The sequence below is a fragment of the Arthrobacter sp. D2-10 genome, assembly GCF_054161285.1.
Genome location: NZ_CP096431.1, coordinates 1,893,159 through 2,008,501, shown reverse-complemented (window position 1 = coordinate 2,008,501; position 115,343 = coordinate 1,893,159). Strand labels below are relative to the sequence as shown.

98 protein-coding genes, 9 tRNA genes, 1 other RNA gene and 1 riboswitch (2 of these 109 cut by a window edge) are annotated in these 115,343 nt (G+C 63.7%); of the genes, 67 read left to right on the top strand and 41 right to left on the bottom strand.

Annotated features, from left to right (window positions below; all coding sequences use genetic code 11):
- Both M1D74_RS09335 and M1D74_RS09330 read left to right on the top strand, forming a co-directional pair.
- A protein-coding gene (locus M1D74_RS09335; RefSeq protein ID WP_309070835.1) for an NAD-dependent protein deacetylase crosses the window boundary here: on the top strand, positions 1–765 show its 3' portion. The gene continues 186 nt to the left of window position 1, outside the view; 765 of the gene's 951 nt are visible here — the last part of the coding sequence; its start codon lies beyond the left edge, outside the window; it ends in the stop codon at positions 763–765.
- A gap of 83 nt (positions 766–848) precedes the next feature.
- A tRNA-Val gene (locus M1D74_RS09330) sits at positions 849–924 on the top strand.
- Positions 925–1,032: 108 nt separating this feature from the next.
- Here the strand turns inward: M1D74_RS09330 and M1D74_RS09325 are convergent.
- Positions 1,033–3,063 (bottom strand): acyltransferase family protein, encoded by a 2,031-nt coding sequence (locus tag M1D74_RS09325; RefSeq protein WP_458115142.1) that lies wholly within the window; start codon positions 3,061–3,063, stop codon positions 1,033–1,035.
- A gap of 209 nt (positions 3,064–3,272) precedes the next feature.
- Here M1D74_RS09325 and gndA point away from each other — a divergent pair, with 209 nt between their 5' ends.
- Positions 3,273–4,709: an NADP-dependent phosphogluconate dehydrogenase gene (gene gndA, locus M1D74_RS09320; protein ID WP_458115141.1), complete on the top strand. Its 1,437-nt coding sequence runs from the start codon at positions 3,273–3,275 to the stop codon at positions 4,707–4,709.
- Between the two features lie 125 nt (positions 4,710–4,834).
- Here the strand turns inward: gndA and epsC are convergent, their stop codons facing one another.
- From epsC to msrA, 3 genes are all read right to left on the bottom strand, one after another.
- Positions 4,835–5,422 (bottom strand): serine O-acetyltransferase EpsC, encoded by a 588-nt coding sequence (epsC, locus tag M1D74_RS09315; protein ID WP_309070832.1) that lies wholly within the window; start codon positions 5,420–5,422, stop codon positions 4,835–4,837.
- A 25-nt stretch (positions 5,423–5,447) separates the two neighbouring features.
- Complete coding sequence (gene cysK, locus M1D74_RS09310) at positions 5,448–6,383, bottom strand: cysteine synthase A (protein WP_309070831.1); 936 nt, start codon at positions 6,381–6,383, stop codon at positions 5,448–5,450.
- 73 nt (positions 6,384–6,456) lie between these two features.
- Complete coding sequence (msrA, locus tag M1D74_RS09305) at positions 6,457–6,981, bottom strand: peptide-methionine (S)-S-oxide reductase MsrA (protein ID WP_309070830.1); 525 nt, start codon at positions 6,979–6,981, stop codon at positions 6,457–6,459.
- Between the two features lie 112 nt (positions 6,982–7,093).
- On the opposite strand from msrA, the gene M1D74_RS09300 reads away from it, so the two are divergent.
- From M1D74_RS09300 to M1D74_RS09290, 3 genes are all read left to right on the top strand, one after another.
- Entirely contained in the window at positions 7,094–7,984 is an 891-nt protein-coding gene (locus M1D74_RS09300) for a Nif3-like dinuclear metal center hexameric protein (RefSeq protein WP_309070829.1), read from the top strand.
- 86 nt (positions 7,985–8,070) lie between these two features.
- The gene (locus M1D74_RS09295; protein ID WP_458115140.1) at positions 8,071–8,811 is read left to right on the top strand and encodes a zinc ribbon domain-containing protein; all 741 of its coding nucleotides are present in this window, start codon (positions 8,071–8,073) and stop codon (positions 8,809–8,811) included.
- 19 nt (positions 8,812–8,830) lie between these two features.
- The gene (locus M1D74_RS09290; RefSeq protein WP_309070827.1) at positions 8,831–9,790 is read left to right on the top strand and encodes a reverse transcriptase-like protein; all 960 of its coding nucleotides are present in this window, start codon (positions 8,831–8,833) and stop codon (positions 9,788–9,790) included.
- Between the two features lie 15 nt (positions 9,791–9,805).
- Here the strand turns inward: M1D74_RS09290 and M1D74_RS09285 are convergent, their stop codons facing one another.
- Positions 9,806–10,588 (bottom strand): YaaA family protein, encoded by a 783-nt coding sequence (locus tag M1D74_RS09285; RefSeq protein WP_458115139.1) that lies wholly within the window; start codon positions 10,586–10,588, stop codon positions 9,806–9,808.
- A gap of 88 nt (positions 10,589–10,676) precedes the next feature.
- Between M1D74_RS09285 and rnpB the strand changes: the two genes are divergently transcribed.
- Both rnpB and M1D74_RS09275 read left to right on the top strand, forming a co-directional pair.
- Positions 10,677–11,057, top strand: an RNA gene (gene rnpB / locus M1D74_RS09280) — RNase P RNA component class A.
- 132 nt (positions 11,058–11,189) lie between these two features.
- Positions 11,190–12,458: an MFS transporter gene (locus M1D74_RS09275; protein WP_458115138.1), complete on the top strand. Its 1,269-nt coding sequence runs from the start codon at positions 11,190–11,192 to the stop codon at positions 12,456–12,458.
- Here M1D74_RS09275 and def (M1D74_RS09270) read toward each other — a convergent pair.
- From def (M1D74_RS09270) to M1D74_RS09250, 5 genes are all read right to left on the bottom strand, one after another.
- A complete protein-coding gene (def, locus tag M1D74_RS09270) occupies positions 12,455–13,024 on the bottom strand; it encodes a peptide deformylase (RefSeq protein WP_309070824.1) in 570 nt (189 codons plus the stop codon). The genes M1D74_RS09275 and def (M1D74_RS09270) overlap by 4 nt on opposite strands.
- Positions 13,025–13,050: 26 nt before the next feature.
- The gene (locus M1D74_RS09265) at positions 13,051–14,205 is read right to left on the bottom strand and encodes an acyl-CoA dehydrogenase family protein (RefSeq protein ID WP_458115137.1); all 1,155 of its coding nucleotides are present in this window, start codon (positions 14,203–14,205) and stop codon (positions 13,051–13,053) included.
- 122 nt (positions 14,206–14,327) lie between these two features.
- Positions 14,328–14,403, bottom strand: a tRNA-His gene (locus M1D74_RS09260).
- 147 nt (positions 14,404–14,550) lie between these two features.
- On the bottom strand, positions 14,551–15,159 hold the full coding sequence (orn, locus tag M1D74_RS09255) for an oligoribonuclease (RefSeq protein WP_309070822.1): 609 nt from the start codon (positions 15,157–15,159) through the stop codon (positions 14,551–14,553).
- A gap of 39 nt (positions 15,160–15,198) precedes the next feature.
- On the bottom strand, positions 15,199–15,678 hold the full coding sequence (locus tag M1D74_RS09250) for a hypothetical protein (RefSeq protein WP_458115136.1): 480 nt from the start codon (positions 15,676–15,678) through the stop codon (positions 15,199–15,201).
- 165 nt (positions 15,679–15,843) lie between these two features.
- On the opposite strand from M1D74_RS09250, the gene mptB reads away from it, so the two are divergent.
- Positions 15,844–17,355 carry a polyprenol phosphomannose-dependent alpha 1,6 mannosyltransferase MptB gene (mptB, locus tag M1D74_RS09245; RefSeq protein ID WP_458115135.1) on the top strand — a complete coding sequence of 504 codons (1,512 nt, stop codon included), beginning with the start codon at positions 15,844–15,846 and terminating at the stop codon, positions 17,353–17,355.
- Positions 17,356–17,410: 55 nt separating this feature from the next.
- On the top strand, positions 17,411–17,821 hold the full coding sequence (locus M1D74_RS09240; protein ID WP_458115134.1) for a DUF3224 domain-containing protein: 411 nt from the start codon (positions 17,411–17,413) through the stop codon (positions 17,819–17,821).
- A gap of 3 nt (positions 17,822–17,824) precedes the next feature.
- Here the strand turns inward: M1D74_RS09240 and M1D74_RS09235 are convergent.
- Positions 17,825–17,900: transfer RNA gene (locus M1D74_RS09235), tRNA-Arg, on the bottom strand.
- Between the two features lie 186 nt (positions 17,901–18,086).
- On the opposite strand from M1D74_RS09235, the gene M1D74_RS09230 reads away from it, so the two are divergent.
- The 3 genes from M1D74_RS09230 (at position 18,087) to ettA (ending at position 20,929) form a co-directional block, all read left to right on the top strand.
- Complete coding sequence (locus M1D74_RS09230; RefSeq protein WP_309070818.1) at positions 18,087–18,638, top strand: single-stranded DNA-binding protein; 552 nt, start codon at positions 18,087–18,089, stop codon at positions 18,636–18,638.
- Positions 18,639–18,673: 35 nt separating this feature from the next.
- Positions 18,674–19,180: a DUF6993 domain-containing protein gene (locus M1D74_RS09225; RefSeq protein ID WP_309124060.1), complete on the top strand. Its 507-nt coding sequence runs from the start codon at positions 18,674–18,676 to the stop codon at positions 19,178–19,180.
- A 66-nt stretch (positions 19,181–19,246) separates the two neighbouring features.
- Positions 19,247–20,929: an energy-dependent translational throttle protein EttA gene (gene ettA, locus M1D74_RS09220; RefSeq protein WP_309070816.1), complete on the top strand. Its 1,683-nt coding sequence runs from the start codon at positions 19,247–19,249 to the stop codon at positions 20,927–20,929.
- Between the two features lie 92 nt (positions 20,930–21,021).
- Here the strand turns inward: ettA and M1D74_RS09215 are convergent, their stop codons facing one another.
- Positions 21,022–21,978 (bottom strand): acyl-CoA thioesterase, encoded by a 957-nt coding sequence (locus M1D74_RS09215; protein WP_458115133.1) that lies wholly within the window; start codon positions 21,976–21,978, stop codon positions 21,022–21,024.
- A gap of 205 nt (positions 21,979–22,183) precedes the next feature.
- Between M1D74_RS09215 and M1D74_RS09210 the strand changes: the two genes are divergently transcribed.
- Positions 22,184–22,855, top strand: a complete 672-nt coding sequence (locus M1D74_RS09210; RefSeq protein ID WP_309070814.1) for a hypothetical protein — start codon at positions 22,184–22,186, stop codon at positions 22,853–22,855.
- 42 nt (positions 22,856–22,897) lie between these two features.
- Here M1D74_RS09210 and M1D74_RS09205 read toward each other — a convergent pair whose 3' ends face one another.
- The 4 genes from M1D74_RS09205 to pepN all read right to left on the bottom strand — a co-directional run bounded on the left by M1D74_RS09205 (position 22,898) and on the right by pepN (position 27,476).
- A complete protein-coding gene (locus M1D74_RS09205; RefSeq protein WP_309070813.1) occupies positions 22,898–23,371 on the bottom strand; it encodes a globin in 474 nt (157 codons plus the stop codon).
- Entirely contained in the window at positions 23,361–23,984 is a 624-nt protein-coding gene (locus tag M1D74_RS09200) for a mechanosensitive ion channel family protein (RefSeq protein WP_309070812.1), read from the bottom strand. The genes M1D74_RS09205 and M1D74_RS09200 overlap by 11 nt, the downstream gene beginning before the upstream one ends.
- 346 nt (positions 23,985–24,330) lie before the next feature.
- On the bottom strand, positions 24,331–24,852 hold the full coding sequence (locus M1D74_RS09195) for an OsmC family protein (RefSeq protein ID WP_309070810.1): 522 nt from the start codon (positions 24,850–24,852) through the stop codon (positions 24,331–24,333).
- 71 nt (positions 24,853–24,923) lie between these two features.
- Positions 24,924–27,476: an aminopeptidase N gene (pepN, locus tag M1D74_RS09190; RefSeq protein WP_309124061.1), complete on the bottom strand. Its 2,553-nt coding sequence runs from the start codon at positions 27,474–27,476 to the stop codon at positions 24,924–24,926.
- Between the two features lie 262 nt (positions 27,477–27,738).
- Between pepN and M1D74_RS09185 the strand changes: the two genes are divergently transcribed.
- A complete protein-coding gene (locus tag M1D74_RS09185) occupies positions 27,739–30,294 on the top strand; it encodes an IPT/TIG domain-containing protein (protein WP_458115132.1) in 2,556 nt (851 codons plus the stop codon).
- 436 nt (positions 30,295–30,730) lie between these two features.
- Positions 30,731–33,868 (top strand): chitobiase/beta-hexosaminidase C-terminal domain-containing protein, encoded by a 3,138-nt coding sequence (locus M1D74_RS09180; protein ID WP_458115131.1) that lies wholly within the window; start codon positions 30,731–30,733, stop codon positions 33,866–33,868.
- A gap of 623 nt (positions 33,869–34,491) precedes the next feature.
- On the opposite strand, the gene M1D74_RS09175 is transcribed toward M1D74_RS09180, so the two are convergent.
- Positions 34,492–36,087 (bottom strand): multicopper oxidase family protein, encoded by a 1,596-nt coding sequence (locus M1D74_RS09175; protein ID WP_309072364.1) that lies wholly within the window; start codon positions 36,085–36,087, stop codon positions 34,492–34,494.
- A gap of 159 nt (positions 36,088–36,246) precedes the next feature.
- On the opposite strand from M1D74_RS09175, the gene M1D74_RS09170 reads away from it, so the two are divergent.
- Positions 36,247–36,720, top strand: coding sequence for a ribose-5-phosphate isomerase (locus tag M1D74_RS09170; protein ID WP_309072363.1), 474 nt, complete (start codon positions 36,247–36,249; stop codon positions 36,718–36,720).
- Positions 36,720–37,616 (top strand): Fpg/Nei family DNA glycosylase, encoded by an 897-nt coding sequence (locus M1D74_RS09165; protein ID WP_458115130.1) that lies wholly within the window; start codon positions 36,720–36,722, stop codon positions 37,614–37,616. Before M1D74_RS09170 ends, M1D74_RS09165 begins: the two co-directional genes overlap by 1 nt.
- Before the next feature lie 66 nt (positions 37,617–37,682).
- Here M1D74_RS09165 and M1D74_RS09160 read toward each other — a convergent pair.
- Positions 37,683–37,756, bottom strand: a tRNA-Gly gene (locus tag M1D74_RS09160).
- 139 nt (positions 37,757–37,895) lie between these two features.
- On the opposite strand from M1D74_RS09160, the gene M1D74_RS09155 reads away from it, so the two are divergent.
- From M1D74_RS09155 to M1D74_RS09130, 6 genes are all read left to right on the top strand, one after another.
- Positions 37,896–37,969 (top strand) — tRNA-Pro (locus tag M1D74_RS09155).
- A gap of 110 nt (positions 37,970–38,079) precedes the next feature.
- Positions 38,080–39,510 carry a trigger factor gene (gene tig, locus M1D74_RS09150; protein WP_309124074.1) on the top strand — a complete coding sequence of 477 codons (1,431 nt, stop codon included), beginning with the start codon at positions 38,080–38,082 and terminating at the stop codon, positions 39,508–39,510.
- A 195-nt stretch (positions 39,511–39,705) separates the two neighbouring features.
- On the top strand, positions 39,706–40,302 hold the full coding sequence (locus M1D74_RS09145; RefSeq protein WP_309070035.1) for an ATP-dependent Clp protease proteolytic subunit: 597 nt from the start codon (positions 39,706–39,708) through the stop codon (positions 40,300–40,302).
- Between the two features lie 43 nt (positions 40,303–40,345).
- A complete protein-coding gene (locus M1D74_RS09140; RefSeq protein WP_309069959.1) occupies positions 40,346–41,020 on the top strand; it encodes an ATP-dependent Clp protease proteolytic subunit in 675 nt (224 codons plus the stop codon).
- Between the two features lie 187 nt (positions 41,021–41,207).
- A complete protein-coding gene (gene clpX, locus M1D74_RS09135; protein ID WP_309069960.1) occupies positions 41,208–42,500 on the top strand; it encodes an ATP-dependent Clp protease ATP-binding subunit ClpX in 1,293 nt (430 codons plus the stop codon).
- A 127-nt stretch (positions 42,501–42,627) separates the two neighbouring features.
- Positions 42,628–43,248 carry a mycothiol-dependent nitroreductase Rv2466c family protein gene (locus tag M1D74_RS09130; protein WP_309124075.1) on the top strand — a complete coding sequence of 207 codons (621 nt, stop codon included), beginning with the start codon at positions 42,628–42,630 and terminating at the stop codon, positions 43,246–43,248.
- 88 nt (positions 43,249–43,336) lie between these two features.
- Here M1D74_RS09130 and valS read toward each other — a convergent pair whose 3' ends face one another.
- Complete coding sequence (valS, locus tag M1D74_RS09125) at positions 43,337–45,973, bottom strand: valine--tRNA ligase (RefSeq protein ID WP_458115129.1); 2,637 nt, start codon at positions 45,971–45,973, stop codon at positions 43,337–43,339.
- Positions 45,974–46,040: 67 nt separating this feature from the next.
- Here valS and M1D74_RS09120 point away from each other — a divergent pair, with 67 nt between their 5' ends.
- The 6 genes from M1D74_RS09120 to M1D74_RS09095 all read left to right on the top strand — a co-directional run bounded on the left by M1D74_RS09120 (position 46,041) and on the right by M1D74_RS09095 (position 53,797).
- Positions 46,041–46,796 carry an SDR family oxidoreductase gene (locus M1D74_RS09120; protein ID WP_458115128.1) on the top strand — a complete coding sequence of 252 codons (756 nt, stop codon included), beginning with the start codon at positions 46,041–46,043 and terminating at the stop codon, positions 46,794–46,796.
- A gap of 336 nt (positions 46,797–47,132) precedes the next feature.
- Complete coding sequence (ileS, locus tag M1D74_RS09115) at positions 47,133–50,429, top strand: isoleucine--tRNA ligase (RefSeq protein WP_458115127.1); 3,297 nt, start codon at positions 47,133–47,135, stop codon at positions 50,427–50,429.
- Between the two features lie 8 nt (positions 50,430–50,437).
- Positions 50,438–51,829, top strand: a complete 1,392-nt coding sequence (locus M1D74_RS09110; RefSeq protein ID WP_458115126.1) for a bifunctional folylpolyglutamate synthase/dihydrofolate synthase — start codon at positions 50,438–50,440, stop codon at positions 51,827–51,829.
- Between the two features lie 9 nt (positions 51,830–51,838).
- The gene (locus M1D74_RS09105; protein WP_458115125.1) at positions 51,839–52,294 is read left to right on the top strand and encodes a DUF4233 domain-containing protein; all 456 of its coding nucleotides are present in this window, start codon (positions 51,839–51,841) and stop codon (positions 52,292–52,294) included.
- Between the two features lie 63 nt (positions 52,295–52,357).
- Positions 52,358–52,774 (top strand): nucleoside-diphosphate kinase, encoded by a 417-nt coding sequence (gene ndk / locus M1D74_RS09100; protein WP_309069967.1) that lies wholly within the window; start codon positions 52,358–52,360, stop codon positions 52,772–52,774.
- Positions 52,775–52,834: 60 nt separating this feature from the next.
- The gene (locus tag M1D74_RS09095; protein ID WP_309070036.1) at positions 52,835–53,797 is read left to right on the top strand and encodes an aldo/keto reductase; all 963 of its coding nucleotides are present in this window, start codon (positions 52,835–52,837) and stop codon (positions 53,795–53,797) included.
- Positions 53,798–53,827: 30 nt separating this feature from the next.
- On the opposite strand, the gene M1D74_RS09090 is transcribed toward M1D74_RS09095, so the two are convergent.
- From M1D74_RS09090 to M1D74_RS09050, 9 genes are all read right to left on the bottom strand, one after another.
- Entirely contained in the window at positions 53,828–55,936 is a 2,109-nt protein-coding gene (locus M1D74_RS09090; RefSeq protein WP_458115124.1) for a 3-hydroxyacyl-CoA dehydrogenase NAD-binding domain-containing protein, read from the bottom strand.
- Positions 55,933–57,180 carry a thiolase family protein gene (locus M1D74_RS09085; protein ID WP_309069969.1) on the bottom strand — a complete coding sequence of 416 codons (1,248 nt, stop codon included), beginning with the start codon at positions 57,178–57,180 and terminating at the stop codon, positions 55,933–55,935. The genes M1D74_RS09090 and M1D74_RS09085 overlap by 4 nt, the downstream gene beginning before the upstream one ends.
- 78 nt (positions 57,181–57,258) lie before the next feature.
- Positions 57,259–58,551 (bottom strand): HRDC domain-containing protein, encoded by a 1,293-nt coding sequence (locus M1D74_RS09080; protein WP_458115123.1) that lies wholly within the window; start codon positions 58,549–58,551, stop codon positions 57,259–57,261.
- A gap of 91 nt (positions 58,552–58,642) precedes the next feature.
- Complete coding sequence (locus M1D74_RS09075; RefSeq protein ID WP_309070037.1) at positions 58,643–59,275, bottom strand: DUF3000 domain-containing protein; 633 nt, start codon at positions 59,273–59,275, stop codon at positions 58,643–58,645.
- 110 nt (positions 59,276–59,385) lie between these two features.
- The gene (locus M1D74_RS09070; RefSeq protein WP_458115122.1) at positions 59,386–60,501 is read right to left on the bottom strand and encodes a threonine aldolase family protein; all 1,116 of its coding nucleotides are present in this window, start codon (positions 60,499–60,501) and stop codon (positions 59,386–59,388) included.
- Entirely contained in the window at positions 60,501–61,226 is a 726-nt protein-coding gene (locus M1D74_RS09065; protein WP_458115121.1) for an SDR family NAD(P)-dependent oxidoreductase, read from the bottom strand. The genes M1D74_RS09070 and M1D74_RS09065 overlap by 1 nt, the downstream gene beginning before the upstream one ends.
- The gene (locus M1D74_RS09060; protein ID WP_458115120.1) at positions 61,223–62,596 is read right to left on the bottom strand and encodes a DUF6421 family protein; all 1,374 of its coding nucleotides are present in this window, start codon (positions 62,594–62,596) and stop codon (positions 61,223–61,225) included. The genes M1D74_RS09065 and M1D74_RS09060 overlap by 4 nt, the downstream gene beginning before the upstream one ends.
- Positions 62,597–62,779: 183 nt before the next feature.
- Positions 62,780–63,214: a peptide-methionine (R)-S-oxide reductase MsrB gene (msrB, locus tag M1D74_RS09055; RefSeq protein WP_309069973.1), complete on the bottom strand. Its 435-nt coding sequence runs from the start codon at positions 63,212–63,214 to the stop codon at positions 62,780–62,782.
- A 14-nt stretch (positions 63,215–63,228) separates the two neighbouring features.
- Positions 63,229–63,717 (bottom strand): hypothetical protein, encoded by a 489-nt coding sequence (locus M1D74_RS09050; RefSeq protein WP_309069974.1) that lies wholly within the window; start codon positions 63,715–63,717, stop codon positions 63,229–63,231.
- Positions 63,718–63,823: 106 nt separating this feature from the next.
- On the opposite strand from M1D74_RS09050, the gene M1D74_RS09045 reads away from it, so the two are divergent.
- Positions 63,824–65,065: an alpha/beta hydrolase family protein gene (locus M1D74_RS09045; protein ID WP_309069975.1), complete on the top strand. Its 1,242-nt coding sequence runs from the start codon at positions 63,824–63,826 to the stop codon at positions 65,063–65,065.
- Here the strand turns inward: M1D74_RS09045 and M1D74_RS09040 are convergent.
- Positions 65,051–65,497 carry a SufE family protein gene (locus tag M1D74_RS09040; protein ID WP_309069976.1) on the bottom strand — a complete coding sequence of 149 codons (447 nt, stop codon included), beginning with the start codon at positions 65,495–65,497 and terminating at the stop codon, positions 65,051–65,053. The two genes, M1D74_RS09045 and M1D74_RS09040, sit on opposite strands and share 15 nt — an antisense overlap.
- A gap of 54 nt (positions 65,498–65,551) precedes the next feature.
- Positions 65,552–66,463, bottom strand: coding sequence for a sulfurtransferase (locus M1D74_RS09035; protein ID WP_309069977.1), 912 nt, complete (start codon positions 66,461–66,463; stop codon positions 65,552–65,554).
- A gap of 213 nt (positions 66,464–66,676) precedes the next feature.
- Here M1D74_RS09035 and zapE point away from each other — a divergent pair, with 213 nt between their 5' ends.
- Both zapE and M1D74_RS09025 read left to right on the top strand, forming a co-directional pair.
- Entirely contained in the window at positions 66,677–67,711 is a 1,035-nt protein-coding gene (gene zapE / locus M1D74_RS09030) for a cell division protein ZapE (protein ID WP_458115119.1), read from the top strand.
- A 439-nt stretch (positions 67,712–68,150) separates the two neighbouring features.
- A riboswitch (guanidine-III (ykkC-III) riboswitch) is annotated at positions 68,151–68,213 on the top strand.
- 14 nt (positions 68,214–68,227) lie between these two features.
- Positions 68,228–68,542, top strand: coding sequence for a DMT family transporter (locus M1D74_RS09025; protein WP_309070039.1), 315 nt, complete (start codon positions 68,228–68,230; stop codon positions 68,540–68,542).
- A gap of 70 nt (positions 68,543–68,612) precedes the next feature.
- On the opposite strand, the gene M1D74_RS09020 is transcribed toward M1D74_RS09025, so the two are convergent.
- The 4 genes from M1D74_RS09020 to M1D74_RS09005 form a co-directional block, all read right to left on the bottom strand.
- Positions 68,613–68,686, bottom strand: a tRNA-Gly gene (locus M1D74_RS09020).
- A gap of 31 nt (positions 68,687–68,717) precedes the next feature.
- A tRNA-Val gene (locus M1D74_RS09015) sits at positions 68,718–68,789 on the bottom strand.
- A 20-nt stretch (positions 68,790–68,809) separates the two neighbouring features.
- A tRNA-Cys gene (locus M1D74_RS09010) sits at positions 68,810–68,883 on the bottom strand.
- A 54-nt stretch (positions 68,884–68,937) separates the two neighbouring features.
- Positions 68,938–69,011: transfer RNA gene (locus M1D74_RS09005), tRNA-Gly, on the bottom strand.
- A 211-nt stretch (positions 69,012–69,222) separates the two neighbouring features.
- On the opposite strand from M1D74_RS09005, the gene M1D74_RS09000 reads away from it, so the two are divergent.
- The 5 genes from M1D74_RS09000 (at position 69,223) to rpe (ending at position 74,042) form a co-directional block, all read left to right on the top strand.
- Entirely contained in the window at positions 69,223–70,200 is a 978-nt protein-coding gene (locus M1D74_RS09000) for a cytochrome (RefSeq protein ID WP_458115118.1), read from the top strand.
- A gap of 118 nt (positions 70,201–70,318) precedes the next feature.
- On the top strand, positions 70,319–70,906 hold the full coding sequence (gene def / locus M1D74_RS08995) for a peptide deformylase (protein ID WP_309069980.1): 588 nt from the start codon (positions 70,319–70,321) through the stop codon (positions 70,904–70,906).
- Positions 70,903–71,820 carry a methionyl-tRNA formyltransferase gene (gene fmt / locus M1D74_RS08990; RefSeq protein ID WP_458115117.1) on the top strand — a complete coding sequence of 306 codons (918 nt, stop codon included), beginning with the start codon at positions 70,903–70,905 and terminating at the stop codon, positions 71,818–71,820. The genes def (M1D74_RS08995) and fmt overlap by 4 nt, the downstream gene beginning before the upstream one ends.
- Entirely contained in the window at positions 71,817–73,352 is a 1,536-nt protein-coding gene (locus M1D74_RS08985; RefSeq protein ID WP_458115116.1) for an RsmB/NOP family class I SAM-dependent RNA methyltransferase, read from the top strand. The genes fmt and M1D74_RS08985 overlap by 4 nt, the downstream gene beginning before the upstream one ends.
- A 36-nt stretch (positions 73,353–73,388) precedes the next feature.
- Positions 73,389–74,042: a ribulose-phosphate 3-epimerase gene (gene rpe / locus M1D74_RS08980; RefSeq protein WP_309069983.1), complete on the top strand. Its 654-nt coding sequence runs from the start codon at positions 73,389–73,391 to the stop codon at positions 74,040–74,042.
- 33 nt (positions 74,043–74,075) lie between these two features.
- Here the strand turns inward: rpe and M1D74_RS08975 are convergent, their stop codons facing one another.
- Positions 74,076–74,750, bottom strand: a complete 675-nt coding sequence (locus M1D74_RS08975; protein ID WP_309069984.1) for an acVLRF1 family peptidyl-tRNA hydrolase — start codon at positions 74,748–74,750, stop codon at positions 74,076–74,078.
- 56 nt (positions 74,751–74,806) lie between these two features.
- On the opposite strand from M1D74_RS08975, the gene M1D74_RS08970 reads away from it, so the two are divergent.
- The 13 genes from M1D74_RS08970 (at position 74,807) to nusB (ending at position 87,342) form a co-directional block, all read left to right on the top strand.
- Complete coding sequence (locus M1D74_RS08970) at positions 74,807–76,231, top strand: replication-associated recombination protein A (RefSeq protein WP_458115115.1); 1,425 nt, start codon at positions 74,807–74,809, stop codon at positions 76,229–76,231.
- 243 nt (positions 76,232–76,474) lie between these two features.
- The gene (rpsD, locus tag M1D74_RS08965; protein WP_458115114.1) at positions 76,475–77,101 is read left to right on the top strand and encodes a 30S ribosomal protein S4; all 627 of its coding nucleotides are present in this window, start codon (positions 76,475–76,477) and stop codon (positions 77,099–77,101) included.
- A gap of 153 nt (positions 77,102–77,254) precedes the next feature.
- Positions 77,255–77,629, top strand: a complete 375-nt coding sequence (locus tag M1D74_RS08960; RefSeq protein WP_309069987.1) for a DUF948 domain-containing protein — start codon at positions 77,255–77,257, stop codon at positions 77,627–77,629.
- Positions 77,630–77,678: 49 nt separating this feature from the next.
- On the top strand, positions 77,679–77,906 hold the full coding sequence (locus tag M1D74_RS08955; RefSeq protein WP_309069988.1) for a DUF6167 family protein: 228 nt from the start codon (positions 77,679–77,681) through the stop codon (positions 77,904–77,906).
- A gap of 70 nt (positions 77,907–77,976) precedes the next feature.
- Positions 77,977–80,655, top strand: coding sequence for an alanine--tRNA ligase (gene alaS, locus M1D74_RS08950; RefSeq protein ID WP_458115113.1), 2,679 nt, complete (start codon positions 77,977–77,979; stop codon positions 80,653–80,655).
- A 16-nt stretch (positions 80,656–80,671) separates the two neighbouring features.
- Positions 80,672–81,250 carry a Holliday junction resolvase RuvX gene (gene ruvX, locus M1D74_RS08945; RefSeq protein WP_309069990.1) on the top strand — a complete coding sequence of 193 codons (579 nt, stop codon included), beginning with the start codon at positions 80,672–80,674 and terminating at the stop codon, positions 81,248–81,250.
- Complete coding sequence (gene mltG / locus M1D74_RS08940) at positions 81,247–82,470, top strand: endolytic transglycosylase MltG (protein WP_309069991.1); 1,224 nt, start codon at positions 81,247–81,249, stop codon at positions 82,468–82,470. Before ruvX ends, mltG begins: the two co-directional genes overlap by 4 nt.
- Positions 82,471–83,367: a shikimate dehydrogenase gene (locus tag M1D74_RS08935; protein WP_458115112.1), complete on the top strand. Its 897-nt coding sequence runs from the start codon at positions 82,471–82,473 to the stop codon at positions 83,365–83,367. It abuts the gene before it with no gap.
- 32 nt (positions 83,368–83,399) lie between these two features.
- Entirely contained in the window at positions 83,400–84,599 is a 1,200-nt protein-coding gene (aroC, locus tag M1D74_RS08930) for a chorismate synthase (RefSeq protein WP_458117169.1), read from the top strand.
- 41 nt (positions 84,600–84,640) lie between these two features.
- Positions 84,641–85,168, top strand: coding sequence for a shikimate kinase (locus tag M1D74_RS08925; protein WP_458115111.1), 528 nt, complete (start codon positions 84,641–84,643; stop codon positions 85,166–85,168).
- The gene (gene aroB / locus M1D74_RS08920; protein ID WP_309069994.1) at positions 85,158–86,249 is read left to right on the top strand and encodes a 3-dehydroquinate synthase; all 1,092 of its coding nucleotides are present in this window, start codon (positions 85,158–85,160) and stop codon (positions 86,247–86,249) included. The genes M1D74_RS08925 and aroB overlap by 11 nt, the downstream gene beginning before the upstream one ends.
- Before the next feature lie 122 nt (positions 86,250–86,371).
- A complete protein-coding gene (gene efp, locus M1D74_RS08915) occupies positions 86,372–86,935 on the top strand; it encodes an elongation factor P (RefSeq protein WP_309069995.1) in 564 nt (187 codons plus the stop codon).
- Positions 86,932–87,342: a transcription antitermination factor NusB gene (gene nusB / locus M1D74_RS08910; protein WP_309069996.1), complete on the top strand. Its 411-nt coding sequence runs from the start codon at positions 86,932–86,934 to the stop codon at positions 87,340–87,342. The genes efp and nusB overlap by 4 nt, the downstream gene beginning before the upstream one ends.
- A 31-nt stretch (positions 87,343–87,373) precedes the next feature.
- On the opposite strand, the gene M1D74_RS08905 is transcribed toward nusB, so the two are convergent.
- Positions 87,374–88,642: a PrsW family intramembrane metalloprotease gene (locus tag M1D74_RS08905; RefSeq protein WP_458115110.1), complete on the bottom strand. Its 1,269-nt coding sequence runs from the start codon at positions 88,640–88,642 to the stop codon at positions 87,374–87,376.
- Between the two features lie 98 nt (positions 88,643–88,740).
- Here M1D74_RS08905 and pyrR point away from each other — a divergent pair, with 98 nt between their 5' ends.
- The 13 genes from pyrR (at position 88,741) to M1D74_RS08840 (ending at position 103,568) form a co-directional block, all read left to right on the top strand.
- A complete protein-coding gene (gene pyrR, locus M1D74_RS08900; protein WP_309069998.1) occupies positions 88,741–89,316 on the top strand; it encodes a bifunctional pyr operon transcriptional regulator/uracil phosphoribosyltransferase PyrR in 576 nt (191 codons plus the stop codon).
- Positions 89,313–90,311 carry an aspartate carbamoyltransferase catalytic subunit gene (locus M1D74_RS08895; protein ID WP_309069999.1) on the top strand — a complete coding sequence of 333 codons (999 nt, stop codon included), beginning with the start codon at positions 89,313–89,315 and terminating at the stop codon, positions 90,309–90,311. The genes pyrR and M1D74_RS08895 overlap by 4 nt, the downstream gene beginning before the upstream one ends.
- On the top strand, positions 90,308–91,627 hold the full coding sequence (locus tag M1D74_RS08890) for a dihydroorotase (RefSeq protein ID WP_458115109.1): 1,320 nt from the start codon (positions 90,308–90,310) through the stop codon (positions 91,625–91,627). Before M1D74_RS08895 ends, M1D74_RS08890 begins: the two co-directional genes overlap by 4 nt.
- A 3-nt stretch (positions 91,628–91,630) precedes the next feature.
- Positions 91,631–92,161 (top strand): PH-like domain-containing protein, encoded by a 531-nt coding sequence (locus tag M1D74_RS08885; protein WP_458115108.1) that lies wholly within the window; start codon positions 91,631–91,633, stop codon positions 92,159–92,161.
- A complete protein-coding gene (gene carA / locus M1D74_RS08880; protein ID WP_458115107.1) occupies positions 92,158–93,396 on the top strand; it encodes a glutamine-hydrolyzing carbamoyl-phosphate synthase small subunit in 1,239 nt (412 codons plus the stop codon). The genes M1D74_RS08885 and carA overlap by 4 nt, the downstream gene beginning before the upstream one ends.
- Positions 93,397–96,708, top strand: coding sequence for a carbamoyl-phosphate synthase large subunit (gene carB, locus M1D74_RS08875; RefSeq protein WP_458115106.1), 3,312 nt, complete (start codon positions 93,397–93,399; stop codon positions 96,706–96,708).
- Positions 96,705–97,565: an orotidine-5'-phosphate decarboxylase gene (gene pyrF / locus M1D74_RS08870; RefSeq protein ID WP_309070041.1), complete on the top strand. Its 861-nt coding sequence runs from the start codon at positions 96,705–96,707 to the stop codon at positions 97,563–97,565. Before carB ends, pyrF begins: the two co-directional genes overlap by 4 nt.
- A gap of 98 nt (positions 97,566–97,663) precedes the next feature.
- A complete protein-coding gene (gene mihF, locus M1D74_RS08865; protein WP_309070004.1) occupies positions 97,664–97,999 on the top strand; it encodes an integration host factor, actinobacterial type in 336 nt (111 codons plus the stop codon).
- Between the two features lie 14 nt (positions 98,000–98,013).
- Entirely contained in the window at positions 98,014–98,583 is a 570-nt protein-coding gene (gmk, locus tag M1D74_RS08860; RefSeq protein ID WP_309070005.1) for a guanylate kinase, read from the top strand.
- Between the two features lie 46 nt (positions 98,584–98,629).
- Positions 98,630–98,890: a DNA-directed RNA polymerase subunit omega gene (gene rpoZ / locus M1D74_RS08855; RefSeq protein WP_309070006.1), complete on the top strand. Its 261-nt coding sequence runs from the start codon at positions 98,630–98,632 to the stop codon at positions 98,888–98,890.
- A 30-nt stretch (positions 98,891–98,920) separates the two neighbouring features.
- On the top strand, positions 98,921–100,156 hold the full coding sequence (gene coaBC, locus M1D74_RS08850) for a bifunctional phosphopantothenoylcysteine decarboxylase/phosphopantothenate--cysteine ligase CoaBC (protein ID WP_458115105.1): 1,236 nt from the start codon (positions 98,921–98,923) through the stop codon (positions 100,154–100,156).
- A 96-nt stretch (positions 100,157–100,252) separates the two neighbouring features.
- A complete protein-coding gene (gene metK / locus M1D74_RS08845; RefSeq protein ID WP_309070008.1) occupies positions 100,253–101,467 on the top strand; it encodes a methionine adenosyltransferase in 1,215 nt (404 codons plus the stop codon).
- A 16-nt stretch (positions 101,468–101,483) separates the two neighbouring features.
- On the top strand, positions 101,484–103,568 hold the full coding sequence (locus M1D74_RS08840) for a primosomal protein N' (RefSeq protein ID WP_458115104.1): 2,085 nt from the start codon (positions 101,484–101,486) through the stop codon (positions 103,566–103,568).
- Here the strand turns inward: M1D74_RS08840 and M1D74_RS08835 are convergent.
- The 4 genes from M1D74_RS08835 to M1D74_RS08820 are packed head-to-tail and all read right to left on the bottom strand — an operon-like array spanning position 103,540 to position 107,358.
- The gene (locus tag M1D74_RS08835) at positions 103,540–104,673 is read right to left on the bottom strand and encodes a glycosyltransferase family 4 protein (protein WP_458115103.1); all 1,134 of its coding nucleotides are present in this window, start codon (positions 104,671–104,673) and stop codon (positions 103,540–103,542) included. The genes M1D74_RS08840 and M1D74_RS08835 overlap by 29 nt on opposite strands.
- A complete protein-coding gene (locus tag M1D74_RS08830; protein WP_458115102.1) occupies positions 104,673–105,539 on the bottom strand; it encodes an alpha/beta fold hydrolase in 867 nt (288 codons plus the stop codon). The genes M1D74_RS08835 and M1D74_RS08830 overlap by 1 nt, the downstream gene beginning before the upstream one ends.
- 13 nt (positions 105,540–105,552) lie before the next feature.
- A complete protein-coding gene (locus M1D74_RS08825; protein ID WP_309070012.1) occupies positions 105,553–106,389 on the bottom strand; it encodes an aldo/keto reductase in 837 nt (278 codons plus the stop codon).
- 57 nt (positions 106,390–106,446) lie between these two features.
- Positions 106,447–107,358, bottom strand: coding sequence for a sugar-binding transcriptional regulator (locus M1D74_RS08820; RefSeq protein WP_309070042.1), 912 nt, complete (start codon positions 107,356–107,358; stop codon positions 106,447–106,449).
- A gap of 234 nt (positions 107,359–107,592) precedes the next feature.
- Between M1D74_RS08820 and M1D74_RS08815 the strand changes: the two genes are divergently transcribed.
- From M1D74_RS08815 to glpK, 3 genes are all read left to right on the top strand, one after another.
- Positions 107,593–109,308 (top strand): glycerol-3-phosphate dehydrogenase/oxidase, encoded by a 1,716-nt coding sequence (locus M1D74_RS08815; protein ID WP_458117168.1) that lies wholly within the window; start codon positions 107,593–107,595, stop codon positions 109,306–109,308.
- Positions 109,309–109,442: 134 nt separating this feature from the next.
- Complete coding sequence (locus tag M1D74_RS08810) at positions 109,443–110,186, top strand: MIP/aquaporin family protein (protein WP_309070013.1); 744 nt, start codon at positions 109,443–109,445, stop codon at positions 110,184–110,186.
- Positions 110,187–110,262: 76 nt separating this feature from the next.
- Positions 110,263–111,777, top strand: a complete 1,515-nt coding sequence (gene glpK / locus M1D74_RS08805) for a glycerol kinase GlpK (protein ID WP_309070014.1) — start codon at positions 110,263–110,265, stop codon at positions 111,775–111,777.
- A gap of 376 nt (positions 111,778–112,153) precedes the next feature.
- Here glpK and M1D74_RS08800 read toward each other — a convergent pair whose 3' ends face one another.
- Positions 112,154–115,343 carry the 3' portion of a bifunctional proline dehydrogenase/L-glutamate gamma-semialdehyde dehydrogenase gene (locus tag M1D74_RS08800; protein WP_458115101.1) on the bottom strand. The gene runs 281 nt beyond the window's last position, so the window shows 3,190 of its 3,471 coding nt (coding positions 282–3,471); its start codon lies off the right edge, out of view — the gene reads right to left on this strand; the stop codon is at positions 112,154–112,156.

Genomic DNA, 115,343 nt, shown 5'->3' with positions numbered 1-115,343 from the left:
TCGGGGATCCCGGATTATCGTGGGCCGAACTCGGTGCCCCGAAACCCGATGACCTACCAGCAGTTTGTCGGCGATGAAGCCCTGCGGCGACGCTACTGGGCCCGCAACCATGTGGGCTGGCATCACCTGAGGCGGGCTGATCCCAATGATGGGCACCGGGCCCTGGCGCAGATGGAGCGCCGGGGACTCCTCACCGGGCTTATCACCCAGAACGTCGACCGGTTGCACTCCGTGGCCGGCAGCGCCAATGTCATCGATCTGCATGGGACCTACGATCGCGTGGTGTGCCTGAGTTGTCGCACCTCCTTTGCTCGCGGAGATATTGCGGAACTGCTCGAACGGCTCAATCCCGGATACCTGGAGCGCGCGGGGGACGCCGGCGACGTGGCGCCCGACGCAGACGCGGATGTGGACGACACCTTTGATTTCAGGATTGCGCCATGTCCGGTATGCGGTGGCATGCTCAAGCCGGACTTCGTCTACTTCGGTGAGAATGTGCCGAAGGATCGTGTGGAACGGTCGTACGCAATGGTTGACGATGCCGGTGCCCTCCTTGCCGCCGGATCGTCACTGACCGTGATGAGCGGCCTGCGCTTCGTCCGGCACGCAGCGAAAAACGGCAAGCCCGTGGTCATCATCAACAGGGGTGCTACGCGCGGTGACGAGTTCGCAGCGATCAAACTCGAGGTGGGCGTCTCTGAAGCCCTGGCTTATCTGTCAGAGGCCCTACCCGACATCGAGGACGGCGAGGCGCAGGACCTCTGAGCGCTGATTGGCGTTGGGCCGCATGGATCCGGTAAAGTAATTCCTCGTGGTGAGGGGCGGTTTCCCCAACTTCATCGCTCCAAGGGTCTTTAGCTCAGCTGGTAGAGCGCCACGTTTACACCGTGGATGTCATCGGTTCGATCCCGGTAGGACCCACCACAGAAACCCCGTAGTTTCGGGCCGAAAGGCCGGCTACCACGGGGTTTTTTTGTTCGTTTCGCCACGACAATCGCCGTTTGCCGATGGAACGTCGGGTGCGTCCTCGAATCAAAGCACTCCTTCGATTGCTGCAGCCAACGGTGCTCCGAGCGCCGCGGACATCGGACGTGAGAGATGGTGTTCGTCGCGATACGCCAACACATTCCCTATGATCGCGGGGCACGCTTCTGTACACAGATACGACGTCAGGTCTATGTAGTGACTACCGTGCCTGTTTGCGACTTCCCGCTCTACCTCTTGCCGTGAAGCATCGATCGCGTCGTCGCGCGGTACGCTGCAGGCATCTGCTTCTTCGAGGTTCCGCGACAGGCAGGACGCGGGCGCAACCGGAAACTGAGGGGTGTCCGCAAGGACAACGACCTCAGCCCCCACGGGCATCTGGCTGATCATCGAGCTCAGGCCTTCTGCCCACTGCTGTTCAAGCGGTGTTGAAGAATCAGCGGGTTGAACCCGCCCGTAATTCGCCAGAACAACCAGCTCAGGATCAAGATCCCCGATTTTTTCGAGCGCTCTTTTCTTCCACTCCTCACACTGGGTGTAGGGCGCGTCTTTGACGGAGATCATGAGATCAACGGAGGGGCATGATGATTTGGTCAGCGTATGCAACCTGTAGGAGCCGCCCGCTGCCACGGTCTCAAGCGCCCCGAACCATTGTTGTGCGTGGGAATCGCCGAACAGCACCATGTCCAGCTCAGCTTCCTGGGGACCGTATGTACATCCCGCGGGGATCTCAGTCTCAAGTTGTTCGAGGTGGCAGCCGTCGGCGTAGGTATCAGGCACACTCGCGGCAGCTTCCTCGAGCGAGGGTTCAATGTTCTCCGGAACGAATGACGTGCCGATCGGATATTGGGCTCCGGCTGAATATTGCGCCGTTCCGCCAGCGGTAAGTCGGGCGCGTTCCACAGCCTGGGCAAGCGACAGGGCAACCATCGCACACACAACCGAGACGCTGACGACCAGCGTAAGCGAACGTGGAGTCGACGAGAAATGTCCACTCCACGGCTTCCTGAGAGGCTCCTCGACATATGTGTAGATGAGTATCGCGACAGGGATGCTCGCGGCTCCCAAAGCCAAGGTGAGCGCTAGAGGAAGCGGGTTCTCCGTACCGGCGGCAAGTTGAGGGATCGTCAGCATCGGCCAATGAACGAGGTAGATCGAGTAGGACCATCGACCGATCGCCTGCATGGGCGAACTCGACAGGAGCCGTGCATGGGTGACCGGTGAGAAGCCTCCCAGAATGACGCACGCCGCGGACAGAACCGGCAGAAGAGCGGCGAAGCCTGGAAACGGGGTGTCTTCAGAGAACAGGAGGAAGGAGCCAGCGATGCCCAGGAGACCCAGGTAAGTCAGTGCGGGGCGGGCGGCTCGCAGAACCGGGACTGCCGCGGACCCGGGAAGGAGCGCAACCATTGCGCCCACGCCGAGTTCCCAGGCTCGGCTCGGCAGCGAGAAGAAGGCCCAGGGGGTGGAGACCTGCATCAGGAAGAGATTGATGCTGAACGAGCCCAAAACCATGACGGCAGCTACTGCGAACAGCCCCCGAACCGACTTCCGCACCGCAAGAAATGCGACGGCGAGGACGGCGGGCCAGATGAGATAAAACTGTTCCTCGATGCCGAGCGACCAATAATGCTGGAAAGGCGACGGGGCCGTCTCAGCCAGGTAGTCGGTGCCCTCTACGGCAAAACGTATGTTCGGGACATACAAGGCAGTAGCGGCCGCATCCTGAAATGCGCCTGGAACATCAACTCTTGGGATCCATAGGTAGGCGGCAATAGTTGTCGCAACCAATACCAGGACCGATGCCGGGAGGATACGCCGCGCACGTTTCAGGTAAAAGTCTGCAAACGAGATGATTCCCCTAGATTGCACAGTGCGCACCAGGTGGGTCGTGATGAGAAAGCCTGATATCACGAAAAAAACGTCGACGCCGGTGTATCCACCCGGGAGAAAAGAAACCCCGGCGTGGTAGAGGACTACCCCAAGCACAGCCAATGCGCGCAGACCCTGTATGTCCGATCGAAAACCGGACGGAGAGCCAGCTGATTTGCTCGCGGCATTGAGTTGGGAGGTGACCATTTGACCGAAGATATCAATCCTGTAACAGTCCGTGCATCTTCCACGGCTCCTGAGCCCGGCCGTGAATGTTGCGACTGATTACCTGCCGCCCGTGGCGCCGTCTGGCTTCGAACGTGACGCCGGTAATAGGGTGGGAGGGCCAAGGCGCACAGGGGCGTCGCTTAGTGATGTGCCCCTGACACGGGGCGAAAACTGCAGATGGAGACTTGATGAGTGCACAAATCGGCGTTACCGGCCTCGCCGTCATGGGGGCTAACCTTGCCCGAAACCTGGCTCGCAACGGGTACACCGTAGCCCTTCACAACCGGTCGGTTGAGAAGACCGACGCCCTGCTGGAGAAGCACGGCAGTGAAGGTGACTTCATTCGGACAGAGTCGCTTCAGGAGCTGGTTGACTCGCTCGAGAAGCCGCGCCGCGTCCTGATCATGGTCAAGGCGGGTGCTCCCGTTGACTCCGTCATCGAACAGCTTGAGCCGCTCCTGGAGCCCGGGGACATCGTCATCGATGCCGGTAACTCACACTACGAGGACACCCGTCGTCGGGAAGCAGCACTGGCGGAGAAGAACCTCCACTTCGTGGGAGTCGGCGTTTCAGGTGGCGAAGAAGGGGCGCTCCTCGGTCCCTCCATCATGCCGGGCGGCTCGCGGGAGTCTTACGACTCGCTCGGCCCCATGCTGGAGAAGATCTCCGCCAAGTACAACGGTGAACCCTGCTGCCGCTGGGTAGGCACCGACGGCGCCGGGCACTTCGTCAAGATGGTGCACAACGGCATCGAGTATGCCGATATGCAGGTCATCGGCGAGGCCTACGATGTCCTCCGCACCGCTGCGGGCATCGAACCTGCTGAGCAGGCCAAGATCTTCACCGACTGGAACACAGGAACCCTCTCCTCCTTCCTTATCGAGATTACGGCTGAAGTTCTCGCCCATACTGACGCACGCACCGGCCAGCCGTTTGTCGACGTCGTCGTCGATTCGGCCGGGCAGAAGGGCACCGGACGTTGGACGGTTGTCTCGGCACTGGAACTGGGCAGCCCGACGTCAGGCATCGCCGAATCGGTGTTCGCCCGCGGTCTCTCATCCCAGCGGGGCCAGCGCGAACTGGCGCAGGGCATCCTGGATGGCCACGAAGGAACTGTCGAGCTGCCCGAAGGCTTCGTCGAAGACGTTCGGCTCGCGCTGTACGCATCGAAGCTCGTCAGCTACGCGCAGGGCATCGACATGCTCACCGCCGCAGCGAAGGAGTACGGCTGGGATCTCAAGCTGGACGAGATCGCCTCGCTCTGGCGGGCCGGCTGCATCATCCGCGCTGAACTGCTCGACGACATCATGAAGGCCTACGCCGCTGAAGAGAAGCCCGCCAACCTCCTGCTGGCTCCGGCATTCGCCGAGTCCATCGCCGGAGCTGTCCCGGCTTGGCGACGGGTTGTGGCCACAGCTGTGCAGCTGGGCATCCCGGTTCCTGTTTTCTCCTCGTCGCTGGCCTACTATGACGGCCTTCGCCGCAAGCGCCTGCCTGCAGCCCTCACCCAGGGCCTGCGTGACTTGTTCGGCGCTCACACCTACAACCGCGTGGATGCCGAAGGTACTTTTCACACGCTGTGGGGCGAGGACCGCTCGGAAGTGGAAGCAGTCGACACCCACTGACGCTGTAGACGAAGCAGTAGAGAAAGGAGCGCCCCGGCAGGCTAACCTGCCGGGGCGCTCCCTTCGTTGTGGAACTGATCATCTGAGAAATATCGCCTCAGATATGTGGTCGCTGATATGTCTTGTCAGATATACAGTGCCGGGTCGATGTACTCGGCCGGATCCACTGCCGGAAGCGTCTCGCGCGCCGAATCTCGATGCCGGAACGTGGCCGGAATGCCCGTGACGATGGAGTCCGGGGGCGTGTCCTTGACGACGACGGCGTTGGCACCTACTGCGCTCCCCGCACCGATGGTGATCGGGCCGAGCACCTTGGCACCCGCACCGATCGTGACACGGTCGCCGATGGTCGGATGCCGCTTCACCTTCTCAAGTGAGCGGCCTCCGAGAGTCACACCCTGGTACATCATGACGTCATCGCCAATTTCGGCCGTGCCGCCGATCACCACGCCCATCCCATGGTCGATGAAGAACCGCCGGCCGATTGTGGCTGCGGGATGAATCTCGATGCCGGTGAGGAAACGGGCCGCCTGCGCGAGGACTCGCGCCGGGAACCGAAGCGCGGGAACCTGCCACATCCGGTGCGTCAACCGGTGCACCCAGATGGCATGCAAGCCCGAATACACAATGCCGTTCTCGACGTTCCCCCGGGCCGCGGGATCGTGCGCCCGCGCGGCCTCGAGGTCTTCTTGCAGTCTCGCTAGGAAGCTCACAGACCACTCTCTGTCGAAGGAATTTCTAGCCCCGGATGTCGTCGAACAGGACGGTGGAGATGTAACGCTCTCCGAAGTCGCAGACAATCGCAACGATGAGCTTACCGGCGTTCTCCGGGCGCTTGGCCAGCTCAAGGGCGGCCCAAACAATCGCTCCTGAGGAAATGCCGCCGAGAATGCCTTCCTGCGTGCCAAGGGCTCGCGCGACGCGCACCGAGTCTTCGACACTGGCATCGATGACCTCGTCGTACACCGAGGTATCCAGAAGCTCGGGGATGAAGTTGGCCCCCAGACCCTGAATCTTGTGTGGTCCAGGTGTGCCCCCGTTGAGGATGGGCGAGTCCGCCGGCTCGACCGCAACAATCTGGACACCGGGCTTGCGCTCCTTGAGTACCTGCCCGACACCGGTCACCGTTCCGCCGGTTCCGACGCCGGAGACGAAGATGTCGACCTTGCCGTCAGTATCCGCCCACACTTCTTCTGCTGTCGTTTCGCGGTGAATCGTCGGGTTGGCCTCATTCGCAAACTGCTGCGCCCAGATGGCGTTTTCGCTGGAGGCGACAATTTCCTTGGCGCGGTCGACTGCGCCGCGCATTCCTTCAGAGCCGGGTGTCAGGACGATTTCGGCCCCGTAGGCGCGCAGCATGACCCGACGTTCGGTGGACATGGTCTCAGGCATGGTGAGGACCACCTTGTACCCGCGAGCGGCACCCACCATCGCCAACGCGATTCCCGTGTTACCCGAGGTGCCCTCGACAATGGTGCCGCCCGGCTTGAGGGCGCCCGACTTCTCGGCCGCGTCAATGATCGCGACGCCAATGCGGTCCTTGACGCTGTTGGCGGGGTTGTAGAACTCGAGTTTGACTGCAACCTCGGCGTCCAACCCCTCGGTCAGACGGTTGAGCCGTACCAGGGGAGTGCGGCCTACCAGCTGGGTAACGTCGTCGTACATCGGTGCCATGAGAATCCTGTCTGGGTTACGTCCGGAATTGAAGCAAAACTGTGCTCAGCCTAGCCAGCGACCAGATGCAGAACTATGCGACCAGCCATTCAGCGTAATATTTCCGGGCCTTGGCCAACTTTGGATTGATAATCACCTGGCAGTAGCCCTGCTCGGGATGCTTCGCGTAGAAGTTCTGGTGGTATTCCTCCGCCACATAGAAGGTGGGGAGCCGCACCACTTCCGTGACAATGGGGTTCGCCCAGTCCGATTGGTGACGTTCAATGGCACGCTCGAACAGTTCTTTCTGCTCGGCGTCCTGATAGAACATTGACGAGCGGTACTGTGTGCCGACGTCGTACCCTTGGCGATTGAGAGTGGTCGGGTCATGGGAGGCGAAGAAGATACCAAGAATCACTTCGACCGGAACGACAGTTTCATCGAAGGTCACCGCGACGACCTCAGCGTGTCCTGTAATCCCCGCGCACACCGATTCATAGTCCGGATCCTGCTGATGGCCGCCGGTATAGCCGGACACCACATCGGTAACGCCTCGGGTCTTCTGGTAAACGGCGTCAAGGCACCAGAAGCAGCCCCCACCCAGCACGAAAGTCATCATGGTCTTAACAATGCATCCGGTAACACAATGATTCCCGGGCCAGGTAGCAGTTACGCGCGGAGGGACGCCAAGCCACAGTGGGTGAACCCGGAAAGCTGGTAAAACTAGGGCTATGGAAGCTGATCAAGAACGCGCCCCGGAACTCAACGAGGCGACTGCATCCAGGCCCAGCGTCGGTGACGTTCTGCTCGCAATAGAAGAACTATGGCCCGAATCCCTTGCCGAGGGCTGGGACGCAGTCGGCCTTGTCGTTGGGCGTCCCGATCGTGAAGTGTCGACCATCCTCTTCGCCGTGGACCCTTCGGAGGCAGTGATCGACGACGCCGTTGATCGGGGAGCGGATCTGATCGTCGCCCATCATCCGCTCATGCTGAAGCCCGTGAACTCGGTGGCTGCCACCCACGCCAAAGGGGCGGCGGTGCACCGGCTCATCGAAGCCGGATGCGCACTCGTCACCGTGCACACCAATGGGGACAGCGCCGTGGGCGGCGTTTCGGATGTCCTTGCGGACGCGTTCGGCCTTGCCAACGTTCAGCCGCTTGCCGGTGCAACGGACGGGCTGCCGGAGGAGGGTATTGGACGAGTCGGGGACCTGGCTGAGGTCACGTCCCTCGGCGACTTCGCTGAGCTCGTTTTCGGTTTGCTGCCGGCCGTTGCCGGCGGAATGCGCGTCGCCGGTGACCGTCATGGGCTGGTGCGGCGGGTGGCGGTGTGCGGCGGTGCCGGAGACAACCTGTTTGACCAGGTGCGGGCAAGCCAGGCCGATGTCTATGTCACCGCCGACCTTCGTCATCACCCTGCCCTCGAGGCTCGGGAGTCGGCTGTGAACGGCCGTCCCTACTTAATTGATGTCTCCCATTTCGGTAGTGAATGGCTCTGGTTGACCCCTGCCGCCAACGCACTGTCCAACGTGTTGTCCGACCAGGGCTTCATCGTCGACGTGCAGGTAAGTACGGTCAACTCGGACCCCTGGGACTTCGTCCTTACCCCCGGCGGGAACTAGCTCCTCGGCGGCTTCAGAGCGTTACGTCCCAGCGGCGTGCCATAAGGTAGACGGACAACGAAATTGGCGACGGCGGAGGACTCTCGGTGGCAAAAGCACCTCAGGCGGAACAACTGCGGCTTCTTGACCTGCAGGCTCATGATTCGAAGCTCAACCAGTTGCAGCGGCAGGCTGCTGCCGTCAAGGCGAATCCCGAACTGACAGTCCTCGCCGGTCAGGTGGCAGCTGCAGATTCCGAACTGGTCGCAGCAGCCACGACCCTCGGCGACGCTGAGCGCGAACTCAAGCGCGCGGAAGACGACGTTCAGGCCGTTGTGACGCGGCTGGAACGCGACGAACAGCGACTGAACAGCGGCACCGGGTCATCAAAGGACCTCACCGCGCTCCAGAGCGAAGTGGCGTCACTCACGCGGCGCCGATCTGACCTCGAGGACATTGAGCTGGAGGTGATGGAGCGGGTTGAGTCTGCCCTGGCAACCCGGGACGAAGCCCAGAAGCGCTCGGAGTCCGTCCGGCTGGAGCTTCGCGAACTCGAGGAAGCGCGCGACGCTGAGCTGGCCCGAATCGACGCTGAGCGCGCAGAAGTTCAGGCAGAGCGCGATCACCTTGCCGCCTCATTCGAACCTGCCCTGCTGACAATCTACGAGCGGACCCTGGCGAAGCGCGGGGTCGGCGCGGCCCGGTTGTTCCACGGACGGTCGGAAGGCTCCGGTATGCAGCTCAGCCCCGGCGACCTCGCTGACATCTCCCGTGCTGCTGACGACGACGTCGTGTTCTGCCCCGACTCCGGCTGCATCCTTGTGCGCTCTGCAGAGTGGGGAAGCTGAAAGGGTGCACGAACCAGCTGTGACTCTGTTTGACGATGTCCCTTCAGCCACGACCCCGAATCAAAGCACCGAACAGTCCACGCACGACCTCCTCATCGTCGAAGCCGACGGCGGTTCACGCGGGAACCCGGGGCACGCCGGCTACGGTGCCCTGGTCCGGGATCCGAAAACCGGGGCGATCCTGGTGGAGAAAGCGGGCTATGTAGGAATCGCTTCGAACAACGTGGCGGAGTACTCGGGCCTCGTCGCAGGCCTCGAACTCGCGCACGACATAGACCCACGCTGCCGCATCCTCGTGAAGATGGACTCCAAGCTCGTTGTCGAGCAGATGAGCGGGCGCTGGAAGATCAAGCACGCGGACATGCAGAAGCTGGCCGGACAGGCCCGCCGTGTCGTCGATCCTCGCCGGGTGCGGTATGAGTGGATCCCGCGGGAGCGCAACAAGGACGCCGACAGGCTGTCGAATGAAGCGATGGATGCCGGGATGGCCGGTGTCGAGTGGAAGCCCAAGCCCTCCGGGCAATCAAAGCCTGCTCGGGTCGCGGGGGAGGAAGCCGCCGTCGCCGAGGCTCCCCGCGCGCCCACGGGCGCGCTTCACCACATAGAGATCTGGGTGCGGGACCTGGAATCGGCGCGCAGCAGCCTGGGGTGGCTGTTCGAGCGGTTGGGTTTCATCCCGAAGGACACCTGGACCAGCGGCGCGAGCTGGTCGGGGGCCGGCGCGTACCTCGTGCTTGAGGCCGGTCCTGACGTACAGGACGAACGCCACGAGCGCCGTCGCCCGGGGGTGAACCATCTTGCGTTCAATGCGGGATCCCGCGCCGAAGTCGACCTTCTCGCGCGTCGCGCGGCGAGCCATGGCTGGTCGCTGATGTTCGCCGACCGGCACCCCTACGCAGGCGGGAAGGACCACTACGCCGCGTACCTTGAGAATGACGACGGATTTGAGATTGAGCTGGTTGCTGCGCCAGAAGCGTAGCCCAGGGTCGACCCGCTAGGTCAGGCGCCCCTCGCCTCCCTGCAGCACTATGTTGAGCTGAGCGGCCTTCCTTGGTCCGGCAGGAACGAGTTCGCAGGTCCACCGCTCTGACGCTGCCCGAAGCAAATCTTCCGGAGTCGCAGGTTGCTTTCCCCGGCGCGTCAGCAGGTGACGCGCGAGCTCGCCGCGGGTGTGCTTCGCGAAGTGGGAAACCACCGTCCGCTGCCCATTGCGCTCCTGGAACACGTTCACGGCCACCGTACGCTCCGGCTGCCCGGACCATACACCGGAATAGGTGTTTGAGCGGCAATCGACAATGAGGGACTCACCGGCCCGTTCGTCCAGAGCCGGCGTCAGGCGCTCCCGCCAGAAGGCGGCAAGCTTACCGACGCCGGGAAGGTCCACGGACATCGACAGCCGGTAGGCGGGAAGCGCGTCCGCAAAGCCCACTGCGCCCCACAGCGCCGAAACAACGACGACGGCGGCGTCCGCCTTCCGCTTCTGCGTAGGGGTCATGGTGCGGTACCCGAGAGCGTCATACAGGACACCGGAGTACACGCTATGGGCGGGTGCCGCGGGCAGTTCGTGCAGGATGATGTTGCGCTGAACCTCGTGCGCGAGGGACTCTCCCACCTTGAGGACGGTCTTTGCATCATCGTGCGCGCTGATTTTCGACAGGGCGCCAAGGACCTCCGCTCGAGCGTCTGTGAGCTCAGGAAACGCCAGCGAAGTGAGATCGAGGGGCCTTCCTTTTCCTGCAGCCGTCTTGCCTTCGGAGGGTGGAAGCAGAATAAGCACCTCAATACTGTACCCGTGACCTGTCAGCGAACGGATCGACGGCCGCCCGGCACGGGCAAGCAATCCGGGCACGTAGAATCGAAGTGGATGGGTTGGCCAGGCGGCCGCGTGGGAAGCTAGGGCTTCTCCCGAGGAACGTCCGGGCTCCGCAGGGCAGGGTGGTGGGTAACGCCCACTCGGGGTAACCCGCAGGCTAGTGCCACAGAAATGAGACCGCCCCATTGGTTCGTCCATAGGGGTAAGGGTGAAACGGCGGTGTAAGAGACCACCAGCGCGGCGGGTGACCGGCGCGGCTAGGTAAACCCCACCCGGAGCAAGGCCAGACAGGGCACGTTCGAGGGCTGCCCGCCCGAGTGCCCGGGTAGGCCGCTGGAGGGCGTCGGCAACGGCGTTCGTAGATGGATGGCCGCCACTGCGTGTTCCCTGTGAACGGGCAGGACAGAACCCGGCGTATCGGCCAACCCATCCATTTTCGGTCGGTTCTCGCTGTGGCCGGAGTATGTTCTACCGACTGCACCCTTTAGTCAAGGCTGCAGGATCCGTTGCAGTCCGTCATCCACAACGCGGCTGTACACCCATTACGTTCCATTACCCTGAAGGAATGGCCGAGACGACTGCACCGAATGCGTCCTTGGTGCGTCGCAACCCGAACTTTCGATCACTCTGGCTATCCGCCACGGCCGGAGTCTTCGGCACTGCTGTTGCCGCCGTCGCTCTACCCGTCATTGCGGCAGTGGAACTCGCCGCGAGCGACTTTGCCGTAGCGGCCCTCGCGGGAATGGCTTTCCTTCCATGGCTGCTCTTCGGCCTGCCGATCGGTGTGTGGGTCGACCGCTGGCCGCGCAAACCGGTCATCGTCTGGTCCCTGGTGGTGCGCGTAGTGTCGCTCGCAACGCTGCCGCTGGGGTACTGGCTCGGAGCGCTCACGTTGGCCCAGCTGTTCCTGGTGGCATTCATCGCCGGTACGTCGTCAGTGTTCTTCAGCCTGGCCGACCAGGCGTTGGTCCAGCAGGTCCTGACCGGCGATGAACTCGTGGAGGGAAACGGCATCGTTACCGCCTCAGGAGCTGCCGCCGACGCCGCAGGTCGGGGAATCGGGGGCTGGCTCGCGGTTGTTCTGGGAGCTTCCAACGCGCTTCTGGTGCAGGTTGGGGCATCCATCGCTTCGCTGGCGGCGATTTCGTCGCTTCACGTCCACGAAGGGGTAGCCCCCCGCGCGGAGCGTCGCATATTCGCCGAAATGGTCGACGGACTCCGGTACACCTTCAGCACCGCGCCGCTGAGGGCGATCCTCTTCAACGCAGCGCTGTGGAATCTCGGCGGGAGCATAGTCGCGTCGTTGATGGTGCTACTGGTGATCCGCGTGCTCGGCGAGTCGGAAGTATGGGTTGGCCTGCTGATGGCCGCAACATCCTTGGGTGGCGCAGTCGGCGGTCTTGGCGCGAGACGACTCACCGAACTGTTGGGCTCGGGACCGGTGTGGCGGTGGTCAATGGTGCCGGGAGTGCTGGGATACGGCTCCCTGCTGCTCATGACGCCGGGCCCGGGCATGATCATCGGACTGGTCGGGATGTTCGTGATGGGAGTGTCGATTGCTCTAAACATCGTTGTCGGGACGAGCTTCCGTCAGCGGGTGTGTCCACCTGCGATGATGGGCAGGCTTGGAGCGGCAACCCGGATGGTCAGTTGGGGGATGCTGGGTATAGCTAGCCTCCTCGCCGGATTGCTGGCCCAGACGCTGGGCATTGCAACCGCTGTCCTCGTCGGGGTGCTTTTGGCGACGGCCGCTCCGATCGCGGCCATCTTCGGACCGCTACGATCGATCCACCGGCTCGAAGACCTCGAACAGGCGCCGACGCCTGCGCCTTAGTGCCCGAACGGGTCCGGGTCGACACCCGGCATCCAGGTCAACCCCGGCTTCCCCCACCCGTTGATCTTGGCCGCTTTCTTTGCCTGCCGTCCGTACCTCGCGTTGAGCCGGTCCACGTACAGCGTGCCGTTGAGGTGGTCGAACTCATGCTGCATGCAGCGGGCAAACCAGCCGGTCGCCTCGAACTCGACCGGCACGCCGTCGCCGTCGTACCCGTTGACTTTCACCCAGTCCGCCCGCTTCAGGGGGAAGGCTTCCCCCGGGAAGGAGAGGCAGCCTTCGGACTCTTCCTCGTCCGGTTCGGCTCCAGAAACCTTTGAGGTGACCAGTGTCGGGTTCACCAGCACGCCACGGGGCGGGACATCGTCATCATTGACCATTCCGTAGACGAAGATGCGCAGACCGACGCCGATCTGCGGCGCTGCGAGGCCTACACCATTGGCCTCGTCCATGGTCTCGTACATGTCCGCGATGAGCTGACGCAGTTCGTCGTCGAATTGTTCGACTTCCCCGGCCCGCTGGTGCAGGACGGGCTCGCCGGCGATGGTGATAGGGCGTACAGGCATGGGTAGCTCTTCCTTGCTCCGGTGATCTAGCGGGCGATTGATCGGCCGATGGTCTCGCGCATGATTTCGCTGGTCCCGCCAAAGATGCTTAACAGGCGGACGGCCAGGAATGCCTGCGCCACGGGGTACTCGAGAATGTAGCCGTACCCGCCATGCAGTTGCAGGCAGCGGTCCGTAATGGATTTGACCCGCTCGCTGGTCCACAGTTTCACCCGGGCGGCAGCTACGCCGTCGAGCGCGCCATCGTTGAAGGCGAGAACTGCCCGATCGACGTAGGTTTCCATGACTTCCACTTCGGTCAGGAGGTCCGCGAGCTCGAAGCGCGTGTTCTGGAAGTCGATCACGCGTTCACCGAACGCGTTGCGCTCCCGGGTGTACCGGACCGTTGCCTCGTACATGGCGCGTGCGACGGCCGCTGATGCCACGGCGATCGCAAGGCGTGCCTGCGGCAGCTGCTCGGTGACATACCGTAGCCCGTGTCCCACTTCACCCACAAGGTTCGCTTCAGGCACCCGGACATTGTCAAAGAACAGTTCGGCGGTATCGGAGGCCTTAAGGCCCATCTTGTCCAACTGCTTGCCGGTCTCGTATCCCGGCCCCTTCTCAACCATGAACAGGGAGAATGAATCGCTGCTGCCGCGTCCACTGGAGCCATCGGTGCGAGCGAAGACCAGGGAAGCATCTCCGCTGATGCCGTTCCCGATGAACGTTTTCTGTCCGCTGATCAGCCAGCCATCGCCGTCGCGCACTGCCTTGGTACGCACGCCGCGAAGGTCACTTCCAGCGCCAGGTTCGGTCCACGCCACCGACGTGACGGCTTCACCGGTGACCATGCCGGGGAGCCAACGCTGCTTCAGCTCATCGGATCCGTAAGCCAGCAGATGGGGCAGGACCATGTCATCATGCAGGTGCAGTGCAAGCCCTGCGGCCAGATGGTTGGCTCGGGCGAACTCTTCGTCGAGGACCACGCGGAAGCGGTAGTCGGGCATGCCGGCTCCGCCGAATTCTTCCGGGACGGCCAGACCCAACAGACCCTGCTCCCCGGCTGCAGTCCACATGGTGCGCGGCATCATGTGTTCCCGGTCCCACCGCGCGTAATGAGGCGCAATTTCACGCGAGTTGAACTCCTGCGCCACTTCCCGGAAAAGCTCGTGGTCTTCCTCGAACAGAGTGCGTTTCATGCAGCTTCCCTCTCTGATGAATCTTCGTTCCGCACACCACTCATCAGACCGAAGAAATGCCAATGGCCGCCCCGAGGATGCAGGGCGGCCACCGAAGCCTGCGGCTACTGCCGGCGGGCCAATGGGGTGAGTAACGGGGTTTGAACCCGCGACCTCCTGGACCACAACCAGGCGCTCTGCCAACTGAGCTATACCCACCATGCGCCTCGAATCATCGTCCCGCACAGGATCCGCCGCTAAGCGGACTTGCTGGGGCTGAACGAGGCAGCGCAGACAATTCTACACACATTTCCGGGTACATTTTTCGCCCCCTCCCTGAGCCGGTTCCGGGACGGGTACGGCGGGCTAGCTTCCGGCCAGCAGATCCTGCGCTGCTGCCCTGCTGGTCTCGGAATCGGGCCCCGGACCAGGCACGAAGATGGTGCTGCGGTAGTACTGCAACTCCCGGATGGAGTCCTTGATGTCACCCAGTGCGCGATGGTTACCGCTCTTCTCCGGCGCCTGGAAGTACGCTCGGGGATACCAGCGGCGAGCCAGTTCCTTGATGGTTGACACGTCGACTACGCGGTAGTGAAGGTGCTCAACCAGGGCAGGCATGTCCCGGGCGAGGAACACCCTGTCCGTGCCCACGGAGTTTCCTCCCAGTTGGGCGCGCCGCGGATCAGGGACGTGCGTCTTGATGTACTCCAGCACCCGGTCCTGCGCTTCCTGCATGGTGACTCCCTGCGGGAGCTCTTCCAGGAGACCGGAGACGGTGTGCATGTTGCGCACGAAATCGCCCATCGATTCCACCGCGCCCGGCGGCGGAGCAATGACGACGTCGACTCCCTCGCCCAGAATGTTCAGTTCGGAGTCGGTGACGATGACCGCCACCTCAATAAGGGCGTCGGTTACGGGATCCAGTCCCGTCATCTCGCAGTCGATCCAAACGATGGGTTCACTTGTTATTGGCACTCGACAAATGTACCGGGTGCTCCATCGGCCCCGACCGGCTCAGGCCCGTGAATGGCTCCACTGGGGCAGGGTGGAATCAGAATCCTCAGCCCTCTGCCGGTTCGCTGGCCCGTTGTCCCGGAGGTACCGCTGGACGGGAAGTTGGCCCGTTTCGGGAGGGCCGAAGGTATCTATCCACCGGCTGTCAGGTTCGACGGCCTCGACCGGTGCCTTTTCCGCCTTTGGCCACGGGAGCGTCTCGGACGCGGTTGGCGTAATCGGCGGCGGCGCAGGCTCTTGCGGTGTCCCGGACGAATCAGGCGCTGGTCTCGAAACCGATGCGGCCAGCCACGAAACGAGGAGGAATCCGCCTGCGAGTGCTGCCGTCACGAACGCAATGGTCAACACGCTTAGCTCGAACACCGCCATGGTGACGCCGGCCGAGAGGGTCACGAACCCACCCCACACCACGACGTCGGACCCTCCGGAACCGTCTATCTCGCGTGCCGGAATCTCCGCCCGGTGGCGCCCCAAAGCCATCAACCGCCCGTCTGTACTCGCAGGAAACTGTCGCCAGTCTATGGCCTGTCTGCCTGCCCGCTCCGCGACGCGCGTCGAAGCCCTGCGAAGGCTGCCGAATGATAAAATCGAGCGACCTCGATCCCTTGCCCCGCCCAAGCCAGACCGACGATCGGACCTGCCTCAATGACCGCCCCTGCGCCTGCCACAGTTGCGACCGCGCAAACAGGGCGCCCTCAGGTCGCGATCATCCAGGGCTTCATCGGCTCCATGCTCATGCTGATCGGCTCGTTCGGCGTGGGGTGGCTCTCCTTGGCTTCTCGCGAACTCCGGCAGGTGCCGGCAATTATTTGGCTACGCTTCGAGCCCGTCGGTGCTGTGATTTCGGTCATCCTGCTCGCCATTGGTGGAATGCTTCTTGTGCGATCCTGGCTGAGACTTGGCCAGCGTATTGAGAATTGGGGGCCGGAGTCGCGGCGCACCATCCTGGCTGCGACCCTCGCATGGGGCGCACCGATGTGTTTCGCCCTCCCGCTCTTCAGCCGCGACGTTTTCGCGTACATCGCCCAGGGGCAGGTGATGGTTGCCGGTCTGAACCCGTACGAGGACGGCTACTCGCAGATCTCCAACTACCTGCAGATCGGCGCGGACGACCTCTGGGCGCAAAGTCCGACGCCGTATGGGCCGATCTTCCTGTGGCTCGAGGAAATGGTCGTCCGGTTGACCGGAGGGCAACCGGACCTGTCCATACTGCTCTTCCGCCTCATCGCCCTGGTTGGGGTGGCGCTATGCGTTTACTACGTGCCCCGCCTTGCAGAGCTGCACCACGTCAATCCGAACCGGGCGCTCTGGTTTACCGTCGCAAACCCGCTGTTCCTCACCAACTTCATTGCGAGCATCCACAACGATTCTCTGATGTTGGGCCTCGCGGTTGCAGCTCTTTATCTTGCGGCCCGTGGGCGGTTCGTGCCGGCGATCCTCCTCGTGACGCTCTCAATCGGTATCAAGCCGATAACCCTGATCTTCCTTCCCTTCATCGGGCTGATGTGGGCGGGACGCGGCGCGAGTTGGTCCCGCAAGGCCATCTACTGGGCGCTGACGGCCGGTATCTCGCTCGGCATCCTATGGATCCTCGGGATGCTGAACGGCTTCGGGTTCGGCTGGGTCGGTGCTCTCAGCACACCGGGCAGCGTATGGATCTGGTACGCGCCGATCGGATTCCTGGGGATGGTCGTGGCGCTCACCGGAGATGCCCTCGGGTTCGAGGGCTGGTCCTGGGCAGAGATCGTTCACAAGGTCGGCACGCTCGCGTCACTGGTCTTCATCACCTGGTTCGTCTTCAAGGGAGAGCACGCACATCTGGTGCGCAGGCTCGCTCTCGCTCTTGCCGCCGTCGTGCTTCTGGCACCGATGATTCAGGCCTGGTACGTCGTGTGGCTGATCCCGTTGTTCGCTGTAACGGGTATCCGGGACGACTGGCAGGTCAAGATTCTTTACTTCCTGGTGTCCTTCTTCATGATCTATGCGATCTCTGATCAGCTCGACATCTTCCCCTATATCGAGCTGAGCCTGCACACCGCCAGACAGCTCGCCGCAGTACTAGGGGTGGCGTTCGCAACCTACCTCGTGCTGCTTGACCGGAAGACCAGGACGCTTTTCCGGGGCTCGCGTTCAACTGAAAAGGCTCCGCTTACCTGACCAGCCGTTTCTGCGCGAACATGCGAAGGGCGCTCGATGCCGCAATACTGGGGGAATGAGCGAACTGCAGGAAAACGTCATACGGGCGGCCTTCGACATCTCGACGTGGGAACCTGAGTCCTACGAGGTGGACGGCGTGGACAGTGAACTGTCCCGTGTGCGCGCAACGAAGGAGTTTGCCGGCGACATCGAAGGATCGTCTGTGGCGGAACTGCTTATGGCAGGCAATAATCGGGGAGCCGGGTACGTGGCGTCCGAGGTCTTCACTGGTAGTGTGCTTGGCCGGCGCGGAAGCATGATCGTCCAGCACTGGGGACTTGCGGATGGAACCGCGGCGGCGAGCTCCGGGCACATCATTCCGGGGTCGGGGACCGGTGAGCTCGAAGGAATCGCAGGCCGTGCCGAGTACTCGCAGGACGTTTCCGGCCAGCATTTCCTCGAACTGAGGGTGAAATTCTCCGAATGATTCTGGTGCCCCCGGCGCGACTCGAACGCGCAACCTACGGATTAGAAGGCCGTTGCTCTATCCATTGAGCTACGGGGGCGGGGCGGACGGAGTGCCCACACAAGTTTAGCCGTTCCAAGTCTGCGTCATTCCCTCCACAGCTCACAAATTGCGCTGGCGTTCTCCACATACCAGCCGGCGGGCCGCACCCGCTGGCAGCCTCATCAGAGACTGAACGTACCGATGCATCGGCGTCGGTACGTTGAAACCTCTGAAGGGATGATGAATGAGCAACTATGTGACGGTCCGCGGCTTCGTCGGCACCGATGTCAAGTGCACAGTAGCGGGCAGCGGCCTGCCGATCACCAAGTTCAGGCTGGGCAGCTCCGACAGGTACTTCGACAAGAAGACCAACACTTGGGCGGACGGCGACACCAACTGGTACTCGGTCTCCATGTTCCGTCAGCTGGCAACAAACGCAGGAGTGAGTTTTCAGAAGGGCGACCGCATCATCGTGACCGGTAGGCTCCGGGTCCGGAGCTGGGTCAATGAGGAGGGGAAGAGCGGCACCACTGTCGAGATCGATGCTGATTCGGCCGGTCATGATCTGTTGTTCGGGACCGCGAGTTACCGTCGCTCAAGCGCAGATCGGATCGATCCGTCGGGGCTTCAGGCAAGCTCCGATGACGCCTTCACCGGAGTCGACTACGGAACAGGCGAAATCGCTCCAGGTTACGGTCCGCCCGGTACAGGCGCCGAGCACCCGTCAGAGCAGCCGGACCAGGATGCCGATGACGAGGCGCACGTAGAGGAGGAGCTCGCTTCTGCCCCGTTCTAGCGGAGGTCCGGGTTGTGCCGTGTCAGAATTGGGTCATGCGGGGACAGACGGCACAGCGGGACGTGGTCATCAAAGGGACGGTCTCGGCAGGGAGACTTTGCTTCGCCGCCGGCGTCATCATCCTCGGGCTGAGTGGGTGCGGTGCGGTCGCCGGAAGCCCGACTCAGGTTCTCCACGTGGCTCCGGCAGCTCCGACAGCTCCGACAGCATCAAGCCCGGCTCCGGCAGCACAGAAGGCTCCATCCGAGGCGCCGTCGAACGTCCTGACCGCAGTCACAGAAGCATTGAACTCAGCGGCGGCTCAGACGCCCAAACCCAATGCTGACGCGCTGCGGGCGGCGTTCGGCACGGCGGGAGTCGACCCCGCCGCGGTCGAGGTTTCGATCGACACCACTCCCACTGGTCTGGAAGTTGATGCGATGACCGCAGCCGCCCCCGTCGGAGACTCCTGCATCTTCGGACACGTGCGTGACGGAGTCGCGACCGTGACGCAACTTCCGGTTCTGGCAGACGGGCGATGCTTCATCGGAGACCAGCGCTAGCGGTCCTGCCGGTGAGCGCAGACCCGAGAATATGTTCTGGGGGTCACCACGCACTAGCCTTGGACTATGGCGGAATTTATCTACACGATGACCAAGGCCCGTAAGGCTGTTGGCGACAAAGTAATTCTCGACGACGTAAGCATGTCCTTCTTCCCGGGCGCCAAGATCGGTGTGGTGGGGCCCAACGGTGCGGGTAAATCCACCATCCTCAAGATCATGGCGGGGCTGGACACTCCATCCAACGGTGAGGCCCGGCTCAGCCCCGGCTACACCGTGGGCATCCTCCTGCAGGAGCCGCCCCTGAACGAGGAAAAAACCGTTCTCGGCAACGTTCAGGAGGGCGTCGGCGAGATTTACGGCAAGATCCAGCGCTTCAATGAGATCTCCGAAGAGATGGCTAATCCTGACGCAGACTATGACAGGCTGCTCGACGAGATGGGCAAGCTGCAGGAGGCCATCGACGCCGCTGATGCCTGGGACATCGACTCCCAGCTGGAACAGGCGATGGACGCCCTGCGTTGCCCGCCGCCGGAGGCCGACGTGACGGTGCTTTCCGGTGGAGAACGGCGTCGGGTCGCTCTGTGCAAGCTGCTGCTCCAGAAGCCTGACCTGCTGCTCCTCGACGAGCCCACCAACCACCTCGACGCCGAAAGCGTGCTCTGGCTGGAACAGCACCTCTCCGCCTACCCCGGTGCAGTGCTGGCAGTAACCCACGATCGCTACTTCCTCGATCACGTCGCCGAGTGGATCGCCGAAGTGGACCGCGGACACCTCTACCCGTACGAGGGCAACTACTCGACGTACCTCGAGAAGAAGCGCGCGCGCCTCGAGATCCAGGGCAAGAAGGACCAGAAGCTATCCAAGAGGCTCTCCGAAGAGCTCGAATGGGTACGCTCAAATGCAAAGGGCCGCCAGACCAAGTCGAAGGCCCGACTCGCACGGTACGAGGAGATGGCATCCGAAGCCGAGCGCACCAGGAAGCTCGACTTCGAAGAGATCCAGATCCCGCCGGGCCCCCGCCTGGGCAGCCAGGTGATCGAGGCTCACGACCTGCGCAAGGGCTACGACGACCGCATTCTCATCGACGGGTTGTCCTTCTCGCTTCCCCGCAACGGCATCGTCGGCGTCATCGGTCCGAACGGCGTCGGAAAGACCACGCTCTTCAAGACGATCGTCGGCATGGAGCCGTTGGATGACGGCGAGCTGAGGATCGGCGAATCGGTCAAGATCTCCTACGTCGACCAGTCCCGAGGTGGCATCGATCCCAACAAGTCGCTCTGGGAAGTGGTTTCGGACGGTCTCGATTACATCCAGGTCGGCCAGGTTGAGATGCCGTCGCGCGCGTACGTCTCCGCCTTCGGCTTCAAGGGCCCGGACCAGCAGAAGAAGGCTGGAGTGCTCTCGGGCGGTGAACGGAACCGCCTGAACCTGGCACTGACGCTCAAGCAGGGCGGCAACCTTCTGCTGCTCGATGAGCCCACCAACGACCTCGACGTTGAAACCCTGTCCAGCCTCGAGAACGCGCTGCTTGAGTTCCCCGGCTGCGCTGTCGTGGTCTCGCACGATCGCTGGTTCCTCGACCGGGTGGCCACCCACATCCTCTCCTACGAAGGCACGGAGGAGGACCCAGCCAACTGGTACTGGTTCGAGGGCAACTTCGAAGCCTACGAGGAGAACAAGGTTGAACGGCTCGGCCCCGAAGCTGCGAAGCCTCACCGCGTGACCCACCGCCGCCTGACCCGCGACTAGTCCGGGCGGCAGCTGTAGGCACCGACCAACAGGTAACAGAAGAAGGGAGCGTGCATCGAGCACGCTCCCTCCTTCATTCGCGGAAGCGGATCTCAGGCCTTCCAGCGACGCATCTTCTGGTCCATGAGCTTCTTCTGCACAGCACCTTTCAGGCGGCTGCCGGCGTCGTCGGGCACCCGGACCATCCCCTCCTGCGCGACGGTAGCCACCAGTTCACCTGCCCTGTTATAGATCTTCCCCAGCGCCAATCCGCGCGCCCCCGACGCACTGGGTGAAGCCTGGACGTAGAGCAGCCACTCATCAACCTGTACGGGGCGGTGCCACCACATGGCGTGGTCAAGGCTGGCCACGCTCATCCCCGGATGGATCCAGGTGAGTCCGTGCGGGCGCAGGATCGACTCGAGCAGCGTGTAGTCGCTGGCATAGGCGAGGGCCGCCTGATGTAGCGCCGGGTCTGCTGGCATCGAGCCGAAGGTCTTCATCCAGACGGCGTTCACCGGCTCTTTGGACCCCGTGTTCTCCACGTAGAGAGGTGAGTCGATGTGTCGGATGTCGAACGGGCGGTCGTAGGCCCACGCTTTCGCCACCGGGTGGTCGAAACGGCCGAGGAGGTCTGCGGTGGAAGGCAAGGACTCGGGCTCGGGAAGGTCCACCGGCATCGGCTCCTGGTGTGTGATCCCGTCGTCCGGTTGCTGGAAAGAGGCGATCATGGACAGGATCGGTACGCCGTTCTGGTAGGCGTGGACGCGTCGGGCGGAGAATGAGCGCCCGTCCCGCAGTCGCTGCACCCCGAAAGTGATGGGGAGTTCGGCGTCGCCTGCGCGGAGGAAGTACCCGTGCATCGAATGGACGTACCGCTCGAACTCAACGGTCCGGATGGCGGCGACCAGAGCCTGTGCCAGGACCTGTCCTCCGAAGACCCGCTTGCCCGGCTGCTTCACGGGCGTCGCTACATAGATCTCCTCGTCCGTTTGTGCCCCAGCCGCGCTGTCCAGGTCAAGCAGTCGGACGAGGGCAGCGGTGGGATCCTGCACGGGTTCGGCGGACATGGTGATGTGGAGCTCCTTGATGCGCGGGGACGGGCCTGTTCAGCTCCCGTGCGGCGCGTAACCAGGGGAACCATCACCGACATTAGACTGCGCGGCGAGCCGCCTCAACTGGCTGGGAGCCATCAGGAGCCGCGCTCGCCGGTAGGGGCCTGCCGGAAAGTCACGGGAATGGAAGCCGCCGACGTGCAGGTGAGAGGATTGCACCATGTCCCACCCCTCCACGATGTCCCGTGAACTGACACTGGCCGAACCACAGATAGTGCACGATCTGCGCACATTCGTAGGACGTGCGCGTGCAGCCCAGGACGGGGCAGTGCGGCTTCAGGCCGTGGGCGGGGTGCTGGCAGCATATGTCTGCATCCTCGGTCCACGCATCCTCGGAGAGAACCTGCCGACTGTGCTCGGCCTGCGTACCATGCCTCTTCGGGAACCCGCCCAGCTGGACACCACCGTGGCGTTGGCATCGGTCTCCGACCGGCTTGCGCGCATGGGGGATGACGACGTCGTCCTACCGGTGCCGCCGGTGACCGTCACCGAGATCTGGGCAGGAGTTCTGCCTCCGCGGGCTGGCTGGGAGCAGCAGGGAACCGTTTCGTCCGACGCATTACTCACCGCGGCTTCGGACGGCATCCGCGAGATCGCGGAGGCGGTACCGCAATCGCCCGGAGCGATCGTTGTCAACAACGCCCGGGGGGTCGTGTGGGCCCGACCGATCGAGCAGGCGCCCGCGGAGCTGCCCGCAGGCGCTGCTTTCGGAGCTTTCGCGCTGGGATTCCTGGTTCCCGGAAAGCAGGCCGCCGTATTCACGAATGGCCGCTGGACCCGGCTCACCACGGACACCGGTCACGTCCTTGTCCGGCGGGCTGCGGTTCTCTAACCCTAAACCGCACCAGCCTGGCGAGGCGGACCGCTGAGGGCGTCAGGCGGAGTTCACCATGGAGTGTGCGGCGCGTTCCAAATAGTCCCACAACGTCGCCTCGTGCAGGGGCGAGAGTTCCAGGGAGTCCACGGCGTCGCGCATGTGCTTCAGCCAGCGGTCGCGGGCTGCTGGAGTGACCTGGAACGGCTGGTGACGCATACGCAAGCGGGGGTGTCCGCGGGTCTCGCCGTACGTTTTGGGTCCACCCCAGTACTGTTCCAGGAAAAGCAGCAGGCGCTCCTTGGCGGGGCCAAGATCCTCTTCCGGGTACATGGGGCGGAGGAGCACATCTGTTGCCACACCGTCGTAGAACACGTCGACCAGGCGAACGAACGTGCCGTGCCCACCTACGGCTTCATAGAAATTGTCAGTGTAGGAAGGCTGATCGAATCGCGGGCCAACAGGAGTTAGACGCGCGATAGGCTCGCCGAAGCGCGACGGGATGGGGATAGGGCCGGGTGTTTCACTGCTCATTGGCTTTTTCCGCCTTTTCGTCGTCGGTGGCAGGAGGGACGTAGTTTCCCTGCGATCGGTTGCCTACCTTCATGATGTCACCGTTGCGGATGTACCAGATTGCGCCGTTCTCATCCACCATGCGGGTGATCCGGAGGCCCACGGACTGCACTACACCCACTGTGTCGCCGACTTCAATGACGTCACCGATGCCGTACTGGTCCTCGATCGTGATGAAGAACCCGAGAAACGCGTCCCGAATCACTTCCCGGGCACCGAAACCGATCGCAATACCGACAATCCCGACACTCGCAAGGATGGGGCCGATGTTGACTCCGAGCTGTTCGATAGCGGTCATGATCGCGATGATGGCGATGGTGACGGCCGTCGTACTTCGCAGCAACGCCCCGATTGTCTCAGCGCGCTGCATTCGGCGCTTGTGATCAAGCGTGCGGAGAACCGGCTGTGCCCACCGGAAGTGCGGCTTCTTGAACATCTCGTACCCGTTTTGAACGCGGCGTACCATGCGGTTGATCAGCATTCGCAGGAACAACCACAGGATGAGGGCGGCCAGCAGTATCAGTGCGGCGGCGATGATGTTACCGCCGTAACCGAGCTGGTCAAGGAACTGCATGCGAAAAACCTTTCTTAGGGGGCACTCGCGGTCCGGGAAGTTCACGGCACAGGCGGCCACGGCACAGGGAGCAGGTCAAGATTACCGTCGTAGGCTGGGCGCAATCGCATTCTGGTGCTCGGCGGCACCGTTTCCCCTCCCGCGCTGTCGCCCGCCCCGCTCCTGCATGCGTACGACGACGCTGGACCCGCGCCGCTGGAACAGTACCGGCAGGCGAAGGTCGCTGAGGACTGGTGCCGTGTGCGCTGTGGAGGAGACTATTCGCGGAATGCTGGAGGACGAGCTCGTAGGCGGAGTGCAGCGTCAGCGGCGCTCCGGGCTGTGAGCGACCACGGGCTGAATTTGCTCAGGCTGTGGTTTTCTCGCGGGACGGCTGGCTGAGCGGTCCCGCGGTACCCCCTACCATCACCACCGGCTCATGCTGGACGGGGAAGTTGACCGATCTGCCGATGAAGCAGGCCCTAGCGGCGTCGGCATGAATGGACTGGGCCGTATGCTTCGCCGCGCTATCAGTGATAGTTACCCGCGGCTTCAGCGTCACCCTCGTGAATTCGCCGCTGCCATCCGGGTTGAGGCGCATTGTGCCCTCGGCGGCGTCTTCGTAGGCAGTGACAACGACGCCGTTCTTCACCGCCATGTGAAGGTAGGAAAGCATATGGCACTGCGAGAGCGCTGCCAGCAGAAGCTGCTCCGGATTCCAGTGGTCCGGGGAGCCATGGAAAGTCGGGTCGGCTGATCCGAGGATGACCGGCACACCGTCGGAGGACACCTCGTGGTCACGGGAGTAGGACCGGTATGCCGAGGTGCCTTCTCCACGGTTGCCGGTCCACACCACACGTACAAGATAGTGATGCTCGGAAAGATTCATAGGCACAAAGTACACCCGATGGCCCGGAACCGCAGAAGGGCGGCTGCTTGCCATCGGGTGCACGGAAAACGCTACTTGTCAGCTGCCTGGGCCCTCAATGCGCGTGCAACCCCGTCGCGATTCTCCAGCGTGAGACGACGAAGGGAGGCAAGATCCGAATCGAGCGTGCCAAGGAATTCATCGGTCGCATCGAGCGTCGCTTGTGTCGTCAGGCGTGAGGGGTAGAGGCCCACGATGATCTGCTGGGCGATTTCATGGGTCCGGCTCTCCCAGACATCCTTCGCTGCAGCAAAGTATTTGGCGGCGAACGGCTCGAGCAGGGCAGTGTCGTGCACACGGGTGAACCCTGCAATCGCTGAACGCTGCGCCGCATTCGGCATGTCCGAGCGATCAACGATGGCGGCCCACGCCTGCTGCTTCGCCTCGGGCGTTGGAATGGCCGCCTTTGCCTGGGCGGCCGCAAGCGCGCCCGTGGCGGTGGCGTCCCGCTCGAGTTCAGCATCGATGTCCGGCTGAGCCTTGCGTCCGCCCACGACGAGACTGGTCAACAGCTCCCAGCGCAGGTCCGCGTCGACGGTCAGCCCTGCAGGCGCCCCCGACTCATCGAGGATTCCTTCGACGATGTCGAGCTGGGGATCGGTCTGCGCGTGTACGGCGAACGCCTTCACAAACTGCAGCTGGGAGTCTGAACCGGCCTCCGCACCCTGCGCCAACTCCCACAGGCTGTCCGCGGCTGCGATTTCCATTGCCTGCCGGTCCTCGGGATTCACATAGAAGAACAACGTGGTAGCCAGCTGCCGGAGAAGTACAAGAACGACGGACGAATCCGATTCCGAAGCGATGTTCTGAAGGATCAGCTCAACATAGTTGCGCGCAGGAGTTTCACCGTCGCGTGCGGCATCCCACGCGGAAGCCCACACAAGCGTCCGGGGCAAAGATTCGCGGAAATCCCTGAGCGATCGGGTCGCGGTCCGCAGCGACTGGTCGTCCAGTCGGATTTTGGCGTAGGCCAGGTCATCGTCATTGAGCAGCACCAGGTCCGGCCGCTCCAGACCGACGAGCTCTCCAACCTCCGTGCGCTCTCCGGCAATATCAAGCTCCACCCGGTGCGACCGCTCGAGCTGGCCGGTCTCTGACCGGTTGTAGAAACCAATCGCGAGGCGGTGGGAACGGATCGTGGGGTAGTCCTCGACCGCCGTCTGCTGGACAACGAACGAGGTAATGACGCCGTCGTCGTCGGAACTGATCTCTGGACGGAGGGTGTTAACACCGGCAGTCTCCAGCCACTGGGCGGACCATTCGCCAAGGTCGCGGCCACTTGCCCTCTCCAACTCAACCAGCAGGTCGGAGAGCTCGGTGTTGGACCAGGCGTGCTTGCCGAAGTACTCCCGCACACCCTGCATGAACTTGTCCTGGCCCACCCAAGCCACCAGTTGCTTGAGGACTGATGCGCCCTTGGCGTACGTGATCCCGTCGAAGTTGACCTGCACGTCCTCCAGGTCATTGATGGGAGCAACGATGGGGTGGGTTGAGGGCAGCTGGTCCTGACGGTAGGCCCACGCCTTCTCAAGCGAGGCGAAAGTAGTCCACGACTGCGTGAACTTCGTTGCCTCCGCCGATGCGAGGGTGGACATGAACTCGGCGAAGGACTCGTTCAGCCAGAGATCGTTCCACCAGCGCATGGTCACAAGGTCGCCGAACCACATGTGCGCCAGCTCGTGCAGGATGGTGATCGCCCGGCGCTCGATGGTGGCTTCGGTGACCCGGGATCGGAAGACGTAGCTTTCGAGGAAGGTTACTGCGCCGGCATTCTCCATCGCTCCGGCGTTGAACTCGGGCACGAAGAGCTGGTCATACTTCTCAAAGGGGTACGGGGTGCCGAACTGTGCCTCAAAGAACTCGAATCCCTGGCGGGTCAGTTCGAACACATTCTCGGCGTCCAGATGCTGCATCAGTGACTTCCGGGCGAAAACGCCCAGCGGAATGGTGCGGCCATCGGAGCTCGTCAGTTCGCTGCGCACGGACTGGTACGGCCCGGCAATCAGCGCGGTGACGTACGAGGACAGCACGGGTGTCGGTTCGAATGCCCACGTGGAGCGAGCTCCGCCGTCGTCCGCTGAACCGGCCTGTACGGGCTCAGGGGTCGGCGAATTGGAGATGACATCCCAGTGGGACGGCGCTGTCACGGTGAAGCGGAACGTGGCCTTCAGATCCGGCTGTTCGAAGACAGCGAAAACGCGTCGGGAATCGGGAACCTCGAACTGCGTATAGAGGTAGACCTCGTTGTCCACGGGATCAACGAACCGGTGGAGGCCCTCGCCGGTGTTCATGTACAGCATGTCGGCATCCACAACCAGCTCGTTGGAGGTGGCGAGGTTGTCCAGGCGGATACGCACACCGTCGGCCACATCTGTGACGTCAAGGTCCACACCGTTAAGCGTCACCCGGTGCACGGCAGAGGTAACAGCGTCAATGAAGGTGGACGCACCCTGCTCGGCGTCGAAGGAGACCACGGTGGTCGATCGGAAAACCGAGCCCCCGCGGGTTAGGTCGAGATTGATGACGTAGCTGTGGACGCTGACTGTGGCCGCCCGCTGGCGTGCTTCGTCCCGCGTCAGGTTCATACCTGGCAAGGTGATGCCTCCGAGAGTAAGGAGTGGACTGACCGCGTTGTAACACGGTGTGATCCACCTTACGCAGAACTTAGATCCTTCACCATTTCGCCTTTTCCGCGCCAATTCCTCAGGGGCATTCGCCTGAACGCCGAGCTCAACCTGTTCACAAGGTCGTCTCCTTACCGTTGCACCAGCACGACAGTCGTGCGACGCCTCGCCACCAGTGGCGATTCGGTTGATGCGGCTGTCCGGACTGCATAGGAGTGTGAACATGTCCGCGAGATGGAGCACTACAAGGGCCACCGCTATCGCGTCGGCGCTCGCGATCGGCGGGAGCGCGATGGTTGCTATGCCCGCGATCGCCGCGCCAGGTGAGGCGAATGCGTCGGCTGTGAAGATGCAACTCTCCCTGGAACTCGGTGGTACAGCCGTGCTGGAGGTCGATGCAGCCGCAGCAACGAAAGGACCACCCGGGGGGGAGCTGTTGATCCCCGACCTTTCAGCTCACTTCGGCACGCTCAAGGGCGCCGCTGCAGCTGGCGTCGCAACGCTCGACACGGTGTCAGGCGAGGGTGGTAGCAGCAGTTCCGCGCTTGTCGAGGACCTTTCCGTATCTGTTCTCGGCGTGAGCGCCGTGTCGGCACAGCAGGTGTCTTCGTCGGCCGATTGCCTTTCCGGCGCGCTTCCGGAGGCTGAGACTGACGCGCAGGGCGTGACAGTGCTGGGCACCGAAGTCGATCCGACAGGCATCCCTGCTGAAGGCCTTGAAGTAAAGGCCTCGGCAACTGTCCCCGGGATGACCCGCGCAGACGTGATCGCGAAGGTCCGCCCTGGTAGCACAAGCTCCAACGCGTCATCAGCGAAGGTGAACGGTCTCTCCGTCAATCTCCTGCTCAAGGGCAAAGTGACGGAGGTAGGCGAAATTGCCTCCATCTGGCTGGGCAGGATCTCGATCGGTGACGTCAGCTGCGAGCGCGTGGACCGGCCCGCTGCTCCGTCGGCCGAGGAGCTGACGCCGGCTGACGGCGTGACAACGGGCGGCGACACTGTGACGATGCATGGGTCCGGCTTCACGGCGGATACAACGGTGAGCGTCGGAGGGAAGGCAGCGGGCGACGTCGTCGTTCTGTCGGATACGGAACTGAGCTTCGAGACGCCGGCCAACGTCGCAGGCCCTGCGGCTGTGACAGCGACAACTCCCTCGGGCACGACCAACGCACTTGAGTTCATTTATAACGAACCTGCCCCGGAGGCGCCGGAGGTCGACGAACTCGACCCGGATGAAGTTGCAGCTACGGGAGGTAAAGAGGTCTGGGTCTTTGGCTCCGGCTTCATCAGCGGCCGCACCAGCGTCACGATCGGCGACAAGGTCATTTCACCCTCCGACGTTGAAGTGATGAACACCGGCACCCTCATCATCAAGGCTCCGGCGCATCCCGCCGGCACCGTCCCGGTGAGCGTCACCACGCCGGTCGGCACCAGCGGCTCCATGGAACTCACGTACCTGGCGGTCACCGTGCCACCGACCATCACATCTGTTTCCCCGAACTCCGGCCCGCTGGAGGGCAACAACGTCGTGACGCTAAGGGGCACCGGCTTTGTTCCGGGGGCCACTTCAGTGACTATGGATACCGCCTCATTCCTGGACGATGACGTCACTGTTATCTCCGACACCGAACTCTCCTTCCTGGCTCCCGCCGGGACGGAAGGCCCGGTCACCATTTTCATTACGACGGCGGCAGGTCCCTCCAACGAGGTCACATACACGTACAGCGCGACCGCCGTCCCGACGGCGCCGACCGCCGTGTCGCTGACGCCCAGCTCCGGTCCGGCGGCAGGCGGGACACCAGTCACGGTTGTGGGAGATGGTTTCCTGCCCGGGGAGACCTCCGTGACGATCGGCGGAGTGAACATTCCGGTAGAGAGCGTCACCGTAACGTCGGCGACCGAACTCTCCTTCATTGCTCCAGAGCATGCTTCCGGGAACGCGGACGTGGCGATCACGACACCGCATGGCACCTCCAACGCGCTGAGTTACTCCTACGAACCTGCGCCGCAGCCCTCTGTTGCCATCCAGGGACATGACTTCTCCGGTGACGGGAAGGTGGATGTGTTGGCTCGGGATAGGGACGGCCGGTTGTGGCTGTACCCGGGTAATGGTGCCAAGGGGTGGCAGCCACGGGTTCAGGTTGGCACGGGCTGGAACTCGATGACGAGCATCGTCGCTCCCGGTGACTTCTCCGGTGACGGGAAGGTGGATGTGTTGGCTCGGGATAGGGACGGCCGGTTGTGGCTGTACCCGGGTAATGGTGCCAAGGGGTGGCAGCCACGGGTTCAGGTTGGCACGGGCTGGAACTCGATGACGAGCATCGTCGCTCCCGGTGACTTCTCCGGTGACGGGAAGGTGGATGTGTTGGCTCGGGATAGGGACGGCCGGTTGTGGCTGTACCCGGGTAATGGTGCCAAGGGGTGGCAGCCACGGGTTCAGGTTGGCACGGGCTGGAACTCGATGACGAGCATCGTCGCTCCCGGTGACTTCTCCGGTGACGGGAAGGTGGATGTGTTGGCTCGGGATAGGGACGGCCGGTTGTGGCTGTACCCGGGTAATGGTGCCAAGGGGTGGCAGCCACGGGTTCAGGTTGGCACGGGCTGGAACTCGATGACGAGCATCGTCGCTCCCGGTGACTTCTCCGGTGACGGGAAGGTGGATGTGTTGGCTCGGGATAGGGACGGCCGGTTGTGGCTGTACCCGGGTAATGGTGCCAAGGGGTGGCAGCCACGGGTTCAGGTTGGCACGGGCTGGAACTCGATGACCTACATCCTCTAAACACCATCATCGGGCGATTCTGCCCCGCAGGAAGGCCGACAGGCTGCCAACAGCCTGTCGGCCTTCCTATGGCTGATTGTGGTGCGGTTGGACCGGGGGCTCTTCCCCAGTCCTTTCCTCAAGGTATTCCTAGCGTCCGCTCGGCACTGTTGACCTTGGGCAACGTTTCTACTGCCCACACCGGCAGCGGTCTCGTTCGCCGGAGCACTTGGAAACCATCAGGGAGACGATGATGCATTCGGACGGTAGGCACAACGCAGCGGGGGCCAACCCCCGTGCGAGCAAGATATGGAGAGGGACCGGTATCGCTGCTTCAGCGGTTGTGCTCCTGTCCACCTTTGGACCACCACCAGCTGGGGCTGCGATCCAGCCGGCCGCCATACTTCCGGCGGCTGTTGCCACAGGCCCTCAGGGGGAGGTCGGTCCGGTTAACCCGGTGACTGGCTACCCGTACTGGTATGGCGACAACAATGGCCTCCGGCTGGAGCTTTGCCTGGATGTCGCCACCGTGTGTCCGGTGGTCGCGGAGGGCTACGACCCGTCACAGCCCCCGGCAATCCCAGGCAACTTCCCTGACGAATCCTTCTGGTGGTCAGCTGAAGCCGCGCTTGCGCTGCCGGGCGGGGAAGAGGCCCGCCTCATCATGGCCACGGAAGCTGCGTTCGGCGGAGCCGGCGATGTTGCCCAGGGCCAGCAAAACGCATTCGCTCGTATGCGCATCCGTTTTGATGAAGCGCAAGCAAACGCCACTTATACGGCAACGACGCCCTATGGTGTCTTCGAGGTCACCGCAGATGACCGTGGGCGCGTCCGCTTCACGGAGGATCTTGGCTGTCTGCAGCAGCCCTGCGACTGGACTGAGCCGCTGGACGGAAAGATCGGCCCGTTCCTCACCTGGGACAACACCTTGCCCGCCGCCCCCGCCGGATCCATCGGCGACCCGAACGTCGAGCACACCGTAACCGGTAGCCCCTCCAACACTAACTATTTCAGCCTTGAAGGGCCTGGCCTCGCACGGGTCCAGACCGACCTCTTCGCAGTGCAGGGCAAGATCGCTACAGTACGGGCGCATGTAGACAAGCCCGGTGGCACCTACAAGGAAGCCACGACCGTAAACATCCAGGCCTCCTTCCCGGATGAAGCAACGATTGTCTACACGACTGACGGCTCTGTGCCGGCGGTAGCCGAGGACGGTTCGGTCAGCAACGGGGTACTTTGGGAGCCAACAGTTGGCGACGCCGACGTCGCACCGGTAACGCTCGCTACACCGGGAACTACCGTTCTGAACTACATGGCGGTCAGCATGGCGGATCCGGAACAGCGCACTGCCGTCCAGAGCGAAACCTACAACCTGGATGCCACCAGCCCGTGGATCGATGCTTCTCCGGACGCCGCGCTCCCATCCCACGCCGGGCCTCAGCAGGTCACGCTGACGGGAACGGCTGCGACCGGAACGGCAAGGGTTTACTACACTCTCGACGGGTCGGATCCGACGTTCACAGCAGGCGGCGCAACGGGCACCACAAGCGAGTACACAGGTACACCGATCCCAGTGGGGCATACGACAACAATCCGGGCCGTCGCCGTCGATAACACCGGCAGGGCGGGCGAGATCCGGGACTTCCGCTACGTCATTCATAACCTGAAGGCACTCGGCCCTGTTTCTGCGGCTCCTGACAGCCACGGCTATCCCGCCTGGATCGAGGACAACAACGGCGTGCAGCTCGACCTCTGCCTGGACGACCCGCTGTGCCCCATCATTGAGGAGCTTCCGTTCCCCTTGGATCCACTCGAGTTCCCACGGAACTTCCCGGGCGAGTCCTTCTGGTGGGCCGCTGAAGCATTCCTTCCCGTCGACGGCGAAGAAGTCCGTCTGACCCTCGCGCTTGAAGCTGCGTTCACCGGCGAGGGAGCTGCCGTCGGAGACGAAGTCGCTTTCGGTCGCATTCGCGTCCGTGGCGACGAGGTCTTCGAGATCGGTTCCATCTACGAGGTCACCCATCCCTACGGATCGTTCCAGGTTGTCGCCGATGATACGGGTAGCCTCCGCTACACGGAGGACCTCGGCAGCATGAACGGCGATGGTGTCTTCGAACCGTTGCTCGAATCGAAGATCGGACCGTTCCTGCAGTGGACTGAGGGCGCTCCTGCCGGCTACCTCGGTGATGGGTCAACCCCGCACGCAGTTACGGGTAGCCCCTACAACACCAACTACTTCGAGATCCGCCAGGTTACGAACTCCCTGGGCGAAACGGTCAACAGAAGTCTGGGCACGACTACCAACTTTGTTGTCCAGGGCCGCACGGTAGGCGCAACCCCACCGGCAGTCCCGACTGCTGCTGCAAGCATCCCGGGCGGCGCCTTCAATACACAGCAAACGGTGGCATTGACGTCCAGTCCGGCGGGCCTGCCGATCTTCTTCACCACGGACGGCACGGACCCCGAGCCCGACGGCGTTCAGTACACCGAGCCCATCGCCATCACGGCAGACACGATCCTGAAGTTCATGGCACTGAACCAGGGTGTGCCGTCGCCGGTCGTCACGGAGACGTACACGATCGACACGGTGGCTCCGGTGCTCTCGACAACGACACCGGGCGGCACCTTCACTGCGGCCACGACGGCGACGCTCGCCGCCACCGAGGGTGCGGCCATCCGCTTCACCACTGACGGTTCCCAACCCACCCTGACCAGTACCCTCTACACCGGGCCCATCACCATCGCACAAACGACGACGCTTCGGGCGATTGCAGTGGACGCCGCGGGCAATGTGAGCCAGCTCGGAGAATGGGTGTTCACGGTCAATATCCCCGCTGCCATCCAGGGACATGACTTCTCCGGTGACGGGAAGGTGGATGTGTTGGCTCGGGATAGGGACGGCCGGTTGTGGCTGTACCCGGGTAATGGTGCCAAGGGGTGGCAGCCACGGGTTCAGGTTGGCACGGGCTGGAACTCGATGACGAGCATCGTCGCTCCCGGTGACTTCTCCGGTGACGGGAAGGTGGATGTGTTGGCTCGGGATAGGGACGGCCGGTTGTGGCTGTACCCGGGTAATGGTGCCAAGGGGTGGCAGCCACGGGTTCAGGTTGGCACGGGCTGGAACTCGATGACGAGCATCGTCGCTCCCGGTGACTTCTCCGGTGACGGGAAGGTGGATGTGTTGGCTCGGGATAGGGACGGCCGGTTGTGGCTGTACCCGGGTAATGGTGCCAAGGGGTGGCAGCCACGGGTTCAGGTTGGCACGGGCTGGAACTCGATGACGAGCATCGTCGCTCCCGGTGACTTCTCCGGTGACGGGAAGGTGGATGTGTTGGCTCGGGATAGGGACGGCCGGTTGTGGCTGTACCCGGGTAATGGTGCCAAGGGGTGGCAGCCACGGGTTCAGGTTGGCACGGGCTGGAACTCGATGACGAGCATCGTCGCTCCCGGTGACTTCTCCGGTGACGGGAAGGTGGATGTGTTGGCTCGGGATAGGGACGGCCGGTTGTGGCTGTACCCGGGTAATGGTGCCAAGGGGTGGCAGCCACGGGTTCAGGTTGGCACGGGCTGGAACTCGATGACCTACATCCTCTAAACACCATCATCGGGCGATTCTGCCCCGCAGCACAGAGGAAGGCTTGCGATGCTGTCCCAGCGTCGGAAGCCTTCCTCTGTGCTGCAGATACTTACGTGGTGTAGCTGCGTGCCAGCAGCCAAAGGCGCAGCGGTGTGCCCACGGCGCATCTCGCACACCGACTTGCCTCGGAAGAGTCAGCGGACGGCTCTAACTCGATCACCTGGAACTAACCAGAAACAACTCCGGATCAGCAACCGGTTCCAACGTGGTCGGTGGTGCCGGTAGCACCGCCGACCACGCACCCCCAGCAGGACCCGCCGGTGACCCCCTCCATCCCGTGCGTAAGCCGACCTTCCCGAGGAAATGAAAGCGAGGTCGGTCGGCTGAGCCGGCTCGGCTGCCCGCTGGGCGCCCAAACGCCTCCGCGTTACTGCAGGGCGGAACCGGCAGGCAAAGGCGACGGCACGCGTGATCCGGACAGGTCGGCGCGCCACGACGAAGAATCGCCCGGCAGTGCGTGCACACCTCCGTCATGCTGATTCACGCCGAAGGTTACCGTCGGGTCTTGGTCAGAAGGAAGTCCAGGCGGTCCTCCTGTCGCCGGGAGGACCGCCTGGACTGGAAGAGAGGGCGGGTCGGGCCTATTCACCATCCCAGAAAGCCGGAGCGGCCTTCATGGGGTCATTGAGGTCAACGTCGCCGGGCTTCAAGCCGACGCTGAACTGGGTCATCATGTCGTGGTCCTCATGAGGCAGGTTGTGGCAGTGAATCATGTACTTGCCCCGATGCGGACCGAACTTCATGAGCAGGCGGACCGTTTCTCCCTCGCCGACGTAGACCACATCCTTTGGTCCCATTTCGTAGGAGAACGGAGCCCGGCCGTTGCGGCTCAGGATCTGGAAATCGACCAGGTGGATGTGGATCGGGTGGAACCAGCCGCCGGAGCTGTTTTCAAACTCCCAGATCTCCTGTGCACCGAGGTCGGGATCTGCGCACACGCGGCGGTACCCGCTGGCGATGATGTCGGCCCAGGAGTCCTCACCGATGACCCAGACACTATCGTTGCGCTTTACCTCGAACTTCCGGACGCGGGTGTCACGGGTCGGACGGAGATCCATCACCTCGTGGTTGGCCAGCGTCTGCGGGATCGTATTCCAGGTGTGATCCGTAGTGTCCACGGGTTGGTCGGTCACATCGAAAGCCATGATCCGGTCGGTGAAGTCGTAGTCCACGTTGTTCTTGTTCGAGAGATTGCGCAGTTCCACTCGCTGACCAGGCTGATATGCGGAGAAGTCGACGAGTATCTCGTAGCGCTCTGCGCCGGCATGACGCCAGGACTCAACCGACTGGGTCTTGGGCATGAGGCCCCCGTCGGTCGCCACGATATGAACGGGCTCGCCGGTGCTCAGAGTCGGGCGGAATGAACGGGAGATCGACGCATTGAGGATACGGAAGCGGTATACGCGGCGTTGCACCTTCATCACCGGCCACGGCTTGCCGTTGACGAGGATCACGTCGCCCCACAACCCGGAGTGCGAGTTGTCGTCGTAGGCGAGGCTTCCATCGGCAGCGAACATCGCGTCAGAGAAGGTCAGTGGGACGTCGAACTCGTTCTGCGGCAGCAGCTCCCGCTCAGCAGGGTCATGCATGCAGAACTGCGCCGAGAGTCCCGAGTAGGCGTTTTCCGCGGTGTGGTGCACGTTGTGGTCGTGGTACCAAAGCGTTCGGGCGGACTGGAAGTTGGGGTACTCGTAATTCTTCGCGAACCCCGGGGGAGTGACGTCGCTGGCATAGCCGTCGAATTGGGGGAGCGAGGCCGAACCATGCAGGTGTGTCGAGGTGGAAAGCGTGTGACCGTGCAGCGGGTGCGTCTGAGGCAACTGGTTCCGGATCTTGAGCACGGCCCGCGTCCCCTGAAGGAGGTCGATCGTGGGGCCGGGGAAGATTCCGTTGTAGCCAAGAATCGGCGTCGTCAGGCGCGGCAGGATTTTTGCGGTGCCTGCCTTCTGCGTGACGCTGTAGTAGTGGACCTTGGCGCCGTCCGGTGCGCGCCCAACCGCGTACGGCTCCAGGATAGGCGGGACCGTAAGAGGTGTCCTGTACGGCAGCGGCATATCGACGTCGGCGAGCTTGCTGGCCGACTTGGCGCTGATGGAACTGAAGGGGACAGCAAGCGCCCCTGCGCCAATTACCCCAAGTCCCCCCATGGTGAGGACCTGTCGCCGAGATACAGACATCGGTCTTCCTTTCTTAGGATGTATCGAAAGGATGTACTTCGGTGCTTGGAGAAAACTAGGGCTGCACCCTGCCACACGGCGCACAGCCACGGGAGGTGCGGGCCAACCAGGCACTAATCTTGGATCAGACCCCACCCAGAACTTCGGAACGGACCTTACATGCGCGTTCATATCGCAACCGACCATGCCGGCATGGAACTCAGTGCACATCTCGTTGAGCATCTGAGCGCCAGGGGATTCGAGATGGTCGACCATGGCCCGTCTGTGTACGACGCCGAGGACGACTACCCCTCGTTCTGCATCAACGCCGCGGTGGCAGTAGTTGACGACCAGCTTTCCGGCGTCGAAGCCCTCGGGATAGTGCTGGGCGGTTCCGGGAACGGCGAACAGATCGCGGCAAACAAGGTCCGTGGCGTGCGCGCAGCGCTGGCCTGGAATCTGGACACCGCACGGCTTGCGCGGCAGCACAACGACGCGAACATCGTGGCGCTCGGCGGTCGGCAACACTCGTTGGAGGAAGCCACCTCCATTGTTGAAGCGTTCCTCGCAGAGCCGTTCAGTGGTGCCGAACGCCACGTGCGCCGAATCAGCAAGATCGCCGTGTACGAGACCACCGGGGAGATACTGCCGTAGTGCCCGAAGGTCACTCAATACATCGGCTTGCGCGGCAGTTCACGTCCGTGTTCACCGGTGAGCGGCTGCAGTTGAGCAGCCCGCAGGGTCGGTTCTCCGCCGGAGCGGAGCGCCTCAACGGGGCTGTCCTGACCGGCGCCCGGGCGCACGGCAAACAGTTGTTTCTCGAGTTCGACAACGACCTGGTGCTGCGCGTCCACCTGGGGTTGTACGGAGCGTGGAGCTTCGGTGGAGACAGCGAGTTTCGAGGGGCCTCCAGCATCGGCGCCCCACGCCGGGTGGGAGAGCGGGAGACCGCCGACGACGACGGCGCAGCCTCCTACGCCGGCCCGCCGCCCTCGGTGGGAGCTGTACGGGTTCGCCTGGTGTCCGAACATGGCTGGGCGGACCTGCGCGGTCCCACTGCGTGCGAGCTGATCACCGGCGCCGAACGCGACGCCCTCATTGGGAAGCTCGGACCTGATCCGCTTGATCCGGATTCCGATCCTGCCGAGTTCGTCGAGCGGGTGCGGCGTACCCGGACGGCGGTGGGTCTCTCACTCATGAATCAGAGCGTCATTGCGGGTGTCGGCAATGTCTACCGCGCTGAGGTGCTGTTCCGGCACCGGTTGCATCCCTGGCTGCAAGGTGTTGCGTTAGCCGAAGGCGACGTGCTGGCGCTGTGGGACGACCTCGTCCATCTTATGAACGACGGAGTCCGTGAGGGTCGGATTATTACGACGAAGCCGGAACACCGGTCAGCCGAACATTTGGAGGCCTCGGAGATTCGGACGGAGGACGCACACTACGTCTATAAGCGAACGGGCCTGGAATGCCGGATCTGTGCTACGCAGGTGGCGATGGCCGAGATGGGAGCGCGGAAGCTCTACTGGTGCCCACAGTGCCAGGCACGCTGAATCCGCTGCCGCTGCTTGGAAACTAGAATGGATCAGGCGCTCGATGCGCCTGATCCATCAGGGGAGTGGAGGGGATGACGGGAATCGAACCCGCGTAATCAGTTTGGAAGACTGAGGCTTTACCATTAAGCTACATCCCCGGAACCGGCTGTCTTTCAGACTCGCGAACACGTTGACTCTCCGCGATGGGCTGGAACGCATATAACTACATCACAGGGCCGCCCAATTCTCAAAATGTGCAACGATGCCGTTTCTTTCGTAGACTTGCCTCTGCACTAACGGGGTGTAGCTCAGCTTGGAAGAGCGCCTGCTTTGGGAGCAGGAAGTCGCAGGTTCAAATCCTGTCACCCCGACTCTGTGTTGAACGGTGCAGAACTCTGCATCAAGCGGTGCAGAAGCGATCCTTTGCCGGATCCGTATACCCGGTGCAGAACCGATCCCTATCATTCAGGAGTACTAGGCTGTGAAGAGCGCTGTCGAAAACCTCACTCCCACGCGAGTGAAGCTCAACGTGGAGGTCCCTTTCGAGGAACTCAAGCCGAACATCGAAGCTGCCTACAAGACCATCGCAAGCCAGGTGCAGGTTCCGGGTTTCCGCAAGGGCAAGGTCCCCAACAAGTTGATCGACCAGCGCGTCGGCCGCGGTTACGTCATCGAGACCGCGATCAACGATGGGCTGAACGGTTTTTACCAGAGCGCCGTTCAGGAGACGAAGATCCGTCCCTTGAGCCGGCCCGAGGTTGAGATCACCGAGGTTCCGGATCCGTCCGCGCAGGACGGCCAGCTTCTCTTCACCGTCGAACTGGACGTCCGTCCGGAGATCGAGCTTCCCGAATACTCCGGCCTGGAGGTAACGGTTGAGGCTGCCAAAGCGTCCGATGAGGACGTTGTGAAGGCACTCGACGAACTTCGCGGCCGTTTCGGCACCCTGAAGGAAGTGGACCGTCCGTCGACCGACGGTGACTTCCTCACCCTTGACCTGACTGCGAAGATCGACGGCGAGGAAGTGGATTCCGCTGCCGACATCTCCTACCAGGTTGGTTCCGGCACCATGCTCGAGGGCATGGACGAAGCAGTCACCGGCCTGAGCGCGGAGGAATCCTCGACCTTTGAGACCACCCTCGCCGGTGGTGAGCACACCGGCAAGGCTGCAGAGGTAACCGTCGTCGTGAAGGCAGTGAAGGAGCGCGAGCTCCCCGACGCCAATGATGACTTCGCCCAGCTGGCCAGCGAATTCGACACCATCGATGAGCTGCGCGCCGACCTGGCGAAGCGATCCGCCGAGGACAAGCTCGTCGAGCAGGGCGTCGAGGCCCGCGACAAGGTCCTGGAGAAGCTCCTCGAGCTCGTCGAGGTTCCGGTGCCGGAATCCGTTGTTGAGGAGCAGCTCGAGCAGCACTTCAACTCCGAGAGCAGCCACTCAGCCGGAGCTGACCACGACACGGAAGAGCACCGCGCTGAAATCCGTGAGAACACCCAGCAGGCCTTCCGCAATGAGATCGTCCTTGATGCTGTTGCTGAAAAGGAAGAAATCGGCGTCAGCCAGAACGAGCTGATCGACTACATCGTCACTTCAGCCAGCCAGTACGGCATGGATCCGAACCAGTTTGCCCAGATGCTGGATCAGAGTGGCCAGGTTCCGATGATCGTCGGCGAAGTACGCCGCCGCAAGGCTCTCGCCAAGGTGCTGGAGCTTGCTGTTGTGACTGACACGAATGGCGAGACTGTGGATCTGTCCGACTTTGTGCGTCCGGCAGGGGAAGCCGATCAGGCTGGGGGAGAAGGCGCACCCGTCGAGGATGCAGCTGCTGAAACGCCCGGCGCAAGTGCCGTCGATTCCGATGCACCCGTCGAGGACACCGATGGTGCGAACGCGGAGCCTACCAAGGCCTAGTCTTCCAACGCTTCGTCAGATGCCGTCAGCCCCGTGCTGGCGGCATCTGCCGTTAAGGGATCCGCCTCCTAACGCCGTCAGCGAACAGTTGAGGGCGCGGGAGCAAAACATCAACCAAACAGGTTAGTGTCCAGTGAGAGAAAAACCTGAGTGAGAGGTCAATCAGCAATGGCACCCGAATACACCACACCGACCATGGCAACCGTTGATCCTGCCAGCCGTGACGACTACATCTACAACCGTCTCCTGCGGGAGCGCATCATCTGGCTCGGCTCAGAGGTGCGGGATGAGAATGCGAACGCCATCTGCTCGCAACTGCTCCTGCTCTCCGCAGAGGATCCCGAGAAGGACATCTTCCTCTACATCAACTCGCCCGGCGGGTCCGTCACCGCGGGTATGGCTATCTACGACACCATGCAGTTCATACCGAACGACGTGGTCACCGTCGCTACCGGGCTCGCGGCGTCCATGGGGCAGTTCCTGCTGTCGTCCGGAACCAAGGGGAAGCGTTACGCCACCCCGCACGCACGCATCCTGATGCACCAGCCCTCCGGCGGAATCGGCGGTACCGCTTCGGACATCAAGATCCAGGCGGAACTGATCCTGCACATGAAGCGGGTCATGGCCGAACTGACGGCGGAGCAGACCGGACAGTCTGTGGAGACCATCCTCAAGGACAACGACCGCGACAAGTGGTTCACCGCGCAGGAGGCCCTCGAGTACGGGTTCTTCGACAAGATTTCCGCTCATGCGGGTTCCGTCTCCGGCGGCGGCGGAACAAACCGCGACTGACCCGTACAGCCCACTTTCACTGACCTGCCACACAGGAGGCACCATGAATCACGATTTTTCTGCCGCGGCCGGCGGCCGGGCCCCCCAGCTGCCGAGCAACCGCTACGTCCTTCCCCAGTTCGAGGAGCGCACGCCCTACGGTTTCAAGCGCCAGGATCCGTACACCAAACTCTTTGAGGACCGCATCATCTTCCTGGGCGTCCAGGTCGACGACGCCTCCGCAGATGACGTCATGGCGCAGCTGCTTGTCCTTGAATCGACCGACCCGGAGCGGGACATCACGCTGTACATCAACTCCCCGGGCGGCTCCTTCACGGCCATGACTGCAATCTACGACACCATGCAGTTCATCCGTCCCGAGATCCAGACAGTCTGCCTGGGCCAGGCTGCGAGTGCGGCGGCCGTACTGCTTGCTGCCGGAGCGCCCGGCAAGCGGCTGGCGCTGCCCAACGCCCGTGTGCTGATCCACCAGCCGGCGCTTGGCGGAGGCCAGGGCGGTCAGGCCTCGGACCTTGAGATTCAGGCTAACGAGGTTATGCGTATGCGCGCCTGGCTCGAGGATACGCTGGCGCTGCACAGCGGGAAGACTTCCGAGCAGGTCAACGTTGACATTGAGCGGGACAAGATTCTGACCGCGGAGGATGCCAAGGCCTATGGCCTTGTCGATGAGGTGCTGACCTCACGCAAGATCACCCCGCCGAAGATCAACAAGCCGTAGCGGGTTGTGTGGCGCCCGTGGTGTTCGGTAATAGAGGAAGACCACGGGCGCTATATTGCTGATTCGGGCCACCAAGTGGCCTAGAGTGGAACTTAGTCGACGCATGGAGACCGTCCCATCAGACATCAGTTGGTAGCGGCCGAAGACTTCGGCGGAACACACCAGTACCACGTAAGGGGACTGACACATGGCTCGCATTGGTGAGAGCACCGATCTACTCAAGTGCTCTTTCTGTGGCAAAAGCCAGAAGCAGGTCCGAAAGCTCATTGCGGGCCCGGGCGTCTACATCTGTGACGAATGCATTGAATTGTGCAACGAAATCATCGAGGAAGAGCTCTCTGAAGTAGCCGACCTCGGTACCTTCGAGCTGCCGAAGCCGCGCGAAATCTTTGATTTTCTGCAGGAGTACGTAATTGGCCAGGAGCCGGCCAAGCGTTCACTGGCAGTCGCCGTCTATAACCATTACAAGCGCATCCAGTCCGGACATACGCCCCGCGCATCCGCCAATCTCTCAGACGCTTCGCCGGCCGAAGATGTAGAGATCGCAAAGTCAAACATCCTGCTGATCGGACCCACGGGTTGCGGCAAGACGTACCTCGCCCAAACCCTGGCCCGACGCCTCAACGTGCCTTTCGCGGTCGCCGACGCAACTGCCCTCACGGAGGCCGGTTACGTCGGCGAGGATGTCGAGAACATCCTTCTCAAGCTCATCCAGGCGGCAGACTATGACGTCAAGAAGGCCGAGCAGGGAATCATCTACATCGATGAGATCGACAAGATCTCCCGCAAGAGCGAGAACCCTTCCATTACGCGGGACGTATCCGGTGAGGGCGTTCAGCAGGCTCTGCTTAAGATCCTCGAAGGCACAGTCGCCTCAGTGCCTCCGCAGGGCGGACGCAAGCACCCCCACCAGGAATTCATCCAGATCGACACCACAAACGTTCTCTTCATCGTGGCGGGGGCCTTCGCTGGACTGGAAGAGATCATTGGGTCGCGGGCAGGACGCAAGGGTATCGGCTTCGGCGCACCGTTGAGCTCGTTGAAGAACGAAGAAGCAAGTTACGGTGACGTCATGCCCGAGGACCTGCTGAAGTTCGGACTGATCCCGGAATTCATTGGACGCCTTCCGGTAATCACCACGGTGACCCACCTTGACCGTCCGGCCCTGATGCAGATCCTCACCGAACCGAAGAACGCGCTGATCAAGCAGTACCAGAAGATGTTCGCCCTGGACGGCGTTGAACTGGTCTTCGAGCCACAGGCCCTCGAAGCGATCGCTGATCAAGCCCTGGAGCGGGGAACAGGCGCACGTGGCCTCCGTGCCATCATGGAGGAAGTACTGCTTCCCGTGATGTTCGACCTTCCCAGTCGTGAGGACATTGCCACAGTTGTCATCAGCGCTGCCGTGGTCGACAAGTCCGCCGAGCCGACCCTTATTTCGCACGACGTCGTCGCCAAGCGGCGCAACAAGTCCGCCTAGTCGCGACTAGCCAGGACGGCACTCGCCGCGGGAATACCGGCCGCCGGGGTCAGGTTGGCAGGGTAGGAGGGCGCGCCATCGTGACCGCCCGTACACCCTCATTCCAATCAACCAAGGAGTTCTGTTCATGACTGCTGCTACCGACACTGCGAAGAAGGCCGACTTCTGGTTCGACCCGGTCTGCCCGTTCGCGTGGATTACCTCCCGCTGGATGGGCGAGGTCGAGAAGGTCCGCAGCGTTTCGGTCGATTGGCATGTGATGAGCCTGTCCGTTCTCAATGAAGGTCGAGATCTGCCGGAGGATTACAAGGCAGGCATGAAAGAGGCGTGGGCTCCCGTCCGCGTAATCATCGCGGCGTCCGAACTGCACGGCCCCGACAACATCAAGAAGCTCTACGACGCCATGGGCCGCCGAATTCATGCTGGCGGCAACAAGGACTATGGGGTCGTCATCCGCGAAGCGCTGGAAGAAACGGGGCTTCCTGCCTCGCTGGCGCAGTATGCGACCACCGATGAATTCGACGCGCAGCTGCGGGCGTCCCACCAGGAGGGGATCGACAAGGTAGGAGACGAAGTCGGCACTCCGGTCGTGGCCTTCGACGGCACCGCATTCTTCGGTCCTGTGCTGACGCGCATCCCCCGGGGAGAAGAAGCCGGTCGGATCTTTGACGGCGCTGTGATGATGGCCGGTTTCCCTGAATTTTTCGAGCTGAAGCGCTCCCGCACCTCCAGCCCCAGCTTCGACTAGACCGGGCTGGAGCCAAATTGCACGGATAGCAGCTAAACCCCTCCGGTGACAACCGGAGGGGTTTCGCTGTTATCAGCTGAAGCGCGGGTCAGGAAGGCTGTGCCGGTGGTTCTGCGGGAGCCAGGCGGACGTCGCTCACCGATAGGTCGCCTTGGTGCACACGCAGTTCAAGGTCGGCCGCGTTGCCAGCCGCGCTGAGATCGGAACGCGCGGCTTCAAGCCGGCGTACCTGCGCCTCAGAGCCGCTGATGACAGCGGAGAGTACCTCGGTACGCTGTTTGACCTTCGCTTCCGACTTCGCCTTGCGAAGCCCACCGAGTGCAGCACCGACGGTCGCGAGCATGCCGGTGTCCGCGTCCAGGGCCGTTGCGGTGAGAGCGCCGGAAGCCGGCCATGCCGCACGGTGCACCGACCCGTGACGCCACCAGCTCCAGACCTCCTCCGTTGCGAAGGGCAGGATGGGGGCGAAGAGCCGCAGCAGGCGGTCAAGAGTAGTGGCCAATGCAGCGAGAACTGATGCCTTCTCCGCCTCACCTGCGCTTCCGTACGCGCGGTCCTTGACAAGTTCCACGTAATCGTCCGTGAACGACCAGAAGAACGTCTCGGTTAGCTGCAGGGCTCGCGCGTAATCGTACTTTTCGAATGATGCGGTGGCCTGCTGCACCACCTCGTCCAGCGACGCCAGCAAGGAACGGTCAAGCGGGTTGGTGACCGCCGCAGCATCCTCGCCGACGATGTCGGCCTCCGTCGCGCCGAGGTTGAGCACGAACTTTGAGGCGTTGAGCAGCTTGATAGCCAGCCGGCGGCCGATCTTCATCTGTGCAATTTCATACGCCGTGTCCGCTCCGAGCTTGGCGGATGCTGCCCAGTAACGCACCGCATCGGAACCGAACTGGTCGAGGGCGTCGGTGGGCACCACGACGTTGCCCTTGGACTTCGACATTTTTTTGCGGTCCGGGTCCAGGATCCAGCCGGAGATTGCCGCGTGCTTCCACGGCGCCGAATCCAGCAGGGAATCTGCGCGCACGACTGACGAAAACATCCAGGTTCGGATGATGTCGTGCCCCTGCGGACGCAGGTCGAAGGGGTACACCTTGCCGAAGAGATCCTCGTCCCGCGACCAGCCGCCGATGATCTGCGGCGAAAGCGACGACGTCGCCCAGGTGTCCAGGACATCCGGGTCGCCCATGAAACCACCCGGTTGGTCGCGCTGGGACTCGTCGAAGCCCGGTGCCGGTTCGGCCACGGGATCCACGGGAAGCATGTCATCGGACGGAAGGATCGGGTTCCCGTAGTCCGGTGTCCCGGCCTCGTCCAGCGCGTACCAGACGGGGAAAGGCACGCCGAAGAACCGCTGGCGCGAGATCAGCCAGTCACCGTTGAGGCCCTCGATCCAGTTCTCGAAACGGCTGCGCATGAAGGAGGGGTGGAAATCGATCTCGCGTCCGCGGGCAATAAGCCCTTCCCGGCGATCCGCGTCCCTTCCGCCGTTGCGGATGTACCACTGGCGGCTGGTGACCACTTCGAGCGGCTTGTCGCCCTTTTCGAAGAAATTCACCGGGTGGGTGATCTTCTTCGGCTCGCCGTCCAGCAGACCGGCCTCAGCAAGCATGTCAGCCACGGCCTCTTTCGCCGAGAAAACTGTCTTGCCGGCGATGCGCGCGTAGTTGTCCCGGCCCGCCGTCGTCGTAATCCAATCCGGTGTTTCCGCCAGGATGCGGCCGTCGCGGCCGACGATTGCCCGCGTGGGCAGCTCGAGTTCCCGCCACCAGGTCACGTCCGTGAGGTCGCCGAAGGTACAGACCATCGCGATGCCGGCGCCCTTCTCCGGCTTGGCGAGGGGATGCGCCTTGACCTCGACCTCGACGCCGAACAGGGGGGAGGTGACGGTCTTGCCGAAGTAGGGCTGGTACCGCTCGTCGTCAGGATGAGCCACAAGGGCGACGCAGGCAGCGAGAAGTTCCGGGCGGGTGGTCTCGATGTGGATCAGCGTGCCGTCCACGGCCTCGAATGGATAGCGGTAGTAGGCACCCGGAACCTCGCGGTCCTCAAGCTCGGCCTGGGCTACGGCGGTGCGGAAGGTCACGTCCCATAGCGTGGGTGCTTCCGCGAGGTAGGCATCGCCCTGCTTGAGGTTCGCCAGGAAGGCCCGCTGCGATACCGCACGCGAGGTCGAGTCGATAGTGCGGTACGTCAGGCTCCAGTCCACGGACAGGCCGAGGGACTGGAAGAGGTGCTCGAACACCTTCTCGTCCTCAACCGCAAGCTCCTCGCACAGTTCGATGAAGTTCCGGCGGGAAACGACGTCGAAGTCGCGCTGATTCTTTGCGGGCTGCGCGGAAGGCCGGTAACCGGCGTTGTATGGCACGGACGGGTCACAGCGCACGCCGTAATAATTCTGTACGCGGCGCTCGGTGGGCAGGCCGTTGTCGTCCCAGCCCATGGGGTAGAAGACGTTCTTGCCGGTCATGCGCTGGTAGCGGGCGATGACGTCCGTCTGGGTGTAGGAGAAAACGTGACCAACGTGCAGCGAACCGGACGCGGTGGGAGGCGGGGTGTCAATGGAGTAGACATCCCCGCGCGTGGTCTCCGGATTGAAGGTGTACGTTCCTTCGGCGCGCCAGCGCTCATTCAGTGCGGCTTCAAGCCCTTCAAGGGCGGGCTTGTCGGGAACGTGGATGGGGGCGGGTGTGGGCGTGTCTGTACCCTCGTGTGTGTGTGCCATGAATCGATTGTTTCACGCTGGCTGTCCCGACCTGCGACGGGTGCATCCGGTGGGCTAGTTTGAGGTCATGACTTCGGCACAGAACAGGGCAGCAGTTGTAACAGGAGCGAGCTCGGGAATCGGCGAGGCCACCGTTCGGCGCCTGGCCGCGGACGGCTGGAAGGTTTGGGCCGTGGCCCGCCGGCAGGACCGGTTGGCCCGCCTGGCAAAGGAAACAGGCGCGCTTCCCGTGGCACTCGACATCACCGACGACGACGGCGTTGCCCGCCTGGTGGGCGAAGTCACCGAAGGCGGCGGCATCGACACCCTCATCAACATCGCCGGCGGCGCCCGTGGGACCGACTGGGTCGCGGACGCGCGAACCGAGGACTGGGAATGGATGTACGAGGCAAACGTGCTCGGCACCATGAAGCTGGTCCGCGCATTCCTGCCGATGCTGAGGGAGAACAAGAACGGCACGGTGCTGAACCTGACCTCGACCGCGGCACTGGTTGCCTATGAAGGCGGCGCCGGTTACAACGCCGCCAAGGCAGCCCAGCACGCGCTGACCCAGGCGCTGCGCCTCGAGGAGGTCGAACACAATGTCCGGGTGGTCGAGATCCTGCCGGGCATGGTCCATACCGAGGAGTTCTCCCTGAGACGGTTGGGAGACGAAGCTGCGGCGGAGAAGGTGTACGCGGGTGTCGAGAAGCCGCTCTCGGCCGAAGATGTGGCCGATGTTGTGTCCTACGCCGTTTCCGTTCCCCATCACGTGAACCTGGATCAGATCGTTGTGCGTCCGTTGGCCCAGGCGGCGGCACACAAGGTGATCCGCACGAGCTGAACGCGCTCCTTATGGAGCTGACCTGGGTGATCCCCGGCGTCGTTCGCCCTATCCGGAGCCGGCGGGCTAGAATTGGGGCAACAGCGCAGACCCGGCCATCACCGGTGAGCTTCCGGAAGAACGTTCGCAGCGGCGGATCAGTAGAACCGGACGGGTAAGCCCGTCACAGCAGACATGAAGCGGCCAGTACCGGCCCTTCCGTATTCGGGAGGCGGGTGCGGGCAAGCGAGGTGGTACCGCGGATTCGCGGCCGGAGCCAAGGCGCCGGCGTGATGTTCGTCCTTGCAGAAAGACCGCCCCTGCCCGCCGAATATCCGCAGCTTCAGGACACACCACATGTCACAGATCTATCCCAAGGCCTCCGCCGCTGATCCGGCGGTTTCCGGCTCCGCTTCGCCCCGGTTCCCAGAGCTCGAGGAACGGGTTCTCACCTACTGGGACGAGGACGGCACCTTTCAGGCGTCGATCGACCAGCGCGACGCCGGTGAGAACGGAACGAACGAGTTCGTCTTCTACGACGGTCCGCCCTTCGCCAACGGCCTGCCGCACTACGGGCACCTGCTGACCGGATACGCCAAGGACCTCGTCGGGCGATACCAGACCCAGCGCGGTCGCCGCGTTGAGCGCCGCTTCGGGTGGGACACCCACGGACTGCCCGCCGAACTCGAGGCGATGAAGCAGCTCGGGATGAGCGACAAGAAGCAGATCGAAGCCATGGGTATCGACAAGTTCAATGACGCCTGTCGTGCCTCTGTGATGAAGTACGCGGGGGAGTGGCGTGACTATGTCACGCGCCAGGCGCGCTGGGTGGACTTCGAGAACGACTACAAGACCCTCAACGTCGAATACATGGAGTCGGTGCTCTGGGCCTTCAAGACCCTGCACGCCAAAGGCCTGACGTACAACGGTTACCGGGTGCTGCCGTACTGCTGGAAGGACGAGACACCGCTCTCCAACCATGAGCTGCGCATGGACGACGACGTCTACCAGGACCGCCAGGACCAGACCGTCACGGTGACCTTCCCGATTCTCGCCGGTGATTCATCGTTGTCACAGGAGCTTGCCGGAGTCGAGGCGCTCGCCTGGACCACCACACCGTGGACCCTGCCCACCAACGCTGCCCTCGCCATCGGGCCCGACATCCATTACGCGCTGCTGCCCGGGGCCGGTGACCTCGCCGGACGCCGCTTCCTGATCGCGGAGGAGCTGCTGTCCGGTTACGCGAAGGACTTCGGCTACCCGTCTGCTGAGGACGCGCGCGCCGCCGTCACGGGCACACACCGCGGCACCGAACTCGGAGGCCTCGAGTACGAGCCGCTCTGGGATTACCTCACCGATCCTGAACGCGGCGGCTACCGGAACGCCTTCCGGTTCCTGGTGGCTGACTACGTCACGACGACGGACGGAACCGGAATCGTGCACCAGTCGCCGGCCTACGGCGAAGAGGACCAAAAAATCTGTGAGGACGCCGGTATCCAGGTGATCCTCTCCGTGGACGAGGGCGCCCGTTTCCTGCGGATGTTCGAGAACGGACCCCTGGCGGACATCGTCGGAGTCCAGGTCTTCGACGCCAACAAGACCATCACCCGCGTGCTGCGTGACGGCGGCCGGCTGATGCGCCAGGCCAGTTACGTGCACAGCTACCCGCATTGCTGGCGCTGCCGCAACCCGTTGATCTACCGGGCGGTATCCTCCTGGTTCGTCGAGGTGACGAAGATCAAGGACCGCATGGTCGAGCTGAACCAGCAGATCAACTGGATCCCGGACAATGTGAAGGACGGGCAGTTCGGCAAATGGCTTGAGAACGCGCGCGACTGGTCGATCAGCCGCAACCGTTACTGGGGCAGCCCCATCCCCGTGTGGGTGTCGGATGATCCGAACTATCCCCGCACCGACGTGTACGGATCCCTCGCTGAGATCGAGAGGGACTTCGGACGCCTGCCGCGCAACGCATCCGGTGAGGTCGACCTCCACCGGCCGTTCATCGACGAGCTGACCCGCCCGAACCCGGACGATCCGCGTACGCCTGAACAAGGCCAGTCGACCATGAGACGGGTGGCCGATGTTCTGGACGTCTGGTTCGACTCCGGGTCGATGCCGTACGCCCAGGTTCACTATCCGATGCAGAACGAGGACTGGTTCGAGTCGCACAACCCGGCGGACTTCATCGTCGAGTACATCGGCCAGACCCGCGGTTGGTTCTACACGCTCCACATCCTGGCGACTGCGCTGTTCGACCGGCCCACGTTCAAGAACGTCATCAGCCATGGAATCGTCCTTGGCTCCGACGGCCAGAAAATGTCCAAGAGCCTGCAGAACTACCCCGATGTTTCTGAAGTCCTCGACCGTGACGGCTCGGACGCAATGCGCTGGTTCCTGATGGCTTCGCCCATCCTCCGCGGCGGCAATCTCGTTGTCGCCGAGCAGGGCATTCGGGACGGTGTCCGCCAGGTCATCCTTCCGCTCTGGAACGTCTGGCACTTCTTCCGGCTGTATACGAACGCTGCCGCGGGCGGTGCCGGCTACGAGGCGAAGGCGGTGACGGCCGAAGCCGCAGAAACCCTCGCAGACCCGCTGGACCGCTACATCCTCGCGTACACCGGAAACCTGGTGGAGGACATGACGAACTCGCTCGACGCGTTCAACATCAGCGATGCGTGCGAGGCGCTGCGCCGGTACTTGGACACCCTCACCAACTGGTATGTCCGTCGCGGACGGCAGCGGTTCTTCGATGAAGATACGGACGCCTTCGACGTCCTCTTCACCTGCCTGGAAGCTGTCACCCGCGTTGCCGCGCCGCTCCTGCCCCTGGTCACCGAGGAGATCTGGCGCGGCCTGACCGGCGGGCGCTCCGTGCACCTGACCGACTGGGCGGCGTCGTCGTCGTTTGCTGCTGCGCCGGAACTGGTGGAGCGGATGGAACGGACCCGGCAGATCTGCTCAACCGGATCGAGCCTGCGAAAGGCGGCAAACCTTCGCGTACGCCTGCCGCTCTCCGAGCTGACGGTAGTGGCACCCTCCGCGGCGGAGCTTGAGGGACAGTACCGCGCCATCATCGCGGACGAACTGAACATCAAATCCGTGCGCCTGATCGATTCCGCCGATGCCTCCCCGGAAGAGTTCGGAATCTCGCAGAAGCTCGTGGTGAACGCGCGGGCCGCCGGGCCGCGCCTGGGCAAGAATGTCCAGACCGCCATCAAGGCGGCGAAGTCGGGCGACTGGTCGGTGGACGACGCCGGTGCTGTCACCGCCGGCGGCCTCGCTCTGGAGCCCAGCGAATACACGCTGGAAACCGTGGTCGACAGCGACGGCGCAGCCGGCGCCAGCGCGGCCGTCGCAGTCCTGCCCGGCGGAGGTTTCCTCGTGCTGAACACGGAGGTCACGTCGGAGTTGGCGGCGGAGGGCACTGCCCGTGACATCATCCGATCCATCCAGCAGGCACGCCGGGATGCAGACTTCCACATCAGTGACCGGGTGGTCACCACGGTGGAGGCCGACGCGGACACACTCTCGGCGCTTGAAGCGCATGCGGAACTGGTCAAGCAGGAAACATTGACGGACGAACTCGAACTCGTCGTGGCTGCGGCTGGGCAGTCAGACGGAGTTTCGGTGAAAGTGGAGCGCCAGGCATGAACGCGGATATGAGTGACGCTGGAAACAACGCCGGCTCCGGACAGGGAATTGACCAGTTCTCAGTGGAGAGCGTGTACGCGGAGCTGTTGAGCCGCGCGCCCGAGAACAAGATGGAGCCGCGTATGGCTCCGTTGTTTCGGGCTATGGAGATCCTGGGCGAGCCCAATAGGGCGGTTCCGATCATCCACATCACGGGCACCAACGGCAAGACGTCAACCGCACGGATGATTGAGGGGCTTCTGCGGGCGCATGATCTGCGTACCGGGCGATACACCAGTCCGCATCTGTCCCGGGTCACGGAACGGATCAGTATCGATGGGGAACCCGTTGCCGATGAGACCTTCGTGCGAGTGTGGGACGAGATCCGGCCGTATCTTGAGATCGTCGATGCTGAACTTGATGCCGCCGGTGAGCCGCGGCTGACCTACTTCGAATGCGTCACGATTCTCGCGTTCGCGGTATTCGCTGACGAGCCGGTGGACGTTGCGGTGATCGAAGTTGGGCTAGGGGGAATCACCGACGCAACGAACGTCGGTGATGGCGCGGTCTCGGTGGTCACTCCCATCTCCCTTGACCATACTGACCTCCTCGGGGACACCCCGGGAGAGATCGCCATCGAGAAATCCGGGATCATCAAGCCCGGGGGGTTCCTCATCAGCGCCGCGCAGCCCGCGGACGCTGCGCAGGTGCTGCTGGAAAAGGCGCGTGACACAGGCGCTGAGTTCCGTTTCGAGGGTGTCGAGTTCGGCGTTGAGGACCGACGCATTGCCGTCGGCGGGCAGCAGATCACCCTGGCAGGCATCGCAGGCCGCTACGAAGAGGTCCTTCTGCCGCTCCACGGTGAGCACCAGGCGCAGAACGCCGCTGTCGCCGTTGCCGCCGTCGAAGCCTTCCTCGGCGGAGGAAGCAGGGAACTGGATATCGACGTCGTGCGCGATGGACTGGGTGCCGTCACCTCACCGGGCCGGCTGGAACTGGTTCGCACCGCCCCGAGCATCCTCGTGGACGCCGCGCACAACGCCGCCGGTGCACGAGCGTCAGCCAAGGCGATTGCTGAAGCCTTCGAGTTCAACAAACTCGTCCTCGTGATCGGCGTCCTGCAGGACAAGGATGCGGGCGCGATCCTCAGTGAACTTCACGAGGAACTCAGCGGTGTGCTTGAGGATGTGTGCCTGACGCAGTCCACCTCGCCGAGGGCGATTCCTGCAGAGGAACTCCGGCAGCTGGCGTTGAGCGCAGGCTTCGCTGATGGGCATATCCACGTTGCGGATCGCCTCGACGACGCCCTGGAGTGGGCGGTCATGACGGCCGAGGAGGGCAGCGAACTCGGCGGCGGCGGTGTTTTGGTAACGGGTTCGATCACGGTGGTGGGCGAAGCCCGCACACTGTTGGGCAAGTAAGGGGATCACATGGCTCGCCAGACAAAAGCGCAGCGTGAATGGCGTCCGGGGATGCCGAAGAAGCGGCGTTCCATCAAGGTGATGTTCGCATCGACCGTGCTCCTGCTGGAAGCCTTCGTGGTGCTGTTCGCTACCCTCGTGGTCTTTGGTTTGCGCTCCGACACCATCCCGGTAGGGGTGATACTGGGCGTCGGTCTTGCGCTCAGCGCCGTGCTCATCGTTGCCTGTGCGTTCCTGACGAAGCCGTACGGAATGTTGCTCGGCTGGGTGCTACAGGTGCTGATTCTCGCGACGGGGATTGTCGAGCCGATGATGTTCCTCGTCGGCATTCTCTTCGCCCTGACCTGGCTGTACGGCATCCGGACGGGTGCCCGGCTGGACCGCGAGAACGCGGAGCGTGACCGGCAGCAGGCTGAATGGGAGCAGGCAAACCCATCCGGCGGTGAGGGCACGCAATCCCTTTAGTAGAGTCAACGGTGGACATGGCCGGGTGCCCGGCCGAACCTGACTCGATTGAAGGAAGAAAAAATGAGTGCTGAGCAGACCCTGATCCTGATCAAGCCCGACGGCGTTGCCCGCGGTTTGACGGGAACAATCCTGTCCAGGGTTGAGGCGAAGGGTTACAAGCTCGTCGACCTCAAGCTGGTGAACGCTACCCGGGAAATCCTTGAAGCCCACTACGCTGAGCACGTGGGCAAGCCCTTTTATGAGCCGCTCGTCGAGTTCATGTTGAGCGGACCGGTCGCTGCCGCTGTCTTCGAAGGAGAACGTGTGATCGAGGGATTCCGCTCGCTCGCCGGAACAACGGAGCCGACGACGGCGGCTCCCGGGACGATCCGAGGAGACTTCGGGCGGGACTGGGGTCTCAAGGTCCAGCAGAACCTCGTGCACGGCTCTGATTCGCCGGAATCGGCGGAGAAGGAAATCTCCATCTGGTTCAGCTGATCGGCGGATCCTAGCGGGGGAGACCCATGGAGTCCCGTGCTGATTGGTAGCGTGGGGGCCATGATGGAATACCGCAGACTTGGCACGTCAGGATTGAGCGTTTCGGTGGTCGGCCTGGGTTGCAATAACCTGGGCCGGCCCGGAACTGCTTCCGAATCACAGCGCGGCGCAGCAGCCGTCGTGAGCGCGGCTCTCGACGTGGGCATCACGCTGTTCGACGTTGCAGACTCCTACGGACGGTCGCCGGGGATCAGCGAGGAACTGCTCGGGCGGTCGCTCGGCCGGAACCGCGACGATGTCATCGTTGCAACCAAGTTCGGGCTCGATCTCAAAGGAGTCAACGGTCCGGACTGGGGTGCACGGGGTTCACGACGCTACATCCTGAAAGCTGTCGAAGCGTCACTCAAGCGGCTGAATACGGACTGGATCGACCTCTACCAATACCATGCTCCGGACCCGGCGACGCCGATTGACGAGACCCTCGCTGCTCTGGACCAGCTCGTGCAGAGCGGCAAGGTCCGGTACATCGGGCACTCCAACTTCGCCGGATGGCAGGTTGCGGAGGCTGAGTATGTAGCCCGTCAGCTGGGCACTACGCGCTTCATTTCGGCCCAGAACCACTACAACTTGCTGGAGCGGTCCGTCGAGCGTGAGGTCATTCCAGCTGCCCGATCCTATGGTCTCGGGCTGCTTCCCTATTTTCCGTTGGCCAACGGGCTCCTCACCGGGAAGTACGGTGCCGGGAAGGCACCGGAAGGTAGCCGTCTGACGCACACCCGGACCAATCTGTTGGACCAGGCCGACTGGGATCAGTTGGCGGACTTCAGTGCCTACGCCCGCGCTCGCTCATTGACTGAACTGGATGTTGCGTTTTCCTGGCTCGCGAGCCGGCCGACGGTGGCAAGTGTCATCGCCGGAGCAACAAGGCCCGAGCAGGTACGTCAGAATGCCGAAGCGGTCCGCTGGGTACCGTCCGACGCTGACTGCACGGAACTCGAACACATCTTCCCGGCGCGGCGGTAACCGACCGGGAAGATGGGACCATGGCGGCGTTCAGTGGAAGGTGCGTCCATTCACCCGCTCGGATGCTCCCACCCTGTCGAGGTAGGGCGTGATGCCGCCGAGGTGCATGGGCCAGCCGGCACCGAGAATCATGCACAGATCGATATCTTCCGGCCCTGACACGACCCCTTCCGCCAGCATGCGCCCGATCTCATCCGCGAGCGCGTCCTGCGTGCGGCGCAGGACCTCCTCGCTTGATGAGGGCGAGGAACCGAAGGTGAGCAGCGCGAGAGTGGACTCGGGCACTACATCGTTGCCGCCGTCCTGTTCCCAGAGTCCCTTCTTTCCGGCGTCGATGAGAATCTGCTGATTCTTGGAGAGGTAGAAGCGTTCCCCGAAGGCATCATGCAGGGATTCCTGCACATGCTGACCCACCGGCAGCCCCACCAGCGCAAGCAGCTTGAACGGCGTCATCGGCAGACCGAGAGGCCGCAGCGCCTGATCGGCTGTTGCTGCGGCTGTACCCTCGTCGAAGGCTGCCGTGATTTCGCCGAACATGCGTCCCAGAACCCGGTTCACGACAAACGCAGGAGCATCCTTCACAAGGACCGCGTTCTTCTTGAGCTCTTTCGCTGCGGCGAACGCCGTAGCCAGAACCTCGTCGGAAGTGCGCGGCGCCTTCACGATCTCAAGGAGCGGCATGGCAGCTACCGGGTTGAAGAAGTGGAAACCCACCACGCGCTCGGGGTGCTGGAGGTCCTCGGCCATGGCTGCGACGGAAAGTGACGAGGTGTTGGTCGCCAGGATGCACTCCGCGGAGACCACCTCTTCAACCTCCGCGAAGACAGACTTCTTGACGCTGAGCTCTTCGAAGACGGCCTCAATCACAAAGTCGGCGTCCGCGAAGGCGTCCTTCGAGACGGAACCGGTGACGAGCGACTTGACACGGTTCGCCTTATCCGCGGACAGCCGCTTTTTGGCCAGCATCCTGTCCACTTCGGCGTGCACCCATCCAACGCCCTTGTCCACGCGTTGCTGATCGATATCGGTGAGAACAACGGGAACGCTCAACTGCCGTGCAAAGAGCAGGGCAAGCTGGCTCGCCATCAGGCCGGCGCCGACTACCCCTACCTTTGTCACGGGGCGGGCAAGTGAACGATCCGGCGCGCCGGCCGGACGTTTGGCCCGTTTCTGTACCAGTTCGAGGAAGGCATACACGGTGTCGTGGAATTGCGGCGTGAGCATCAACTCGGTCAGCGCTTCACACTCCGCTGCGGCAGACTCCGCCTGGGATCGGGTCCTGGCCGCTTCGAACAGGTCCAGCACCTTTCCCGGCGCAGGAGCAGCGTTGGACGTTTTCGCCTCAACGAAAGCGCGGCCAGCTGCGACTGCGGCCGCCCACTCACCGTCGTCGTACCGCGACAGCCCAGCGCGGCGGTCAGCGATGCCGGACGAGTCCCGCAGAACCTCCGCAGCCCAGCGAATGGACTGCTCCAGGAAATCGGCGGGTTCAAACAGGGCATCGGCGATTCCCGCCCCGTGGGCGGTGCGTCCATCAAGCGTGCGGTTGTTGCTCAGCGGGTTTTCGATCATGATCTTCACAGCGGTGCGGGGACCGGTCAGGCGGGGGAGTCTGTAGACGCCGCCCCAACCGGGAACCAGCCCGATGAACGCCTCTGGAAGGCCGATTCCGTTGGCTCCTGCGGACACCGTGCGGAAGTCGGCAGCGAGAGCAATTTCGAGCCCTCCCCCCAAGGCGACGCCGTTGATGAAGGCGAAACTCGGGACCCCCAGTGAGCCCAGCAGGTTGTACGCCGAATGTCCCAGTTCCGCCATCAGCGTTCCGTGATGAGCGCTTTTCAGTGACTTGACCGTCGACAGGTCTGCCCCGGCCGCAAGGAAGTAGGGTTTCCCGGTCACGCCGACGGCGGCGATCTCACCACCCGCCGCGCGTACTTTCAGGTTCTCGAGTGTGCGCCCGAACTCGATGAGCGTGCTGGGTCCCAGAGTGGTCGGCCGGCTGTGATCCAGCCCGTTGTCGAGGGTGATCAGGGCCATGATGCCGGACCCGCCGGGCAACTGCACATCCTCGACAAGCGAGTGGGTGATGACCTCGTCAGGCACCAGGGCGGCCAGTTCCTCGAACCGATCGAAACTCATGCTGCGTCCTCCGTCGTATTCCCTGAATAGTCTGCGTGATGCGGGTTTTCCCAAATGACCGTTCCACCCATGCCGAGTCCTACGCACATGGTGGTGATGCCGTACCGGACCTGGGGGTCTTCCTCGAACTGCCGCGCCAGTTGCGTCATGAGGCGTACCCCGGAGCTCGCCAGCGGATGTCCGAAGGCAATCGCGCCGCCGTAGCGGTTGACCCGCGGATCGTCGTCGTCAATGCCGAAGTGATCAAGGAATGACAGGACCTGCACGGCGAACGCTTCATTGATTTCGAACAGGCCGATGTCATCGATGGTCAGCCCGGCCTGCCTCAGGGCCTTCTCGGTGGACGGTACGGGTCCAATTCCCATGACCTCCGGTTCGACGCCGGCAAAAGCATAGGCGACCAGGCGCATCTTCACCGGAAGGTTCAGCTCTGCCGCCGCATCAGCGGAGGCGAGCAGTGCAGCGGTGGCGCCGTCGTTGAGCCCCGCAGCATTGCCTGCGGTGACTCTGCCGTGCGGGCGGAATGGCGTCCGGAGTGATGCCAGGTCCTCGAGCGTGGTGCCTGGGCGCGGCGGCTCGTCCTGCTGGTTCACAGTCCAGCCCGATCCGGGCTTCCTTCCCGCAACCGGGACAAGGTCCGGCTGGATTTGGTTGCGCTCATACGCGTCCGCAACCTTCGCCTGGCTGGCCACGGCGTATGAGTCGGCGCGCTCCTTCGTGATGGCAGGGAAGCGGTCGTGGAGGTTCTCCGCCGTATTCCCCATGTTCAAGGCCGCTGGGTCCACAATGCGCTCGGCGAGGAACCGGGGGTTGGGATCGGCATCCGAACCCATTGGGTGGTTGCCCATATGCTCGACGCCGCCAGCGACCACAATGTCATATGCGCCGAACGCGATCCCGGATGCGGTGGTGGTGACAGCGGTCATCGCCCCGGCGCACATGCGGTCGATGGCGAACCCGGGCACGGTGCGGGGGAGCCCGGCCAGGAGAGCGGCGGTCCGCCCGATGGTGAGTCCCTGATCACCCGTCTGGGTTGTGGCAGCGACGGCGACGTCGTCGATCCGCTCGGGCGGCAGGGAGGGGTTGCGTCGCAGAAGCTCTCGAATGCATTTGACCACGAGATCATCAGCCCGGGTGCCCGCGTGTATCCCCTTTTCTCCAGCCTTCCCGAATGGGGTTCTGACGCCGTCGACGAAAACAACGTCCCTGATCTGTTGCCGCGTTGCTGTGGCTGGTTTGGGCACAATCGCTCCTCGTTGAGTTGGTGGATCAGGCCCCTATGTTACTCGCGGGTAACATCACGCTGCAACAAGTCCGGTGCACTAGGTTGAAGGCCGCGCCTGCTTCGGCTGCAGAGGGTCCGGATCCAGGAAAGCAACCGTGATGACCGCTGCGACATGCTCGATCTGCCACGGACGAGCTCCGAGGTCGGCGAGCGCCGCGGAAATGGTGTCAAGATCGGTCGGCGTGGGTGGGCGCCACGCCAACCGTCGCAGGTAGTCGGGCGTAAGAAGGTTCTCCACCGGCATGTTGAGTTTGTCGGCCACGGCCGCGACTCGTGGTTTGGCGGTTTGGAGGCGAGCGGCAGCGGCAGGGTCTTTTTCCGGCCATACCCGCGGAGGAGGCGGCGCATTGGTCGGAAGCTGCAGTTCGGGGAGGTCCCGCGAAGCGCGGGCAAGGGCGATGCACCGCAGCCAACGCGGCGCCTCACGTTGCGCCGCCCGTCCGTGGAAGCTATTGACGGCCAGCAACTGCGGGACAGTCTGCGGCATTGCTTTCGCTGCAGCCACAATCGCTGCGTCGGGAATCAGGCGGCCCGGAGCGACGTCCCGCTTCTGCGCCAGAGATTCGCGTTCCTGCCAGAGTTCCCGGACAGCCGCCAGCTGCCGACGGTCGCGCACCTGATGGACGCCGGACGTTCGGCGCCAAGGATCTGTTTTCGGCGGTGCCGGCGGCGAGGAGCGAATGTACTCGAACTCTTCCTCGGCGATGCGGAGCTTGCCGTCCTGCTCGAGTACTTCCACCAGGCGGTCGCGCAGCTCGACGAGCACCTCGACGTCCAGGGCTGCGTAACGAAGCCAGGGCTCCGGCAGCGGGCGCTGCGACCAATCCGCTGCGGAATGCTCCTTGGCCAGCGTGAAGCCGAGCAGGCGTTCGATGACCGCAGCCAGTCCTACGCGCGGGAAGCCGGCGAGCCGGGCTGCCAGCTCCGTGTCGAACAATTTGTCCGGCCACATGCCTAGTTCCGAGAGGCAAGGGAGGTCCTGGGAGGCGGCGTGCAGGATCCACTCCACCCCTGAGAGGGCGTCATTGATGCTGCGCAGATCGCCGAAGGGTTCCGGGTCGATGAGCCAGGTCCCGGCGCCTTCCCTGCGGATCTGGACGAGGAAGGCACGCTGCCCATACCGGAATCCGGAGGCGCGTTCCGCATCCACTCCGGCCGGTCCTGTTCCGGCGGCAAGCGCCCTCGCCGCCCGCTCAAGCCCTGCCGGCGTGTCAATAACGAAAGGAACGCCGTCCTTGGGCTCGTCCAGCAGTGGCAGCACGGCGACTGAGCCTGGGGTGGTATTGCCGGAGTCGGGGGTTCGGCTGTCAGGCTCGGAGTGCACGGTCATGATGATGCAAGTCTAACCGGGCGGCACCGGCGCTCCGGCGGATTGCACCGCCCGTGCGGCGGGAGTCGTTGTCGGTGGCCCGCCCCGGGGATCAGTTGCGGCGCCTGTTAGGGAGCGCCGCCACGCCGTCCGGGAGGGGAGGAAGTCCCGCGAAGGTGCACACCATGTCAGCCCAGGCTTCCAGATGCTTCTGGACACTGCCGGAGTCAGGAGTCCAGGACGCGCGCAATTCGATGTCGATCGTGTCGACCCGGTCGGCAAGGGAGCCGTAGCTTTCGGACAGTATGCGGGTTGCGGTGCCCCCCGCCGACCTGTATCCGGCGTCGTGATTCTGGAGTGCTTCAACCAGCCAGGTCCACGCCACGGATCCGAGGAGCGCGTCGTTTCCCATGTCGGGCTCGAGCTGGGCACGGATATAGGTGACTATCCGGAAAGTACCGTCCCAGACTTCGGATCCCTCGGGGTCGTACAACAGGATGAAGCGTCCGGTTGCAAGCTCTTCGGCGCGATCATCGTGTTGGAGGGCTGCCCTGGCGGGTCCATGGACAGGAAGCGGGCCTGGCTGGGCATCCTGAAGTACCTCGGCTCCGAGGGCGACTGCGAAAGGTGCAAGTCGGGAGGGAGCCGGTATTTCGTCGAGGCGCAGCTCGTTACGGCATTTCGCCCGCCGCAGACCGGCCAGTGCATTCAGGAATTCAGGAGGAACCTGCGAGAGGTCACCAATAGCGCTCACCCTCGCAGGTTAAACCCCAGGCAGCGTTGGCCTCATCAGCCACGCCGCAGGAAAGGAATTCGTTCCTGCACGCCGGTTGGAAAAGTCTAGCGGCCGGGCCGTCAGGACCGGCGGACCTCGCGGCGGATCGCCTCCGCGAACGCATCGACGTCCGCTTCGGTGGTGTCGAAAGTGCACATCCACCGGACCTCGCCGGTTGCCTGATCCCAGTCGTAGAAGCGGAACTGTTCGCGGACCCTGTCGGCAGCCTCAGGCGGCAGGATGGCGAAGACGGCGTTCGCCGTCGTCGGCTGCGTGAGTTGCACGCCGTCAATAGTGGAGACGGCGGCTGTGAGTCGAGCCGCCATGGCATTGGCGTGCGTGGCCGAGCGAAGCCAGAGGCCGTTCTCGAGCAGGGCAACCAGCTGCGCCGAGACAAAGCGCATCTTGGATGCGAGTTGCATGTTCATCTTGCGGAGGTACTCAAGACCCGTTGCTGCTGCAGGATTGAGTACAACCACGCATTCGCCGAACATGATCCCGTTCTTGGTCCCGCCGAAAGAGAGGATGTCGACGCCGGCATCACGCGTGAAGCTGCGCAGCGGCATGTCCAGGGCAGCGGCGGCGTTGGCGATGCGCGCTCCGTCCATGTGCAGGTGCATCCCGCGGGCATGCACGTGGTCGGCAATGGCGCGTACCTCCTCGGGCGTGTACAGCGTCCCGAGTTCGGTAGTCTGCGTGATCGACACCGCGAGCGGTTGCGCCCGGTGCTCATCCCCCCAACCCCAGGCTTCCAGGTCGATCAGTTCCGGCGTCAGCTTTCCATCGGGGGTCGGCACCGCCAGGAGCTTCATCCCGCCGATGCGCTCCGGAGCCCCGTTTTCATCCACATTGATGTGTGCCGTCTTGGCGCAGATGACTGCGCCCCAGCGGGGGAGGAGGGACTGCAGGCTCAGGACATTGGCGCCCGTTCCGTTGAACACAGGATAGGCGACGGTTCCCTCACCGAACTGCTGCTGCATCAGCTCCTGCAGGCGCTGGGTATAGACGTCCTCCCCATAGGCGACCTGGTGGCCCCCGTTGGCGGCGGCAAGCGCGGCGAGCACCTCGGGGTGCACGCCGGAGTAGTTGTCCGACGCGAAGCCGCGCACGTTGGGGTCATGGAGACGGGCGGTAGCAGAGATGGTGTCAGTCACGGATCCAGTATCTCGTATCGGGGCGAACGGTTTGGGGCACATCAGCCGGCCAGGCTGAGGCGCTGACCGTTGATAGTCCCCGCCTCACGTGCGAAGAGGCCGGTCATGGTCGCAGCGAGGTCCGAGACATGCGTATAGCCGGGGAAGCGGCGGTCGGGGCGTTCGGCCCGCATCTTCTCGTCCAGAAGTGCTTTCACGACCAGTATGGAAGCGGCCGCCCGGGTACCGGTGGTTGTTCCGACACCGGTGAACTCCTGTGCCACTGCACGCACCCATGTCTCGGCGGCGGCCTTGACCGCCGCGTACGACGCGCTGTCCGCACCCGGTGCGTCGACTGCCGTGGCCGACACGATTGCGAGCCTCCCACGGGCCGATGCGGCCAGATCGGCGACGAACAGCCGAGATGTGTTCCGCAGAGTGGTGAGAACGGAACGGTGAAGGAACTCGTAGTCCTCGTCCGATTGCCCGGCAATCCCTGTCCCTCCCCGCCATCCACCCACCAGGTGCATCAGGCCGTCCACCCTGGTGCCGTCGGCGTGGAGGTCACCGGCGAGCGACTGGACTGCATGAAAGTCCGTGAGGTCGCAGGTGCGCATATCGAGGGACGGAATGTGTCCGAGCGAGCGCTGCAGGCGCCCGGTATCGGATCCCACTGCGATGACATGGGCGCCGGCCGAGGTGAACGCCTCGGCCGTCGCTATGCCTGCCTGACTGGTGGCTCCGGCAACAAGGATGTGGAGGCCGGAAAGATCGAGTGATTCTGTCACGCAGTGGCTCCTGTGATTCCCGCGGTGGATTCGATGACGTCCTTCATCTTCCTATCCAGGGCCTCGAAGAACATCGACAGAGGGAATTCGTCATCAAGGACGGCGTCCGTGAGCCCGCGTGGAGGACCGTCCAGGGGCAGCGCGTCAGCACCCTTCGCCCAGACCGATGCCGGATGCGGGGTGACAGTTTCGGATACCAGTTCGTACGCCGCAAGCCAGTGGGCGATCTTTGGCCGGTCGATCGACCGCCAGTACAGCTGCTGGATCTTCTCGCCCAGTGCAATGACGACGCCGGGAACTTCCTCCCAGTCGATGGTCAGTTTCGTATCGGTCCAGTGCAGGACATGGTTCTGGTGCAGCCAGGCGAACAGCAACTGGCCACCGAGGCCGTCGTAGTTCCGTACCCGGCTGCCTGTGATCGAGAAACGGAAGATGCGGTCGAAGATGACGGCGTACTGCACCAGGCGGGCGTGGCGGCGGGCCTCATCGGAGGCATCGTCGTCGGCTGCTATCTTGACCGACTCTGCGAAAGCCGTGAGATCACACCGCAGCTCTTCGAGCGAGTACAGGAAGTACGGCATGCGCTGCTTGATCATGAACGGGTCAAAGGGAAGATCCCCGCGCATGTGGGTGCGGTCATGAATGAGGTCCCACATCACGAAGGTTTCCTCAGCCAACTGCTGATTCTCGATGAGCTCCCGGGCCTCGTCGGGCAGCTCAAGCTGAGTGATGTCGGAGGCGGCCGTCACCACCCGGCGGAAACGTGCCGCCTCCCGATCAGCGAAGATGGCTCCCCATGTGAACTTGGGTGTCTGCCGTACCGCAACGGTCTCGGGAAAAAGCACTGCCGAGTTGGTGTCGTAGCCGGGGGTGAAGTCAAGGAAGCGGATGGGAACAAAGAGCTTGTTCGAGTAATCTCCGGTCTCGAGTTCCGCAATGAAGTCCGGCCAGAGGACCTCGATCAACACCGCTTCGACGAAACGGTTGGAGCTCCCATTCTGGGTGTACATCGGAAAGACGACAAGGTGCCGCCGTCCATGGGCGCGGTCGAGCTGGGGCTGGAACTCGATCAGCGAATCAAGGAAATCAGGCACCTGAAGGCCGCCGGCCTTCCACCCCTCAAGGTCGCGGATCAGAGCTTCGTGGTAGGTCGCGTCGTGAGGGAAGAGCGGACCGAGCTCATTGAGGGACTCGATGATGGTGTCAACGTGCCCGCAGGCAACAGCAACCTCTGCCCGGTCAGCTATTGAACCGTCCTTCGCCTGCAGGCTCTGCAGACGAATTGCCGCGCTCTTGAGCGCTTCCCAGGCAGGAAGCTGCTCGGGATGGGCGTCGTGCAAGCGGACTTCGGCGTCGAGGGTCTGGGTCACTTTTCCTCCTTGAAGGGGTGGCTGTTCTGTTGTTCCCGAGCGTAACAACAGAACAGCTGAACTGATCCTCAAACGGAGCACTGATAAGAAACTCTTATTCTGGCGTACCCGCGATGCAGCTGGAGATGCAGGAGACCTTGAGGATGCTTCCCGTCACGGCGGGGCCGGACTCTAGGACTGACTTCAGTCCTGGGGGATGAGCCTCATCGATACGGAGTTGATGCAGTAGCGCTGGTCGGTCGGCGTGCCGTAGCCCTCGCCCTCGAAAACATGGCCCAGGTGGGAATCACAGCGGGCACAGCGGACCTCAACGCGCTCCATTCCGAGGGTTCGGTCCTTGATGTACCGAACCTTGTCCTCGGCCAGCGGTGCCCAGAATGAAGGCCAACCACAGTGGGAATCGAACTTTTCGTTGCTCGTGAAGAGTTCGTGGCCGCATGCCCGGCACTGGTAGACGCCCTTGACATGGGTGTCGTGGTACTCGCCGGTGAAGGGCCGCTCGGTTCCGGCCTGCCGCAGCACGTAGTACTCCTCAGGCGTCAGTTCCCGGCGCCATTCCTCGTCAGTCTTCTCGATGGGGGTGTTGTCGGTGGAGGATGCTGATTCTGATGTGCTCATAGTTGCCTCAACGCCTAGGAGTCCCCGATAAATCCCGACCCGGCATACAGATGAAGGACAGGAACGCCAAGCTGGTCCTGCGCGCGGTTTGCCCAGTCCCGATGGAGTGTGTCCGCCACAGCATGCGGGCGCGTGATGACGACGGCCTGACGGGCTCCGCTCTGCCTGACCGTGCTGACCATTTCTTCGACGGCGTTGCCCCGTGCAGTCAGCCCGTCCGCCTTCAGCCCGGCGTTTCGAAGCGCAAGGAGCGATCTCTGCAGGGCCTGGTCGGCCGTCACGCGAACCTCGTCGTCGGAGGGCCGGTGGGACAGTCCGTGGAAGGCCTCGCTGATCTCGAAGAGGCTCAAATGGTGGAGAAACTCCCCGAGCACGTTCGTGTGACGGTCTTCCGGTATCAGCACGGTATAGACGGCGTCACCGCCGTCAACCAGGGCGGAGAGATGAGAGGCATCCGCCTCGGTGAGCGGCACTTCAGCGAGCACCACGATCGTTTCCTCCATGTCCCAACCCTAGACCCCGGCTCGTCCCGCAGCTATAGAGGACAGGCGACACTCCACGTGACGAACCGTTTCCGCCGGTGCTGTTTCCGTGGGCAAGAATAGGACCATGCCATTCACCACTCCTCCGGCTGCCGTGGACCGTCAGGCATGGCTTCGCTGGGCCGTCCTTGGAATCGGAACCGGTGCCGCTGTCAGTTCCGTTGTCGCTGGAGCCACGTCTGCGCTGGCGGCGCACTTCGCCAAGGAGGTAGTAACTCCCCGCAGGCGGGATGAGAACCTCGAGATCCTGGCCGTGGTGCAGACCGGCGACGGTCTGGAAGTGATCCTGCCGGCCAACGAAGACACCACGATAGAGGGCACGTACAGTCTCTACTTCGACGGCGGGCGTGGCCACGCCCGGATCGGAGCAATCCGGTCGTTCGTGCCGCGGGAGGGCACCGTGCAGCGCGAGGTTGAAACCGTCTACGCGGGTGATATCCGTTCAGCGGTCCGCGGTTGGTGGAGCGGGGCTGTTTATCCTTCGCCTTCAGCTCTGGGCTTCGCGGACGAGAGCGTCGATGTGCCGGTCGCCGGCGGTAATGCTCCCGCCTGGCTGGTGCGTGCAGAAACCCCTTCCGACACCTGGGCCATCATGGTGCATGGCAGGGGAGTGCAGCGCTCGGAGGGGTTGCGCGCGGTGCGCACCGCGCGGGAACTCGGCATGACCAGCCTGCTGGTGTCGTACCGGAACGACGGCGAAGCCCCCTTCGCTGCCGACGGCAGGTACGGGTTGGGCATCACCGAGTGGCAGGATGTCGAATCAGCGCTTGAGTACGCATTCGAAAACGGCGCTCAGGACGTTGTGCTCTTCGGCTGGTCCATGGGCGGTGCCATTTGCCTCCAGGCAGCTGACATGTCCCGGTATCGCACGCGGATCCGCGCGCTGGTTCTGGATGGACCGGTGATTGACTGGATGAACGTTCTCACGCACCAGGCTGAACTGAACCGCATTCCCGCTCCGGCGGGCAGACTAGGGCAATGGCTGATCTCGAACAGCTTCGGACGCGTAGTCACCGGCCTGTCAACGCCACTGGACCTGAAGAGTATGGACTGGGTCTCGCGGGCGGACCAGGTGACGGTGCCGACGCTGATCCTTCACAGCGAGGATGACGAGTTCGTGCCGGTGGGACCGTCTGCCGAACTGGCTGAACGCAATCCGACCTTCGTCACCTTCGAGCGGTTTTATCGAGCCAGGCATACCAAGGAATGGAACGTCGACCCTGACCGCTGGCACGCCGTCACAGCCGACTGGCTGCGGCGTCAGGTTTTCGGACGGACGGAGCCGAAGCGGACGCTAAGCCGCCCCTGATTCCCGGATCTTGCGCTTGATACGCCCCAGCATGGCGGCCATGCCTCGCATGCGCAGCGGCGTGATGGCCCGTGTCAGCCCCAGGCGCTCCGGCACGTCGTCGGGCACGGCGAGGATCTGCGCCGCCGGCAGCCCGTCCAGGCCTTCCTGGAGAACGCCGGCGAATCCGCGCGTTGTCGGTGCTTCCGGCGGGGCGGAGAAGAACAGAGAGACGGACCTTTCGCTGTCGTCGGCGATGTCCAGTGTGAGAAAGAGCGGGCTCTGGCACTCCACAACCTGCTCAAGGAGCTCCGGGTGATCCAGAAGATGCGCCGGCAGCGGAGGAAGACCGCGGGAAAACTCAAGGAGCAGCTGGAGCCGGTCCGGTTCGGACAGAGCCTGGAAATCGTCCACGATCTCGGCGAGCTGTTGGGGTAAAGCTGTGGTTTCCACTGTCATCCTCACGATTGCCCCGGGCAAGTGCCCGGGGCGCCTTCATTCCGTTAACTATCTCCGCCCGGCGGCTACCGGCGCTACACCTGGTTCAGTGCCCTTAACGATCGGCACGCGAACGACGTTGCCCCACTCAGTCCAGGATCCGTCGTAGTTGCGGACATTCTCGAACCCGAGGAGGTGCTGGAGCACAAACCAGGTATGGCTGGAACGCTCTCCAATGCGGCAGTAGGCAACAACGTCGTCGCCTTCCTTCAAACCTGCTTCGCCGCGGTAGATCGCATCCAGCTCATCCCGCGTGCGGAAGGTTCCGTCCTCTGCTGCTGCCCGGGCCCAGGGGACGGACACCGCTGAAGGTATGTGTCCGCCGCGAAGTGCGCCCTCCTCGGGGTATGCGGGCATGTGCGTTCGCGCCCCGGTGTACTCGTCGGCGGAGCGGACGTCGATCAGCGGGTTCCCGAAGTGATCAAGGACATCGGTCAGATAGGCACGGATGGGAGCATCATTGCGCTCGACCACCGGGTAGTCGGTGGGCTGTGGCTGCGGCACCTCAGTCGTGACGGGACGGCCCTCGGCGATCCACTTGTCCCGCCCGCCGTCGAGCAGCCGCACGTCCTCGTGTCCGAACAGGGTGAAGACCCACAGTGCGTAAGCGGCCCACCAGTTGGACTTGTCACCGTAAATAACAACAGTGCTGTCACGGGAGATGCCCTTGGCCGACATGAGACGTGCGAAACCTTCACCGTCAACGTAGTCGCGGGTGACCTCGTCATTCAGGTCGGTGTGCCAGTCGATCTTGACGGCACCCGCGATATGCCCGGTCTCGTAGAGCAGGACATCTTCGTCGGACTCAACGACCACGAGTCCGGGAGTGCCGAGGTTGTCCGCGAGCCACTGGGTTGAAACAAGCCGCTCGGGGTGCGCGTACTCTGCAAACTTGTCATGGGGGTCTGTTGCAACACTCATCCGTGGAAAGCCTTCCTGCATTGACGATTGCTCTTTCCCACCTAGCGTAACCACGGGCTCAGCTGATTCCTTCCGCCGTAGTCACAGGACGCCATAATGACGGCACCGTGAACACCGGAGATACCCGTGGCTGCCCGGCTACTGACGTATCCTTTCCTAGCACGGCTTCTGACGGCCTGCTCCCTCGATCGCCGACGAAAGACGCATTCATCTGTGGCCACCATTGAGCATCTGACCCAACGATCGCCGCAGGTTTCGGTGGACGAACTTCTGGACGGTTTTTTCCCCTCACAGCGTTTCGGGACCGTGTCCTTCGACTCGTACCGGCCTGACCCCCAGCAGCCGTCCCAGTCCGCGGCCGTGAAGGAGCTTCGGCACTTCGCCTCGACAGTCAATGCACCCAAGCCGAGTGGGCTACGCAAGTTCTTCGGTGGACAACGTGAGCAGAGCCGGGCCGGTATTTATATGGACGGCGGATTCGGTGTCGGCAAGACGCACCTGCTCGCTTCGCTGTGGCACGCCGCCTCCGGCAAGAAGGCCTTCGGCACCTTCGTCGAATACACCAACCTTGTGGGCGCTTTGTCCTTCAGGCGCACGGTCGATGCATTGAGTACCTACCAACTCGTCTGCATCGACGAGTTCGAATTGGATGATCCGGGCGATACGGTGTTGATGTCACGGCTCATGCGTGAACTTGCTGACGCGGGCGTCAAGCTCGCCGCGACATCCAATACGCTTCCGGGATCTCTCGGCGAGGGCAGATTCGCTGCGGTCGATTTTCAGCGGGAAATTCAGGTTTTGGCGGACCAGTTCGAGGTCATTCGTATCGACGGCGAGGACTACCGCCACCGCGGCCTTCCTGAAGCTCCGGCCCCGATGTCGGAGCAACAGGTTCGCCGCCAGGCACGCCACTTCCCGGACGACGTCACCGTGGCCGAAGACCACTTCACCGACCTGATCAAGCACCTCGCCGGCGTCCACCCCAGCCGCTATCGCCAGCTTATTGACGGCATCGACGCCGTTGCCTGGCACGAGGTACAGACCATCACCGAGCAGGCCGTGGCGCTGCGGTTCGTCGTGCTTGCGGATCGCCTCTATGACCGTGATGTTCCTATCCTCGCCAGCGGGGCACCCCTGAGTGATCTCTTCACGCAGGAGATGATGACGGGTGGACACATGAAGAAGTACTACCGTGCCGTTTCCCGCCTGACCGCCCTGGCACGTCAGGGCGCCGAAACCCAGGGCTGACTCGGCCTTTCCGTGCTGCAGATGCGCCAGGAGGGCCTGCGGGCAAGTCAGAGAACCTGAGGGTATGACAAAGGCGCCGACGCTGCCTCGCGGCAGGGTCGGCGCCTCCTTGTCGTGCTAAAGGCTGTTGTCGGGCCGAAGTGTCGGGGAGTCGGATGCCGTCCTGACTCTCAACGATGTCGACCGTCGAGGAGGCCCTGGGCTAAACGGGAGAGATCTTTCCCGAGTTCCGGCCCATTTCGGCTGCCTTGTCCTTCAACTCTCCAGCCCTGCCTTTGAGCCCGTCTGATACAGACACAGGCACCTCCCTTCTTTCATGTGGAACCCGTTGTTCCACCGCATCCACCATCATAAGGAGGCTTTTTACGAAGGGAAAGAGTTCGGGCTTTCGCCCTCAGCATGATTCATCTTGCCGCCCGCATGGCAGTGTGACACCCTGAGCGGGCCGAACTGGCACCCGGACGAGGAGCGCCGTACCCGGTGAGCGAAAAGACGGCGTTGAAGGAGCGGTTGACCATGGCGTGGGTTGTACTGGTGGTTTCGGGAGTGCTTGAGGCAGTGTGGGCTACAGCTCTCGGGAAGTCTGAGGGGTTCAGCAGGCTCGGTCCCACGGTCGTCTTTGTGATCGGACTGGTTCTGAGCATGGCGGGTCTGGCTTGGGCGATGCGTACTCTGCCGACGGGAACGTCGTATGCCGTGTGGGTGGGTATCGGCGCAGCCTTGACTGTCACCTACGCAATGCTTTTCGACGGCGAAGCTGCGTCGCTGCTGAAGGTTCTGTTGGTGCTCGGAATCGTCGGATGCGTGATCGGACTGAAGGTTCTCCACTAGCGCCTTCGGGAAAACAAGGCGGCTCCATCCATGAGGATGAGGATGGAGCCGCCTTGTTTTAGATGGTCAGAGCGGACGACGGGATTCGAACCCGCGACATCCACCTTGGCAAGGTGGTGCTCTAGCCAGCTGAGCTACGTCCGCGAAAAGGCGCCTCTCAAGGAGGCGCCTTGCGTGGGCGATACTGGGATCGAACCAGTGACCTCTTCCGTGTCAGGGAAGCGCGCTACCGCTGCGCCAATCGCCCAGGTCTTGCAGTTCACCGTATGGAGGTGGGGACGGGATTCGAACCCGCGTATACGGCTTTGCAGGCCGCTGCCTCGCCTCTCGGCCACCCCACCGTGCCCCACTAAAGCGGGATCCCTGGCCGAAGCCAGCGAATACAGTGACTTGCGAGCGGACGACGGGATTCGAACCCGCGACATCCACCTTGGCAAGGTGGTGCTCTAGCCAGCTGAGCTACGTCCGCAGAGAAAATGGCCGAGGATTTAGGGTTTCCCTATTCCCTTCGGCGTCTTTCCAACGAGTAAAAACAATATCGGAGGAACAGGGGTTCGTCCAATTGAGGGTCGTGCGGAGCGCCTCCGGCAGATATCGCACCGATGCTATATAAGGCGCCGTCGGGCACCTAAGGTCTGTCGGGCGGAAGAAGTGTCAGACGGGGGTGACACACTGGATATATGACCGAGCCGCTCCTCGCGCACGCCACAGAACGCGGGCGCATGTATTCCAGATCCGTTTCGGAGCCACCCCTGGTCCCCTCGATCACCACCGTCATCTCGCAGTCCCAAAGCGCCTCGCTGGGGGGATGGTTCGGGTATATGGCAGCGAGTGCTCTTGCCCAGGACCCCCGCCTGCCGTCGTCGCTCGGCAATCCAAGCGAGATGCGTGCCGTGATCCAGGACGCTTCGAAGGCTGCTGAGCGTTACCGCGACGACGCAGCACAGCGAGGTACACGGGTTCACTTCTATTGCGAACAGGTTGCCCTACGCGATCTGGGCCGAGAACATCGCGCTGACGAGGCCCGCGCAGAGCTGGCGCAGCACGGCGAGGAAGGATTCGCGGCCCGTTTCGACGAGTGGTGGGATCTGTACCAGGTAAGGCCCATAGCGCCTGAGATCACCGTCTGGAACTCGGAACTTGGTTACGCGGGAACGCTCGATCTCGTGGCAACGATCGCGGGGCGCCTGTGCATCATCGACTTCAAAACCCGCGCTACAGACCGCGACGGCATGGTGAAGCCGCTCGATCAAAAGGTGGTCATGCAACTCGTCGCCGGCATGAAAGCACAGGAATCTCTCGTGGATCCCCGAAGCGGCTCCTGGGAAGCATGGAAGTACGGGAACGACCCAATCCTGCTCGGGGTCGCTATCGGGCAGACCGAGGTGCGGGCGCACCGGGCCAATCCGCAAGTACTCAAAGAGCACTGGTTCAAGTTCTGCGCCCTCCGGCGCGCCTGGGAAGCTGGGGGGAATGCAGCTGACGCAGGTCAACCGCTGCTGGCTGTGCCGCCGCCCCCGCGCCTCGAAGCCGGCACGTCCACCGGCTCAGGGGCCGCACGACCCGCGGGAACCGTTACAACCTCACAGGCGCCTGGAGTTGCCCAACAGGGTTACGTGTCTCCGGCGGATGCACCGGTCACAGCGATAAGCAGCTGACGCGGGCAGCCTGACCTAGACTTGACCAAGCATTTTGGGAGTTTCGTCGGATGTTGAATTGCGCCGACCGGACCTCCCGTACACATTCAACGACCGACAGGTGAGGACACACGACCGGATGGCGGTTCTGAGTATCAGGATGATCGGGGACCCCGTGCTACGGACACCCGCAGTAGAGGTAACCGAGTATGGTCACGAGTTGGCCCGGTTGGTTCAGAACATGCTCGAGACCATGCACAGCGTTCGGGGTGCGGGCCTGGCGGCGCCGCAGGTAGGGGTCGGTCTGCGCGTCTTCACCTACGCGGTTGACGGGGCGGAAGGTCACGTTGTCAATCCTGAGCTTCTCAGCGCCGAAGGCGTGCAGAATGACGATCAGGAAGGCTGCCTCTCCGTTCCCGGGATCGGATTCGCGTTACCCCGCGCTGAGCTTGTCCAGCTTCGGGGGTTCGATGTCACGGGCCAGCCGATGCAGCTAGAGGCGGAGGGAATGCTGGCCCGCTGCTTTCAGCACGAGAGCGATCACCTCGATGGGCGCCTCTACATCGACCGGCTTCAGGGGGACGATCGCCGGGCCGCCATGCGTGCCATCCGGCACTCCCAGTACAACGCGGTCACCACGGACACCCTCACCAAGCGATCCTCAAGTGTGGGTTCGGTGTTCGGCATCGGTGGGCCTTCGAGCGGCCGGCGGAGGACCGGCGCATGAGAGTACTATTCGCCGGCACGCCGAAGGTTGCAGTGCCCTCCCTTGCCGAACTCCGCCGCGCGGGACACGAGGTGGCTGCCGTCCTTACCCGCGAAGACGCTCCGGTTGGTCGGAAGAAGGTCCTGACGCCGAGCCCGGTCGCCGAGGCAGCAAGCAAACTCGGCCTGGAGGTCATCAAGGCGAACCGCATCGACGGGCCCGTTATCTCGCGGCTCGCGGCGCTGGACCTGGAGGCCGCGGCCATTGTTGCCTACGGGGGACTCGTTCCCGCTGCCGCGTTGCGGGTTCCAAGACACGGTTGGATCAATCTGCACTTCTCACTGCTTCCCGCCTGGCGGGGTGCGGCCCCCGTCCAGCACGCGCTGATCAACGGTGATGACATCACCGGCGCCTCAACGTTCCTTCTCGAGGAGGGCCTGGATACCGGACCCGTCTTCGGCACATTGACGGAGACCGTCCGCCCTGAGGACACCAGCGGAACCTTGCTCGACCGGCTGTCGGAAAGCGGCGCTGTGCTCCTGGCACAGACCCTGTCGGCCCTTGAGCAGGGACGCGCCCATGCTGTCCCACAGCAGGGCGAGGTGTCGCTGGCTCCTAAGCTCGCAAGCCCTGATGGGCGGATTCGGTGGACCGACCCCGCGCTTGCCATCAAGCGTCGGATCAGCGGCGTCACGCCGGAGCCAGGGGCATGGACGGTGCTGGGCGGGCAGCGGTTCAAGCTCGGCCCGGTTCGGCTCCGCCCCGACGTTTCAGACATTCCGCCCGGCGTCGTTCTCGATAGGGATGGAGCGGTGCTGACAGGGACCGGATCACACGCCGTCGAACTGACGCTGGTTCAACCAGCGGGACGCACCATGCTCGCCGCCCCCGAGTGGTTCCGCGGTGCACGTCGAGAGGATCTGGAATTCGAATGACACCTGAACATCATCCCGGCGGTCAGAGTCGGCGCAATGAGCGGGGACGGGAGCGCAATAGGTCGCGCGCCCGCAAGTTCTCGGCCACAGCGCCCTCCGAACGCACCAGGCGGGCCGATCCTGCGCGGCTGGCAGCCTTTGAGGTTCTTCGAGCTGTTGCAGTTGATGATGCCTACGCCAACCTGGTACTGCCCAGCAGTATCCGCAAGCACCGCCTTGGCCGCCAGGATGCCGGGTTCGCCACAGAACTGGCCTATGGCGCGCTGCGAGGCCAGGGCACCTACGACGCAATCCTTGCGTTGTGCGTCGACCGCCCGCTCGAGCAGCTTGACCCGGCCGTTCTCGACGCCCTGCGCCTGGGAGTCCACCAGCTGATGGCCATGCGGGTGCCTCCGCACGCCGCCCTTGACCAGACAGTGGGCCTGGTGCGGGCAGTGATTGGTGCGGGGCCTTCCTCCCTGACCAATGCGGTGCTTCGAAAGGTGTCACGCAAATCCTTCAGCGAGTGGATCGAGGTCCTCACCGAGGGTGTTGAGGATCCCGTTCGGGCCAGCTCCCTGCGGCACAGCCACCCCGAGTGGATAGTCCGCACCATGAGGCAGAGCCTTGTAGGGCACGGGCGCCCCGTTGCCGAAATCGATGACTTGCTGCAGGCAGACAACGCTGCTCCGATCGTCAACCTTGTCGCGTTGCCCGGTATTGGATCGCTCGACGAAGCTCTTGCGGCAGGCGCCCGTCCCGGAGAGCTCGTGGATGACTCCGCACTGTTCGCCGCCGGTGATGTAGGGCGGCTCGAGTCCGTGCGCTCCGGCGAGGTGAGGGTGCAGGACGCCGGCTCCCAGATCGTCGCGCGCGCGCTGGCCGCCGTCGAGCTCGACGCCCCAGCGCGCGCGCTGGCCGCCGTCGAGCTCGACGCCCCATCAACGGTTAATGAGGAATGGCTGGACCTCTGCGCCGGACCCGGAGGAAAGTCGGCCCTGCTCGCTGCCATAGCTGCCCAACGCGGCCACAGCCTCGTCGCAAATGAGCCTGCAGAGCATCGCGCCGCGCTGGTCCGTCAGGCACTTGCGGCTGTTGACCCGGCTGTATGGACCGTTCGCGTGGGTGACGGCCGCACTATCGGGGAGGCTTACCCGAACGGGTTCGACCGCATCCTCGTTGACGCGCCGTGCACGGGACTGGGTGCGCTGCGCCGCAGGCCCGAAGCCCGCTGGCGCCGCAAGCCCTCGGATCTTGCGGAACTGGGACCGCTGCAGCGCGCTCTGCTTGCTGAAGCCCTTGACACGGTCCGCCCGGGCGGCGTCGTGGCGTACGTCACCTGTTCACCGCACCCCGCCGAGACCACCGCCGTCGTTCAGGACGCACTGCGCGGCAGGAAAGGTTTCGATCTTCTCGACGCTGGGGAAGTTCTTGACAGTGTGAGCAGGAGCAGTTCGCTTGGCGCGGGACACGAAAAAACCGCGCAGCTGTGGCCGCACATACACGGCACGGACGCGATGTTCCTCGCCCTGATCCAGCGAAACGCAGACTGACATCCCACGGACGCCGTCCCTACTGAAAGGCCGAGTATGAGCACCTGCTGTATCCACCCGAGCATCCTGTCCGCGGATTTCGTGAATCTACAGTCGGAACTCGAACGCATCGCCACGGCCGACGCAGTTCACGTGGACGTGATGGACAACAGCTTCGTTCCGAATCTGACCCTTGGACTTCCGGTGGTGAAGCGGATTCAGGCAGTCGCTCCAGTGCCCCTGGACATACACCTCATGATTAACGACGCCGACCGATGGGCGCCCGAATACGCCGCCGTGGGTGCCGCCTCCGTGACCTTCCATGCAGAAGCGGCTCAGGCGCCCATCCGCCTGGCGCGGGAATTGCGTTCGGTTGGAGCACGGGCAGGCATGGCACTTCGACCGGCGACCGCCGTCGAGCCCTACCTCGACATGCTTGGCGAACTGGACATGCTCCTGATCATGACCGTGGAGCCCGGGTTCGGGGGGCAGTCCTTCCTGGACGTGACCCTTCCGAAGATTCGGCGCGCCGCCGAGGCCGTTCGTGGAGCGGATCTTCCCGTCGCGATTCAGGTGGACGGCGGTATCACGGAAGAGACCATCGTCCGTGCAGCCGAAGCTGGAGCGACGGTTTTCGTCGCCGGTTCTTCGGTCTACGGCGCTGATGACCCAGCCGCCGCCATAGCAGCCCTGAGGCGGGCGGCGTCCTGATTCGGGTAGGCGAGGGTGCTGTCTGCCACGGCATCAGTCGGGAATGTTCGTCAGGGTAATTCGCACGGCTTGCGTGTCCGCCGCAGCCCGGCGAAGCACGTCCTGCCGCGGATCGGGAACCGGCAACAGCGGGAGGCGGGGGAGCGGGCGGTAGCGCACCAAGGCGCCGTCGGCGAGGCATTCCGAAAAGAGCTTGGCATCTCCGCCAGGCTGCAGACAGTCCGGCGGATTGTCTGCGAAGAGTGCCGCCGCACGCTGGGCCGTCGTGCTGACCAGAAAGTCCGCCTGGTTCTCCCTGCGACGCGCGAACCGTTGCTGTGACCACCCGCCGGCGGCAGTTCTGGACTGGACGTAGCGTGTGCCGTTCTTGGAGGAGATGAGGGCGCCGTCGCGGGCGACGCCGACGCCGTAACCACCACGCCGTATCAGGATCAGGCCCACCGTCCGCGGCGCCAGGGCGCGGTGAACCACTTCGCTCACGGCCGTCTCGGTCTCGCAGGGGACCATATCACCCACAGTGAGCCCGCCAGTATCGGTCGTCAGGGGTGCAGCAACCAAGGCCGTACATCCGTTTTCCGCTTCGAGGACGAATGTTCCGGGCAGAGCTGGGCTACGGGTGGTGTGGAATGGCCCGTTTCGCTCACCGAAGCGGCGGACCCATCCCGTCAGCCGCTCGGGCGGGACCAGAACCGAGCGGTTGTCCTGCACTCTGCCTCCCTGATTGCTGGCCGAAGCTGTCAGTGGATCACAGTAGCCTTGGCTGTGTGAATGACCTATTCAGCCTTGATGCGGACGGCTTTGACGAGTCCGTCAGTGCCGGTCGAAGTGAGCGGAACCGTCTCCGAAGCCCCCTGCCGGTGCGCATGCGGCCGCGAACGGTGGATGAGATCGTGGGTCAGCAGCATCTCCTGGGCGCCGGGTCGCCCTTGCGCACGCTGGCCGGTGGTGAGCCGGCGGCACGGACGGGGGCTCCGACGTCGGTCATTCTCTGGGGTCCGCCAGGGACCGGGAAGACAACACTGGCGCATGTTATTGCAAGGGGCCCGGGCCGCAAATTCGTTGAGCTTTCCGCTATCACTGCGGGTGTCAAGGATGTGCGCAGGGTGATGGATGAGGCGCTGTCCAATCGTGATCTGCACCGCATCACAACGGTGCTCTTCCTCGATGAGATCCATCGGTTCAACAAGGCACAGCAGGACGCTCTCCTGCCGGGAGTGGAGAACGGGTGGGTGGTGCTGATTGCGGCCACCACGGAGAATCCCTCGTTCTCGGTGGTATCCCCTCTGCTTTCTCGCTCATTACTGCAGACGCTCAGGCCCCTGACCGAGAATGACATCAGATCCCTGCTCCAGCGGGCGGTGGATGACCCGCGGGGACTCGGCGGGGAGGTCGCAATTGACGATGATGCCCTGGACCACCTCGTCCGGCTCGCTGCCGGCGATGCCCGCCGTGGGTTGACGGCACTCGAGGCCGCTGCCGGAGTAGCGCAGTCCGAGGAGCAGTCCAAAGAGCCGGAGGAAGATCCTCCGCTTGATGGGGACGGACGAGGAGTCGTGCGCATCACCCTGGAGCACGCCGAAAAAGCCGTCGACGTCGCCGCCCTGCGCTACGACCGCGCGGGCGATCAGCATTACGACGTGGTGAGCGCGTTCATCAAGTCGCTGCGCGGGTCCGATGTGGACGCCGCACTACACTATCTGGCGCGCATGCTCGAATCAGGTGAAGACCCTCGTTTCGTCGCGCGCAGGCTGATGATCTCTGCTGCCGAGGACGTTGGCATGGCTGATCCCACCGCCCTGCAAACTGCTGTGGCAGCTGCACAGGCGGTGCAGCTGATCGGTATGCCGGAAGGTCGGATCATCCTCGCCGAGGCAGTGGTCCACATCGCCACCTCACCCAAGTCGAACGCCGCCTACAACGGAATCAACCGCGCCATCGCGGACGTGCGCGCAGGCAAGGGGCAGGGCATCCCCGCGCATCTTCGTGACGCGCACTACCCCGGGGCCCGTCAGCTGGGTCACGGCAAGGGGTACGTCTATTCGCACGATGAACCCCACGGCATCGCCGCCCAGCAGTACGCGCCCGATGACCTCGTGGGAACGGATTACTACATACCCACCGACCGGGGCGCCGAGCGGGCTGTGGCCGGACGGCTTGAGAAACTGCGCGCCATTATTCGGAACGGCTGAGCACTGCTAGGATTGTTCGTTGACTGGCAAGTCGCGGCTCACCCATGCCCGCCCTTCAATTGCCCGGATCGGCTCCGCCGATCCTTCGGCGGCAGCGGCGGACAAGGTGCAGACCCGCGAACTGTAGTACCGGAAAGCGGCCCCTTCCGGCTCTCCGAACGTGGAGGCCAGCGACACAAGAAAGAGATCCGGCGGCACATTGCCGCCAGGATCTGCTTTGCCGCAAAACAGTGAAAGGTAAACGTGGCTAACAACACACGTGCCCGCCGCAAGGTCCGCATTTCGCGGGCCCTCGGCATTGCTCTGACCCCCAAGGCTGAAAAGTACCTGGAGCGTCGTCCGTACGCACCCGGTCAGCACGGCCGTTCGCGTCGCAAGCAGGACAGTGACTACGCAGTACGCCTGCGCGAGAAGCAGCGCCTGCGCGCACAGTACGGCATCCGTGAAGCACAGATGACCCGTGTCTTCGAAGAAGCCCGCCGTAGCGCCGGTCTGACCGGTGAAAACCTGATCGAACTGCTCGAGATGCGTCTCGACGCTCTCGTGCTGCGCGCTGGTTTCGCACGCACCATCGCCCAGGCGCGTCAGCTCGTGGTTCACCGCCACATCATGGTTGACGGTGCACGCGTGGACCGCCCGTCCTTCCGCGTCAGCGAAGGCCAGCTCATCCACGTGCACAGCCGCAGCGAGACCATGGTTCCGCTGCAGGTTGCCGCCGCAGGTGCCCACCGCGATGTTCTTCCCGCCGTTCCCGGCTACCTCGACGTTCAGCTCGAGAAGCTCCAGGCACGTCTGGTTCGCCGCCCCAAGCGCTCCGAGGTCCCCGTGACCTGTGAAGAGCAGCTCGTGGTCGAATACTACGCACGCTGATTCAGCGCCGTTTACGGCGTTTCGGCAGTACAACTGAACATCAGTTATTCAAGAGCCCGCGGCGCACGCCGCGGGCTCTTGAGTAGGTAAGGTACATAGGGGATTGCGGGCGCCCGTCCGTCCACAGCGCGAAGGTTAAGGAGTTGTTCACGAATGTCAGGTGGAGAAATCGCCGGGCTCATTGCCGCCGGAGTTTTTGCAGTGCTGGTTGCGCTGCTCGCCATTCCGGTGTGGAAGCTCGGAAAAGTCTTCGACGAACTCCGCCAGGCCATCCGATCCGTCAGCGAGGGCACGACCCCACTGATCGACGAGGTCACCAGCACAGTGACTACCACCCACCAACAGCTGAAGCACGTCGATGGCATCACGTCGAACGTTTCGGACGCATCCGCCAATATTTCCGCACTCTCCTCGCTCGTCGCCGCAACAGTGGGCTCGCCGCTGATCAAGGTGGCGGCTTTCTCCTATGGCGTGCGCAGCGCGCTGGCTTCCCGGCGCAAGCCGGCTTCCCGCCGTCGTAGTCGCTGAACTCCGGCTGCCCGTCCAGAACGCACGCACAACAGACGAGGATTTCTTGATGATCAAGAGGGTTTTCTGGCTCGCGGCAGGCGCTGCCATCGGTGTAGTAGCTGTACGCAAGGTCGCCGCGATGAGGTCGGCTGTTGGTCCTGAGGGGCTCAACCGCGCCGTCGCGCAGCTCACCGACAGCGTCGCCGACTTCGCTGACGCACTCCGCCAGGGAATGCAGGAACGTGAGACGGACCTGCGCACCGCCCTGGGAATCGACTCAGAGCCCCGTCCGTGACGGCAGATCACGCCCGCCCCCAAAGACACCGCCTCTGCGCACCGTTCGCACGCAACACCGAAGGATCCCCATGAAGTCGCAAGAGATCGCCCGTCGCTGGCTTGACTACTTCGAAGGGCAGGGGCACACCCGCGTGCCGTCTGCCTCGCTCGTTTCCAGCGATCCGTCGCTGCTGTTCACCGTCGCCGGTATGGTCCCGTTCATTCCGTATCTGACGGCTCGGGAAGTGCCCCCCTACAGCCGCGCGACCAGCATCCAGAAGTGCATCCGCACCGCCGATATTGAAGAGGTCGGAAAGACCGCGCGTCACGGCACCTTCTTCCAGATGTGCGGAAACTTCTCCTTCGGAGACTATTTCAAGCAGAACGCAATCCGGATGGCGTGGGAGCTCCTGACCAGCAGTGTCGAGGACGGCGGTTTCGGTCTGCCTGCTGACCGGCTGTGGGTCACTGTCTACCGGGACGACGACGAGGCACTGGCCATCTGGCGCGACGAGGTCGGTTTCCCCGTTGAGCGAATCCAGAAGTTCGGCAAGAAGGACAACTACTGGAATACCGGGCAGCCGGGTCCGGGCGGACCGTGCTCCGAGATCTTCTACGACCGCGGCGCTCAATACGGCAAGGACGGCGGGCCGGAGGCGGACGAAGACCGCTACATCGAAATCTGGAACCTCGTCTTCATGCAGTACCGGCTTTCAGCAGTGCGCAGCAAGGACGACTTCGACGTTGCAGGCGAGCTGCCCCAAAAGAACATCGACACGGGCCTCGGCCTGGAGCGACTCGCGATGGTCCTCCAGGGGGTTGAGAACATGTACGAGACCGACCAGGTTCGTCCCGTCCTGGACAAAGCCGCGGAACTCTCGGGTCGCGAATACACCAGTGCAGAATCCGACGACGACCCTCACCACCAGGACGATGTACGGATGCGGGTCGTGGCTGACCACGTGCGCTCTGCCCTGATGCTGATCACGGACGGCGTGACTCCTTCCAACGAAGGACGCGGCTATGTCCTCCGCCGCCTGATCCGCCGTGCCGTACGCGCTATGCGCCTCCTCGGCGTCGAGAAGGCGTGCCTGCCCGACCTCCTGCCCGTCTCCCGCGACGCGATGAAGGGCGTCTACCCGGAGGTCGAGCGCGACTTCGAACGCATCAGCCGCATCGCCTACGGAGAAGAGAAGGCGTTCCTGCGCACCATCGCTTCCGGAACCGCGCGACTCGAGGAAGCCGTGCGGGAGTCCAAGACCGCAGGGCGTGCACTGTCCGGCGATGAGGCCTTCAGCCTTCACGACACCTACGGATTCCCCATCGATCTCACGCTTGAAATGGCTGAAGAAGCCGGAGTGAAGGTTGATGCGGACGGTTTCCGCGCCCTGATGCTCGAGCAGCGCCAGCGCGCGCAGGCCGATGCGCGCGGCAAGAAGGCCGGCCATGCAGACATGACGGTGTTCAACGAACTGCTGGCAACAGGCGAAACTGTCTTCACCGGTTACGACGAACTGACCACCGAAGCGGTGGTGCGCGGCATCATCAGCAACGGTGCGTCGGTGCCCGTGGCTCGGCAGGGCGAGGAAATCGAGCTCATTCTGGATCGCACGCCCTTCTATGCTGAAGCGGGCGGACAGGCTGCCGACGTCGGGCTGATCACCGGAAACGGCTTCTCGGTCGAGGTCACCGACGTTCAGCGGCCTATCAAGGGCCTCAGCGTGCACCGTGCCCTTGTGAGGGAGGGAGAGATCACCCAGGACGCGCTGGTGACAGCCGCCGTCGACCGTCAGCGCCGCCACGCGGGGGAGCAGGCCCACTCCGGAACGCACATCGTGCACGCGGCACTTCACCAGGTTCTGGGTCCCGAGGCGCTGCAGCGCGGTTCGTTCAACAAGGCCGGTTACCTCCGCTTCGACTTCTCCTGGGGCGAGGGCATCAGCTCCGCGGCGCGGTCTGAGATAGAGGAAGTATCGAATCTTGCGATCCGCAGCAACCACACCGTCGAGACAAAGGTGATGGGCCTCGATGACGCCAAGGCTCTGGGCGCAACCGCACTATTCGGCGAGGCCTACGGAGACCGGGTGCGCGTCGTCGAGATTGACGGTGCCTGGTCGCGCGAGCTGTGCGGCGGCACACATGTCGAGTCGACGTCGCTCATCGGTACGCTGACCCTTCTGGGCGAGCAGTCGGTCGGTTCCGGCAACCGCCGTGTCGAGGCCCTCGTCGGCATGGACGCTTTCCGGCATGCGGCAGCCGAACGTGCGCTGGTTACGGAGCTGTCCGACATGCTGAAGGTGCCATCTCCCCAGTTGCCCGAGCGTCTCAGTGCAACCCTCAACCGGTTGAAGGCCGCAGAAAAGGAATTGGAGCGCCTGCGCAAGGAGCAGCTTTCCAACGCCGCGGCGGCCCTGGTCAACACGGTCCAGGATGTTGACGGAGTCAGGCTGATCACGCACGACGCCGGCACCGTGGGCAGCGCTGATGACCTCCGCAACCTCGCGCTCGACCTGCGTGGACGGCTGGGCTCGGGTGCCGCCGTTGTTGCTGTAGCCGGAGTCAGCAAGGATCGCCCGGTGGTCCTCGTGGTCACCAATGACGAGGCACGCGGCGCGGGCGTCAAGGCGGGAGCCTTGGTGCGCACCGCGGCGGGCATTCTCGGCGGCGGCGGTGGCGGTAAGGATGACATGGCGCAGGGCGGCGGGTCGGATCCGGCGAAGGTACCTGCGGCTCTGGATTCCATCCGTGCTGCAGTTGCGGCACGGTAGCCGGAGTTCCAGTCCCGTGGTTTCGGAAAACTACCCCCGCGGAGTGAAGATCGGCGTCGATGTCGGCATGGTCCGCGTCGGGGTTTCGGCAAGCGACAGGGACGGGCTTATCGCCACGCCGGTGTGCACGCTCAACCGCGATACGCGGAAGAACCGTGACCTGCGTCTGTTGCTCCGGAACATTCAGGAGCTCGCAGCCGTTGAGGTATTCGTCGGGTTGCCCCGCAACCTAAGCGGTACCGAATCCGCCTCTACGGCCATGGCTCGGGATTACGCTGCGGCACTCGTTGACACCCTCGTGGATGCGGGACTGGACGTACCCGTGCGGTTGATCGACGAGCGGCTGACTTCAGTTTCGGCCCATCGATCACTTCGTCAGGCTGGATTGAACAGTCGGGAACACCGTAAGGTGGTAGATCAGGTGGCAGCCGTGGAGATACTCCAACACGCCATCGACATGCAACGGAACCTTGAGCGGGATGTGGGGGAGCCGGTCGTTCAACATCGGCGGCGGAATCTTGACCACCCGTCGCCGGCCTCATCCGAGGAGTTAGACATTTCGCAAACCTACAGTGGGAGGAAAGAGGAGCAGTGAGCCATCGTCATCCTCCTTTCCCGGCAGCTGATCACGGCGCCGAGCAGCACCCGGACGACTACTTCGAAGACCACTATCCAGTGCATCCGGAGCCGGTGGAACAATTCTTCGAGGCGGACCTTCCATCCCGCCGAACCCGTAGACCGTCCAAGGCGCGCCAGCGCCGTCGCAGGCGCAGGACCATCGTCATGCTGGTCGTTGTCCTGGGTTTCATCGGCGTGGTGGTTGCCGTTGCGATGTTCCTGCGGAGCCTCCTCGGCGTCGGTGAGGTGACGGATTACGCCGGTCCCGGAACCGGATCAGTGACCTTCACCGTGGATGCGGGCGCGGGGCCCCTGATCGTCGGCAACGGCCTCGAGCAGCAGGACATCGTGGCCAGCTCGGAGGAATTCCTCAAGGCGCTCTCCTCGGTTGCTGACGGCCGCGTCATCCAGCCCGGTGACTACGAGATGAAGTACCAGATGAGTGCCGAGGAAGCAGCACAGGCGCTGCTGGCCGAGGGAGGCGCGGGAGTTCACTACGCCGCCGTCGCCCGCGATCTGAGGCAAAACGAAGTTTTTGACATCCTCGCCGAATCGACCGGGATCCCTCGGGAAGAATTCGACGCCCTGGCTAAGGATCCCACCCAGTTCGGCATTCCGGAACAGTCGCCGACCCTTGAGGGCTACCTCTACCCCGGCGAGTACAGGTTTGACCTGGAGATCAGTGCCACCGAGGTGATCCAGCAGATGGTGGACAACACCCATGCGGCTCTTGAGGAAGCAGGCGTGACTGATACCGCTGAGCAGTATCGGATCCTGACTATCGCCAGCATCGTTCAGGCGGAGGCAGGCCAGGCCGACTACGCGCAGGTTGCCGGGTCGATCATGAACCGTTTGGGCCCGGACAACACGGAGACCAACGGCCTGATCCAGTCCGATGCGACGGTCACCTACGGCCTGAACCGCAAGAGCTACAACCTGACGGACGAGGAAAAAGCCGACAAATCGAACCCGTACAACACGTACGCGAACGAAGGTCTGCCCGTGGGCCCGATCGGCTCCCCGAGCGCGGAAGCGATCGAGGCGGCGGTCAACCCGGCTGACGTCCCGTATTACTACTGGGTCACTGTCAATCTGGACTCGGGCGAGACGAAGTTCTCGGAAACTCTCGCCGAACATGCGCAGTACGTTCAGGAGTACCAGGCATGGTGTGCCGACAACGCCGGAAGGTGCGAATAGGTGGTGCCTGACGAGGCGCCGGCCCCGTATCGGGCCGGCGTCATCGGTCATCCCATTGCCCACTCAAAATCCCCGCGGCTGCACGGTGCTGCCTACTCCTACCTCGAATTCGCGTGCGACTACTCGGCCATCGAAACACCGCCGGACGCGCTCGAGGGCATCATGCGCGAGCTGCGGGCAGATTCCGCATGGCGTGGATTGTCCGTGACAATGCCGCACAAGGCGGCGGCGCTGACGTATATGGATGAGCTGGCGCCCGGAGTCGCTGACCTGGGCGTCATCAATACTGTGCTTCCCGTCGGGGAGGGCGCTCATCGCCGCCTGGTCGGCCACAACACCGATGTCGAGGGCATAGTTCGAGCCGTCCGGCACGCCGGCGCTGGATCCCCGCGGCAAGCCCTGGTACTCGGTGGTGGCGGCACCGCTTCGGCGGCTGTCGCTGCGCTGGCTCGCATGGGAGTCGAGCTGGTGGATGTCTGCGTCAGGTCCACCCACAAGGCGCAGCCGCTGATCGCTCTGGGTGAGCGTTTGAACACCGCCGTGCAACTGCAGGATTTCGACGCCGCCGCCGACCTGTGCGTGGTTGCGCCGCTTGTCATTTCGACACTGCCGCCGCATGGAGCAGACGGCCTGGCCGCCGCACTGCAGCGTATGCCCGACTCGATGGGCGAGTCCGCCCAGGCAGCGCCACGCGTGCTGCTGGACGTGGCCTACGACCCGTGGCCGAGTGCACTCGCAAGCGCGTGGTCATCGCGTGGCGGCGCCATCGTTCCCGGGCTTGAGATGCTGCTCTACCAGGCGGTTGCGCAGGTGAAGCTCTTCACTGGAGACGTCTTCAGGGACGAGGCCGCTGTCATAAATGTGATGTGTGACGCGGTGGAGGCTCCCCGGCGCTAGCAGGCCCCGCTGACCGTGGCAGGATGGACGTTATGTTGCGTTGGTTGACGGCCGGGGAATCCCACGGCCCTGCTCTGGTTGGAATCATTGAGGGAATGCCCGCTGGCGTCGAGATTGCGAGCGAGTCCATTCAGGCGGCTTTGGCTCGTCGGCGTCTGGGATACGGCCGTGGTGCCCGGATGAAGTTTGAACAGGACCAGGTACGAATCATCGGCGGCGTCCGGCATGGTCTGACCCAGGGCGGCCCCGTTGCCGTCGAGGTGGGAAACACCGAATGGCCGAAGTGGGAGCAGGTCATGTCCGCTGATCCGGTGGACGCCGCCATCCTCGAGAACTCGGCCCGCAACGCACCGTTGACAAGGCCTCGCCCGGGGCACGCTGACTTCACCGGGATGCAGAAGTACGGCTTCGATGAGGCGCGGCCGGTGCTTGAACGCGCAAGTGCCAGGGAAACAGCGGCGCGGGTAGCCCTCGGTACCGTTGCGGCGCAGTTCCTGTCCGCTCTCGGTATCGAACTCGTCAGCCATACCGTCGCCGTCGCCTCCGTCGCGGTTCCGGAAGGCTCCGAGCTGCCCGGGCCCCGAGACGTGCTGGCGCTGGACGAAGATCCGCTGCGCTGCTTCGACCGCGACACCTCCACCGCCATGGTCGCCGAAGTCGATGCAGCCCACAAGGAGGGTGAGACACTCGGCGGCGTTGTCGAGGTCCTCGCCTACGGTCTCCCTCCGGGACTGGGAAGCTACGTTCACTGGGACCGCAGGCTGGACGCCCGCCTCGCCGGTGCACTCATGGGAATCCAGGCGATCAAGGGCGTCGAGGTCGGTGACGGCTTCGAGACCGCGCGTCGGCGCGGTTCCGCAGCCCATGACGAGATTGTCCGCGAGGACAGCGGACGCATCGGACGCGCCACCAACCGCGCAGGCGGCATCGAAGGCGGCATGAGCATCGGTGACGTTCTGAGGGTGCGTGCTGCCATGAAACCAATCGCCACCGTGCCCCGGGCACTCCAGACCATCGACGTCACCACGGGCGACGCCGCCAAGGCACACCACCAGCGCTCGGACGTCTGTGCTGTCCCCGCGGCGGGAGTGGTTGCCGAGGCCATGGTCGCCCTGGTTCTCGCGGAAGCAGTAACCGAGAAGTTCGGCGGCGACTCCGTTGAGGAGACGAAGCGCAATCTCAACTCCTATCTCGAGAACATCCCGGCGTCGCTGAACTCGGTTACGTCCTGATGTTGCCGGCGGCCCATCGACCGCTGGTACTCATCGGTCTGATGGCCACCGGCAAGTCGACCGTCGGTCGGCGCATCGCTGTCCGACACGGTTGGCGGTTCATCGATACGGACGCGGAGATCGTCGACCGGCACGGACCAATTCCTGAGATTTTCCGCAGCCGGGGTGAACCCGAGTTCCGCCGCATTGAGGCCGATATCGTTTCGCAGGTCCTGTCGGAGGCTGAAAAAGGGGCGGGACAAGGTACAGTCATCTCCCTCGGCGGGGGAGCAGTACTCCACAGCGCAACGCAGCGCCTCCTGCAATCGGCCTTCGTGGTGTTCCTGGACGCTGACCTGGCGACGGTTCTGCCGCGCCTGGCCGGTGACACCGGCAGACCGCTCCTGGCCGGCAACGCCGGCGAAACCTGGGCCCGTCTCGACCGGGAACGGCGCCCAATCTACGAAGCGCTGGCGGACGCCGTGATCGACACCCGGGATGCTACCCCCGATATCGTCGTTGACCGCCTCGAGGCGCAGCTGCGCCGCACTAAGTTCACAGAGGAAGGGACTCTCGGCAATGACCGCTGAACCTACTGCAATCCGCGTCACGGGCAGCGCCCCGTCGGAAAACTACGACGTCGTTGTGGGGCGGGGACTGCTCGACCGGCTATCGCCGCTGCTGGGTGAACGCGTCCGGCGCGTTCTCGTGATTCACCCCCGGGCTCTGCGCTCCACCGGAGATACTGTGCGGGAGCAACTGGACGGTGATGGGTTCACCGCCGTCACCGCCGAGATCCCTGACGCCGAAGAGGGCAAGCACATCCAGGTGGCAGCGTTCTGCTGGCAGGTCCTCGGCCAGAACGATTTCACCCGGTCAGACGCAATAGTGGCTGTCGGGGGAGGCGCGGTGACCGACGTCGCCGGTTTCGTTGCTGCAACCTGGCTGCGCGGCGTCAAGGTGGTCCACCTGCCCACTACGCTGCTCGGCATGGTCGACGCCGCAGTGGGTGGCAAGACGGGGATCAACACCGCCGAGGGCAAGAACCTCGTCGGGGCTTTCCATCCGCCGGCAGGCGTGCTTGCCGATCTGGATGCGCTCCAGACCCTGCCTGCCAACGAACTCATCACGGGCATGGCTGAGGTGGTGAAGTGCGGTTTCATCGCCGACCCGCGAATCCTCGAACTGATCGAGTCGGATCCGGAAGCTGTGAGGAACTCCAACAGCGAGGTCGTCCGCGAGCTCGTGGAACGGTCAATCGCAGTCAAGGCCGCCGTAGTGTCCGAGGATCTCAAGGAATCGGGGCGACGAGAGTTCCTCAACTATGGACACACTCTTGCCCACGCCATCGAACTGGCGGAACGGTACTCCTGGCGCCACGGCGCTGCTGTCTCGGTAGGGCTGGTTTTCGCGGCGGAGCTCTCCCGTATGGTTGGACGGCTGGACGACGCGACCGCGGACAGACACCGCGCGATTCTAGAGTCGCTGGGGCTTCCGGTGACCTACCGCAAGGACCGTTGGGCAGCGCTGTTGGATGGAATGCGGCGCGACAAGAAGGCCCGCGGCGATCTGCTTCGCTTCGTTGTGCTCGACGACGTCGCCCGCCCGGGGATCCTCGAGGTACCGGACACGTCGCTCCTCTTCGCCGCATACCAGGAGATCGCTTCCTGAATCCGGTTCGTCCGGCAGGGTAGACTGGACTCTGGTCTTTTGGCGGGCAGATCCCGAGCAGTCGTGCGCTGCGCCTGCTGCGACGCAAAGCCAACCATCAGTCAATCGACGAAAGAGAACCCGTGGCCACCACGAACGACATCAAGAATGGCACCGTCCTCAAGCTCGAGGGAAACCTCTGGAACGTGCTTGAATTCCAGCACGTCAAGCCCGGCAAGGGCGGCGCCTTCGTCCGCACCAAGCTACGCAACATCCTTTCGGGGAAGGTTGTCGACAAGACGTTCAACGCCGGGCTCAAAATCGAGACAGCCACGGTGGACCGCCGCGACTACCAGTACCTGTACAAGGACGGCGACGACTTCGTGTTCATGGACACCACGGACTATGACCAGATCACGGTCCCGGGTGCAACCGTAGGCAGCGCCGAGAACTTCATGCTCGAGAGCCAGATGGCAACAATCGCGATGCACGAGGGTTCACCGCTCTATCTCGAGCTGCCGCCGTCGGTTGTCCTCGAAATCACCTACACCGAGCGGGGCCTGCAGGGCGACCGCTCCACCGGAGGCACCAAGCCGGCCACCGTGGAAACCGGGTACGAGATCCAGGTGCCGCTGTTCCTAGAGACCGGCACCAAGGTGAAGGTTGACACCCGCACCGGTGAGTACCTGGGACGCGTCAACGAGTGAGCGCCCGTAGCAAAGCACGGCGTAGGGCTCTGGATATTCTGTTCGAGGCCGAGCAGCGTTCCGTCTCGCCGATCGAAGCACTTCAGGGTCGCCGTGAGAAGACAGATACGGTCATTAACGAGTACTCGGTGGAGATCATTGAGGGCGTCATGGCCCACGGCACCCAGATCGACGAATTCCTCAGCACCTACTCACAGGGGTGGACGCTGGACCGGATGCCGGCCGTGGACCGCATGATTCTCCGCGTCGGCTCCTGGGAACTGCTGTACAACGAGGATGTCCCGGATACGGTTGCCGTCAGTGAGGCCGTCCAACTGGCGACCATGCTCTCAACTGACGAGTCGCCCGCCTTCATCAATGGCCTGCTCGGCAGGCTGCAGCAGCTCAAGCCGACACTGCTCGCGTAGTCGGCACCCACTGCGTCCGTGCGCCGCTGGTTCAGAACCGGCGCCCGGACGCTGCTGCAATGATCTGCCGGCGGGCGGCGTTCAGTTCATGGAGCAGATCCGCTTCGAGCTGCGGATCTGCCGCAGCTGAATGTCCGGCGCGAAGCCGTTGACGCACGAAAGCGAGCCGTACGCCGGTTCTGACGAAACGCTTCATCGCGGGTTCGGCCCCGATGCGCCGAGCCCATGCGAGAGCTGACGAGCGACCCCTCGCGGAGGCAACCATGTCCAGTTCCTGACCGGTGAGCCAGCCCGAACCGGCGTATTCGGCCAGTCGCTGATAGGTCACCGCGCGTTCTGCCCGCTGCAGTCCTATCACCACGGCGATCACCGCGAGGAACAGCGGCACCTGAACGAGGAAGTAGAACGAGAAGAAGTCGGTGAACAACACCACGAGACCTCCGTTCCACAACATGTGCCCGGCGATTGCGGGTACAAGGCCGAGAATGAACGCTAGCGCCAGCCTGCCCCTGGTGCGGCCTTTCGCAACCGCTATGCCGAGTACCAGGCCCAGCGCACCGGTAAACATGACGTGTGCGAAAGGTGAGAAGAGTCCGCGCATCACGAAGACGGTGATCAGCCCGCCCAGTCCCGCCGGATCTGCCAGCGCTGACCCGAAATACAGGATGTTCTCGGTGAAGGCGAAACCTGCGGCCACCGTACCGGCGTAAACGATCCCGTCCACCGGCCCGTCGAAATAGCTGCGGCGGGATGCCACTAGAATGAGGACACCCAGTCCTTTTGCCACCTCTTCGACCAGCGGAGCCTGAAAGACAGGACCGACGACGTCCGCGGTCGCGCCGTCCAGCCCCTCCGTCAGAAGCAGTGTGACGGTTGGACCAAGCAGAAGCGTCACGGCTACGGACATCCCCGCACCCCAGAGAAAGGCGAATACAAGCGCACCGCGGGGCTCCGGGTCCCACCGGTCGACCCAGCGGATGCCCACGAGGCAGATTGCCAGCGGCACGAGCGCCAGTGCCGCGCACAGAATCAGGGCCGAGGTGCCAAGCTGTGCTGTTATCAGCGCTGCGACTCCGGCGAGCACGAGGCCCGCGCAGATGAGCAGAAGTGCGTTGACGATGGCGGCGCCTGCAGGGGAGGAGCGCTTCCTCCCAGGCGCTGCGAGCCCGGCGGCAGGGTGTGGAGCGGGTGGGACCGACGGCCCCGTGTGCACCTGCTGCCACATCCCCAGCGGGGGCCGCTGCCCTGGTTGAGCCTGCAGGCCCGAGCGGCGCTGGAAGTTCCCCGAGTTCATACTCATCCACACAGGATAGGTGGACCGGACGCCTGTGGTAGTTTTGAACGCGCAGCCAACCCTTTAAAGGCCGTCCTGTGAGGCGGAGAAGGAGGACGCGTTCCTTGAGTGTACCCAGCCCTGAATCCGGAGGATTCGTGTTCCGCACGGTCCTCGGAGAAGCTGACATAGATCGGGCCTTGACCCGTATCGCCCACGAGATCCTCGAAGCCAACAAGGGCTCCCAGGATCTGGTGCTGCTGGGAATTCCGCGCCGCGGATTCCCCCTCGCGCAGCGTCTGGCGCGCAAGATAGCGCGCACAGATCCCGCAGTGAACCCGGACGCGATGGTCGGACGGCTCGACGTCACGATGTTCCGGGACGACCTGCGTAAGCACCCCACCCGGCCCCCGGGTCCCACAAAACTGCCTCCTGCCGGTATCGATGACAAGGTGGTCGTGCTGGTGGATGACGTGCTCTATTCCGGGCGCACCATCCGTGCAGCGCTGGACGCCATCGTTGACATCGGGCGGCCCCGCGTCGTCCGTCTGGCGGTACTGGTCGACCGCGGGCACCGTGAGCTGCCGATCCGCGCGGATCACGTCGGGAAGAACCTGCCCACCTCATCCGCGGAAAAGGTTCGGGTAAGGATCACTGAGGTGGACTCGGTCGACGAAGTAGTGATTGAAGGTCCGGCATGAAGCACCTCCTGTCCACCGAGAACCTCTCGGCCGCGGACGCCATCCGGATCCTCGACACGGCCGAAGAGATGGCCTTGGTCGGCGAGCGGGAAGTAAAGAAGCTTCCCGCCCTGCGCGGGCGGACCGTTGTCAACCTGTTCTTCGAGGATTCGACGCGGACCCGTATCTCTTTCGAGGCCGCGGCCAAGCGGCTGTCAGCCGACGTGATCAACTTCGCAGCCAAGGGCTCGTCTGTGTCCAAGGGCGAATCACTCAAGGACACGGCACAAACCCTTGAGGCAATGAGCGCCGATGCCGTGGTCATCCGGCACTGGGCATCGGGCGCACCGGCGAGGCTCGCGGCCTCGGACTGGATCGATGCTGCTGTGGTCAACGCCGGTGACGGCACCCATGAGCACCCGACACAGGCGCTGCTGGACGCATTCACGCTCCGCCGGCACTGGTCGCAGATTGCCGGCAGGGCCTCCCTCGGTGAGGACCTGCGGGGCCTTCGCATCGCTATCGTCGGGGACGTCCTTCACTCCCGTGTGGCCCGATCCAACCTGTGGCTGCTGACCACCCTCGGTGCTGAAGTGACGCTCGTCGCCCCGCCGACCCTTTTGCCCGTCGGGATTGCGGACTGGCCCTGCAGGGTCAGCTTCGACCTTGATGAGGTGCTCGCCACAGGCCCGCACGCCATCATGATGCTCCGGGTCCAGGGCGAACGGATGAATGCAGCCTTTTTCCCCTCCGCCCGCGAGTATGCCCGCACCTGGGGTTTCGACGACGATCGCCTGGCTGCGCTGGAAGTATCCGCAGGCAAGGACACCATCATCATGCACCCCGGCCCCATGAACCGGGGCCTCGAAATCTCGTCGGCCGCAGCCGACTCCCCCCGTTCGACGGTCCTGGCCCAGGTACGCAACGGCGTATCGGTCCGCATGGCCGTGCTGTACCTGCTGCTTTCAGGCGATGACTCAACGCAGCCGACCCCCGCCCAGGAGGCAACAGTATGACGACCACCTACCTGATCAAGGGCGCCACCACGGCCGCTGGTGAAACCGGCGTCGACGTGCTCGTCGCGGACGGGCGTATCGCTGAGCGGGGACGATCCCTTTCATCGGCCGGTGCCGTCGTGGTCGACGCTGACGGGCTGGTCCTCCTGCCCGGCATGGTGGACATCCACACGCACCTCCGCGAGCCGGGGCGTGAGGATGCCGAAACAGTGGAGACCGGCACACGCGCGGCGGCGATGGGCGGTTACACGGCTGTGCACGCCATGGCCAACAGTATGCCGGTGGCTGATACCGCGGGCGTGGTGGAACAGGTTTACGCACTCGGCCGGCGGGCCGGCTGGGTCGATGTCCGTCCGGTGGGCGCCGTCACCGTTGGCCTCGCGGGGGAGCGGCTCGCCGAACTCGGCGCGATGGCGCAGTCCAGGGCGGGTGTGCGGGTCTTCTCCGACGACGGCATCTGCGTATCCGATCCGGTACTCATGCGCCGCGCGCTCGAGTACGTGAAAGCGTTCGACGGCGTGGTCGCCCAGCACGCGCAGGAGCCCCGCCTCACCGAGGGCGCCCAGATGAACGAGGGCGCAGTGTCTGCTGTCCTGGGCCTGGCGGGATGGCCGGCCGTGGCTGAGGAGAGCATTATCGCCAGGGACGTCCTGCTGGCTCAGCATGTGGGCTCGCGCCTCCATGTGTGCCATGTGTCAACGGCCGGTTCGGTTGAGATCATCCGCTGGGCGAAGCAGCGCGGGGTCAACGTGACAGCTGAGGTCACGCCCCACCATCTGCTGCTCACCGACGAACTGGTCCGTTCCTGGAATCCGGTCTACAAGGTGAACCCGCCGCTACGGACGAACGACGACGTCACTGCGCTCCGGGAGGCCCTGGCCGACGGGACAATCGACGTCGTCGGAACCGACCATGCGCCGCACCCGTCCGAGCACAAGGAATGCGAATGGGCGCAGGCCGCGATGGGGATGACCGGCCTCGAGACCGCACTCTCGGTAGTCCAGCACGCCATGATCGAGACCGGGCTGATGGACTGGGCGCGCTTCGCGGAGGCGACGTCCATCCTTCCCGCTCAGATCGGACGGGTTCAGACCCAGGGCAGGCCGCTGGCAGCCGGTGAGATGGCAAATCTCACACTGGTGGATCCTGCAGCCAGGTGGACGGTCGATCCCCATAAAATGGCTACCAAGGGCCGCAACAGTCCCTTCGCCGGCCTCGAACTGCCGGGCGCCGTCGTCGCAACCTTCTTCGCCGGGCATCCCACGGTGCTGGAAGGGCGGCTCAACACACCGCATCCCGATGCACAAGGGGACTGAAGCGTGGACGTAGCAATAACAGCCGTCGCCATATCCTTGGCCGCCATCGTGCTGCTGGCGGGGCTGATGGCAGTGGGCTGGAGAAACCGCCTCAAGCGCCAGCAGACGCTCAGTGCGCCCGCGGATGCCCCGGAGGACCGGGGAGCACCGGTTTACGCGGCCGAAGGCCAGTACGTCGTCACCACCACAGGCGGGGACTGGCTGGACCGGGTCACAGCGCACGGACTGGGAAACAAGGCCACCGCAACTGCGGCCGTCTATTCACACGGTCTGCTGTTCGACCGCTCCGGAGACACAGAGGTGTACATCGCCAGGCAGAACCTGACCGGTGTGCGTCTGGAGCGGGGCATGGCCGGAAAATTCGTCGAGAAGGACGGACTGGTGGTCGTGTCCTGGACGATGGACTCGCACATTTTCGATACGGGTTTCCGGACCAGGTACGCGGCGGACAAACCGCAGCTCCTGGCAGCGATCAGTGAGCTGATCGAGGACACCGACCCCCTGACCAACCCCACAAGCAAGGAAGTACAGTGACAACACACGCGGGAGTAACAGGAGCCGGTGCCGCGGCGGTTTTGGTCCTCGAGGACGGGCGGACTTTCCGTGGGCAGAGCTACGGCGCTCAGGGCACCGCCCTTGGCGAGGCCGTCTTCGCCACCGGGATGACCGGGTACCAGGAAACGATCACCGACCCGTCCTACGCGCGGCAACTGGTGGTCCAGACAGCGCCGCACATCGGCAACACCGGTGTGAACCGCGACGACGCCGAGTCCCGCCAGATCTGGGTCGCCGGCTACATCGTCCGTGACCCGGCCCGGCGTCCCTCGAACTGGCGCTCTGAAAAGAGCCTCGATGACGAACTCGCCGAGCAGGGCGTTGTGGGAATTCAGGGTGTCGACACCCGCGCGATCACCCGGCACCTGCGGGAGCGCGGCGCCATGAAGGCAGGAATTTTCTCCGGCTCCGACGCCGCCCGCAGCGACGCCGACCTGCTGGCCACAGTCAACGGGCAACACAGCATGGAAGGCTCGCGGCTCGCGGAGGAAGTGAGCGTGGACTCCCGCTACGTCGTCGAACCTTCCGACCACGGCTGGGAGGGAGAGCCCCGCTTCACCGTTGCAGCGCTGGACCTCGGCATCAAGGCCATGACGCCCAAGCACTTCGCCCAGCGCGGCGTGCGGACCGTCGTGCTGCCTGCCACTGCAACGTACGACGACGTCGTGGCCGTGGGTGCCGACGGCGTCTTCATGTCGAACGGGCCTGGAGATCCCTCCACGGCGGACGCCCAGGTGTCGCTGCTGCGCCAGGTCCTCGATGCGAAGACCCCGTTCTTCGGCATCTGCTTCGGGAACCAGATCCTCGGCCGTGCGCTCGGCTTCGGGACGTACAAGCTCCGCTACGGGCACCGGGGAATCAACCAGCCGGTTCTCGACCGCCGCACGGGCAAGGTGGAAATCACCAGCCAGAACCACGGTTTCGCCGTCGACGCGCCGCTGGACGGCCCGGTCAACGCTCCCGAGGAGCGCTTCGGACGTGTCGAGGTGAGCCACGTCTGCCTCAACGACGACGTCGTTGAGGGACTCGCGTGCCTGGACCTGCCGGCCTTCTCGGTTCAGTACCACCCGGAGGCGGCCGCCGGTCCGCACGACTCCGCGTACCTGTTCGACAGGTTCATCGACTTCATGGCTGAGGCTGCCCGCTCGGGCTCCGACGAGCTTGATGCTTCCGAGGTCTCCAAAGCACCCACCCCCGCGCAGGAAGAAAACTAGATGCCCCGCAGAACCGACCTCACCTCCGTCCTGGTCATCGGATCGGGACCCATCGTCATCGGCCAGGCGGCCGAGTTCGACTACTCAGGCACCCAGGCTCTGCGCGTGCTGAAAGAGGAGGGAATCAGGGTCATCCTGGTCAACTCCAATCCGGCCACCATCATGACGGACCCTGAGTTCGCTGACGCAACCTACGTCGAGCCGATCACCCCGGAGGTGGTCGAGAAGATCATCGCCAAGGAGCGGCCGGACGCGATCCTTCCCACCCTGGGCGGCCAGACGGCTCTCAACACCGCAATCGCGCTCGACAAGAACGGCGTACTCGAGAAGTACGGCGTTGAACTTATCGGCGCGAACATCGCGGCGATTGAACTTGGCGAGGACCGCGAGAAGTTCAAGGGCGTCGTCGAGCGCTGCGGGGCGGAGTCTGCCCGCTCGGCCATCATCCACTCGCTGGACGAAGCCTTCGCCGCTGCGGGAGACCTCGGTTACCCCATGGTGGTCCGGCCCTCCTTCACCATGGGCGGGCTGGGCTCCGGTCTGGCCTACAACGAGGACGACCTGCGACGCATCGTCGGCCAGGGCCTTCAGTACAGCCCCACCAGCGAAGTCCTGCTTGAGGAGAGCATTCTCGGGTGGAAGGAATACGAGCTGGAGATGATGCGCGACAAGAAGGACAACGTCGTCGTCGTCTGTTCCATCGAGAACTTCGACCCGGTCGGTGTCCACACCGGAGACTCCATCACGGTGGCTCCCGCGCTGACGCTGACCGACCGCGAGTACCAGCGGCTGCGTGACATCTCGATTGCGGTCATCCGCGAGGTGGGCGTCGATACCGGCGGCTGCAACATCCAGTTCGCGGTGGAACCGGATACCGGGCGCGTAGTGGTCATCGAGATGAACCCCCGGGTATCCCGCTCCTCGGCACTGGCGTCGAAGGCGACCGGTTTTGCGATCGCGAAGATCGCCACGAAGCTTTCCCTGGGCTACACCCTGGACGAGATCCCGAACGACATCACCCGCCAGACCCCGGCATCCTTCGAGCCGACCCTGGACTACGTCGTCGTCAAGGTGCCGAGGTTCGCGTTCGAGAAGTTCCCCGCAGCGGATGACACCCTGACCACCACCATGAAGTCCGTCGGCGAAGCGATGGCCATGGGCCGGAACTTCACCGAGGCGCTGCAGAAGGCGCTGCGGTCCCTTGAACAGAAGGGCTCCCAGCTCCGCTTCGACCGCGTCAGCGAGTTCGATGTGCCTGAACTCGTCGAAGCCGCAAAGCGCCCGACCACGGAACGCCTGTCCCAGGTCCAGCGCGCGCTGCTGGGCGGTGCGAGCGTCGACGAGCTCTACAAGGCCACCGGAATCGACCCCTGGTTCCTGGATCAGCTGGTCCTGCTCAATGAGGTTGCGGAAACCGTCCGCTCGACGGGACTGAAGCCCGAGACCCTGCGGCTGGCCAAGCGCCACGGCTTCTCGGATGAGCAGATCGGCCTGCTCACGCACACCCCTGAGGCAGTGGTTCGCGGGGTGCGTCATGCACTCGATATCAGGCCGGTCTTCAAGACGGTGGACACCTGTGCGGCGGAATTCGCTGCTTACACGCCGTACCACTACTCCTCCTACGACGAGGAGGACGAAGTGGGCCTGCATGCAAAGCCGTCCATCATCATCCTCGGCTCCGGCCCCAACCGCATCGGGCAGGGCATCGAGTTCGATTACTCCTGCGTGCACGCCACCATGGCGCTGCGCAAGGCGGGTTACGAGACGGTCATGGTCAACTGCAACCCCGAGACGGTGTCCACGGACTACGACGTCTCCACCCGGCTGTACTTCGAGCCGCTCACCCTGGAGGATGTGCTCGAGGTCATCGCTGCCGAGGAGCGCACCGGCGGCGTCATGGGCGTCTTCGTCCAGCTCGGCGGGCAGACCCCTCTGAAGCTGGCACAGGAGCTCGCTGATGCAGGGATCCCGATCCTCGGCACCTCGCCGGAGGCTATCGATCTCGCGGAACACCGCGGAGAGTTTGCACGGGTACTGGCCGAAGCCGGACTCATCGCCCCGAAGAACGGCACAGCGGTTTCCTTCGAGGACGCACGCGCGATCGCCGACGAGATCGGTTACCCGGTCCTGGTCCGCCCCTCGTATGTTCTGGGCGGGCGCGGCATGGAGATCGTGTACGACGAGGCGCACCTGTCGCGCTACATCCTCAACGCCACCGAGATCACACCGGACCACCCGGTTCTGATCGACAGATTCCTTGAAGACGCAGTTGAGATCGACGTCGATGCGCTCTATGACGGTAAGGATCTGTATCTGGGCGGCATCATGGAGCACATCGAGGAAGCCGGTATCCACTCCGGCGACTCCGCCTGCGTCCTGCCGCCGATCACCCTGGGTACCGATGTCCTGGAGCGGGTACGCGTGGCAACCCACGCGATCGCCGAGGGCGTCGGTGTCCGCGGCCTGATCAACATCCAGTTCGCGCTGGCTTCCGATGTGCTCTATGTGCTCGAGGCGAATCCGCGTGCTTCACGCACCGTACCGTTCGTCTCCAAGGCGACAGGTGTGCAGATGGCCAAGGCGGCAGCCCTCATCGGAACCGGCGTCACTATCCACCAGCTCCGCAGTGCGTACAAGATGCTGCCCGAAACCGGTGACGGTTCACGCCTGCCGCTGTCCGCCCCGGTGTCCGTGAAGGAAGCTGTGCTGCCGTTCAGCCGATTCCGCACACCCGAGGGGACAGTGGTTGATTCGCTGCTCGGCCCCGAGATGCGGTCCACGGGTGAAGTCATGGGCATCGACAAGCACTTCGACACGGCATTCGCGAAGAGCCAGGCTGCTGCCAACAACGCGCTGCCCACCCAGGGCAAGGTCTTTGTCTCCGTCGCCAACCGCGACAAGCGCTCGATCATCATGGGCGTCAAGCGGCTCTCGGACCTCGGTTTCGAGATCGTCTCAACGGGCGGCACCGCCGACGTCCTGCGCCGCAACGGCATCCAGGCAACGCCCGTCCGCAAGGTTGCCGAAGGCAGCAGCGCCGAAGGCGAGGGCACGATCGCGGACCTGGTGGTGGCAGGGGAGATCGATATGGTCTTCAACACACCTTCGGGCGGGGAAGCGCGCAGCGACGGGTACCAGCTGCGCGCCGCAGCGACCTCGATCGGCATCCCGTGCATCACCACCGTTGCGGAGTTCAATGCCGCGGTGCAGGCAATCGAGGCGCTTCGTACCTACCAGTGGTCCGTGACCAGTTTGCAGGACCACGCCCGCGCCGTCCGCGGCGAAACTGTGCCGGACCCGGTCGGAGCCTGACGGTGACGGCAACCTTCGGGCAGCGGCTGGCGGCCGCCGTCGAACGCCTCGGGAATCTCTGTGTGGGCGTCGACCCGCACCCAGCGCTGCTGAGTGCGTGGGGGCTTCCCGATACGCCGGACGGCGTCGAGCGCTTTTCCGCGACGGTCCTTGAGGCCGTCGCGGGACAGGTGGCGGTCATCAAGCCGCAGGTTGCCCTTTTCGAGCGCCTCGGTTCGCAGGGTATGGCCGCGTTGGAGCGGTTGTTGTCCCGCAGCGCGGAGGCCGGCGTGCTGACGATCGCCGACGCCAAGCGGGGCGACATCGGTTCCACGATGGCAGGCTACGCTGATGCCTGGTTGCGCGATGGATCCGCCCTCGCGGCGGACGCGCTCACGCTGAGTCCGTACCTGGGCTTCGAGTCGTTGCGTCCTGCGTTGGACGCGGCCCGGGAAACCAACCGCGGCGTGTTCGTCCTTGCTCTGACCTCGAATCCGGAGGGCGCATCGGTACAGCACGTGGGAGGGGAGGACTCGGTCGCCCGGCGGATCGTCGAGGCAGCCGCAGCAGAAAACCGCGACGGCGCGCCCGGCTCAGTAGGACTGGTGATCGGTGCCACTGCCGGGGAGGCCGTGCGTCGCCTTGGACTGGACCTCTCCACGCTCAACGGTCCGATTCTTGCGCCCGGAGTGGGAGCACAGGGGGCTGGGCAGCGTGAGCTTCGTGACACTTTCCGGGGTGCAACGGGCCTTGTCCTCCCGAACTCGAGCAGGGAAATCCTGAGCGCGGGTCCCACAGTGGAGGGTCTTCGCAAGGCGGCAGCCGCCACCCAAAGAGCGGTGGACCTGTCCCGCGGCACCGGTTCCGGGACGGATTGATTTTCGGTCAGCCGAGCAGATAGGTTCAGTGCAAGCCCAATCTCCAGACCCGTGACTGCCGGTGTTCGACCGACGGTTCAACTGCCTAGGGAGCCCGAGTGAGCCTCAAGCCTCTCACCGATAGCGAACGAACACTGGCGCGGGAAAAAGCGACGGCGGCGCGGGCTGTCCGGGCGGAGCTGAAGTCCCGGCTGAAGTCCGGTGAGATTACGGTGGCCGAGGTGATCAATGGTTCAGGCCAGGAGGAAGCGATCGGCCGCCTCCGGGTGCTGGACCTGTTGAAAGCCTTGCCCGGGGTGGGGGAGAAAAGGGCTGCAGGCATCATGGACGCCGTGGGAATCGCAGCCACCCGCAGGGTGCGGGGCCTCGGCATCCACCAGCGCAAGGCTCTCGTTGAGCACTTGACGCACCATCCGGTGAACAATCGCCACTAGAGAAGGAAGTATTCGTGAATCAGCCGCGGCTGACCGTACTCGCGGGCCCCACGGCTGTGGGCAAAGGCACCGTTTCCACTTACATCCGTGACAACTACCCCGAAGTGGAGTTGTCCGTTTCGGCCACGACGCGTCCTCCCCGGCCGGGTGAGACAGACGGTGTGCACTACCACTTCGTCTCACCCGAGGAGTTCGACGACCTTGTGGCGACCGGACAGATGCTGGAGTGGGCAGTCGTCCACGGGCGGAACCGCTACGGCACGCTCCGGCGCACGGTGAAAGCCGCCATGGACGCCGGTAAGACCGTATTGCTGGAGATCGATCTGCAGGGCGCGCGTCAGGTGAAGGAGAGTATGCCGGATGCCAACTTCGTCTTCCTGGCGCCTCCCAGCTGGGAGGAAATGGTGCGACGACTGATCGGTCGGGGCACCGAAACACCCGAGGAACAGCAGCAGCGCCTTGCAACCGCTAAACTGGAACTTGCTGCCGAACCGGAATTCGACCACACCGTGGTCAATGACGACGTTCAGCGCGCAGCAGATGAGCTTGTTTCATTGATGGGCCTGACCGCGCACTCGCACTGAAAAGCACGCGCACCAGCTCTACGGCCCAGCGACTATTGGAGATTTTGTGTCTACTCACCCCGAAGGCATCATCAACCCGCCGATCGACTCCCTGCTGGAAGCGTCGGACTCGAAGTACGCCCTCGTGATCTACGGTGCCAAGCGCGCACGCCAGATCAACGCTTACTACTCGCAGCTCCATGAGGGCCTTTTCGAGTATGTTGGTCCGCTGGTGGAAACCAAGCTGAACGAGAAGCCGCTGTCCATCGCACTGCGCGAGATCAACGAGGGCATGCTCGTCGCTGCTCCCGCCGAAGCGTCGGAGTAAGCGCGCCGCCGGTCAGTCAAAGGTACCGACGTGCGTATCATCCTGGGAGTTGGAGGAGGGATCGCCGCCTACAAGGTGGCGTCCCTCCTGCGTTTGTTCACTGAGGCCGGCCACAACGTAACGGTCATACCCACCGAAGCGGCCCAGCGGTTCGTGGGCACTGCCACCTGGGAGGCGCTCTCGGGAAACCCCGTCAGCAACAGTGTGTTCGACGCCGTCGACCAGGTCCGCCATGTGCGTCTCGGCCAGGAAGCGGACCTGGTGGTCATCGCGCCGGCCACCGCGGATCTGCTGGCCAGGGCAGCCGCCGGAATGGCGGATGACCTGCTCACAGGCTCCCTTCTGGTGACGCGCGCCCCGGTGGTTTTCGCGCCTGCCATGCATACCGAGATGTGGCAGCACCCGGCCACTGCGGCGAATGTCGAGACCCTGAGGCGACGCGGCGCCGTCGTGCTTGAACCGGCCGTTGGGCGTCTCACGGGGACTGATACCGGGCCGGGAAGACTGCCCGATCCCGAAATCATCTATGCCGCAGCGCTCAAGGTCTTCTCCGGGCAGGCCGCGCCTGGCGCCCGCCCACTGGCAGGACGCACGCTCACCATCACGGCGGGCGGCACACGCGAGCCGCTGGACCCGGTCCGGTTCCTCGGGAACAGGTCATCGGGAAAGCAGGGCGTGGCGCTGGCCGCAGCCGCCCTGGAAGCGGGCGCGACGGTCCATTTCATCGCGGCCCATATAGATGTACCGCCACCGGCGGGAGTCGAGCTGACACTCGTCGAGACCGCTGAAGAACTGCGGGAAGCGACCCTGAAGCTCGCCCAGCACTCGGACGCCCTCATCATGGCGGCTGCCGTTGCCGATTTCCGGCCTGAGTCGGTCTCCGAGACCAAGGTCAAGAAGCGCGACGACGGCGAGAACCCGGTCATCACGCTTACCCGCAACCCGGACATCCTCGTGGAAACCGTGCAGCAGCGGCGCACCCTCGGCTCGCCGGCAGTGATTGTAGGGTTCGCGGCGGAAACCGGAGATGAGGACGCCACCCCGCTCGCGCACGGGCTGCGAAAGCTTCAACGCAAGGGCTGTGACCTGCTCGTCTTGAACCGTGTCGGCCGCTCGCTGGTCTTCGGTCAGGACTCGACCGAGATAACCCTTCTGGATGCCGGCGGTGCCGAGCCGGAAACGGTCAAGGGAACGAAAGTCAGCGTGGCCCAGGTCGTCGTGCAACGAGTCGCCGAAGCCCTGAGCGCAGCGGGAAAGCCCGCCTGAAACCTCCTTCGGCGTGACCATCGGGGGAGTGCTTCCGCCGTAGCACCCGGTCACACAACCCGCCAGTTACATCGCCTGACCAAGTAGAGTGATCACGTGAATTCACCCCATACGCCTAGCCCTTCCTTGCGATTGTTCACCTCGGAATCGGTGACGGAGGGCCATCCGGACAAGATCTGCGACCAGATCAGTGACGGCATCCTCGATGCGTTGCTGGAAGCGGATCCACGCTCCCGCGTGGCGGTGGAGACCCTCGTCACTACAGGACTGGTCCATGTGGCCGGCGAAGTGACCACGGAAGCCTATGTGGAGATCCCCGAAATCGTCCGCAAGACCATCCTCGGCATTGGTTATGACTCCTCGGCGAATGGTTTCGACGGTGCGCGCTGCGGCGTATCAGTATCCATCGGCCAGCAGTCGCCCGAGATCGCTTCAGGCGTTTTCACCTCCCTTGAGAGCCGCGAGGGCACCAGCACTGATCCGTACGATGCCCAGGGCGCCGGTGACCAGGGCATCATGTTCGGCTATGCCAGCGATGAGACGCCGGTTCTGATGCCTACGCCGATCTGGCTGGCGCACCGGTTGTCAGAGCAGCTCACGGACGTCCGGAAGGACGGCACGCTGCCCTATCTGCGGCCCGACGGCAAGACGCAGGTCACCGTGGGCTACGACGGCGACAAGCCCGTCAGCGTCGACTCGGTCGTGATCTCGTCGCAGCACGCACAGGAGGTCGACCTCGAGACGCTGCGCGCCGACCTGGTGGAACACGTCATCACGCCGGTTCTGGCCACCTCGCACCTGGACGTCTCGAACGTCCGTCACATCCTGAACCCTGGCGGCGAATTCGTGATCGGCGGACCCGTGGGTGACGCCGGTCTGACCGGACGGAAGATCATCGTCGACACGTACGGGGGAATGGCTCGCCACGGCGGCGGTGCCTTCAGCGGCAAGGATCCCTCGAAGGTGGACCGGTCAGCCGCATACGCGATGCGCTGGGTGGCCAAGAACGTTGTGGCTTCGGGACTTGCCCGCCGCGCGGAGATCCAGATCGCCTACGCCATCGGAATGGCGCACCCCGTTGGGATTTACGTCGAGACCTTCGGCACGGAACAGGTCGATCCCGCTGCCATCGGATCGGCGATCAATGAGATCTTCGATCTCCGCCCCCTGGCCATCATCAACTCCCTGGACCTGCTGCGCCCGATCTATCAGAAGACCGCCGCACACGGGCACTTCGGACGCGAGGGCGAGGGTTTCAACTGGGAACTCACCGACCGCACTGACGAACTCAAGAGCTACTTCAACGCCTAGGAACCGTCCCGAGCCGATGAGTTCCGAAGAGGGGCAGCAGCTTTCACTGCTGCAGGGCTTTTCCGCACCGGCGGCTCCCCGCGGGAAGTCGCAGGTTGCTTCGAAGCTCCCGGTCGCCCGCGTCATCATCGACTCGCCGCTGCCGCACCTGGACCGGCCGTTCGATTACCTTGTGCCCGCTGAGTACGACGACGACGCCGTCCCCGGTGCCCGCGTCAAGGTGCGGTTCGCCGGGCGGGAACATGCGGCATTCCTCGTGGAACGGCTCGCGGAATCTGACAGTCCCGCCCGCCTGCTGCCGTTGGGCAAGGTGGTGTCCGGGCAGCCGGTCGCCAGCCCGGAGGTCGTGGCGCTGGCAGCGGCCGTCGCAGCCCGTTACGCCGGTTCCACCAGTGATGTCCTCCGCTCAGCGGTGCCTCCGCGCGTGGCGCGCGTGGAGAAGGACTTCCCTTCGGATCCGGCCAGGGGCGCCGCTCAGCGTGGTCCAGACGAACCAGACAGGTCTCCGCTGCTGGTCCGGTACTTGAACGGCGCCTCCTATCTGTCGCGCCTCGCGGCGGGTGAGAGTCCACGAGCCGTGCTCACCACTGTTGCCGGGTATGGACCACACGGTTGGCCTGCTGAATTGGCCGACGCCGTCCACGCCGTCTGGGCGGAAGGACGCGGTGCCGTCGTCGTCGTGCCGGACCAGCGCGATCTCGCGAGGGCTGAAAGGGCGCTGGGGGAGCGCATCGGCACGGAGTCCTTCGTCCGGCTGACTGCCGAGGACGGCCCGACGCCTCGTTACCGTAACTTCCTGAGGCTCTTGCATGGGCAGGTCCGGGTGGCTGTGGGGACGAGGTCCGCGGCATTTGCTCCAGTGAAGGATCTGGGGCTGGTGATCCTCTGGGACGACAATGACGAGTCCCACAGCGAACCGCGTGCACCGTACCACCATGCCCGCGACGTGCTCCTGCTGCGCAGCGAACTTCAGGATTGCGCGCTGCTCTTCGCAGCACCGTCGCGGAGTGTCGAGTCGCAGCGGCTGGTGGACAGCGGGTGGGCGCAATCCATGCAGGCGGACCGGGCTGTTGTCCGGCAGCTGGCTCCGAGGGTGCTTCATTCAGCGGATACCTATCATGCCGAGCGGGAACCTCTCACCCACCAGGTGCGCATACCCCCGGTCGCCTGGCGGGCAGCCAGGGATGGACTGCAGCGTGGGCCGGTCCTGATCCAGGTGGCACGGACGGGCTTCTCACCGGCGCTGGCCTGCGAGGATTGCCGGGAGCCGGCACGATGCCGCCAGTGTGCCGGGCCTCTGGCCCAGTCGGGCCGCGGATCGGCGGTCACCTGCCGCTGGTGCGGAAGGCCGGAGCATTCCTGGCGCTGTCCGCACTGTTCGGGCGGCAGGTTGCGCTCGACAGTGAGTGGGGCGGCCCGTACCGCTGAGGAGCTGGGGCGTGCCTTCCCGGGGGCAGTTGTAGTCTCCTCTTCGGGCGATCACATCCTCGATGAGGTCGACGACTCCCCGCGCGTGGTGGTCGCGACGCCGGGTGCCGAGCCGGTGGCCGCCGCCGGCTATGCCGCCGTACTCCTGCTCGACGGAAACGCCCTGCTGGGACGGGAATCGCTGCGCGCCCTGGAAAGCACGCTGCAGCGCTGGTTCAATGCGGCGGTGCTCGCCAGGCCTGCGTCGGCCGGTGGGGTCGTGGTCGTCACCGCCGACGACGACGCCGCAGCCGGACACCTCGTGCGTTGGGACCCAGCCGGTGCGGCAACACGTGAACTGGTGCTTCGCACCGAGCTGGGGTTGCCGCCGGCGGTGCGTTATGCGGCTCTGAGCGGGTCATTGGAGGCACTGGCAGCGTTCATCGATGGACTGCACCTGCCGCCGTCGTGCAGGATCGTGGGTCCCACGGCCCTGCGTCCTCCAGCGGGGCCGCCGGCTGTCCAGAAACCGGGACAGCAGTCCGCGGCAGGCTCACACCGCACCCTGTTGTTCTTCCGCTACCGAGACGCGGCGGAGGTGGTCAGCGCGTTGCGCGCCCGCCGGGTATCACTCTCGGCCAGGCGCACCACAGAGCCCGTGCACGTCAGGGTCGACGCCGTCGACGTTCTCTAGCGCCTAGGTTTGAAGTGCTGGTTGCACGGCTCCTGGCATGGAGCTCGGCGGCTTCCTCGAGCGCGGCAATCAGAGAATCTGCTGACGTCTCCCAGGAGTAGGTATCCGCCTGGGCACGGCCGGACGCCGAAGCGTCCCTCCAATGCAGCGGGTCGTCAAGCGTGCGGACAGCGCGGCCGAACTCCTCAGGCGAGTCCGGATCGACATACAGCGCCGCGTTCCCTCCGACCTCGCGGAAGATCGGCGTATCCGCAGCGATCACTGGTGTTCCAAGCGCCATCGCTTCAATGACCGGGAGTCCGTAGCCCTCCGCTCGTGAAAGCGTCACCAGGGCCGTGCCGGAGCGCAGCAGCTGCTCGTATTCGCCGTCGGTCACGCCGTTGTGAAAGACCACGGCGGCACCTGCCGGGACCAGCGCTTCCAGTTCGCGCTGCCGCTCGGGAGTAATCCGGCTCAGGAGATGCAGGGTGTAGTCCGGCAGACCCGCCATCCCTGCCAGCAGTGTCTCGACATTCTTGTAGGGCATGAACGATCCCATGTACAGCAGTGACTTCTCCGGTTGCGCTCCCGGCGGGCGCGGCCTGGAACCCGGCTGCGGCGCGTTGCCGACGATGCGGATCGGACGCCGGGTCAACCGGTGCTGTTGCATCAGCGCCCGGGTGGTCTCCGAGATGGTGGCAACGATGTCGGCACGATTCAGGAGCAACCGCTGCGGCCAGTAGGCAAGGTGGTACAGCCGCCAGAGTATCCGGACGGGCAGTGGCAGGAACCTGGGGGGCGTCCGGTTCTGGTAGTAGATGAGGTCGTGCAGGGTGAGCACCAACGGGTAGCGACGGCCGAAGGAACCCATGGTCTGCATGGGACAGAACACCGCGTCGGGTTCAAGCCTGTTGATGCGCGCGGCAACGAACAGCTCGGCGGGGGAGAACGGGCTGTTGATCTTCACATGCGGCACCTCGGGCAGGAGTGCCAGCTGGCGGTCGTCGTGAATCAGCATTGTCACATCAGCCCGCTGGGAGAGCGCTTCGACGAGGCTGGCGCCGTACCGGCTGATTCCGTCGTGGTGGTCCGTCCGCGTGAAGCGGGCATCGATCAGTATTCTCATCAGGTTCTGTTTCCCAGGAAGTCGATGATGTGTTCCGCAGCGGCCTCGGGTGTCTCATAGTGGATCAGGTGCCCCACCTCGGGAAGGACCACCAGCTTTGAATCGGGGATGAGCGAAGCAAGTTCCTGTTGGGTCTGCACCGTTCCCAGGTCGTCTTTCGCCGCGGCGATCAGGAGTACGGGAAGCCGGAGGCGCGCGGCGCTGTCCCGGACGGTTGTGCTGATCGATGCGTTGAATGCCTGCAGCACGACGTCCCGTGAGGCGAAGGCGCTGAAGTACGCGCGGTGTTGCCCATGGATCCACCGGCGCAAGGGACGGTCGCGCGTCCGTGCCATCAGCTCGCTCATGGCACGGACGATCATCCGATTGCTCAGCAGCGCGTGCCCGGCCGTTTCGGGCAGCGCGGCGCCCACCCGGTAATACAGAGCAGCCAGGCGGGTCGCAATGCGGCTCGAACCCTCAAGTGCCGGCGCACTGATGGGGTTGATCAGCACCAGAGCAGAGAAAGCTTCGGGAGCGTCAGCTGCTGCCTTTGCGGCGATGATTGATCCGAAGGAATGACCCAGGAGGACGGTCTCCGGCCCGAGGGCGAGGCGGTCGAGACTGTTCCGGACGAACGCGGCGTAGGCCTCGACGTCGTGCTCCCCGTCCAGCGGGTCGGAGCGCCCGAACCCGGGTAGATCCGGTGCTATGACACGGTGGGTTGGGAGCGCCTCGATGATGCGCAGCAGCCCGTGATGGTCGCCGCGAAAACCATGCACCATGAAGATCGAACGCGTGCCGGGCGTCGTCTGCACTGCGGGAAAGTCCCAGAACCGCTGCAGTTTTCCGTCGAAGTTGAGCGTCCGCACGGTCCCCGTGCGCATCAGGAGCACCACGTCAGTTGACCAGGTCCGGGTGTGAACCGACACGGGTGTCCGAGTTGAGCTGCTCGATCGCAGCCATGTCCACGGCATCGAGAGTGAAGTCGTCGATGCGGAGGTTCTCCTCGATACGCCCGCGGGAGCTTGCCTTCACAACAGCGGCTACACCGATCTGCATGTGCCAGCGCAAGATGACCTGGGCCGGCGACCGCGAATGCTTTGCCGCTATGTGCGTAATCGTGGTGTTGGTCAGCAGCGAACCACGGCCCAGCGGGCTCCAGGCCTGGGTGAGGATGCCGTGCTCAGCGTTGAACTCCCTCAGCCCCTGCTGCTGCAAGAACGGATGGAGCTCGATCTGGTTGACTGCGGGCACCACCTCGGTCTGGGAGAGAAGCTTCTCAAGGTGATGGCGCTGGAAGTTGGACACGCCGATGGCGCGCACCCTCCCGCCGGCATAGAGCTCCTCGAGCGCCCGCCACGATTCGACATAGAGGTCCTTCGCGGGGCAGGGCCAGTGGATCAGGTAGAGGTCCACGTAGTCGAGCCCTAGCCGGCGGATCGACTCGTCGAACGCCTCGCGGGTGGCACGGTAACCGTGGTTCTCGTTCCACACCTTCGACGTGACGAATACATCGCCCCGCTCAACGTACCCGGCGGAGACTGCGTCGAGAACGGCACGTCCCACGCCCTCCTCATTGCCGTACATCGCCGCCGTGTCGAGCAGCCGGTAGCCTGCCTCAAGGGCGAGGGTGCAGAGTCCGTGGGCATCATCGGCGGGAACCTTGTAGAGCCCGTAACCCAACCGGTCCATCATGACGCCGTTGGAGATCGATACCTTTCCCGGTTTATGCATACCCTGACTCTACCGAGGGTGCGCAGACGGATCCGGTCGCATCAGGTGTGAGTTGATTCAGCCCTGGCGAACCAGAGTCCGGGCAGAGCGTTCATCGAGGATGAGGTCGGTGACCAGGCCCGCCGCGAGAGCGCCCCGCAAACCGTTGATCTTGGACTCGCCGGAAACAACACAGATGCGGCGGCCCACCTGTCCGAGCATCTCCAGATCAGGGCCGGTACTGCGCTCGTTCAGCACGATGTCGCTGTGCGAGCCGTCGGCCCGGAAGAATACGGTTGCCACATCGCCCACCACATGGTGCTCGCGAAGGATCGCGAGGTCGTCCTCGTCGAGGTAGCCGCCGGCATAGACGTGGCTCGGAATGCCTGATCCGGTGGACCCCACACCGAAGATTGCCATGGTCATGCGCTCCTGCAGGTCGAGGATGCGCTTGACGCTGCGCTCTGCCCACATGGCGGTTTTGGTCTCGGCATGGTCGAAGAAGGCGGGGACGGGAAACTGCTCCACCCGAGCGCCGTAAGCCGCCCCAAACCGACGAAGGATCTCACTGGCATACGTGATGCCGGTCGTTTGAGTATTGCCGGCACCGTTCAACTGCACAATGGTGCTGTCATGCGTGGTCTTCCGCGTCAAGTGGTGGCTCACTGCACTGATGGTCGAACCCCAGGCAACTCCGATGATGGCGTTGGAATCGACGAGAGGGCCGAGCGTACGCGCAGCCTGAATCGCAACCCGGTCAAGAACATCTGAATCACTGACGAGGTCGGTCACCGGGACGACGTGCGCTTCCACTCCAAAGCGGCTCCGTACTTCCCTTTCGAGGGCAGGCGCCCTGTCCAGGGGGTTGTTGATCTGAATCTGTACGAGGCCGGTATCTCGCGCCATGGACAGCAACCGGGACACCGTTGACCTCGATGTCCGAAGTTCCCGTGCAATGGCGTTCATCGTCAGGTCCTGCAGGTAGTACATCTGCGCTGCCCGCAGCGCATCCCGGCTCCGCGGAGGGGTGGGGTCGATATTTCGGGCATCTGCGCGTTCAGGTGCACTTCTGGCTGCGGTGTTCACTGGATTCTCCGGGGTCAAGTGCACGTTTGTGCATGGGCATTGACGAATATTCCCAACCCTCCAAAGAATAGGGTGCAGGTCCAAGATCCCGCCACTAGTCAAGGAGCCCCGCCACTCGTGAGGAACAGCATCGGAGTGATGACGCCGTCGGCCAATCCCAACCGTCCAGCCCGTGACAGCGTGAAAGAACTGAAGGACAATCCCCGCACTTCGGTACTGATTATCGGGGGCGGCATCAACGGCGTCGGTACGTTCCGGGACCTGTCACTCCAGGGCATTGACGTCACGCTCATCGAGCGCGGCGACTACTGCCAGGGCGCCTCGGGCGCATCCTCGCACATGATCCACGGCGGCATCCGCTACCTGGAGAATGGCGAGTTCCGGCTGGTCCGGGAGTCCGTCGTCGAACGCAATGCCCTGCTCAAACTGGCGCCGCACTACGTCAAGCCGCTGCAGACGACCATTCCCATCTTCAGCACGTTCTCCGGAATCCTGGCTGCACCGCTGCGGTTCCTGAGCCACCGGCAGGGGCCGCCACGGGAGCGCGGCGCCGTCCTCATCAAGGCGGGATTAACCCTGTACGACGCGTTCTCCCGCGCGGGTTCCGCCGTGCCGCGACACAAGTTCCTGGGGCGCAAAGCGTCACTGGCGCAGCTGCCGGAGCTTCGTCCGGATGTGAAGTACACGGCCACCTATTTCGATGCCTCCGTTCACAACCCCGAACGGCTGACACTCGACGTGCTCCGCGACGGCCTTGAGGCCAACCCCAGGTCGCGCGCTATCAACTACGTCACCGCAGTGGGAAGCGACGCAAAGGGCGTTGTGCTCCGCGACGAACTGACGGGCGAGATATTTCCGGTCCAGGCGGATATCGTCGTCAATGCAACGGGGGCGTGGGTCGACGGCACCAACAGTTCACTGGGACAGCCCAGCCGCTTCATGGGTGGAACAAAGGGCTCGCATATCGTCCTCGACCATCCCGAACTGCTCGCCGCCTGCGCCGGCAGGGAAATCTTCTTCGAACACTCCGACGGGCGCATCGTCCTGATCTATCCCATGGGCGACCGGGTACTCGTCGGCACGACGGATATCGATACAGACATGGACACTCCGGCGGTCTGCACCGAGGCGGAAATTGACTACTTCTTCGAGCTGATCCACCACGTGTTCCCGACGGTCACAGTCGGCCGCGACAGTATCGTCTACAGCTTCTCGGGAGTGCGGCCATTGCCGCGCCACGACGACACGCAACCCGGGTTTGTATCCCGCGATTACCGCATCGAACGCGGAGAGACTGCCGGCCGGCCGGCACTAAGCCTCGTCGGCGGAAAGTGGACCACCTTCCGGGCGCTCTCGGAACATCTCGCGAACGAGGTCCTCGCTCTCCTGAAGAGGCCAAGGACGGTCTCGACCTCCGCACTGCCCATCGGCGGCGGCCTCGGCTTCCCAAAGGAACCGGGCGACGTCGCCGCGTGGATTGAGTCCAACGGGGCCGGCCTGCCGGCGGAACGGGTCGCGCAGCTGCTCGACCGCTACGGAACCCGCGCCTCTGACGTCGCCGCGTTCCTCGCGGCCGGTGCCGATTCGCCCCTGCAGACCACACATGAAGTAAGCATCAGGGAACTGGAGTACATGATCCGGCACGAACAGGTTCAGCATGTCTCCGATGTCCTCATCCGGCGCACAGCGCTTGCCTTCAACGGGCTCGTGAGCGCTGAGCTGATCGACGAGTTTGCGGACATTCTTGGCGAACACCTCGGCTGGTCCGCCACGGAGCGGAAGAATCAGGTAGAAGAAACGCGCCGGGTATTGCAGGAACACCACAAGGTGAGTGTGAATAGTTTGGTTGCGTAGGTATGAGCAACCTCCAGCAGTCCACCGACAGCTGGGAACCAACGGCAGCCTTTGCCGGGGGAGTAGCGCGGTGCCGCGACCATCACGGCGCCGGGGCCACACGGCCCACCGTTGAATAAATGGAGGAGTCAAAGATGTCTCTGGAAGTATTCGTCGCCGAAACATTCGGCACATTCATGCTGTTGTTGCTTGGCACGGGAGTCGTGGCCAACGTAGCGCTCGCGGGCACCAAGGGTAATAACGGCGGGTTCCTGATGGTCAACTTCGGTTGGGGCCTCGCGGTCTTTGCCGGCGTTTACGTCGCCGCGCTTTCCGGGGCCCACCTGAATTTCGCGGTGACCGCGGGTCTGTGGGCCAACGGCAACGTTGCGGAATTCGCTCCCGGCGTCGACAAGAACTTCGTCAACGCCCTCGGCTATCTGGCCGCACAGATGCTCGGCTCGATTCTCGGAGCTGTGGGCTGCTGGCTGGCCTACAAGCAGCACTTCGATCTCGAACCGGACCCCGCGAACAAGCTGGGTGTGTTCTCAACCGGCCCGGCTATTCGGTCAAGTGCGTGGAACCTGGTGACCGAGATCATCGGTACGTTCGTTCTCGTGTTCGTCATCCTTGCGTTCGCTTCAACCCCCTCGGGACTGGGCCCGCTTGCCGTTGCACTTCTCGTCGTCGGCATCGGAGCGTCCCTCGGCGGACCCACCGGGTACGCCATCAACCCCAACCGCGACCTCGGCCCGCGTATTGCCCACGCATTCCTACCGATCAAGGGCAAGGGAAGCAGCGATTGGAGCTACGCATGGGTGCCGGTAGTCGGACCGATCATCGGAGGCGTGCTCGGAGGGCTGGCAGCCATGCTGATCACCTTCCCGTCTGCGGCCTAGAGATACGACGAACCGGAGGTCCGGACTCCGGACCACTCCGCCCAAATATCAGCAACACACTCAATGAGGAGCAGCAATGCCGCAGTACGTCATCGCCATTGACCAGGGAACCACTTCAAGCCGCGCAATCATCTTCGACCACCAGGGAAACATCGTTTCCTCCGGGCAGAAAGAGCATGAGCAAATCTTTCCCAAAGCCGGCTGGGTCGAGCACAATCCGGTCGAAATCTGGGACAACACCCGTGAGGTCATCGGCAACGCACTCTCCAAGGCGAATTTGACCCGCCACGACATCGCGGCGGTGGGCATCACCAACCAGCGCGAAACTGCGGTGGTCTGGGACAAGAACACGGGCCAGCCCGTGTATAACGCGATCGTCTGGCAGGACACCCGCACACAGCCGATCGTGGACGAGCTCGCAGCGGACGGAGGGGTGGAAAGGTTCAAGCAGCAGGTTGGCCTGCCGCTGGCAACCTACTTCTCCGGAACCAAGATCAAATGGATCCTTGACAATGTCGACGGTGCCCGGGAGAAGGCAGAGGCCGGCGACCTGCTCTTCGGCAACACCGACTCCTGGGTGACCTGGAACCTCACCGGCGGCACTGACGGCGGTGTGCACATCACCGACGTCACCAACGCCTCCCGGACACTCTTCATGGATCTTGAGACGCTGAGCTGGGACCCATCGATCCTGGAAACGTTCGGTGTTCCAGCATCGATGATGCCGGAAATTCGTTCCTCCTCCGAGGTCTACGGAAAGGTGCACAGCTCCCAGCTGCTCCGTGAGGTTCCCGTGGCGGGGATCCTTGGCGACCAGCAGGCAGCCACCTTCGGCCAGGCGGCGTTCGAGAAGGGCGGCGCGAAGAACACCTACGGCACCGGCAACTTCATGATCGTCAACACCGGTGAGGAGATCGTTCACTCAAAGAACGGACTGCTCACAACGGTCTGCTACAAACTCGGCGATGCGAGGCCCGTCTATGCGCTCGAAGGTTCGATCGCCGTGACCGGGTCCCTTGTTCAGTGGCTTCGTGACAACCTCGGCATCATCAAAAGTGCTCCCGAGGTCGAACAGCTTGCCAAGACTGTCGAGGATAACGGCGGCGTCTACATCGTGCCGGCATTCTCGGGTCTCTTTGCCCCGTACTGGCGATCCGATGCCCGCGGTGCGATTGTGGGCTTGACGCGATTCGTGAACAAGGGACACATCGCGCGGGCGGCGCTCGAAGCGACAGCGTTCCAGACACGCGAAGTACTCGACGCTGCCAACGCTGACTCCGGCGTCAATATGGAAGATCTCCGGGTCGACGGCGGAATGGTCGCCAACGACGCGTTGATGCAGTTCCAGGCGGACATCCTCGGTATCCCCGTCATCCGTCCGAAAGTCACCGAAACCACCGCGCTGGGTGCTGCCTACGCGGCCGGGCTGGCCGTCGACTTCTGGAAGGACACCGACGAACTGGCCGCAAACTGGTCCGAGGACAAGCGCTGGACTCCAACCATGGACGATGCCGAACGCGACCGGCAGCTGCGCAACTGGAGGAAGGCCGTCACCAAGACGTTCGACTGGGTGGATGAGGACATCAAGTAGTCGCTAAGAAAAGCAGGAGGCGGAGCGGACGAGCTGTCTGCTCCGCCTTCTCTGTTCAGCACTGGCTGCGTGCGACATGGGTGCGTCCCGGCGGGTGTCCGCGTCCTGGCGGTGTTCGCGTTCGGACGGTGAGTCCGCGTTCGGACGGCCACCGCGGGCCCTGCCCGCTCCGCGATGCCCAACCACCCCGGGGCATCGCGGTGGCCGCCCACACGCTGGTTCGCGCCGCCGGTACCTTCTGCGGATGGTGGGCACCCTTCCAGTTCCATCGAGCCTTCGTGCCCGTGTCCGCGAGGCAGGCCAATAACGCCAGTGGGCGCCTGAGATCTTCAGACGCCCACTGGTTATGGGTATGGGTTGAGGGAGCGGTGCGGGTTCAGCGGAGGACTTCGCCTGAAACGTTGTCCGGGTTTCCGAACCGGTGTGCCGTGATGGTCACTGCCTGCTCGCGCAGGAACGGCAGCAACTCGATCCGTCCTGCTTCCGTCACCGGACCGCTGTAGATTGCGACGTCCGGGTCGCCGTCCGTTGCAGCGCATAGCTCGGAGTAGCCGCCGCCGACCAGTCGTACCCTGCCGAGCTTCGCCGACGGCGCGGCAGCCAGCCACGCGGCGTCGTCCTCCACGCGGTGACGCACATCATTGGCCGACAGCACAGCGGCAAGCGCCGGCGCAAGCGGTTCGGCCGTCGAGACCGACATAGGCGCACCGCTACGCAGTCCGGCCGCAACGACACGCAGAAAGTCGGCCAGTGACCCGGCCTCGTTCAGTCGTACCGTCACAGGTGCCGGCAGGTAGCGGAACTCGTTCCGCTCAACGCGCAGGCCGGAGACATCCTCATGGACTCCGAAAGTACGCACCCAGTGACGCTGGTCATCTGCGGCCGAGCGGGCGAGGAAGCCGCGCTCGGCGTCAGACACGTCGGCTGCATGCAGGAGTGCGCGTACGGGCTCACTCAGCGGGGCGTGGACGTTGCCGGGATGCAGTTCCTCGCGCTCCCAGCTTCCGAGGTGGATGAGATAGTTCGGTCCGCCGGCCTTGGCGCCGGGTCCAACGGCCGATTGCTTCCACCCGCCGAACGGCTGACGCCGCACGATGGCGCCGGTGATCCCACGGTTCACGTACAGGTTGCCTGCCTCCACCGACTCGAGCCACTGCGACACCTCGTCGGGATTCAGGGTGTGGATACCGCCGGTCAGGCCGTACGCGCTGGCGTTCTGCCACTCTATGGCCTGCTCAAGCGACTCGGCATGCATGATGCCCAGCACCGGTCCGAAGAACTCCGTCATGTGGAAGTAGCTGCCCGGCTTGACCCCGGTGCGCACCCCCGGACTCCACAGTCGTCCGGTGTCGTCCAGCTGCTTTGGCTCGACAAGCCACGATTCACCCTCGCCGAGAGTAGTCAGGGCGTCCTTGAGCTTTCCGTCAGCCGGCTCGATGATCGGCCCCACTTCCGTTGCCGGATCCTCCGGGTAACCGACCCGGAGCGAGGCGGCTGCATCGGTCAGCTGGTTGCGGAAGCGCGCCGAAGTCCCTGCCGAGCCGACCAGGATCGCCAGCGATGCTGCCGAACATTTCTGCCCCGCGTGCCCGAAAGCGGACCGAACGACGTCGGCCGCAGCCAGATCCAGGTCGGAACTGGGGGTGACGATGAGCGAGTTCTTCCCGCTTGTCTCGGCCAGCAGCGGGAGGTCGTTGCGCCACGACCGGAACAGCTTCGCGGTGTCGTAGGCACCCGTGAGGATCACCCTGTCGACGTCGGGGTGCGAGATGAGGTGCTGCCCGACCGGACCTTCCTCAACATCGGCGAACTTCAGAACTTCCCGGGGAACACCGGCATCCCAGAGGGCCTGAACCATCACGGCAGCACAACGCTTTGCCTGCGGAGCCGGCTTGAGGATGACGGCGCTGCCCGCCGCCAGCGGGGCAAGGGCGGAGCCGGCCGCAATGGCAACGGGAAAGTTCCACGGCGGAGTTGCGACGGTGAGCGTGGCGGGCACGAAGCGCGCTCCCTCGATCGTGTCGAGTTCTTCTGCGAGCAGTGCGTAGTAGTTGGCGAAGTCGATCGCTTCCGAGATTTCCGGATCGGATTCAGCGATTGTCTTGCCGGTTTCACTGGCGGATACTTCCACCAGGTCACCGCGCCGGGCGGCAAGCTCGGCCGCGGCGCTTCGCAGGACCGTCGCCCGCTCTGCTCCCGAACGTGATCCCCAATCGCGCTGTGCGGCGCGTGCGGACCGGATGGCGGCGTCGACGTCGTCCTCTGTGTCCAGTCGGGAAGCCTCCACCAGCGCGATTCCGAGAGTGGAATGCGGTACCCGCTGCAGGACCTCCGATGCCCATTCCCGGATGACGGGAAGCGAGGGGTCGGAATCGGACTGATTCCGGAAGTTCCCCGGAGCTGTGGCCGTGAAGCGGTCCGGCGTCTGTGAACGGTTGGGCTGGGGAACCGTGAAGTCGAGTTCTTCGAGGGAAGCGAGGAACCGGGACTTCTCGCGCTCAAAAAGCTCCTCGTTCTTCGTGAGTTCGAAGACGGCGCTCATGAAGTTTTCCTGGCTCGCGTTCTCCTCGAGCCGGCGGATCAGGTAGCTGATAGCGACGTCGAACTGGGCGGGCTTCACCACGGGGGTGTAGAGCAGCAGCGACCCGACGTCCTTCCGGACTTCGGCGGCCTGGTCCTCTGCCATGCCGAGCAGCATCTCGAACTCGATACGGTCCTCGACACCTCGGGCCACGGCGAGGGTCCTCGCCAAAGCAATGTCGAACAGGTTGTGTCCGGCGACACCCAGTCGCACGGCGGCCGCGTTCTCAGGGCGGAGTGCCCAGTCGAGGCACCGCTTGTAGTTGGTGTCGCTCGCCTGCTTGCTGGGCAGCGTGGCAGGTTCCCAGCCGTGTACGGCGGCATCGACGAGTTCCATCGCCAGGTTCGCGCCCTTGACCAGACGCACCTTGATGGCTGACCCGCCGGCAGCGCGCCGGTCCTGAGCCCAGCGGGTGAGGTCCTGCAGCGTCGCCAGGGCGTCCGGAAGGTAGGCCTGGAGCACGATGCCGGCCTCAAGGTTGCGCAGTTCGGGTGTCTTGAGAATCCGCTTGAATACCGCGACGGTTAGGTCAAGATCGTGGTATTCCTCCATGTCGAGATTGATGAACTTCGGAGCCGGCGATGACGCAGCGAGGTGATACAGCGGAAGGAGGCGCTCGGCGACCCGCTCGACCGTTCCGTCGAAGTTCCACAGGTTGAGCGTGCTGACCACGGAGGAAACTTTGATGGAGACGTAGTCGACGTCGTCGCGCGCCAGCAGCTCCCTGGTTCCACTGAGCCGGGCGTCCGCCTCCTTGTCCCCGAGGACGGCCTCGCCGAGGAGATTGATGTTGAGCCTGACGCCTTCTCCGCGCAAGGCGGCGATCGCCTTGCCCAGCTGCGCAGGACGGGCGTCGACGATGAGGTGGCCGACCATCTCGCGCAGCACCCGCTGCGCAACGGGAACCACAACCTGAGGCAGAATGGGCGCCATGACGCCGCCGAGGCGCACTGCACCCTTCATGTACCAGGGCAGGAAGGAAGGT

What these genes read in the sequence shown, in the direction of transcription:
- M1D74_RS09325 (WP_458115142.1), bottom strand. Translation starts at nt 3,063, where the DNA reads ATGGTCACCTCCCAACTCAATGCCGCGAGCAAATCAGCTGGCTCTCCG.
- gndA (WP_458115141.1), top strand. Translation starts at nt 3,273, where the DNA reads ATGAGTGCACAAATCGGCGTTACCGGCCTCGCCGTCATGGGGGCTAAC.
- cysK (WP_309070831.1), bottom strand. Translation starts at nt 6,383, where the DNA reads ATGGCACCGATGTACGACGACGTTACCCAGCTGGTAGGCCGCACTCCC.
- msrA (WP_309070830.1), bottom strand. Translation starts at nt 6,981, where the DNA reads ATGATGACTTTCGTGCTGGGTGGGGGCTGCTTCTGGTGCCTTGACGCC.
- M1D74_RS09300 (WP_309070829.1), top strand. Translation starts at nt 7,094, where the DNA reads ATGGAAGCTGATCAAGAACGCGCCCCGGAACTCAACGAGGCGACTGCA.
- M1D74_RS09275 (WP_458115138.1), top strand. Translation starts at nt 11,190, where the DNA reads ATGGCCGAGACGACTGCACCGAATGCGTCCTTGGTGCGTCGCAACCCG.
- def (WP_309070824.1), bottom strand. Translation starts at nt 13,024, where the DNA reads ATGCCTGTACGCCCTATCACCATCGCCGGCGAGCCCGTCCTGCACCAG.
- M1D74_RS09265 (WP_458115137.1), bottom strand. Translation starts at nt 14,205, where the DNA reads ATGAAACGCACTCTGTTCGAGGAAGACCACGAGCTTTTCCGGGAAGTG.
- M1D74_RS09250 (WP_458115136.1), bottom strand. Translation starts at nt 15,678, where the DNA reads ATGGCTTTGGGGCGCCACCGGGCGGAGATTCCGGCACGCGAGATAGAC.
- mptB (WP_458115135.1), top strand. Translation starts at nt 15,844, where the DNA reads ATGACCGCCCCTGCGCCTGCCACAGTTGCGACCGCGCAAACAGGGCGC.
- M1D74_RS09240 (WP_458115134.1), top strand. Translation starts at nt 17,411, where the DNA reads ATGAGCGAACTGCAGGAAAACGTCATACGGGCGGCCTTCGACATCTCG.
- M1D74_RS09230 (WP_309070818.1), top strand. Translation starts at nt 18,087, where the DNA reads ATGAGCAACTATGTGACGGTCCGCGGCTTCGTCGGCACCGATGTCAAG.
- M1D74_RS09225 (WP_309124060.1), top strand. Translation starts at nt 18,674, where the DNA reads ATGCGGGGACAGACGGCACAGCGGGACGTGGTCATCAAAGGGACGGTC.
- ettA (WP_309070816.1), top strand. Translation starts at nt 19,247, where the DNA reads ATGGCGGAATTTATCTACACGATGACCAAGGCCCGTAAGGCTGTTGGC.
- M1D74_RS09215 (WP_458115133.1), bottom strand. Translation starts at nt 21,978, where the DNA reads ATGTCCGCCGAACCCGTGCAGGATCCCACCGCTGCCCTCGTCCGACTG.
- M1D74_RS09210 (WP_309070814.1), top strand. Translation starts at nt 22,184, where the DNA reads ATGTCCCACCCCTCCACGATGTCCCGTGAACTGACACTGGCCGAACCA.
- M1D74_RS09205 (WP_309070813.1), bottom strand. Translation starts at nt 23,371, where the DNA reads ATGAGCAGTGAAACACCCGGCCCTATCCCCATCCCGTCGCGCTTCGGC.
- M1D74_RS09200 (WP_309070812.1), bottom strand. Translation starts at nt 23,984, where the DNA reads ATGCAGTTCCTTGACCAGCTCGGTTACGGCGGTAACATCATCGCCGCC.
- M1D74_RS09195 (WP_309070810.1), bottom strand. Translation starts at nt 24,852, where the DNA reads ATGAATCTTTCCGAGCATCACTATCTTGTACGTGTGGTGTGGACCGGC.
- pepN (WP_309124061.1), bottom strand. Translation starts at nt 27,476, where the DNA reads ATGAACCTGACGCGGGACGAAGCACGCCAGCGGGCGGCCACAGTCAGC.
- M1D74_RS09185 (WP_458115132.1), top strand. Translation starts at nt 27,739, where the DNA reads ATGTCCGCGAGATGGAGCACTACAAGGGCCACCGCTATCGCGTCGGCG.
- M1D74_RS09175 (WP_309072364.1), bottom strand. Translation starts at nt 36,087, where the DNA reads ATGTCTGTATCTCGGCGACAGGTCCTCACCATGGGGGGACTTGGGGTA.
- M1D74_RS09170 (WP_309072363.1), top strand. Translation starts at nt 36,247, where the DNA reads ATGCGCGTTCATATCGCAACCGACCATGCCGGCATGGAACTCAGTGCA.
- M1D74_RS09145 (WP_309070035.1), top strand. Translation starts at nt 39,706, where the DNA reads ATGGCAACCGTTGATCCTGCCAGCCGTGACGACTACATCTACAACCGT.
- M1D74_RS09140 (WP_309069959.1), top strand. Translation starts at nt 40,346, where the DNA reads ATGAATCACGATTTTTCTGCCGCGGCCGGCGGCCGGGCCCCCCAGCTG.
- clpX (WP_309069960.1), top strand. Translation starts at nt 41,208, where the DNA reads ATGGCTCGCATTGGTGAGAGCACCGATCTACTCAAGTGCTCTTTCTGT.
- M1D74_RS09130 (WP_309124075.1), top strand. Translation starts at nt 42,628, where the DNA reads ATGACTGCTGCTACCGACACTGCGAAGAAGGCCGACTTCTGGTTCGAC.
- valS (WP_458115129.1), bottom strand. Translation starts at nt 45,973, where the DNA reads ATGGCACACACACACGAGGGTACAGACACGCCCACACCCGCCCCCATC.
- M1D74_RS09120 (WP_458115128.1), top strand. Translation starts at nt 46,041, where the DNA reads ATGACTTCGGCACAGAACAGGGCAGCAGTTGTAACAGGAGCGAGCTCG.
- ileS (WP_458115127.1), top strand. Translation starts at nt 47,133, where the DNA reads ATGTCACAGATCTATCCCAAGGCCTCCGCCGCTGATCCGGCGGTTTCC.
- M1D74_RS09110 (WP_458115126.1), top strand. Translation starts at nt 50,438, where the DNA reads ATGAGTGACGCTGGAAACAACGCCGGCTCCGGACAGGGAATTGACCAG.
- M1D74_RS09105 (WP_458115125.1), top strand. Translation starts at nt 51,839, where the DNA reads ATGGCTCGCCAGACAAAAGCGCAGCGTGAATGGCGTCCGGGGATGCCG.
- ndk (WP_309069967.1), top strand. Translation starts at nt 52,358, where the DNA reads ATGAGTGCTGAGCAGACCCTGATCCTGATCAAGCCCGACGGCGTTGCC.
- M1D74_RS09095 (WP_309070036.1), top strand. Translation starts at nt 52,835, where the DNA reads ATGATGGAATACCGCAGACTTGGCACGTCAGGATTGAGCGTTTCGGTG.
- M1D74_RS09090 (WP_458115124.1), bottom strand. Translation starts at nt 55,936, where the DNA reads ATGAGTTTCGATCGGTTCGAGGAACTGGCCGCCCTGGTGCCTGACGAG.
- M1D74_RS09080 (WP_458115123.1), bottom strand. Translation starts at nt 58,551, where the DNA reads ATGACCGTGCACTCCGAGCCTGACAGCCGAACCCCCGACTCCGGCAAT.
- M1D74_RS09070 (WP_458115122.1), bottom strand. Translation starts at nt 60,501, where the DNA reads ATGTGCCCCAAACCGTTCGCCCCGATACGAGATACTGGATCCGTGACT.
- msrB (WP_309069973.1), bottom strand. Translation starts at nt 63,214, where the DNA reads ATGAGCACATCAGAATCAGCATCCTCCACCGACAACACCCCCATCGAG.
- M1D74_RS09050 (WP_309069974.1), bottom strand. Translation starts at nt 63,717, where the DNA reads ATGGAGGAAACGATCGTGGTGCTCGCTGAAGTGCCGCTCACCGAGGCG.
- M1D74_RS09045 (WP_309069975.1), top strand. Translation starts at nt 63,824, where the DNA reads ATGCCATTCACCACTCCTCCGGCTGCCGTGGACCGTCAGGCATGGCTT.
- M1D74_RS09035 (WP_309069977.1), bottom strand. Translation starts at nt 66,463, where the DNA reads ATGAGTGTTGCAACAGACCCCCATGACAAGTTTGCAGAGTACGCGCAC.
- M1D74_RS09025 (WP_309070039.1), top strand. Translation starts at nt 68,228, where the DNA reads ATGGCGTGGGTTGTACTGGTGGTTTCGGGAGTGCTTGAGGCAGTGTGG.
- M1D74_RS09000 (WP_458115118.1), top strand. Translation starts at nt 69,223, where the DNA reads ATGACCGAGCCGCTCCTCGCGCACGCCACAGAACGCGGGCGCATGTAT.
- def (WP_309069980.1), top strand. Translation starts at nt 70,319, where the DNA reads ATGGCGGTTCTGAGTATCAGGATGATCGGGGACCCCGTGCTACGGACA.
- fmt (WP_458115117.1), top strand. Translation starts at nt 70,903, where the DNA reads ATGAGAGTACTATTCGCCGGCACGCCGAAGGTTGCAGTGCCCTCCCTT.
- M1D74_RS08985 (WP_458115116.1), top strand. Translation starts at nt 71,817, where the DNA reads ATGACACCTGAACATCATCCCGGCGGTCAGAGTCGGCGCAATGAGCGG.
- rpe (WP_309069983.1), top strand. Translation starts at nt 73,389, where the DNA reads ATGAGCACCTGCTGTATCCACCCGAGCATCCTGTCCGCGGATTTCGTG.
- M1D74_RS08960 (WP_309069987.1), top strand. Translation starts at nt 77,255, where the DNA reads ATGTCAGGTGGAGAAATCGCCGGGCTCATTGCCGCCGGAGTTTTTGCA.
- M1D74_RS08955 (WP_309069988.1), top strand. Translation starts at nt 77,679, where the DNA reads ATGATCAAGAGGGTTTTCTGGCTCGCGGCAGGCGCTGCCATCGGTGTA.
- alaS (WP_458115113.1), top strand. Translation starts at nt 77,977, where the DNA reads ATGAAGTCGCAAGAGATCGCCCGTCGCTGGCTTGACTACTTCGAAGGG.
- aroC (WP_458117169.1), top strand. Translation starts at nt 83,400, where the DNA reads ATGTTGCGTTGGTTGACGGCCGGGGAATCCCACGGCCCTGCTCTGGTT.
- M1D74_RS08925 (WP_458115111.1), top strand. Translation starts at nt 84,641, where the DNA reads ATGGCCACCGGCAAGTCGACCGTCGGTCGGCGCATCGCTGTCCGACAC.
- aroB (WP_309069994.1), top strand. Translation starts at nt 85,158, where the DNA reads ATGACCGCTGAACCTACTGCAATCCGCGTCACGGGCAGCGCCCCGTCG.
- M1D74_RS08905 (WP_458115110.1), bottom strand. Translation starts at nt 88,642, where the DNA reads ATGAGTATGAACTCGGGGAACTTCCAGCGCCGCTCGGGCCTGCAGGCT.
- M1D74_RS08895 (WP_309069999.1), top strand. Translation starts at nt 89,313, where the DNA reads ATGAAGCACCTCCTGTCCACCGAGAACCTCTCGGCCGCGGACGCCATC.
- M1D74_RS08890 (WP_458115109.1), top strand. Translation starts at nt 90,308, where the DNA reads ATGACGACCACCTACCTGATCAAGGGCGCCACCACGGCCGCTGGTGAA.
- carB (WP_458115106.1), top strand. Translation starts at nt 93,397, where the DNA reads ATGCCCCGCAGAACCGACCTCACCTCCGTCCTGGTCATCGGATCGGGA.
- M1D74_RS08840 (WP_458115104.1), top strand. Translation starts at nt 101,484, where the DNA reads ATGAGTTCCGAAGAGGGGCAGCAGCTTTCACTGCTGCAGGGCTTTTCC.
- M1D74_RS08835 (WP_458115103.1), bottom strand. Translation starts at nt 104,673, where the DNA reads ATGAGAATACTGATCGATGCCCGCTTCACGCGGACGGACCACCACGAC.
- M1D74_RS08830 (WP_458115102.1), bottom strand. Translation starts at nt 105,539, where the DNA reads ATGCGCACGGGGACCGTGCGGACGCTCAACTTCGACGGAAAACTGCAG.
- M1D74_RS08825 (WP_309070012.1), bottom strand. Translation starts at nt 106,389, where the DNA reads ATGCATAAACCGGGAAAGGTATCGATCTCCAACGGCGTCATGATGGAC.
- M1D74_RS08820 (WP_309070042.1), bottom strand. Translation starts at nt 107,358, where the DNA reads ATGTACTACCTGCAGGACCTGACGATGAACGCCATTGCACGGGAACTT.
- M1D74_RS08815 (WP_458117168.1), top strand. Translation starts at nt 107,593, where the DNA reads ATGACGCCGTCGGCCAATCCCAACCGTCCAGCCCGTGACAGCGTGAAA.
- M1D74_RS08810 (WP_309070013.1), top strand. Translation starts at nt 109,443, where the DNA reads ATGTCTCTGGAAGTATTCGTCGCCGAAACATTCGGCACATTCATGCTG.
- glpK (WP_309070014.1), top strand. Translation starts at nt 110,263, where the DNA reads ATGCCGCAGTACGTCATCGCCATTGACCAGGGAACCACTTCAAGCCGC.